Annotated in this window: 102 protein-coding genes, 1 tRNA gene and 2 pseudogenes (2 of these 105 cut by a window edge); 50 read left to right on the top strand and 55 right to left on the bottom strand. The window is 71.7% G+C overall.

The features are described 5' to 3' along the window. The 11 genes from IE255_RS06400 to uvrC all read right to left on the bottom strand — a co-directional run. Positions 1–1032 carry the 5' portion of an MFS transporter gene (locus tag IE255_RS06400; protein WP_229906290.1) on the bottom strand. It extends 237 nt beyond the left edge of the window, so the window shows 1032 of its 1269 coding nt (coding positions 1–1032); its start codon is at positions 1030–1032; its stop codon lies beyond the left edge, outside the window. 122 nt (positions 1033–1154) lie between these two features. After that, positions 1155–1490, bottom strand: a complete 336-nt coding sequence (locus IE255_RS06395) for an RNA polymerase-binding protein RbpA (RefSeq protein ID WP_078066843.1) — start codon at positions 1488–1490, stop codon at positions 1155–1157. 208 nt (positions 1491–1698) lie between these two features. Beyond that, the gene (secG, locus tag IE255_RS06390; RefSeq protein ID WP_031121198.1) at positions 1699–1935 is read right to left on the bottom strand and encodes a preprotein translocase subunit SecG; all 237 of its coding nucleotides are present in this window, start codon (positions 1933–1935) and stop codon (positions 1699–1701) included. Between the two features lie 95 nt (positions 1936–2030). Then, a complete protein-coding gene (tpiA, locus tag IE255_RS06385) occupies positions 2031–2807 on the bottom strand; it encodes a triose-phosphate isomerase (RefSeq protein WP_190049108.1) in 777 nt (258 codons plus the stop codon). Positions 2808–2812: 5 nt separating this feature from the next. Next, positions 2813–4024 carry a phosphoglycerate kinase gene (locus IE255_RS06380; protein WP_190049107.1) on the bottom strand — a complete coding sequence of 404 codons (1212 nt, stop codon included), beginning with the start codon at positions 4022–4024 and terminating at the stop codon, positions 2813–2815. A gap of 140 nt (positions 4025–4164) precedes the next feature. Next, the gene (gene gap / locus IE255_RS06375) at positions 4165–5172 is read right to left on the bottom strand and encodes a type I glyceraldehyde-3-phosphate dehydrogenase (protein WP_190049106.1); all 1008 of its coding nucleotides are present in this window, start codon (positions 5170–5172) and stop codon (positions 4165–4167) included. A gap of 245 nt (positions 5173–5417) precedes the next feature. Beyond that, on the bottom strand, positions 5418–8372 hold the full coding sequence (locus IE255_RS06370; protein WP_190049105.1) for a M14 family metallopeptidase: 2955 nt from the start codon (positions 8370–8372) through the stop codon (positions 5418–5420). A gap of 151 nt (positions 8373–8523) precedes the next feature. After that, positions 8524–9513 carry a DNA-binding protein WhiA gene (whiA, locus tag IE255_RS06365; protein WP_190049104.1) on the bottom strand — a complete coding sequence of 330 codons (990 nt, stop codon included), beginning with the start codon at positions 9511–9513 and terminating at the stop codon, positions 8524–8526. After that, positions 9504–10583, bottom strand: coding sequence for a gluconeogenesis factor YvcK family protein (locus IE255_RS06360; protein WP_190049103.1), 1080 nt, complete (start codon positions 10581–10583; stop codon positions 9504–9506). Before IE255_RS06360 ends, whiA begins: the two co-directional genes overlap by 10 nt. Continuing rightward, the gene (gene rapZ / locus IE255_RS06355; protein WP_190049102.1) at positions 10580–11539 is read right to left on the bottom strand and encodes an RNase adapter RapZ; all 960 of its coding nucleotides are present in this window, start codon (positions 11537–11539) and stop codon (positions 10580–10582) included. Before rapZ ends, IE255_RS06360 begins: the two co-directional genes overlap by 4 nt. Further along, positions 11536–13590 (bottom strand): excinuclease ABC subunit UvrC, encoded by a 2055-nt coding sequence (gene uvrC / locus IE255_RS06350; RefSeq protein ID WP_190049101.1) that lies wholly within the window; start codon positions 13588–13590, stop codon positions 11536–11538. Before uvrC ends, rapZ begins: the two co-directional genes overlap by 4 nt. Before the next feature lie 264 nt (positions 13591–13854). On the opposite strand from uvrC, the gene IE255_RS06345 reads away from it, so the two are divergent. The 4 genes from IE255_RS06345 to IE255_RS06330 all read left to right on the top strand — a co-directional run bounded on the left by IE255_RS06345 (position 13855) and on the right by IE255_RS06330 (position 17308). Next, positions 13855–14007: a hypothetical protein gene (locus IE255_RS06345; protein WP_190049373.1), complete on the top strand. Its 153-nt coding sequence runs from the start codon at positions 13855–13857 to the stop codon at positions 14005–14007. Positions 14008–14288: 281 nt separating this feature from the next. After that, a complete protein-coding gene (locus IE255_RS06340; RefSeq protein WP_190049100.1) occupies positions 14289–15236 on the top strand; it encodes a hypothetical protein in 948 nt (315 codons plus the stop codon). Between the two features lie 132 nt (positions 15237–15368). Continuing rightward, positions 15369–16406, top strand: coding sequence for a LacI family DNA-binding transcriptional regulator (locus IE255_RS06335; RefSeq protein ID WP_190049099.1), 1038 nt, complete (start codon positions 15369–15371; stop codon positions 16404–16406). Beyond that, positions 16403–17308: a carbohydrate kinase family protein gene (locus tag IE255_RS06330; RefSeq protein WP_190049098.1), complete on the top strand. Its 906-nt coding sequence runs from the start codon at positions 16403–16405 to the stop codon at positions 17306–17308. The genes IE255_RS06335 and IE255_RS06330 overlap by 4 nt, the downstream gene beginning before the upstream one ends. Before the next feature lie 83 nt (positions 17309–17391). On the opposite strand, the gene IE255_RS06325 is transcribed toward IE255_RS06330, so the two are convergent. Beyond that, the gene (locus tag IE255_RS06325; RefSeq protein WP_190049097.1) at positions 17392–18255 is read right to left on the bottom strand and encodes a helix-turn-helix domain-containing protein; all 864 of its coding nucleotides are present in this window, start codon (positions 18253–18255) and stop codon (positions 17392–17394) included. 101 nt (positions 18256–18356) lie between these two features. Here IE255_RS06325 and IE255_RS06320 point away from each other — a divergent pair, with 101 nt between their 5' ends. After that, positions 18357–18914 (top strand): YceI family protein, encoded by a 558-nt coding sequence (locus IE255_RS06320; RefSeq protein WP_190049096.1) that lies wholly within the window; start codon positions 18357–18359, stop codon positions 18912–18914. Between the two features lie 69 nt (positions 18915–18983). On the opposite strand, the gene uvrA is transcribed toward IE255_RS06320, so the two are convergent. Continuing rightward, positions 18984–21995: an excinuclease ABC subunit UvrA gene (uvrA, locus tag IE255_RS06315; protein ID WP_190049095.1), complete on the bottom strand. Its 3012-nt coding sequence runs from the start codon at positions 21993–21995 to the stop codon at positions 18984–18986. A 223-nt stretch (positions 21996–22218) separates the two neighbouring features. On the opposite strand from uvrA, the gene IE255_RS06310 reads away from it, so the two are divergent. From IE255_RS06310 to IE255_RS06290, 5 genes are all read left to right on the top strand, one after another. Then, positions 22219–22908 (top strand): maleylpyruvate isomerase family mycothiol-dependent enzyme, encoded by a 690-nt coding sequence (locus IE255_RS06310; RefSeq protein WP_190049094.1) that lies wholly within the window; start codon positions 22219–22221, stop codon positions 22906–22908. 75 nt (positions 22909–22983) lie between these two features. Then, positions 22984–23640, top strand: coding sequence for an MBL fold metallo-hydrolase (locus IE255_RS06305; RefSeq protein ID WP_190049093.1), 657 nt, complete (start codon positions 22984–22986; stop codon positions 23638–23640). 322 nt (positions 23641–23962) lie between these two features. Further along, complete coding sequence (locus tag IE255_RS06300) at positions 23963–24841, top strand: ABC transporter substrate-binding protein (RefSeq protein WP_190049092.1); 879 nt, start codon at positions 23963–23965, stop codon at positions 24839–24841. Next, the gene (locus tag IE255_RS06295) at positions 24838–25734 is read left to right on the top strand and encodes an amino acid ABC transporter permease (protein ID WP_190049091.1); all 897 of its coding nucleotides are present in this window, start codon (positions 24838–24840) and stop codon (positions 25732–25734) included. The genes IE255_RS06300 and IE255_RS06295 overlap by 4 nt, the downstream gene beginning before the upstream one ends. Further along, on the top strand, positions 25731–26483 hold the full coding sequence (locus IE255_RS06290; protein WP_190049090.1) for an amino acid ABC transporter ATP-binding protein: 753 nt from the start codon (positions 25731–25733) through the stop codon (positions 26481–26483). The genes IE255_RS06295 and IE255_RS06290 overlap by 4 nt, the downstream gene beginning before the upstream one ends. A gap of 71 nt (positions 26484–26554) precedes the next feature. On the opposite strand, the gene aroQ is transcribed toward IE255_RS06290, so the two are convergent. Further along, the gene (aroQ, locus tag IE255_RS06285; protein WP_190049089.1) at positions 26555–27028 is read right to left on the bottom strand and encodes a type II 3-dehydroquinate dehydratase; all 474 of its coding nucleotides are present in this window, start codon (positions 27026–27028) and stop codon (positions 26555–26557) included. A 103-nt stretch (positions 27029–27131) separates the two neighbouring features. Between aroQ and IE255_RS06280 the strand changes: the two genes are divergently transcribed. After that, the gene (locus IE255_RS06280; RefSeq protein WP_190049088.1) at positions 27132–28178 is read left to right on the top strand and encodes a S66 family peptidase; all 1047 of its coding nucleotides are present in this window, start codon (positions 27132–27134) and stop codon (positions 28176–28178) included. 94 nt (positions 28179–28272) lie between these two features. Continuing rightward, the gene (locus IE255_RS06275) at positions 28273–29547 is read left to right on the top strand and encodes an MFS transporter (RefSeq protein WP_190049087.1); all 1275 of its coding nucleotides are present in this window, start codon (positions 28273–28275) and stop codon (positions 29545–29547) included. Between the two features lie 134 nt (positions 29548–29681). Here IE255_RS06275 and IE255_RS06270 read toward each other — a convergent pair whose 3' ends face one another. The 6 genes from IE255_RS06270 to IE255_RS06245 all read right to left on the bottom strand — a co-directional run bounded on the left by IE255_RS06270 (position 29682) and on the right by IE255_RS06245 (position 38215). Further along, positions 29682–30782, bottom strand: a complete 1101-nt coding sequence (locus IE255_RS06270; RefSeq protein WP_190049086.1) for a calcium:cation antiporter — start codon at positions 30780–30782, stop codon at positions 29682–29684. A gap of 323 nt (positions 30783–31105) precedes the next feature. Further along, positions 31106–32107: a TerC/Alx family metal homeostasis membrane protein gene (locus tag IE255_RS06265; RefSeq protein ID WP_190049085.1), complete on the bottom strand. Its 1002-nt coding sequence runs from the start codon at positions 32105–32107 to the stop codon at positions 31106–31108. Between the two features lie 231 nt (positions 32108–32338). Then, positions 32339–34363: a TerD family protein gene (locus tag IE255_RS06260; RefSeq protein WP_190049084.1), complete on the bottom strand. Its 2025-nt coding sequence runs from the start codon at positions 34361–34363 to the stop codon at positions 32339–32341. Between the two features lie 76 nt (positions 34364–34439). Next, complete coding sequence (locus tag IE255_RS06255; RefSeq protein ID WP_190049083.1) at positions 34440–35018, bottom strand: TerD family protein; 579 nt, start codon at positions 35016–35018, stop codon at positions 34440–34442. Positions 35019–35157: 139 nt separating this feature from the next. Continuing rightward, positions 35158–37302, bottom strand: coding sequence for an excinuclease ABC subunit UvrB (gene uvrB, locus IE255_RS06250; protein ID WP_190049082.1), 2145 nt, complete (start codon positions 37300–37302; stop codon positions 35158–35160). A 40-nt stretch (positions 37303–37342) separates the two neighbouring features. After that, positions 37343–38215 (bottom strand): MHYT domain-containing protein, encoded by an 873-nt coding sequence (locus tag IE255_RS06245; RefSeq protein WP_190049081.1) that lies wholly within the window; start codon positions 38213–38215, stop codon positions 37343–37345. Positions 38216–38502: 287 nt separating this feature from the next. Between IE255_RS06245 and IE255_RS06240 the strand changes: the two genes are divergently transcribed. Further along, a complete protein-coding gene (locus IE255_RS06240; protein ID WP_190049080.1) occupies positions 38503–39375 on the top strand; it encodes a glycerophosphodiester phosphodiesterase in 873 nt (290 codons plus the stop codon). A gap of 51 nt (positions 39376–39426) precedes the next feature. Further along, positions 39427–39981, top strand: coding sequence for a methylated-DNA--[protein]-cysteine S-methyltransferase (locus tag IE255_RS06235; RefSeq protein ID WP_190049079.1), 555 nt, complete (start codon positions 39427–39429; stop codon positions 39979–39981). A 13-nt stretch (positions 39982–39994) separates the two neighbouring features. On the opposite strand, the gene IE255_RS06230 is transcribed toward IE255_RS06235, so the two are convergent. Further along, positions 39995–40423: a VOC family protein gene (locus tag IE255_RS06230; RefSeq protein WP_190049078.1), complete on the bottom strand. Its 429-nt coding sequence runs from the start codon at positions 40421–40423 to the stop codon at positions 39995–39997. A 102-nt stretch (positions 40424–40525) separates the two neighbouring features. Here IE255_RS06230 and IE255_RS06225 point away from each other — a divergent pair, with 102 nt between their 5' ends. Together IE255_RS06225 and IE255_RS06220 are read left to right on the top strand one after the other, a co-directional pair. Next, positions 40526–41431 carry a pseudouridine-5'-phosphate glycosidase gene (locus IE255_RS06225; RefSeq protein ID WP_190049361.1) on the top strand — a complete coding sequence of 302 codons (906 nt, stop codon included), beginning with the start codon at positions 40526–40528 and terminating at the stop codon, positions 41429–41431. Next, a complete protein-coding gene (locus tag IE255_RS06220; RefSeq protein ID WP_229906288.1) occupies positions 41428–42411 on the top strand; it encodes a carbohydrate kinase family protein in 984 nt (327 codons plus the stop codon). The genes IE255_RS06225 and IE255_RS06220 overlap by 4 nt, the downstream gene beginning before the upstream one ends. Positions 42412–42696: 285 nt before the next feature. Here the strand turns inward: IE255_RS06220 and IE255_RS06215 are convergent, their stop codons facing one another. Beyond that, positions 42697–43491: a methyltransferase domain-containing protein gene (locus tag IE255_RS06215; protein WP_190049077.1), complete on the bottom strand. Its 795-nt coding sequence runs from the start codon at positions 43489–43491 to the stop codon at positions 42697–42699. Between the two features lie 243 nt (positions 43492–43734). Between IE255_RS06215 and IE255_RS06210 the strand changes: the two genes are divergently transcribed. Then, a complete protein-coding gene (locus tag IE255_RS06210) occupies positions 43735–44862 on the top strand; it encodes a magnesium and cobalt transport protein CorA (RefSeq protein ID WP_190049076.1) in 1128 nt (375 codons plus the stop codon). 65 nt (positions 44863–44927) lie between these two features. Here IE255_RS06210 and IE255_RS06205 read toward each other — a convergent pair whose 3' ends face one another. Together IE255_RS06205 and IE255_RS06200 are read right to left on the bottom strand one after the other, a co-directional pair. Beyond that, entirely contained in the window at positions 44928–45356 is a 429-nt protein-coding gene (locus IE255_RS06205; RefSeq protein WP_190049075.1) for a CBS domain-containing protein, read from the bottom strand. Positions 45357–45504: 148 nt separating this feature from the next. Next, complete coding sequence (locus IE255_RS06200; RefSeq protein WP_190049074.1) at positions 45505–46146, bottom strand: nucleoside/nucleotide kinase family protein; 642 nt, start codon at positions 46144–46146, stop codon at positions 45505–45507. Positions 46147–46338: 192 nt separating this feature from the next. Between IE255_RS06200 and IE255_RS06195 the strand changes: the two genes are divergently transcribed. From IE255_RS06195 to IE255_RS06185, 3 genes are all read left to right on the top strand, one after another. Continuing rightward, positions 46339–47037 (top strand): DUF2293 domain-containing protein, encoded by a 699-nt coding sequence (locus IE255_RS06195; RefSeq protein ID WP_190049073.1) that lies wholly within the window; start codon positions 46339–46341, stop codon positions 47035–47037. Between the two features lie 203 nt (positions 47038–47240). Further along, positions 47241–47720, top strand: coding sequence for an anthrone oxygenase family protein (locus tag IE255_RS06190; RefSeq protein ID WP_190049072.1), 480 nt, complete (start codon positions 47241–47243; stop codon positions 47718–47720). Between the two features lie 180 nt (positions 47721–47900). Beyond that, the gene (locus tag IE255_RS06185) at positions 47901–49391 is read left to right on the top strand and encodes a glutamate synthase subunit beta (RefSeq protein WP_190049071.1); all 1491 of its coding nucleotides are present in this window, start codon (positions 47901–47903) and stop codon (positions 49389–49391) included. 25 nt (positions 49392–49416) lie between these two features. On the opposite strand, the gene IE255_RS06180 is transcribed toward IE255_RS06185, so the two are convergent. Next, positions 49417–49902: a carboxymuconolactone decarboxylase family protein gene (locus IE255_RS06180; protein ID WP_190049070.1), complete on the bottom strand. Its 486-nt coding sequence runs from the start codon at positions 49900–49902 to the stop codon at positions 49417–49419. 47 nt (positions 49903–49949) lie between these two features. On the opposite strand from IE255_RS06180, the gene pdxR reads away from it, so the two are divergent. Further along, positions 49950–51362 (top strand): MocR-like pyridoxine biosynthesis transcription factor PdxR, encoded by a 1413-nt coding sequence (gene pdxR, locus IE255_RS06175; RefSeq protein ID WP_190049069.1) that lies wholly within the window; start codon positions 49950–49952, stop codon positions 51360–51362. A gap of 36 nt (positions 51363–51398) precedes the next feature. Here the strand turns inward: pdxR and IE255_RS06170 are convergent, their stop codons facing one another. From IE255_RS06170 to IE255_RS06160, 3 genes are all read right to left on the bottom strand, one after another. Then, on the bottom strand, positions 51399–52211 hold the full coding sequence (locus IE255_RS06170; RefSeq protein WP_190049068.1) for an SAM-dependent methyltransferase: 813 nt from the start codon (positions 52209–52211) through the stop codon (positions 51399–51401). A gap of 77 nt (positions 52212–52288) precedes the next feature. After that, entirely contained in the window at positions 52289–52543 is a 255-nt protein-coding gene (locus IE255_RS06165; protein WP_020277664.1) for a DUF397 domain-containing protein, read from the bottom strand. Then, positions 52544–53404, bottom strand: a complete 861-nt coding sequence (locus IE255_RS06160; protein WP_190049067.1) for a Sco1979 family transcriptional regulator — start codon at positions 53402–53404, stop codon at positions 52544–52546. A gap of 243 nt (positions 53405–53647) precedes the next feature. Here IE255_RS06160 and IE255_RS06155 point away from each other — a divergent pair, with 243 nt between their 5' ends. From IE255_RS06155 to IE255_RS06145, 3 genes are all read left to right on the top strand, one after another. Then, entirely contained in the window at positions 53648–54298 is a 651-nt protein-coding gene (locus IE255_RS06155; protein ID WP_190049066.1) for an ATP-binding protein, read from the top strand. Next, positions 54295–54729 (top strand): hypothetical protein, encoded by a 435-nt coding sequence (locus IE255_RS06150; RefSeq protein WP_190049065.1) that lies wholly within the window; start codon positions 54295–54297, stop codon positions 54727–54729. Before IE255_RS06155 ends, IE255_RS06150 begins: the two co-directional genes overlap by 4 nt. Before the next feature lie 468 nt (positions 54730–55197). Beyond that, on the top strand, positions 55198–57195 hold the full coding sequence (locus IE255_RS06145; RefSeq protein ID WP_190049064.1) for an ABC transporter ATP-binding protein: 1998 nt from the start codon (positions 55198–55200) through the stop codon (positions 57193–57195). Positions 57196–57204: 9 nt separating this feature from the next. Here IE255_RS06145 and IE255_RS06140 read toward each other — a convergent pair whose 3' ends face one another. From IE255_RS06140 to IE255_RS06130, 3 genes and pseudogenes are all read right to left on the bottom strand, one after another. Next, positions 57205–57387: a DUF8839 family protein gene (locus IE255_RS06140; RefSeq protein ID WP_190049063.1), complete on the bottom strand. Its 183-nt coding sequence runs from the start codon at positions 57385–57387 to the stop codon at positions 57205–57207. Positions 57388–57542: 155 nt separating this feature from the next. Then, positions 57543–58232 (bottom strand): DUF899 domain-containing protein, encoded by a 690-nt coding sequence (locus tag IE255_RS06135; RefSeq protein WP_190049062.1) that lies wholly within the window; start codon positions 58230–58232, stop codon positions 57543–57545. A gap of 100 nt (positions 58233–58332) precedes the next feature. After that, positions 58333–59696, bottom strand: a pseudogene (locus IE255_RS06130) (amidohydrolase). 134 nt (positions 59697–59830) lie between these two features. On the opposite strand from IE255_RS06130, the gene IE255_RS06125 reads away from it, so the two are divergent. Together IE255_RS06125 and IE255_RS06120 are read left to right on the top strand one after the other, a co-directional pair. Next, a complete protein-coding gene (locus IE255_RS06125) occupies positions 59831–60778 on the top strand; it encodes an endonuclease/exonuclease/phosphatase family protein (RefSeq protein ID WP_190049061.1) in 948 nt (315 codons plus the stop codon). A gap of 35 nt (positions 60779–60813) precedes the next feature. Further along, on the top strand, positions 60814–61311 hold the full coding sequence (locus IE255_RS06120; RefSeq protein ID WP_190049060.1) for a class I SAM-dependent methyltransferase: 498 nt from the start codon (positions 60814–60816) through the stop codon (positions 61309–61311). On the opposite strand, the gene IE255_RS06115 is transcribed toward IE255_RS06120, so the two are convergent. Continuing rightward, entirely contained in the window at positions 61279–63201 is a 1923-nt protein-coding gene (locus tag IE255_RS06115; RefSeq protein ID WP_190049059.1) for an FUSC family protein, read from the bottom strand. The genes IE255_RS06120 and IE255_RS06115 overlap by 33 nt on opposite strands. Before the next feature lie 256 nt (positions 63202–63457). Between IE255_RS06115 and IE255_RS06110 the strand changes: the two genes are divergently transcribed. The 4 genes and pseudogenes from IE255_RS06110 (at position 63458) to IE255_RS06095 (ending at position 66327) form a co-directional block, all read left to right on the top strand. Further along, positions 63458–64411 carry an expansin EXLX1 family cellulose-binding protein gene (locus IE255_RS06110; RefSeq protein WP_190049058.1) on the top strand — a complete coding sequence of 318 codons (954 nt, stop codon included), beginning with the start codon at positions 63458–63460 and terminating at the stop codon, positions 64409–64411. A 201-nt stretch (positions 64412–64612) separates the two neighbouring features. Beyond that, positions 64613–65216, top strand: a pseudogene (locus tag IE255_RS06105) (nucleotidyltransferase domain-containing protein); the annotation flags it as partial. 79 nt (positions 65217–65295) lie between these two features. Further along, complete coding sequence (locus tag IE255_RS06100; protein ID WP_190049057.1) at positions 65296–65697, top strand: RidA family protein; 402 nt, start codon at positions 65296–65298, stop codon at positions 65695–65697. Between the two features lie 24 nt (positions 65698–65721). After that, positions 65722–66327, top strand: coding sequence for a gamma carbonic anhydrase family protein (locus tag IE255_RS06095; RefSeq protein WP_190049056.1), 606 nt, complete (start codon positions 65722–65724; stop codon positions 66325–66327). A 1-nt stretch (position 66328) separates the two neighbouring features. Here IE255_RS06095 and IE255_RS06090 read toward each other — a convergent pair whose 3' ends face one another. Continuing rightward, a complete protein-coding gene (locus tag IE255_RS06090) occupies positions 66329–67048 on the bottom strand; it encodes an aspartate/glutamate racemase family protein (RefSeq protein WP_190049055.1) in 720 nt (239 codons plus the stop codon). A 5-nt stretch (positions 67049–67053) separates the two neighbouring features. Continuing rightward, entirely contained in the window at positions 67054–68505 is a 1452-nt protein-coding gene (locus IE255_RS06085; protein ID WP_190049054.1) for an NCS1 family nucleobase:cation symporter-1, read from the bottom strand. Positions 68506–68652: 147 nt separating this feature from the next. Here IE255_RS06085 and IE255_RS06080 point away from each other — a divergent pair, with 147 nt between their 5' ends. After that, positions 68653–69315 carry a GntR family transcriptional regulator gene (locus IE255_RS06080; protein WP_190049053.1) on the top strand — a complete coding sequence of 221 codons (663 nt, stop codon included), beginning with the start codon at positions 68653–68655 and terminating at the stop codon, positions 69313–69315. A 19-nt stretch (positions 69316–69334) separates the two neighbouring features. Here IE255_RS06080 and IE255_RS06075 read toward each other — a convergent pair whose 3' ends face one another. From IE255_RS06075 to IE255_RS06065, 3 genes are all read right to left on the bottom strand, one after another. Then, positions 69335–70036 carry a uracil-DNA glycosylase gene (locus IE255_RS06075; protein WP_190049052.1) on the bottom strand — a complete coding sequence of 234 codons (702 nt, stop codon included), beginning with the start codon at positions 70034–70036 and terminating at the stop codon, positions 69335–69337. A 132-nt stretch (positions 70037–70168) separates the two neighbouring features. Beyond that, a complete protein-coding gene (locus tag IE255_RS06070; protein ID WP_190049051.1) occupies positions 70169–71482 on the bottom strand; it encodes an MFS transporter in 1314 nt (437 codons plus the stop codon). Then, complete coding sequence (locus tag IE255_RS06065) at positions 71479–72192, bottom strand: ArsR/SmtB family transcription factor (RefSeq protein ID WP_229906287.1); 714 nt, start codon at positions 72190–72192, stop codon at positions 71479–71481. Before IE255_RS06065 ends, IE255_RS06070 begins: the two co-directional genes overlap by 4 nt. Positions 72193–72314: 122 nt before the next feature. Here IE255_RS06065 and IE255_RS06060 point away from each other — a divergent pair, with 122 nt between their 5' ends. Then, entirely contained in the window at positions 72315–72935 is a 621-nt protein-coding gene (locus tag IE255_RS06060) for an RNA-binding S4 domain-containing protein (protein ID WP_190049050.1), read from the top strand. Between the two features lie 135 nt (positions 72936–73070). Here IE255_RS06060 and IE255_RS06055 read toward each other — a convergent pair whose 3' ends face one another. Continuing rightward, complete coding sequence (locus tag IE255_RS06055) at positions 73071–73739, bottom strand: TetR/AcrR family transcriptional regulator (protein ID WP_190049049.1); 669 nt, start codon at positions 73737–73739, stop codon at positions 73071–73073. 104 nt (positions 73740–73843) lie between these two features. Between IE255_RS06055 and IE255_RS06050 the strand changes: the two genes are divergently transcribed. From IE255_RS06050 to IE255_RS06040, 3 genes are all read left to right on the top strand, one after another. Beyond that, positions 73844–74809 carry an NAD(P)-dependent alcohol dehydrogenase gene (locus tag IE255_RS06050; protein WP_190049048.1) on the top strand — a complete coding sequence of 322 codons (966 nt, stop codon included), beginning with the start codon at positions 73844–73846 and terminating at the stop codon, positions 74807–74809. Between the two features lie 55 nt (positions 74810–74864). Continuing rightward, the gene (locus tag IE255_RS06045) at positions 74865–75734 is read left to right on the top strand and encodes an IS5 family transposase (RefSeq protein WP_190049360.1); all 870 of its coding nucleotides are present in this window, start codon (positions 74865–74867) and stop codon (positions 75732–75734) included. Between the two features lie 179 nt (positions 75735–75913). Next, positions 75914–76825, top strand: a complete 912-nt coding sequence (locus IE255_RS06040; protein ID WP_190049047.1) for a MerR family transcriptional regulator — start codon at positions 75914–75916, stop codon at positions 76823–76825. 12 nt (positions 76826–76837) lie between these two features. Here IE255_RS06040 and IE255_RS06035 read toward each other — a convergent pair whose 3' ends face one another. From IE255_RS06035 to IE255_RS06025, 3 genes are all read right to left on the bottom strand, one after another. Further along, positions 76838–77302 carry a DoxX family protein gene (locus IE255_RS06035; RefSeq protein ID WP_190049046.1) on the bottom strand — a complete coding sequence of 155 codons (465 nt, stop codon included), beginning with the start codon at positions 77300–77302 and terminating at the stop codon, positions 76838–76840. A gap of 65 nt (positions 77303–77367) precedes the next feature. After that, positions 77368–78078, bottom strand: coding sequence for a class I SAM-dependent methyltransferase (locus tag IE255_RS06030; protein ID WP_190049045.1), 711 nt, complete (start codon positions 78076–78078; stop codon positions 77368–77370). A gap of 102 nt (positions 78079–78180) precedes the next feature. After that, on the bottom strand, positions 78181–79092 hold the full coding sequence (locus IE255_RS06025) for an acyltransferase domain-containing protein (RefSeq protein WP_190049044.1): 912 nt from the start codon (positions 79090–79092) through the stop codon (positions 78181–78183). Positions 79093–79169: 77 nt separating this feature from the next. On the opposite strand from IE255_RS06025, the gene IE255_RS06020 reads away from it, so the two are divergent. Continuing rightward, a complete protein-coding gene (locus tag IE255_RS06020) occupies positions 79170–79433 on the top strand; it encodes a DUF6343 family protein (protein ID WP_190049043.1) in 264 nt (87 codons plus the stop codon). A 17-nt stretch (positions 79434–79450) separates the two neighbouring features. On the opposite strand, the gene IE255_RS06015 is transcribed toward IE255_RS06020, so the two are convergent. From IE255_RS06015 to rpsA, 4 genes are all read right to left on the bottom strand, one after another. Continuing rightward, positions 79451–79831, bottom strand: coding sequence for a tetratricopeptide repeat protein (locus IE255_RS06015; protein ID WP_190049042.1), 381 nt, complete (start codon positions 79829–79831; stop codon positions 79451–79453). 50 nt (positions 79832–79881) lie between these two features. Continuing rightward, positions 79882–80502, bottom strand: coding sequence for a dephospho-CoA kinase (gene coaE / locus IE255_RS06010; protein WP_190049041.1), 621 nt, complete (start codon positions 80500–80502; stop codon positions 79882–79884). 93 nt (positions 80503–80595) lie between these two features. After that, entirely contained in the window at positions 80596–81534 is a 939-nt protein-coding gene (locus tag IE255_RS06005; protein ID WP_190049040.1) for a PAC2 family protein, read from the bottom strand. Positions 81535–81778: 244 nt separating this feature from the next. Continuing rightward, a complete protein-coding gene (rpsA, locus tag IE255_RS06000; RefSeq protein WP_190049039.1) occupies positions 81779–83272 on the bottom strand; it encodes a 30S ribosomal protein S1 in 1494 nt (497 codons plus the stop codon). A 363-nt stretch (positions 83273–83635) separates the two neighbouring features. Between rpsA and IE255_RS05995 the strand changes: the two genes are divergently transcribed. Together IE255_RS05995 and hrpB are read left to right on the top strand one after the other, a co-directional pair. Beyond that, complete coding sequence (locus IE255_RS05995; protein ID WP_190049359.1) at positions 83636–84445, top strand: class I SAM-dependent methyltransferase; 810 nt, start codon at positions 83636–83638, stop codon at positions 84443–84445. Positions 84446–84449: 4 nt separating this feature from the next. Beyond that, entirely contained in the window at positions 84450–86990 is a 2541-nt protein-coding gene (hrpB, locus tag IE255_RS05990) for an ATP-dependent helicase HrpB (RefSeq protein WP_190049038.1), read from the top strand. Here hrpB and pgfA read toward each other — a convergent pair. The 3 genes from pgfA to IE255_RS05975 form a co-directional block, all read right to left on the bottom strand. Further along, positions 86980–87972: a cell envelope lipid trafficking protein PgfA gene (pgfA, locus tag IE255_RS05985; protein ID WP_190049037.1), complete on the bottom strand. Its 993-nt coding sequence runs from the start codon at positions 87970–87972 to the stop codon at positions 86980–86982. The two genes, hrpB and pgfA, sit on opposite strands and share 11 nt — an antisense overlap. Before the next feature lie 25 nt (positions 87973–87997). Next, complete coding sequence (locus IE255_RS05980) at positions 87998–88132, bottom strand: SPW_0924 family protein (RefSeq protein ID WP_107426737.1); 135 nt, start codon at positions 88130–88132, stop codon at positions 87998–88000. A gap of 137 nt (positions 88133–88269) precedes the next feature. Continuing rightward, the gene (locus IE255_RS05975; protein ID WP_190049036.1) at positions 88270–90015 is read right to left on the bottom strand and encodes a lytic transglycosylase domain-containing protein; all 1746 of its coding nucleotides are present in this window, start codon (positions 90013–90015) and stop codon (positions 88270–88272) included. Between the two features lie 319 nt (positions 90016–90334). Between IE255_RS05975 and IE255_RS05970 the strand changes: the two genes are divergently transcribed. Further along, entirely contained in the window at positions 90335–91192 is an 858-nt protein-coding gene (locus IE255_RS05970; RefSeq protein ID WP_190049035.1) for a DUF4184 family protein, read from the top strand. On the opposite strand, the gene IE255_RS05965 is transcribed toward IE255_RS05970, so the two are convergent. Next, positions 91110–91682: a hypothetical protein gene (locus IE255_RS05965; RefSeq protein WP_190049034.1), complete on the bottom strand. Its 573-nt coding sequence runs from the start codon at positions 91680–91682 to the stop codon at positions 91110–91112. The two genes, IE255_RS05970 and IE255_RS05965, sit on opposite strands and share 83 nt — an antisense overlap. Positions 91683–92047: 365 nt before the next feature. Beyond that, entirely contained in the window at positions 92048–94774 is a 2727-nt protein-coding gene (gene polA / locus IE255_RS05960) for a DNA polymerase I (RefSeq protein ID WP_190049033.1), read from the bottom strand. 189 nt (positions 94775–94963) lie between these two features. Here polA and IE255_RS05955 point away from each other — a divergent pair, with 189 nt between their 5' ends. From IE255_RS05955 to IE255_RS05920, 8 genes are all read left to right on the top strand, one after another. Next, positions 94964–97243: an FdhF/YdeP family oxidoreductase gene (locus tag IE255_RS05955; protein ID WP_190049032.1), complete on the top strand. Its 2280-nt coding sequence runs from the start codon at positions 94964–94966 to the stop codon at positions 97241–97243. Positions 97244–97299: 56 nt separating this feature from the next. Next, positions 97300–97788, top strand: a complete 489-nt coding sequence (locus tag IE255_RS05950) for a PaaI family thioesterase (protein WP_190049031.1) — start codon at positions 97300–97302, stop codon at positions 97786–97788. 146 nt (positions 97789–97934) lie between these two features. Further along, entirely contained in the window at positions 97935–98807 is an 873-nt protein-coding gene (locus tag IE255_RS05945; protein WP_190049030.1) for a trypsin-like serine protease, read from the top strand. A 584-nt stretch (positions 98808–99391) separates the two neighbouring features. Then, positions 99392–100621, top strand: coding sequence for a branched-chain amino acid ABC transporter substrate-binding protein (locus IE255_RS05940; protein WP_190049358.1), 1230 nt, complete (start codon positions 99392–99394; stop codon positions 100619–100621). Positions 100622–100761: 140 nt separating this feature from the next. Next, the gene (locus IE255_RS05935) at positions 100762–101691 is read left to right on the top strand and encodes a branched-chain amino acid ABC transporter permease (protein WP_190049029.1); all 930 of its coding nucleotides are present in this window, start codon (positions 100762–100764) and stop codon (positions 101689–101691) included. 4 nt (positions 101692–101695) lie between these two features. Continuing rightward, positions 101696–103504 (top strand): branched-chain amino acid ABC transporter permease, encoded by a 1809-nt coding sequence (locus IE255_RS05930; RefSeq protein ID WP_190049028.1) that lies wholly within the window; start codon positions 101696–101698, stop codon positions 103502–103504. A gap of 5 nt (positions 103505–103509) precedes the next feature. After that, positions 103510–104373 carry an ABC transporter ATP-binding protein gene (locus IE255_RS05925; RefSeq protein WP_190049027.1) on the top strand — a complete coding sequence of 288 codons (864 nt, stop codon included), beginning with the start codon at positions 103510–103512 and terminating at the stop codon, positions 104371–104373. Further along, the gene (locus IE255_RS05920) at positions 104370–105086 is read left to right on the top strand and encodes an ABC transporter ATP-binding protein (protein WP_190049026.1); all 717 of its coding nucleotides are present in this window, start codon (positions 104370–104372) and stop codon (positions 105084–105086) included. The genes IE255_RS05925 and IE255_RS05920 overlap by 4 nt, the downstream gene beginning before the upstream one ends. Positions 105087–105160: 74 nt before the next feature. Here IE255_RS05920 and IE255_RS05915 read toward each other — a convergent pair whose 3' ends face one another. Then, positions 105161–105817 (bottom strand): ANTAR domain-containing response regulator, encoded by a 657-nt coding sequence (locus IE255_RS05915; protein WP_031115650.1) that lies wholly within the window; start codon positions 105815–105817, stop codon positions 105161–105163. Between the two features lie 103 nt (positions 105818–105920). Between IE255_RS05915 and IE255_RS05910 the strand changes: the two genes are divergently transcribed. Together IE255_RS05910 and IE255_RS05905 are read left to right on the top strand one after the other, a co-directional pair. Beyond that, positions 105921–105995: transfer RNA gene (locus tag IE255_RS05910), tRNA-Leu, on the top strand. A 106-nt stretch (positions 105996–106101) separates the two neighbouring features. Beyond that, on the top strand, positions 106102–106848 hold the full coding sequence (locus IE255_RS05905) for a helix-turn-helix domain-containing protein (protein WP_190049025.1): 747 nt from the start codon (positions 106102–106104) through the stop codon (positions 106846–106848). Between the two features lie 7 nt (positions 106849–106855). On the opposite strand, the gene pyk is transcribed toward IE255_RS05905, so the two are convergent. Next, positions 106856–108292 carry a pyruvate kinase gene (gene pyk, locus IE255_RS05900; RefSeq protein WP_190049024.1) on the bottom strand — a complete coding sequence of 479 codons (1437 nt, stop codon included), beginning with the start codon at positions 108290–108292 and terminating at the stop codon, positions 106856–106858. 177 nt (positions 108293–108469) lie between these two features. Continuing rightward, entirely contained in the window at positions 108470–109189 is a 720-nt protein-coding gene (locus IE255_RS05895; protein WP_190049023.1) for an SIMPL domain-containing protein, read from the bottom strand. Between the two features lie 163 nt (positions 109190–109352). On the opposite strand from IE255_RS05895, the gene IE255_RS05890 reads away from it, so the two are divergent. Beyond that, the gene (locus IE255_RS05890) at positions 109353–111158 is read left to right on the top strand and encodes a bifunctional metallophosphatase/5'-nucleotidase (RefSeq protein WP_190049022.1); all 1806 of its coding nucleotides are present in this window, start codon (positions 109353–109355) and stop codon (positions 111156–111158) included. Positions 111159–111171: 13 nt separating this feature from the next. Here the strand turns inward: IE255_RS05890 and IE255_RS05885 are convergent, their stop codons facing one another. Then, positions 111172–112614 (bottom strand): lysine N(6)-hydroxylase/L-ornithine N(5)-oxygenase family protein, encoded by a 1443-nt coding sequence (locus IE255_RS05885; RefSeq protein WP_190049021.1) that lies wholly within the window; start codon positions 112612–112614, stop codon positions 111172–111174. Continuing rightward, positions 112611–113020, bottom strand: partial view of a pyridoxal phosphate-dependent decarboxylase family protein gene (locus IE255_RS05880; protein WP_190049020.1) — the final stretch only. The gene runs 991 nt beyond the window's last position; the window shows 410 of its 1401 coding nt (coding positions 992–1401); the start codon falls outside the window, past its right edge; its stop codon occupies positions 112611–112613. The genes IE255_RS05885 and IE255_RS05880 overlap by 4 nt, the downstream gene beginning before the upstream one ends.

The following is a 113020-nucleotide window of genomic DNA, read 5'->3' as shown; positions in this document are numbered from 1 at the left end:
GCTGCGCTGCTGCATCAGCGTGGTGGTGTTGACGTTCCACACCATTCCCATGAACCCGAAGACGGCTAGTGCGGCCACCAGCGCGACCATGCCGCGCACCGAGCCCATGACGAGGAGCGCGGCGGTCTGTACGGTCCCGGCGACGAGCACCATGCGCATCCGTCCGAAGCGGGCGACGAGCCTGCCGCCCACGGCTCCCCCGGCCAGGCTGCCGGCCGTGTACGCGGTCATGGCCGCCGCGTATCCCGCGTTGCCCGCGTCGAGCCAGCCGGTCACCAGGACCACGAGGGTGGCGATGAGGGCGCCCATGCCGATGTTGCACAGGGCGGTGGCGGCGCACAGTCCGCGCAGGGCCCTGTCCCGCGCCAGTGTGCGCAGCCCTTCGGCGATCTCCCGGCGCAGCGTGCTGCCCGCAGGTCTCGGCTTCCGGTCGGACTCGGCGGCCGGCAGTGAGGCGATCAGCGCGGCGGCCACCAGGAAGGTCACGGCGTCGGCCGCGAACGGCACGGCCGCCCCGGCCGCCAGCAGCAGCGGCACGACGGGCCCGCCGAGCAGCCCGCCCGCGATGCGCTGGCCGGTCATCAGCCGGGTGTTGGCGCTGCCGAGCGCGTCCCGGTCGACCAGGGCGGGCAGCAGCGCCGTGGCGGCGTTGTCGAAGAGGGTCTGGAGGGTGGTGAGCGCGAAGGCCAGCAGGATGAGCAGGCCGATCGATGCGTGGCCGAGGGCGACGGCCACCGCGAAGGCGGCGACCAGCGCTCCCCGTAACGCGTCCACCAGCCACATGGCGCGCCGCTGGTCCACGCGGTCGGCGACGGCCCCGCCGAGCAGGCCGAAGACGATCCAGGGCAGATAGCCGCAGGCCGTGACGGAGGCGATGAGCAGCGGCTCGTCGGTGAGCGTGACGGCCAGCAGGGGCAGCGCGGCCGTGCGCAGCGCGTCACCGAAGCTGGACAGCACGGCGGCGCTCCACAGCCGCCCGAAGCCCCCGCGCCACGCGGGCGCGCGCATGTTCCCCGCCTCGACCGTCGCCACCGCTCCCCCTCATGGTTCGTCCGATGCACAAACCGTAGAGGGCACCACTGACAATGGGTCTGCGGCGGCCTGGTAAAGCAGCTCCGGCCGGGCACCCGCTGGTGCCCGGCCGGTCTCAACTCCTAGATCTCGCCCCGCAGTTTGGCGAGCGCCTCGGCGAGGATCGCCTCGCCGTCCGCGTCGCTGCGCCGCTCCCGCACATACGCCAGGTGCGTCTTGTAGGGCTCGGTGCGCGGCGGGTCCGGCGGGTTGTCCCGGTCCTGGCCGGCCGGAAAGCCGCAGCGGGGACAGTCCCAGGTGTCGGGCACCTGCGCGTCGCTGGCGAAGCTCGGCTGGGTCTCGTGTCCGTTGGAGCACCAGAAGGAGACGCGCAGCCGGGGCGCGGACTCGCCGCGCTCGGCCTCGCCCATCGGCCCCGCCCCGACCCGGCTTCCCCGGATCGCGTTGCCACTTGCCACGGTCGTAACTCCCTGCGTGATGGTGCCGCGAAGCGAGTCGGCGTTCCGCTTCGCTGCGAGCGCCTCAGTCTACGTAAGGCCCAACGCGCGTCCAGTGATTGGAGTTACAACCCTCACACCTAGACGCAAGCCCCATGATAGGCCGCGCTCAGCTGCGCGTACCGAACATGGGGCCTCACGTACGAGTTCCGTGCGGAATGCGCCTCGGTCAGTTGTTCACCTTCATCAGGATGCCGAGGACGACAATGCACGCGAACCACAGCAGACCGACCACGACGGTGATCCGGTCGAGGTTGCGCTCGGCGACCGAGGAGCCGCCGACGGAGGACTGCATGCCGCCACCGAACATGTCGGAGAGGCCGCCGCCCTTCCCCTTGTGCATCAGCACCAGCAGCATCAGCAGCAGGCTGAAGACGATCAGGGCGATGGAGAACCCCAGAACCACGGCTGGACCAACTTCCTCGGATGCGGATGGACGACGCGGGGCCCAGCACAGCGCTGGACCCCGCAAGGGTACGACGAATCGCCGTTAGCGCATACTCACTGGTCGCGGAAGCGCACGATCTTGACGAACTCGTCGGCGTCCAGCGAGGCGCCGCCGACCAGGGCGCCGTCGATGTCGGCCTGGGCCATGATCTCGGCGACGTTGCCGGCCTTGACCGAGCCGCCGTACTGGATGCGGACCTTGTCGGCCAGCTCCTGCGAGTACAGCTCGGCGATCTTGCCGCGGATCGCCGCGCAGACCTCCTGGGCGTCCTCGGCGCCGCAGACCTTGCCGGTGCCGATGGCCCAGACGGGCTCGTAGGCGATCACGACGGTCTCGGCCTGCTCGGCGGGCAGGTCCTTCAGACCGCCCTCGACCTGGGCGAGGGTGTGGGAGACGTGGTTGCCCGCCTCGCGGACCTCCAGTTCCTCGCCGACGCACAGGATGGGGGTCAGGCCGTGCTTGTAGGCGGCCTTGACCTTGGCGTTCACCAGCTCGTCGGTCTCGCCGTGGTACTGGCGGCGCTCGCTGTGGCCGATGGCGACGTACGTGCACTTCAGCTTGGCCAGCATCGGGCCGGAGATCTCGCCGGTGAAGGCACCGCCGTCGTGCGCCGAGATGTCCTGGGCGCCGTACTTGATCTTGAGCTTGTCGCCGTCGACCAGGGTCTGCACGGAGCGCAGGTCGGTGAAGGGCGGCAGGACGGCGACCTCGACGGCCTCGTAGTCCTTGTCGGCCAGGGCGAAGGCGAGCTTCTGGACGTGCGCGATGGCCTCGAGGTGGTTGAGGTTCATCTTCCAGTTGCCCGCCATCAGCGGCGTGCGCGTGCTCATGTAGGTCAGTCCTCCAGTGCGGCGAGGCCGGGGAGCGTCTTGCCCTCGAGGTATTCGAGGGAGGCGCCGCCACCGGTCGAGATGTGGCCGAATGCCGTCTCGTCGAAGCCCAGGGTCCGCACGGCGGCGGCGGAGTCGCCGCCGCCGACGACGGTGAAGCCCGGGGAGTCGATGAGGGCCTGGGCGACCGCCTTGGTGCCCTCGGCGTAGTCGGGGTGCTCGAAGACGCCCATGGGCCCGTTCCAGAAGACGGTGGCGGCGTCGGCGAGCTTGGACGCGTACAGCTTGCGGGTCTCGGGCCCGATGTCGAGGCCCTCCTGGTCGGCCGGGATGGCGTCCGCGGCGACGGTCGTGGGGTGGGCCGGGGCCTTTGTCTTCAGGTCCGGGAACTCGGTCGCGACGAGGACGTCCACCGGCAGGACCAGCTCGACGCCGGTCTTCTCGGCGCGCTCGATGTACTCGGTGACGGCCGGGATCTGGTCCTCCTGGAGGAGGGAGATGCCGACCTCGTAGCCCTTGGCCTTGAGGAAGGTGTAGGCCATGCCGCCGCCGATGAGGATGCGGTCGGCCTTGCCGAGCAGCTGGTCGATGACGGCGAGCTTGTCGGAGACCTTGGCGCCGCCGAGGGCGACGACGTAGGGCCGCTTGACGTCGTCGGTGAGCTTCCTGAGGACGCCGACCTCGGTGGCGATCAGGTGGCCGGCGTAGTGCGGCAGCCGCGCCGGGAGGTCGTAGACGGACGCGTGCTTGCGGTGCACGGCGCCGAAGCCGTCGCCGACGTAGACGTCCGCGAGGGCGGCGAGCTGATCCGCGAAGGCGCCGCGCTCGGCGTCGTCCTTGCTCGTCTCGCCGGCGTTGAAGCGGAGGTTCTCGACGACCGCGACCTGGCCGTCGGCGAGGCCGGCGACCGTGGCCTGGGCGGACTCGCCGACCGTGTCGGTCGCGAACGCCACGTCGGCGCCGAGCAGCTCACCGAGGCGCGCGGCGGCCGGGCCGAGCGAGAAGACCGGGTCCGGGGCGCCCTTGGGGCGGCCCAGGTGGGAGGCGACGACCACGCGGGCGCCCGCCTCGGCGAGGGCCTTGACGGTGGGCAGCACGGCGCGGATGCGGCCGTCGTCGGTGATCGTGGTGCCGTCCAGCGGCACGTTCAGGTCGGCGCGGACGAAGACCCGCTTGCCGGCGACGCCTTCGGAGAGAAGTTCGTCGATCGTCTTCATGAAGGGGACTCCTGGTGAGGGCTCGTGATCGCTCGGAAGCGCTCGTGATCCAACATGATCAGGACGCGAGGCAGGGCTCGGGCGACGCGTCCCTGCGCCGCCCGAGCCCTGCTCTCACATCGAGGTGCCTGCTCTGGATATCAGAGCTGGTCGCCGACGAAGACCGTGAGGTCGACGAGGCGGTTGGAGTAGCCCCACTCGTTGTCGTACCAGCCGATGACCTTCACGTTCTTGCCCTCCTGGACCATGGTCAGGGAGGAGTCGAAGGTGCAGGACGCCGGGGCGTTGACGATGTCGGAGGAGACGATCGGGTCCTCGGTGTAGTCGAGGAGGCCCTTGAGCTCGCCCTCGGCGGCCTTCTGGAAGGCGGCGTTGACCTCTTCCTTGGTGACCTCGCGGCCGAGCTCGACGACCAGGTCGGTGACCGAGCCGGTCGGGACCGGGACGCGCATCGCGATGCCGTCCAGCTTGCCCTTCAGCTGCGGCAGGACCAGCGCGGTGGCCTTGGCGGCACCGGTCGTGGTGGGAATGATGTTCTCGGCGGCGGCACGGGCGCGGCGCAGGTCCTTGTGCGGGAAGTCCAGGATGCGCTGGTCGTTCGTGTACGCGTGCACCGTCGTCATCAGGCCCTTGACGATGCCGAAGTTCTCGTCGAGAACCTTGGCCATCGGCGCCACACAGTTGGTGGTGCAGGAGGCGTTGGAGATGACGTGGTGGTTCGCCGGGTCGTACTTGTCCTGGTTGACGCCCATCACGATGGTGATGTCCTCGTCCTTGGCCGGAGCCGAGATGAGGACCTTCTTGGCGCCGCCGGCCAGGTGCTTCCCGGCGTCTTCCTTCTTGGTGAAGATGCCGGTCGACTCGATGACGATGTCGACGCCCAGCTCGCCCCACGGGATGTCGGCGGGGTTGCGCTCGGACAGGACCTTGATGGTCTTGCCGTCGACCGTGATCGTGTCGGCGGTGTGGGAGACCTCCTGCTTGAGGCGGCCCAGGATCGTGTCGTACTTCAGCAGGTGAGCCGTGGTCGCGGTGTCACCCAGGTCGTTGACAGCCACGATCTCGATGTCTGCACCCTGCTCCAGCAGCGCGCGGAAGTAGTTACGACCGATGCGGCCGAAGCCGTTGATGCCTACGCGGATCGTCACGAACCGATCTCCTCGTTGGTACGCCGGCCATGAAGAGCCGGCGAGCTCTGTTTGGGATGTCCCCGACCGACTCCGACCCTACCTCCCTGAGGCCCCGGTGGTGACATCCAGATGCCCCATACACGGCAGGGCGGTCCGTACCGGCCAGTAGGGGTACGGACCGCCCGCCTCCGAGAGCAGGATCACTCGATTTCGCTACGCGGAGTTGGTGCCTGTTCACCGCGGAGTTCCCCCTTCGGGGGAGGTCACACGTCCAGGGAAGCGAGGGCCTTCCTCATCAGTGCCGCCCGGTCGGCCGACGTGGCGACGTGCTCCAGGCCGAAGCCCAGCAGCACGGTGTCGTCCGTGGTGACCGCGCCGTACGTCTGGAACAGCGCCCCGGTGCGCGTCCAGTCCTTGAGGACGGCCGGGCTGCCCTCGGGCGGTCCGGCGACCCGCCAGGCGCCGAGCGAGGTCTCGAAGCCCTCGGTCTCCTTCGCCGTACCGCCGACGACGAGCGAGGCCTCGTCGGCCAGGACGCCGTAACCGCCGGTGCCCGAGTCGGTGACGTAGCTGATCGAGACCTCGACGTTCCGGCCGGCGTAGGCGCTCAGGTCGAAGTCCACCTGCTGCCAGCCGCCGGAGCTGCCGGTGAGGCTGTTCCACGACCCGGTGCTGCCGGTGGCGGTGCAGCCGTCGTCCGACTGGGTCAGGTAGTGCTTCAGCCAGGGGTGCTCGCGGAGGTAGAAGCCGCCCTCGCACTCCGTCGGCACCGTGGCCCTGGTGGCGCCGCCCGCCTCGGGCAGGGTCGTCCAGTCGTCGGCGCCCGTGGTGTGGGCCTCGACCAGGACGTTGTCGTAGCCGGGCTCGGTGTCCCACATCAGCCGGCTGCGCAGGGTGGGCCGGTCGGCCGCCGTGACGCCGGTGAGGTCGACGGTGCGGGTGAGGCGCTTGTAGGCGGCGTCGGTGTGGACGGCGGCGGCCATCGAGGAGCCCGCGTACGGGCCGTAGGGGTTGACCGCTCCGGCGAACTGCCCGGCGCCCTCGCTCGCGAACTGCGGGAACTTGTCGGCGGGCAGTTCGTCTGAGGTGACGCCGTACCGGCCGGCCTTGTCCAGCGGGTTGCCGGGCGCCGCGGCGAGCGGGCCCGTGAAGCCGCCGAGCTCGCCGGAGCCGGTGAAGCCGGTGGCTCCGGCGGCCGAGGTCCGGTTGTAGGCGCCCAGGTAGTACTGGCTGAAGTCGTCGGACAGGGCGCCGCCGCCGAGGTCGACGCTGCCGCCGGCCTGCTCGCCGGCCTCGATGAGCCTGCCGCCCTCGTTGAGGAAGGCGCGCAGCTGAAGCTGGGTGGCGTTGCCGGGGACGCCCGCGCCCGTGTAGTGGACGACGGTGTCGAAGTGGCTCAGCACGCCCAGTGCGTCCGGCGCGCCCCGCTCGGCGACGTCCCAGACGACCGCCCTGCGGCCGTTGGCCTTGAGGGCGTCGACGTACTTCTGCGCCTGTGTGGCGGCCGTGCCCTCCTCGGCGACGACGAGGGCGTCCGCCCGGGGCCGCTCGGCGACGGTGAAGGTGAAGCGCTCGCTGGAGACCTTCTTGCCGTTTCCGGTCTCCCCGGTGAACCACACCTCGACCTTGTCGCCCGGGTCGCCGTCCTTGACCTTCGCCCGGTACTCGTCGAAGTACAGGTTGTCCTCGCCGCCGTAGGTCTCGCCGCCCTTCCAGGGCTTGAGCGCCATGTCCTCGGTGCGGCCGCCGTTGACGCGGTACCGCAGTTCCTTGTCGCGCAGCGACTTCCGTGCGACGACGGAGACCTCCTGGTCGGCGCCGCGCGAGTACGACGTCGGGAACGCGGCCGGGGTGAAGTCGGCCGCGCTCAGTCCGACCGAGGAGGCCGGCCGGTCGGGGCGGGCGGCGGACTCGGCGACGGAGAGCGCGAACGGTACGTTCTTCGCGAACTCCTGCTGGATCAGCTTCTCGTCGTCCGGGAACGTGAAGATCGACCGGCAGTCGGCCGGTTTCCACGCGTCGTTCGGGTCGAAGTCCGAGGCGGTCTGGCAGGTCGACATCTCGGGGGTGAACATCGCCGTGCCGTTGACGTTCGACGCGTGGCCGTCCGTCTCGCCGTTGGTGGTGTACAGCTCGGAGGACAGCTGCGGGTGGTAACCCGGCACCGCGGGGTTCTCGGGCGTGCCGGCGAGGGCCTCGTAGAGGACGTCGTCGGGGCTCTCGGTGGCCACCTGCCAGCCGACTCCGTAGAGGATGAGTTGGGCGGCGGAGTGGTAGTTGATGCCGTACGTGAAGCCGATCCGCTTCATGAAGGCGTCCATCGCCCTGGTCTCGGGCTCGGAGTTCGGGCCCGCGCCGCGGTACGTCTGACTGGTCGGGTCGGGGGACGAACCCTCGTCGTCGTAGCCCCACTTGTAGGCGAAGTTGCGGTTGAGGTCGACGCCGTCGCCGGTGGTGATGGCGCCGTCGCCGTCGACGTCCCGCAGGTTCTTGCGCCACAGGCGGTTGCCGTCGGCGGCGAACGTGTGGTCGTAGCCGTCGGGGTTGGCCGCGAGGACGAACCACAGTTCGGTGGAGTCGACGATCTTCTTGATGCGCCGGTCCTTCTTGTAGTTGTCCAGGTAGTGGTGCATCAGGCGCCGGGTCATCTCCGGCGTGATCCACTCGCGCGCGTGCTGGGTGGACAGGTAGAGGACGGACGGCTTGGAACCGTCCTTCGTCTTCTTCGCGCCCTTGGTGAGCTTGACGGCGAGGATGTCCTGGCCCTTGACCGACTTGCCGATGGAGACGACCTTGGTCAGGCCCGGGTTCTCCTGGGCGGTCCGGAGAATCTCCTCCTTGAGGCCGCCCTTGCCGCTGTACGGCCGGAACACGCCCTCGGCGGCGTCCTCGACGCGGGCCTCCGCCTTGGCGGAGAGCTGATGCTCGGTGAGGTCGACGCCCTGCTTCCGCAGCTTCTTCGCCTGCTGGTCGGTCAGCTGGAGCTCTACGGTGCCGGTGCCCTTCTCGGGCACCTGCCCACCGAGTTCGTGGCCGTCCTGGCCGGCGGCCAGCAGCAGGGGGACCTGCCGCTGGGTGACGTCGGCGCGGAAGACCTTGACTTCGTCCGGGTCGGACGGGGCCGGGCGTGACGGTTGTGCCTGGGCAATGGGTGCGATGCTCGCTCCGCCGATCAGGAGCGCGCCGACAGCGAGGATCGATCTCGCTTTTCGTCTCATGAACCCCCCTAGCGTGGGTTCGCCACAGCAGCGAACAGATGCCAGGCTCATGACAGTCCATGATCGAGTCAAGGGCGCCTCAATGACACGCACACACCGGTGCCGACCACCCAAGTGGGCGTCGGCACCGGTGTGATGACGGCCTGTGAGGTCAGCCCACGAGGTTGTCGGCCAGCTCCTCGGAGAGGTTCGCCTCCGTGCCCGGGATGCCGAGGTCGGAGGCGCGCTTGTCGGCCATGGCCAGCAGCCGGCGGATGCGGCCGGCGACGGCGTCCTTGGTCAGCGGCGGGTCGGCGAGCGCGCCCAGCTCCTCCAGGGAGGCCTGCTTGTGCTCCATGCGCAGCCGGCCGGCCGCGGCGAGGTGCTCGGGCACGTCGTCGCCGAGGATCTCCAGGGCGCGCTGCACCCGGGCACCGGCGGCGACGGCCGCGCGGGCCGAGCGGCGCAGATTGGCGTCGTCGAAGTTGGCGAGCCGGTTCGCCGTGGCGCGCACCTCGCGGCGCATCCGGCGCTCCTCCCAGGCCAGCACCGACTCGTGGGCGCCGAGGCGGGTGAGCAGGGCGCCGATCGCGTCGCCGTCGCGGACGACGACCCGGTCCACACCGCGCACCTCGCGGGCCTTCGCGGGGATCTGGAGGCGGCGGGCGGCGCCGACCAGGGCGAGCGCGGCCTCGGGGCCCGGGCAGGTCACCTCCAGGGAGGAGGAGCGGCCGGGCTCGGTGAGCGAGCCGTGCGCCAGGAACGCGCCACGCCAGGCGGCCTCGGCGTCGCAGGTGGCCCCCGAGACCACCTGCGGGGGCAGGCCGCGGATCGGGCGGCCCCGCCCGTCGACCAGGCCGGTCTGGCGGGCCAGCTGGTCGCCGCCCGCGACGACCCGCACCACGTAGCGCGAACCGCGGCGCAGCCCGCCCGGAGCCATCACGATCAGCTCGGAGCTGTGGCCGAAGATCTCCAGGATGTCCCGCTTGAGGCGGCGGGCCGCCATCGCGGTGTCCAGCTCCGCCTCGATCACGATCCGACCGCTCACCAGGTGGAGGCCGCCGGCGAACCGCAGGATGGCGGAGACCTCCGCCTTTCTGCAGCAGGTCCGGGTGACGGGGAGCCGGGAGATCTCGTCCTTCACCGCTGCCGTCATCGCCATGGGCCGATCCTTCCATGCATCCGAAAAATACGGTCGTACGCGGCGGCCAACAGCTCCGGGTCGTGCCTCGGGGTCCCGTCGGGCCGGGCCACCGGCGCCAGCTCGACCGCGGCCCCGAACCGCTTGGCGGCATCGGTCAGCAAGGCGCGGTCGGGCACGGCGGCCTCGTCGGCCAGCACCACGTCCAGGGCGAGTTTAGGGGCGTGTCGTCCCAAAACCTCCAAATGACGCTGCGGGGAGAAGCCCTCGGTTTCTCCGGGCTGCGGGGCGAGGTTCAGGGAGAGTACCCGCCGGGCCTTGGTCTGCGTGAGCGCGTCCAGCAGCTCGGGGACGAGCAGGTGCGGGATGACCGAGGAGAACCAGGAGCCGGGGCCGAGCACGACCCAGTCCGCGTCCAGGACGGCCTCGACCGCCTCGGGCACGGCCGGCGGGTCGTTCGGCACGAGGTGCACGGACTGCACCTCGCCCGGGGTGAGGGCGACGGTGGCCTGGCCGCGGACCGTTTCGACCTCGTCCGGGCGATCCGGGTCGTGGCCCTTGACGAGGGCCTGGAGCTCCAGCGGGACGGCGGACATGGGCAGCACGCGCCCCTGCGCGCCCAGCAGCCGCCCGACCAGGTCGAGGGCCTGGACGTGGTCGCCGAGCTGCTCCCACAGGGCGACGATCAGCAGGTTGCCGACCGCGTGCTCGTGCAGGTCGCCCTTGGACTGGAAGCGGTGCTGGATGACCCGGGCCCAGGTCTGCCCCCAGTCGTCGTCGCCGCACAGCGCGGCCAGCGCCTTGCGCAGGTCGCCGGGCGGCAGCACGCCCAGCTCGTCGCGCAGCCGGCCGCTGGAGCCGCCGTCGTCGGCCACGGTGACGACGGCGGTGAGGTCGCCGGTGATCCGGCGCAGGGCGGCGAGCGAGGCGGACAGGCCCATGCCGCCGCCGAGGGCGACGACCTTGGGCTGGGTGCCGCGGCGGCGCGGTCGGCCGCCCCGGGCCTCGGCGGGCCGGCCGCCCTTTCCGCCGGTGTTGCCCTCGGGCATCACCCGGCGCAGCCGGCTCAGCCGCGGAGTACGTCGTGTCATTCGCGTCCCATGTCCCGGTGTACGACCACCGTCTCCACGCCCTCGGCGGCGAGCCGGGCGGCGAGCTTCTCCGACATGGCGACCGAGCGGTGCTTGCCGCCCGTGCAGCCCACGGCGATGGTCACATAACGCTTGCCCTCGCGGCGGTAGCCGGTGGCGATGAGCTGGAGCAGCTCCGTGTACCGGTCGAGGAACTCCTTGGCGCCGGGCTGGTTGAAGACGTAACCCGACACCTCCTCGTTGAGGCCCGTGTACGGGCGCAGCTCCGGGACCCAGTGGGGGTTCGGCAGGAAGCGGCAGTCGACGACGAGGTCGGCGTCGACCGGCAGGCCGTACTTGTAGCCGAAGGACATCACCGTGGCCCGCAGCTCCGGCTCCTCCTCGCCCGCGAACTGGGCGTCCATCTTGGCGCGCAGCTCGTGCACGTTCAGGCTGGAGGTGTCGATCACGAGGTCGGCGTCGCCGCGCAGCTCGCGCAGCAGCTCGCGCTCGGCGTCGATGCCGTCGACGATGCGGCCGTCGCCCTGGAGGGGGTGCGGGCGGCGCACCGACTCGAAGCGGCGCACCAGGGCCTCGTCGGAGGACTCCAGGAAGACGATCCTCCGGGTGACGTTCTTCGCCTCCAGGTCGGCCAGCGACTCGCGGAGGTTGTCGAAGAAGCGGCGGCCGCGGACGTCGACGACGACGGCGATCCGGGCCACGTTGCCCTGGGAGCGGGCGCCGAGCTCCACCATGGTGGGGATCAGCGCGGGCGGCAGGTTGTCGACGACGAACCAGCCCAGGTCCTCCAGGCATTTCGCGGCCGTCGAGCGGCCCGCTCCGGACATGCCGGAGATGATCACCAGCTCGGGGATGGCCGCCTCCGGGGCCGGGGCCTTGTCGTTGGGCGTGCCCGTACTCACCTGTGCTCCGTCTCCGGCTTGCTCGTGTTGCCCGTCGTGCTCGTTCACATTCATGTCTCCTGCCCCCGTCGTTCGTCCGGGGCGCCCATCGTCACGGGCTCCCCACTGGAACCCATGGTGCCGGGTTCCTCTTCCATGATCTCTCCAGTCGCCGTGTTGACGGCGGGTGCGGCCGGGGCCGCCTGGGCGAGGGCCGCCGCGATCGTCTCGGCGGTCTTGCGGCCTATGCCCGGGACCTCGCAGATCTGGTCGATGGTGGCGGATCGCAGTTTCTTCAACGAACCGAAGTGCTTCAGAAGTGCCTGCTTGCGCGTGTCCCCCAGCCCTGGGACGTCGTCCAGGGGGCTGGAGCGGAAGCGCTTGGACCGCTTGGTGCGCTGGTAGCTGATCGCGAACCGGTGGGCCTCGTCACGGACGCGCTGGAGCAGGTACAGGCCCTCGCTGGTGCGGGGCAGGACGACCGGGTCGTCGTCACCGGGCAGCCAGACCTCCTCCAGGCGCTTGGCCAGGCCGCACACGGCGATGTCGTCGATGCCGAGTTCGTCCAGCGCCCGCTGGGCGGCCGCGACCTGCGGGGCGCCGCCGTCGACGACCACGAGCTGGGGCGGGTAGGCGAACTTCTTGGGGCGGCCGTCGTCGTCCTTGAGGCCGTCCGCGGAGTTCTCGGCGGTGCCGTCCTCGTTCTCGGTCCACTCGCCGGTCTTCTCCTTCTCGGCGAGGTACCGGCGGAAGCGGCGGGTGATCACCTCGTGCATGGACCGGACGTCGTCCTGGCCTGCGAAGCCCTTGATCTGGAACCGCCGGTACTCGCTCTTGCGGGCCAGCCCGTCCTCGAAGACGACCATGGACGCGACGACGTCGTCGCCCTGGAGGTGGGAGATGTCGTAGCACTCGATCCGGAGCGGGGCGCTGTCCAGGTCGAGGGCGTCGGCGATCTCCTCCAGGGCGCGCGAGCGCGTGGTGAGGTCCGAGGCGCGCTTGGTCTTGTGCAGCACGAGCGCCTGCTGGGCGTTGCGCTGCACCGTCTCCATGAGGGCCTTCTTGTCGCCGCGCTGCGGGATGCGCAGGGAGACACCGGAGCCGCGCCGCCCGGCGAGCCACTCCTGGACGGGCTCCACGGGGTCGGGCAGGGCGGGGACCAGGACCTCCTTGGGGACGGCGTCCCCGGTCTCCTCGCCGTACAGCTGCTGGAGGGCGTGCTCCACGAGGGCGCCGGTGGTGATCTCCTCGACCTTGTCGGTGACCCAGCCGCGCTGGCCGCGGACGCGTCCGCCGCGCACGTGGAAGATCTGGACGGCCGCCTCCAGCTCGTCCTCGGCGACGGCGATCAGGTCGGCGTCGGTCGCGTCGGCGAGCACGACCGCGTTCTTCTCCATGGCCTTCTTCAGGGCCTCGATGTCGTCGCGCAGGCGGGCCGCCCGCTCGTACTCCATCTCCTCGGCCGCCTCGCCCATCTGCTTCTCCAGGCGGCGGATGTACGTGGTCGTCCGGCCGGTCATGAAGTCGCAGAACTCGTCGGCCAGTTCGCGGTGCTCCTCGGCGGAGACCCGGTCCACGCAGGGGGCCGAGCACTTGCCGATGTAGCCGAGGAGGCAGGGGCGGCCGGTGCGGGCGGCGTTCTTGAAGACGCCGGCCGAGCACGTGCGCACGGGGAAGACGCGCAGCAGGAGATCGACCGTGTCGCGGATCGCCCACGCGTGCGCGTAGGGACCGAAGTAGCGCACGCCCTTCTTCTTGTGACCGCGCATCACCTGTACGCGCGGGTACTCCTCGTTCATCGTCACCGCGAGGTACGGGTAGCTCTTGTCGTCGCGGTACTTGACGTTGAACCGGGGGTCGTACTCCTTGATCCACGAGTACTCCAGCTGGAGCGCCTCGACCTCCGTGGACACCACCGTCCACTCCACGGACGCGGCCGTGGTGACCATGGAGCGGGTGCGCGGGTGGAGGCCCGCCAGGTCCTGGAAGTAGTTCGCCAGGCGCTGGCGCAGGCTCTTCGCCTTTCCGACGTAGATCACCCGGCGGTGCTCGTCACGGAACCTGTAGACCCCCGGAGAGTCGGGGATCTCACCCGGCTTGGGGCGGTAGCTGGAGGGGTCGGCCATGTCTCACACCCTACTGGCGGGGACCGACAGTCCGGCGGGAGCGCGTGGCTCGATCACGGGCTCGGCGGGAGGCAGTTTCCAACGGCATGTCCCGCGGCGGGGTTACGGCGGGCCGGGAGCGGGAATGCAGGCTTCCCACGGGGACACGGCGTCGTCCGGCGGACGGAGGCCGTGTCGGTGCAGACACAGGTTGTCAGTGCGGGCCGGCCGCTTCGGGTGCGGAGCGGGCGGGCCACGGGTCGGAGGGCTGCGCAGATGAAGCGGATGCGGATCGAGAAAACCCGGCGGACCGTCCGGGCCCGCCGGTACGCGGACGAGGCGTTCGCGCTGCGCGACGTCCTGGACCCGCGCGACCCCGACATAGTGCGGGCCAAGCGCCTGGCCCTGGAGGAGCGGGCCGGAGGCGAACACTCCTAGAAGCTCACCGCCTGCCGCGAACGCCCGGGGCCGCGCCCCGGGCGTTCGTATGTCCGGAGCGCCTGGGTGTTCGCATGTCCGGAGCGTCCCGGGCCGGGCTACGTCACCGTCCGGCATCAGGTGTTGTCGGGACCAGGTCAACACGCTTCAATGCGGGGGAACTCGGGTCCCTGAACGACGGCGTACGGATGTGAAGACCTCCCCTGCGTCGGCGGGACGGCCCCGGGCGGCCCGCGCGAACGGTCTGACCAGCCGTCGCCGACTCACAGAGAGGCCCCTGCATGCCGCACGCCCCACAGCACGCGGACGTCGCCACCGCGGAACTGGACTCGGCCCTGCGGGGCGGCCCCTTCCACGTCGCCCTGCGTGCCGCGATCGCCGCCCGCGGGCTGCCCCTGCAACGCGTGCAGCACCATCTGTCCCGCCACGGCGTGAAGGTCGGCGTCACCAGCCTGAGTTACTGGCAGCAGGGTGCGAGGCGTCCGCAGCGCCCCGAGTCGCTGCGGGCCGTGCGCGCGCTGGAGGAGATCCTGGAGCTGCCCGAGGAGTCTCTGATCCGGCTGCTCGCCGAGTCCGGCGACGGCCCGTCCGGGCAGCGGTCCGCGGCCCGGTCCTACCGCTCCCTCGTCGAGGCCTCCGGGGTCCTGGACCAGCTGCTGGCCGAGCTGGGCTGTCCGCCGGACGGGGGCCTGCACACCCTCGGGCACCACGAGCGGCTCCGGATCGGGGCGCGGCGCGAGCTGGCCGAGCGCGAGTCGCACCACATCGTGCGCGCCCACCGGGACGGCGTCGACCGCTTCGTGGCCGTCCACCACGGCGACCGGGGAGCCGTGCCGGAGCGCATTCGGGTGCACGCCCTGGAGAACTGCCGTACCGGACGCGTCCGTTGGCACAGCGACACGGGGGTGCTCGCGGCCGAGCTGCTCTTCGACACCCGGCTGCGGGCCGGGGACACGTTCCTGTTCCGGTACAGCGTGGAGGACGGCACGGCGGGGGTCTCGCGCGAGTACGTCCGCGGCTTCGACTCCGCCGGCGGCCAGTACGCGCTCCAGGTGTGCTTCGACGCGGCGGCGCTTCCGCTGCGCTGCCACCGGTTCGCCCAGCATTCGGCGGCGGCGCCGCGCACTGGGTGCCAGGAGCTGGCGATGAGCGGCCGGCACCGGTCGGTGCACCTGGTGGAGCCGCGGGTGCGGGCCGGTTTCCTGGGGATCGGCTGGGACTGGGAGTAGCGGGTCCGGCCTCGGGGCGCTCGGCGCCAGGCATGGTGCTGCGCGGCCCTTCGGACGTAAACGCTTGCGTAAGCGTTTACGTCCGGCCGCGAATGCGATACGTTCCCCGCCGGAAGAGGAGGAGGGAGCGGCATGGCGACCATGGCCGACGTCGCACGGAGCGCCGGTGTCTCCGTGGCGACCGTCTCGCACGTGCTGAACGGCACCCGGCCGGTGCTGCCGCACACCCGGCAGGCGGTCCTGGACGCCGTGGAGGAGCTCGGCTACACCACGAACACCCTGGCCCGTTCCCTGGTGACGTCCCGCACCCGGTCCATCGGGCTGGCGGTGTCGGCGATCAGCAATCCGTACTTCACGGAGATCCTCCAGGGCGTCGAGGCCGCCGCGCTGGAGGCCGGCTACAGCCTGCTCATCGCCGATCCGCACGACGACCCCGAGCACGAGCGCAAGGTCGTCCAGCTGCTGCACGAGCGCCGGGTGGACGGCATGATCGTCGCGCCCTCCGCCGATCCGCGGGGGCTGCTCGCCTACCTGGGGCGGCACGCCGTACCGGCCGTGTTCCTGGACCGGCTGGTGGACGCGCCGGGGACGGACGGGGGTCCGCGTTTCGACCAGGTCTGCTCCGACAACGCCGAACCGACGTCCCGGCTGGTCACCCATCTCGCCGGGCTCGGCCACCGGCGGATCGGGCTGGTGGCGGGGCGGCCGGGGCTCAGCACCACGAGCGAGCGGATCATGGGCTACCGCAGCGGTCTCGCGTTCGCGGGCCTGCCGTACGACGAGCGGCTCCTGGTGCACGGCGACTCGGAATCGGCCGGCGCCGAGCAGGCGACCGCGGAGCTGCTGTCCCTCGCCGCGCCGCCCACCGCGCTGGTCACCGGCAACAACGCCATGACCATCGGGGCGCTGCGGGCCCTGCGCGCCCACGGCCTGTCCGTGCCGGGCGACCTCGCGCTGTGCTGCTTCGACGACTTCGCCTGGGCGGATCTGTTCGCGCCCCGGCTCACCGCGATCGCGCAGCCCAGCAAAGACATCGGCGCCCGGGCCGTACGCGTGCTCCTGGAGCGTCTCGACGAGCCGGACCGGCCCGCCCGGACCGTGCGGCTGCCCTGCACCTTCGTCCACCGCACTTCGTGCGGCTGCCCGTCCGAGAAAGGAACCCCGTCGTGATCGTCGTCGCCGGTGAGGCACTGATCGACCTGGTACCGCAGGGCGCGGGCGCCCTGGCGGCCCTTCAGCCGGCGCTCGGCGGCGGCCCGTACAACACGGCGGTGGCGCTGGGCCGCCTCGGCTCCCCCGCCGCCTTCTGCTCCCGGGTGTCGTACGACGCCTTCGGGGAGGCCCTGCTGGACCGGCTGCGCGAGACCGGGGTGGACGTGTCACCGGTGCAGCGCGGCACCGAGCCGACGACGCTCGCCGTCGCCACGGTCGGCGAGGACGGCTCGGCGGCGTACTCCTTCTACGTCGAGGGGACGGCGGACCGGCTGTTCGCGGCGCCCTCCGTGTTGCCGGACGACACGCGCGCGGTCTCCTTCGGGACCTGCTCGCTGGTGCTGGAGCCGGGGGCGAGCGCGTACGAGGAGCTGATGCGCTCGGCGGCCGCGCAAGGCGTGTTCACCGCGCTCGACCCGAACATCAGGGCCGGGCTGATCCCGGACGCGGACGCCTACCGGGCGCGGTTCAAGAACTGGCTGCCGTCGGTGACGCTGCTGAAGCTGTCCGAGGAGGACGCCCGGTGGCTCGGCGGCACGCCCCAGGAGTGGCTGACGGCCGGACCGGCGGCGGTCGTGATCACCCGGGGCGGCGACGGGCTGACCGCCTTCACCGCCGACGGCGAGTACGCGGTGCCGGGCGAGCGGGTGGACGTCGTGGACACGATCGGCGCGGGCGACACGGTGAACGCGGCCCTGCTGCACGGACTCGCGGCGCGGGACGCGCTCAGCGCCCGGGCACTGGCCGCCCTGGGGGCGGACGGCTGGGCGGAGCTGCTGGGCTTCGCGGCCCGGGCGGCGGCGATCACGTGCTCGCGCGCGGGGGCCGAGCCGCCGTACGCGCACGAACTGGACGGCTGACGGGTACGGGGCCTCCCGCGCGGCCGCGGTCCGCCGAGGTGCCTCAGCCGGTGTCCTCCACCGCCCGCAGCGCGCAAAGTGCCTCAGCCGGTGTCCTCCACCGCCCGCAGCGCGCCGGGGCGGCGGCCGTCGAGGCGGTCCAGGGCCGCGGCCGTGGCGTCGTCCGCGGGCAGGTGGACGATGAGGCGCTGTCCCTCGTCGGGGAGGGCGAGCGTCTCGTGCAGCAGTCGCAGGGAACCGGCCTCCGGGTGCTCGAGGTGCTGGGAGCCCGTCCGCCGGGGTGTCGTGGTCAGATCGGCGAACCGGTCGGCGAACTCCGCCCCGGCCGTCACGGTCAGCTCGTCGGCCAGCTGGGCGAGGTACGGGTCCCGGAGGGGCACGCCGTGCCGGAGCCGGGCGACGAGGTCGTCGGCCACCTTGTCCCAGTCGCGGTAGGCGGTGCGTGCCCGCTCGTCGGTGAACAGGTACCGGAGCAGGTTGGGCCGCTCGTCGTCGAGCAGGCCGATGGGGCCGACCAGCCGGTCGTACCCGGCCGTGTGGGCGAGGACGTCGCCGATCCAGTTGACCACCACGGCGGGGGCCGGCTCCAGGCGGTCCAGTACGGCCCGTACGGTGGGGCGCGCCGTGCGGCTGAGCGTCGGGGCCGCCGCGCAGAGCAGCGGGTCGCCGCCGTCCGCCTCCTTGGTCAGGCGGCGCAGCAGGATCCGGTCGCCGAGAGACAGGTTCAGGGCGTCGGCGAGGGCGCCGAGCACCTGGGCGGACGGGTTGCGGTCGCGGCCCTGTTCCAGCCGGGTGAGGTACTCGACGCTGATGCCGGCCAGCGTGGCCAGCTCGGCGCGCCGCAGGCCCGGGGTGCGCCGCCGCGGTCCCGTGGGCAGGCCGGCCTCGGCGGGGGTGACGGCTTCGCGCCAGGTGCGCAGGTACGTGCCCAACTCGTTGTCGCTCACCCGCCGAACGTACAGCGCCCGCGAGCGCGGAGGGTGGCCCCGTCACTACCAGGCTCCGGCCGGTCTCCCTCACGGGCCGCGCAGCCCTCAGGGTGGAGGGCATGACGAATGACACCGCCACCGCCGCCACTCCCCTGCCGCTCGCTCCGGGGCAGTGGGCCCTCGACCCGTTCCACTCCTCCGTGAACTTCACCATCCGTCACCTGGGCATCGCCAAGGTGCGGGGGCGCTTCGAGCGGCTGGAGGCCGAACTGTTCGTCGGGGAACGGGTCGAGGACGTGCGGGTCTCCGCGACGGTCGACCTGGCCTCGGTCAACACCGGCAACGCCGACCGGGACGCGCACGTCCGCGCCTCCGACCTGCTCGACGTCGCGAAGCGCCCGACGATGACGTACCGCTCGACGCGGGTGTCGGGCGCGGGCGAGGACTGGACCATGGAGGGCGAGCTGACGATCGGCGACGTGACCCGCCCGGTGACGCTCGCCGTGGAGTTCGGCGGGCTGGTCGACGTCCCCATGGACGGCAGCCGGCACGCCGGGTTCGAGGCGACGGGTGAGATCCGGCGCAGCGACTTCGGGCTCGACTTCGCCCCCGGACTGCTCGGCGAAGTGGTGAAGATCCAGCTCGACATGCAGTTCGTGGAGCCGAAGGACGCCTGACCGTACGACGACGCGCAGTGCCCCACAGGAGTTTCCTGTGGGGCACTGCGCGTCGTTCGGCGGGGGCCGTCAGCCCTTGGTCGTCCGCGTGGTCTTCTTCGCGGCGGCCTTGGTGGTCTTGGCGGCTGTCTTCTTGGCGGCGCTGCTGTTGACCGTCCTGGTCGCGCTGGCCTGTGCCGGGACCGTCTTCTTGGCCGCCGTGCGGCGCGGTGCCTTCACGGAGGACGCGTCGCTGATGCGGTCGGCGCCGAGGACCTCCCGGAGGAACTTGCCGGTGTGGCTGGCCGGGACCGCGGCGACCTGCTCGGGCGTGCCCTCGGCGACGAGCAGGCCGCCGCCTGCGCCGCCCTCGGGGCCCATGTCGACGATCCAGTCGGCGGTCTTGATCACGTCGAGGTTGTGCTCGATGACGATGACCGTGTTGCCCTTGTCGACCAGGCCGGACAGGACCTTCAGCAGCTTGCTGATGTCCTCGAAGTGCAGACCGGTGGTCGGCTCGTCCAGGACGTAGACCGTGCGGCCGGTGGAGCGCTTCTGCAGCTCGCTGGCGAGCTTCACGCGCTGCGCCTCACCGCCGGACAGGGTGGTCGCGGCCTGGCCGAGGCGAACGTAACCGAGGCCGACGTCCTTGAGCGTGTTGAGGTGCCGGGCGATGGCGGGGACGGCCTCGAAGAACTCGGTGGCCTCCTCGATCGGCATGTTCAGGACCTCGGCGATGGACTTGCCCTTGTAGTGGACCTCCAGGGTCTCCCGGTTGTACCGGGCGCCGTGGCAGACCTCGCACGGGACGTAGACGTCCGGGAGGAAGTTCATCTCGATCTTGATGGTGCCGTCGCCCGCGCAGTTCTCGCAGCGGCCGCCCTTGACGTTGAAGGAGAAGCGGCCGGGCATGTAGCCGCGGACCTTCGCCTCGGTGGTCTCGGCGAACAGCTTGCGGATGTGGTCGAAGACGCCGGTGTACGTCGCCGGGTTGGAGCGCGGGGTGCGGCCGATGGGCGACTGGTCCACGTGCACGACCTTGTCGACGAGGTCGTCGCCGTCCACGCGCGTGTGCCGCCCCGGCACGCTCCTCGCGCCGTTCAGCTCGCGGGCCAGGTGCGTGTACAGGATGTCGTTGACCAGGGTCGACTTGCCGGAGCCGGAGACGCCGGTGACGGCGGTGAAGACGCCCAACGGGAACGAGACGTCGATGTCCTGAAGGTTGTTCTCCCGGGCGCCATGCACCGTGAGCTGCCGGGACGGGTCCAGCGGTCGCCGGATGTCGGGCAGCGGGATGGCCTTCCTGCCGGACAGGTACTGGCCGGTCTGCGACTCGTCGTTGGCGAGGAGTTCCTTCAGGGAGCCGCTGTGCACGACCTTGCCGCCGTGCTCACCGGCGCCGGGGCCGATGTCGACGATCCAGTCGGCGGTCTTGATGGTGTCCTCGTCGTGCTCGACGACGATGAGGGTGTTGCCCATGTCGCGCAGCCGGACCAGGGTCTCGATCAGCCGGTGGTTGTCGCGCTGGTGCAGGCCGATGGACGGCTCGTCCAGGACGTACAGGACGCCGACGAGTCCGGAGCCGATCTGCGTGGCCAGGCGGATGCGCTGGGCCTCGCCGCCGGAGAGCGTGCCGGCCGCGCGGTTCAGCGAGAGGTAGTCCAGGCCGACGTCGACCAGGAACCGCAGCCGCTCGTTGACCTCCTTCAGCACGCGCTCGGCGATCTTCTTGTCGCGGGCGGTGAGCTTCAGCTCGCCCAGGAAGTCCGCGCAGTCGCTGATCGACATCGCGGAGACCTCGGCGATGGACTTGCCCATGACCGTGACCGCCAGGACGATCGGCTTCAGGCGCGTGCCCTCACAGGTGGGGCAGGGCACCTCGCGCATGTAGCCCTCGAAGCGCTCGCGGCTGGCGTCGCTCTCGGCCTCGCTGTGCCGGCGCTTGACGAAGGGGACGGCGCCCTCGAAGGCCGTGGTGTACCGGCGCTCGCGGCCGTAGCGGTTGCGGTAGCGGACCTCGACCTGGGTCTTGTGGCCGTGGAGCAGGGCCTTCTTGGCGCGCTGCGGCAGGCCCGCGAAGGGGATGTCCGTACGGAAGCCCAGCGCGTCGGCCAGGGCGCCGATGAGGCGGCCGAAGTAGTCCTTGGTGTGGCCGTGCGACCAGGGGTGGATGGCGCCCTCGTCGAGGCTCTTCTCCTCGTCCGGGACGATCAGCTCCGGGTCGACCTCCATGCGCGTGCCGATGCCGGTGCAGTCCGGGCAGGCGCCGAAGGGCGAGTTGAAGGAGAAGGAGCGGGGCTCCAGCTCCTCGAAGGACAGGTCGTCGTACGGGCAGTACAGGTGCTCCGAGTACATGCGCTCGCGCTCGGGGTCGTCCTCGGGGAGGTCGACGAAGTCGAGCACGACCATGCCGCCGGACAGGCCGAGGGCGGTCTCCACGGAGTCGGTGAGTCGGCGCTTGGCGCTGTCCTTGACCGTGAGGCGGTCGACGACCACCTCGATGGTGTGCTTCTCCTGCTTCTTCAGCGTGGGCGGGTTCGACAGCTGGATCGTCTCGCCGTCCACCCGCGCGCGGGAGTAGCCCTTGGTCTGGAGGTCGGCGAAGAGGTCGACGAACTCGCCCTTGCGCTCGCGCACCAACGGCGACAGCACCTGGAAGCGGCTGCCCTCGGGCAGCTCCAGGACCCGGTCGACGATGGCCTGCGGCGACTGGCGGGAGATGGGGCGGCCGCACTCGGGGCAGTGCGGCTTGCCGATGCGCGCGAAGAGCAGGCGCAGGTAGTCGTAGACCTCGGTGATCGTGCCGACCGTCGAGCGCGGATTGCGCGAGGTCGACTTCTGGTCGATGGAGACCGCCGGGGAGAGGCCCTCGATGAAGTCGACGTCCGGCTTGTCCATCTGGCCGAGGAACTGCCGGGCGTACGAGGAGAGCGACTCCACGTAGCGCCGCTGTCCCTCGGCGAAGATCGTGTCGAAGGCCAGCGAGGACTTGCCCGACCCCGACAGGCCCGTGAAGACGATGAGCGAGTCGCGCGGGAGGTCGAGCGAGACGTTCTTGAGGTTGTGCTCGCGCGCTCCACGAACGATGAGACGGTCGGCCACGCCGGTCCGCACCTTTCTTGAGAGAAGTGACAGGGGCGGGGCCCCCGTGCTTTCTCAGACTAGGGGGAGCCACTGACAACGCCGGTCGGATTCACGGGTTGCCAACAAACCCCGGCTCTCCAGCATGCCCGACGCCACGTCCGACCATATAGCACGTGCTTTCGATTTACGGCACTGGCTCACCACCTTCACCCGAAGGTGTGGCGGAGCTAGGGTCAGCACCATGATTGATCACGCGCATGACCTGGCGTCTGTACGTGACGCGACGGACCGGCTGCTGACCGCAGTCGGCAAACTGGACAACGCGTCTGTGACGCAGCCGTCACGGCTGCCGGGCTGGAGCCGCGGCCACGTCCTGGCCCACCTCGCCCGCAACGCGGACGCCCTCGTGAACGTCCTGGAGGGCCGCCCCATGTACGTCTCCGGCGAGGCCCGGGACGCCGACATCGAGCGGGACGCCCCGCGCGCCCTCTACGTCCACCTCGCCGACCTGCGGGAGAGCGCGGCCCGCTTCCAGGAGGCCGGGGAGGCTCCGGCGGACTGGTCGCGCACCGTGGAGCTGCGGGGCGGGGTCACGGACTCCGCGTCCCGGGTGCCGTTCCGGCGGTGGGTGGAGGTGGAGCTGCACCATGTGGACCTGGGGATCGGGTACGAGCTGGAGGATCTTCCGGCGGAGTTCACCGAGCGGGAGATCGCCTTCCTCGCCGACCGGTTCTCCGGGCACCCCGACGTGCCGCCCACGCGCCTCACGGACGGCACGCGCGCGTGGAGCACGGGACGGGAGGCGGACGGCGGCCCCGAGGTGACCGTGACCGGACCGCCGGCCGACCTGCTGGGCTGGCTGGCCGGCCGCCGTACCGGATCCGCGCTGCAGCCGGCCGGCGGCCCGCTCCCCGCGCTGCCCCCGCTCTAGGCCCGGGCCGCTCCCCCGCTCCCCCGCTCCCCCGCTCCAGGGCCCGGGCGGCTCCCCCGCTATAGGCTGGCGGACATGACGTACAGCGGACAGGTGACGGTCGGCGGACCTGCCGACGTGCACGAGCTCAAGGACCTGATGATCACCAAGATCGCGGTCGGTCCGATGAACAACAACACCTATCTGCTGCGCTGCCGGGCCACGGACGAGCAGCTGCTGATCGACGCCGCGAACGAGGCGGAGACGCTGCTCGGCATGATCGGTGACGACGGCATCGCGTCGGTCGTCACGACCCACCGGCACGGCGACCACTGGCAGGCGCTCGCCGAGGTCGTGGCGGCCACCGGCGCCCGCACGTACGCGGGCCGGGAGGACGCCGAGGGCATCCCCGTACCGACCGACGTGCTGGTCGACGACGGTGACACCATCCGGGTGGGGCGCGTGGAACTCACCGCGCGCCATCTGGTCGGGCACACACCCGGCTCGATCGCCCTCGTCTACGACGACCCGCACGGACATCCCCATGTGTTCACGGGGGACTGTCTCTTCCCCGGCGGTGTGGGCAACACCCACAAGGACCCCAAGGCGTTCGCCAGTCTCATCCACGACGTCGAGACCAAGATCTTCGACGTCCTGCCGGACGAGACATGGGTCTATCCGGGGCACGGCAACGACACGACCCTGGGCGCGGAACGCCCGCAGCTGCCGGAGTGGCACGCGCGCGGGTGGTGAGCGACCGCGCGGGGCGCACGCCTGTGCAGCGGCGGGCCGCGCACGCGCCCCGTGTGAATCATTCGCACATGCTGGCGTCGCACATACGCTCCCCTTCTACGTAGTTGCGCAGTCAACTGGTAGCAGCCCCGCGCAGGAAGACGGCTCCTGGGCGGATGGGCCGCCGGCCTGTCGATCCCCGCCCTCGGCCGGCGGCCCCGGCCTCCACCGAACGCGGCGGCGTGCGGGGCGCGTTCATCTGATCGCAACACCCGGTCCCACCATCCGGACGTCTGTTGCCGTGACCTCGACAAACGGGTCCGTCGGCTGCCAGTCTCCCGCCATGCATCCTGCCCCGCGTGCCCTGCGCCGTGCTGCCGCCGCCGTCGCCCTCCTCGCCACCGCCGTGAGCTGTGCCCCGCAGCCGGACGCGTCGTCCTCGGGCAAGCCTTCGACATCGGCCGGAAACGCGTGCGCCAAGGGCAAGTTGGCCACCGAGACCCCGGGCAGGCTGACGATCGCCACCGACGAACCCGCCTACGAGCCCTGGTTCAAGGACGACGACCCCGCGAACGGCAAGGGCTTCGAGTCGGCGGTCGCGTACGCCGTCGCCGAGGAGCTCGGGTACGGCAAGGACAAGGTCGCCTGGCAGACCGTTCCCTTCAACAAGGCCTTCGCGCCCGGTGAGAAGACGTTCGACTTCGACATCAACCAGGTGTCCATCAGCGAGGAGCGCAAGAAGGCCGTCGACTTCTCGTCCGGCTACTACGACGTGCGCCAGGCCGTCGTCGCGCTGAAGGGCTCCAAGGCCGCGAAGGCGAAGAGCGTCGCCGACCTGAAGGGCGTGAAGCTGGGCGCCCAGGTCGGCACCACCAGCCTCGACTACATCGACGACGTGGTGCGGCCCACGCGGCCGGCCGCCGTGTACGGCAAGAACGACCAGGCCAAGTCCGCCCTGAAGAACGGCCAGGTCGACGCGATCGTCGTGGACCTGCCGACCGCCTTCTACATCACCGGTGCCGAGGTCACGGACGCGACGATCGTCGGCCAGTTCGAGCACCAGGGCGGAACGCCGGAGCAGTTCGGTCTCGTGCTCGACAAGGGCAGTGCGCTCACCCCCTGCGTCTCGCGGGCCGTGGACGCGCTGCGCGGCGACGGCACGCTCGCGCGGATCGAGCAGCAGTGGCTGTCGGACGCCGTCGACGCGCCGGTGCTCAAGTGACGGTGCACAAAACGGAGCCGGGCTCCGAGAAGCAGGACGCCCCGGACGACTACGTCCCGTCGCAGCGGCGCCTGGACCGCGAGCGCCACAAGCGCGCCCGCGCCCGGCGCGCCACCGCGATCGGGGCGGTGTCGACCCTCGTCACCGGAGCCGTCCTCTACCTGGTCGTCGTCAACGCGCCGGGCTGGCCGCGCACTCAGGAGACGTTCTTCGACTGGGGGTACGCGCGCGAGGCGTTCCCGAAGGTCCTCGAAGGGCTGTGGCTGAACGTGCGGCTGCTGCTGGTCTGCGGGGCCGCGGTACTCGTCCTCGGCATGCTGATCGCCGTCGCCCGGACCCTGCGCGGCCCGGTGTTCTTCCCGCTGCGGTTCCTGGCCGCCGCGTACACGGACTTCTTCCGGGGGCTGCCGCTCATCATCAACCTGATGATCGTGGTGCTCGGCGTCCCGGCGCTGCGGCTCCAGGGGGTGACCGTCGACCCGGTGCTCCTCGGCGGCACCGCGCTCACCCTGACGTACTCGGCGTACGTCGCCGAGGTGTTCCGGGCCGGCATCGAGTCCGTGCACCCCTCGCAGCGCGCCGCGGCCCGCTCGCTCGGGCTCGGCAACCGGCAGGCGCTGCGGTACGTGGTGCTGCCCCAGGCGGTGCGCCGCCAGGTGCCGCCCCTGCTGAACGACCTGGTGTCGCTCCAGAAGGACACCGGGCTCGTCTCGATCGGCGGTGCGGTGGACGCCGTACGGGCCGCCGACATCATCGTCGGCCGCAGCCTCAACTACACGCCGTACATCGTCGCCGGGCTGGTCTTCGTCGCCCTGACCATCCCCATGACCCGCCTGACGGACTGGGTGACGGCACGGATGGACCGCCGGCGGGCCCAGGGAGGAACCACATGAGCGAGACGCCCGTGCTCCGGATGGAGTCCGTCCGCAAGACCTTCGGCGGCTCGGTCGTGCTGCAGGACGTCGACCTGGAGGTCGCCCCGCACACGGTCACCGCGCTGATCGGCGCCTCCGGCTCCGGCAAGTCCACGCTGCTGCGGTGCGCGAACCTGCTGGAGGAGATCGACGACGGGGCGATCTGGCTGGACGGCGAGGAGATCACCGATCCGCGTGTCGACCAGGACGCGGTGCGCCGCCGGATCGGCGTGGTCTTCCAGGCGTACAACCTGTTCCCGCACATGACGGTCCTGGAGAACATCACGCTGGCTCCGCGCCGGGTGCACGGCGTGCCCCGGGCCGAGGCCGAGGCACGCGCGCGTGAGCTGCTGGAGCGGCTGGGGCTGGGCGGGAAGGCGGGCGAGTACCCGGACCGGCTGAGCGGGGGCCAGCAGCAGCGCGTGGCGATCGTCCGCGCCCTGGCCGTACGCCCCCGGCTGCTGCTGCTCGACGAGATCACCGCCGCCCTCGATCCCGAGCTGGTGGGCGAGGTGCTCACCGTCGTCCGCGGGCTGAAGGAAGAGGGCATAACCATGGTGCTGGCCACGCACGAGATGGGCTTCGCGCGTGAGGTCGCCGACCAGGTGTGCTTCCTGGAGGGCGGCGTGGTGCTGGAGCGCGGCACCGCCGAGCAGGTCTTCGGGGACCCGCGGCAGGAGCGCACGCGGCGCTTCCTGCGCCGGATCGTGGAGGCGGGGCGGTTGTAAGGGGCGGCCGTCCTGGTCGGCGGGGCTTACACACACGGGCGGGGAGCGGTGAACGGGCACCAGACACCGGCTCAGGTGTCTGCCGTGCCCGCCCCCGCCAGGGCCGCGACCCGCTCCACACCGAACACGTACCCCTGCACCCCGCAGCCCGCGATGACCCCGTCGGCGCGCAGCGAGACATAGGAGTGGTGCCGGAACGACTCGCGCTGGTGGATGTTGGAGATGTGGACCTCCAACACCGGCATGCCGTCACAGGTGTTGAGGGCATCCAGGATGGCGACGGAGGTGTGCGAGTAGGCGCCCGGGTTGATCACGATGCCGCAGTGGTTCAGCCGCGCCTCGTGGATCCAGTCGACCAGCTCGCCCTCGTGGTTGGACTGGCGGAAGTCGACCGTACCGCCGTGCGCGGCCGCTGCCTTGGCGCACAGGGCCTCGACGTCGGCGAGGGTGTCGGAGCCGTAGATCTCCGGCTGGCGCTGACCCAGCAGGTTCAGGTTGGGGCCGTTGAGGATCATGATCGGGGCGTTGGCCAGGGTGCGGGGCACGGTTCCTCCGGTCCGGTCAGGGTCGGGCGGCCCGCGAGGGACCGCTGCTCACAGCCGGTTTATCACGGTGCGCCGCCGGCGCGCCGGGCCGTAGCCTCCCGGCATGACGAGCCTGTTCTACCCTCCCAAGCCGTCCCCCGGGGACCGCATCGCCGTGATCTCGCCCTCCGGAGGCCTGCCGGAACTCTTGCCGCTCCCCTACGAGCTGGGCCTGGAGCGGCTGCGCAAGGAGTACGAGCTGGAGCCGGTCGAGTATCCGGCGACCCGCAGGATGGGGTCGACGCCCCAGGAGCGGGCCGACGACATCCACGCCGCCTTCGCCGACCCGGACATCAAGGCCGTCATCGCGTCGATCGGCGGGGACGACCAGATCACCGTGCTGCCCTGCCTGGACCGGGAGTTGATCCGGGCGAACCCGAAGCCGTTCTTCGGGATGAGCGACAACACCAACCTGCTCGCGTTCCTGCGCAACAGCGGCATCGTCGGCTTCCACGGCGGCAGCGTGATGGGCGAGCTGGGCCGCCCCGGGGCCATGCACCCGCAGACCGCCGACTCCCTGCGGGCGGCCCTGTTCACCTCGGGCCCGTACGAACTGAGGCCCGCCGATCGGTGGCGCGACATCGACCGCGACTGGGCGGACCCGGCGACCTTCGACGCGGAGCCCGAGACCCGGCCCGGGACCGGCTGGACCTGGGTGAACGCCGACCGGGTGGTCGAGGGCCGCACCTGGGGCGGCTGCCTGGAGATCGTCGGCTGGCTGCTGATGGCCGACCGGGAGATCGCCCAGGACCACTCCGAGTACGACGCCGGTGTGCTGCTCCTGGAGACCTCGGAGGACATGCCGAGCGCCACGGAGGTCTACTACACCCTGCGGAACATGGGCGAGCGCGGGCTGCTCCGGCGCTTCCCGGCCCTGCTGATGGGCCGCCCGAAGACCTGGTTCTTCGAGCGCCCCAACAGCCCCGAGGAGGCCGCTCGTTACGCGGCCGACCAGCGCGAGGCCGTCCTGCGCGCCATGCGGACCTACGCCCCCGACACCACGATCGTCTTCGACGTGGACTTCGGGCACACCGATCCGCAGCTGGTGATCCCGTACGGCGGCACCGTGCGCGTGGACGGGCCCGCCCGGCGCATCACGGTGACGTACTGAGGGCCCCCAGACCCTCCGCGCGCCCCCGTAACCCGCCGTCACCGTGGGTAGTTGACGCGGCATGCACGACGTACGCACCGTAAGGGCACCCTCCATGCCGCGTCTCGCGGCCGCCTCCCTCGCCGGCACGGCCATCGAGTTCTACGACTTCTTCGTCTACGGAACAGCGGCGGCCCTGATCCTGGGGCCGCTGTTCTTCCCGACCTTCTCGCCGGTGGCGGGGACACTGGCCGCCTTCGCCACCTTCGGCGTCGGCTTCGTGGCCCGGCCGCTGGGGTCGGTGCTGTTCGGACACATCGGGGACCGGCGCGGGCGGCGGCCGGTCCTCATGGCCTCCCTGCTGCTGACCGGTGCCGCCACGGTCGCGGTCGGCTGCGTGCCTACGTACGACACGATCGGCGTGGCCGCTCCCCTGCTGCTCCTGGTCCTGCGCTTCCTCCAAGGGCTGGGGCTCGGCGGGGAGTGGGGCGGTGCGGTGCTGCTGACCGTGGAGCACGCGCCCGCCGAGCGGCGCGGGCTGTGGTCGAGCTTCCCGCAGGTCGGGCCCGCGCTGGGGTTCCTGCTCGCCAACGGTGTGGTGCTGGGGCTGTCGGCGACGCTGTCCGAGGCGCAGTTCGCCGCGTGGGGGTGGCGGGTGCCGTTCTGGGCGGCGGGCGTGCTGGCCCTGGTGGGGCTGTGGCTGCGCTCGTCACTCGCCGAAAGCCCCAGTTTCCTCCAGATCGACGACCACGCGCGCGTGCCGCTCGCCGAGGTCGTACGCCACCACTGGCGACTCCTCCTGCTCACCGGCGGGGCCCTCGCGATCGGCTACGCGATCTTCTACGCCGTGACGACCTGGTCCCTCGCCTACGGCACGGAACGGCTGGGCGTGAGCCGCAGCGTCATGCTGACCTGCATCATGGGCGCGGTGCTCGTGAAGGGTGTGCTCACACCGCTGGTGGCCATGCTCGGGGACCGTTACGGCCGGCGGCCCCTGTGCCTGGCCGGGTGCGCGGCCGCCGCCCTGTGGATGTTCCCGATGGTCGCGCTCCTCGCCACCGGCGCGCCACTGCCGATGTTCCTGGGCTTCCTCGGGGCGATGCTCGCCTTCATCACGATGTTCGCCGTGATCGCCGCGTATCTGCCGGAGCTGTACGAACTGCGGGTGCGCTGCACCGGCGCCGCGGTCGGCTACAACCTCGGCGGGGTCCTCGGGGGCGCGCTCACGCCGATCGTGGCGACGGCCCTCGCCGAGCAGGGCGGGCGGGTGCCGTGGGGCGTGGCCGCCTATCTGACCGCGATCGCGCTGCTCAGCCTGGGTTGCTTCGCACTGCTGCCGGAGACGCGCCCGGTGCCGGTGGGGGCGGCTGCGAAGGCTGCTTCGGGGTGAGGTTGGTGGAGGGCATGGGGCGCGGTGGGTGCGGTGGCGTGCCGTGCCGTGCCGTGCCGGTGCCGCGGACGGCCCCGGTTCCCCGTAAACGCTTACGCGAGCGCTTGCGCAAGCGTTTACGGGTCGCCGGGGGCCTACGGGTTGATCGCCAGCTCCAGGTACGCCGCGAACAGCACCAGATGGACCCCGCCCTGGAGCGGCGTGGCCCGGCCCGGCACCACGGTCAGGGAGGCCACCACCACCGTCAGGGCGAGCAGCACCATGTGCGTGGCGCCGAGGCCGAGCACCAGCGGGCCGGAGAGCCAGACGGACGCGAGCGCGACGGCGGGGATGGTCAGGCCGATGCTGGCCATCGCCGACCCGAGGGCGAGGTTCAGACTGGTCTGGACGCGGTCGCGACGGGCGGAGCGCAGGGCGGCGATGGTCTCCGGGAGCAGCACCAGCAGCGCGATGATCACGCCGACGACGGCGTGGTGCAGCCCGACCGCCGCCACTCCGGACTCGATGGTGGGTGAAACGCCCTTGGCCAGACCGACCACGCCGACCAGGGCCACGCCCAGCAGCCCCAGGCTGATCAGTGCGGCACGGGCGGTGGGTGCCTCGGCGTGCTTCTCCGCGGTGATCACCTCGCCCTGCCGGGTGATCGGCAGGAAGTAGTCGCGGTGCCGCACGGTCTGCGTCGCGACGAACAGGCCGTACAGGATCAGCGAGGAGAGCGCCGCGAAGGTCAGCTGGACGGTGGAGAACTCCGGGCCCGGCTTGCTGGTGGTGAACGTCGGCAGGACCAGGCTGAGCGTGGCCAGGGTGGTGACGGTCGCGAGCGCGGCGCCGGTGCCCTCGGGGTTGAAGACGGCCGTGCCGTGCCGCAGTGAGGCGACCAGGAGACAGAGGCCGACGACGCCGTTGCAGGTGATCATCACAGCCGCGAAGACGGTGTCGCGGGCCAGCGTCGAGCTCTTGTCCCCGCCGTCGACCATCAGGGTGACGATGAGGGCGACCTCGATGATCGTCACGGCGACGGCGAGTACGAGGGAGCCGAACGGTTCGCCGACCCGGTGGGCCACCACCTCGGCGTGGTGCACGGCGGCCAGGACGGCTCCCGCGAGGACCAGGGTCACCAGCGCGACGACCACGGCCGGCAGATCGCGCCCCCAGGTGAGGACCAGGAGGACGGCGGCGAGCAGCGGCACCAGGGTCGTCCACTGTGCCGTGAGCGGCCTGCGCCGATCGATCATGCTGTGATCGTCGCAGACGGGAAGGGGCCCCGCACTCCGGTCGTGCGGGTCCCGTTCGGTAGGAGGCCGGGGCTACTTGAGCTCGCGCGCGTCCAGGAAGTCGCAGTTGGTGTAGACCCGCTCGCCGAGGCAGAGCGGCATGGCCTCCTCGTACGACTCGAACTCGATCAGCGCCAGATAGCGGCGCGGATGGTCGCGGTCCTTTCAGGAGCATGCGGTGTGTGGGGCCGTAACGCGCTCAGGAACAAGCAAGCACCGGGACCGGTGGCCGGCGAATTGCCGACCACCGGTCCCGGTGATGGTTGTTCCTTCGTCCGCCGTGGTCAGACGTCGATGCTGTCCTTCGGAGCGCTGCCGCTCTGCACCTGTGCCGCCTCGGCCTCCGCCTGCTTCTTGGAGGCCCGGAGGCTGGTGATCGTGGTGACGATCAGGACGGAGCAGATCACGCCGAGCGAGACCGGAATGCTGATCTCGGGGACGTGCACCCCGGACTCGTGCAGCGCGTGCAGCACCAGCTTCACGCCGATGAAGCCCAGGATGATCGACAGGCCGTAGCTGAGGTGGACCAGCTTCTTCAGCAGGCCGCCGATGAGGAAGTACAGCTGGCGCAGACCCATCAGGGCGAACGCGTTGGCCGTGAAGACGATGTACGGGTCCTGCGTCAGGCCGAAGATCGCGGGGATGGAGTCGAGGGCGAACAGCACGTCCGTCATGCCGATCGCCAGCATCACGACCAGCATCGGGGTCATGACCCGCTTGCCGTTCTCCTGGATCCACAGCTTGGTGCCGTGGTAGCGGTCGGCCACGCCGAAGCGGCGCTCGGCGGCCTTCAGCAGCTTGTTCTCCTCCCACTCCTCGTCGTCCTCGTCCGCGCGGGCCTCCTGGATGAGCTTCCAGGCGGTCCAGATCAGGAAGGCGCCGAAGAGGTAGAAGACCCACGAGAAGCTGGCGAGGATCGCCGCACCGGCGGCGATGAAGATCGCTCGCAGGACCAGGGCGATGAGGACACCGATCAGCAGCACCCGCTGCTGGTACTGCGACGGCACCGCGAACTTCGCCATGATCAGGACGAAGACGAAGAGGTTGTCGACGCTCAGCGACTTCTCGGTGATGAAGCCGGCGAAGAACTCACCGGCTGGCTGGCCGCCGCCGAACACCAGCAGGCCGAGCCCGAAGAGTACGGCCAGGACGATCCAGACGACTGTCCAGATCCCGGCTTCCTTGATCGATACGTCGTGTGGCTTTCGGCCGATGAAGAAGTCGACCGCGATCAGGGCGGCGAGGCCCACGATCGTCAAAACCCACAAGGTCACGGAAACATCCACTGCGCCTCCGGCAGTCGTTACGGCAAGTGTCAGCGTCGTAGCTGCCGGAGGTCTCTTCCACCCAACGATGGGCCGACGCCCCGGGAACAGGCCGTATCGACCTGGTCCGTATTGACGGGTACGCCGCAGCAGACAGGGAGTACTCCCCTCCGTGCCGCCAACAGTACCCAATCACCAAGAGAAGGTAAAGCGCTTGGCAAAAGAAAGCCCAAAACTCCTGGTCAACAGGCTTTACGAGTACTTGGTACGGGCGGCCGCGACCTGGGTGAGCACCTGCTGGAGGACCTGGCTTCCGGGCGGTACGAGCGACGGCTCGTACGTCCAGGCATGACCGACCCACGGGTCGGCAAGGTGGTCGTCGGGCACCGGGGTCAGTCGCAGCAGCGAACGCCACAGCGGGTCGAGCAAAGGCCCGTAGCCGGAGGACTCCTCGCGGTCGGCCACCATCATCAGGTGGACGCCGAAGGCGGGCCCCTCGTCGGCGAGGTAGCGCAGCTGGTTCACGGCCCGGTCGTCGAAGCCGTGCGGGAAGTCGTTGACGATCAGCAGCTGCTGTGAGGTGTCGAAGCCGGGCGGGAGGGAGTCGGCGGCGCCTCCCCGGACCGCCATCTGCACCAGGTCGACCCGCTGGGTGAGCCGGGTCAGCACGTCCGTCACCCCCGCGGCGCCGAGCGCGGGCGGGGCCGCGAGCACACCGGTCTGCACGAGGGGTGCCAGCGGCTGGGCTCCCGAGCCGGCCGGGTCGATGACATGGACGGTGAACTCGCCCGCCGGGTAGGCGGCGAGGAGCCGGGCCGCGTGCGCGACCGCCGTCTCCATGGCGAGACGTCCCAGCGCGTGCGAGTCGGTGAACAGTCCCTCGGACGACTCCGTCCGTCCGCTGTCGATCCACAGGCCGCGCTCCAGCGGCAGCCGGACCAGCATCGGGATGCGGATCCGGTCGGCCTCGGGGAGATGGAGGTCGCCCAGGCGCAGGGCCATGGGGATCTCCATCGGCACCCGGTAGCCGTGCCACACGGGACTGTCCCAGCGGGCGTACGCGGGCGGCAGGGCCGGTTCGACGACATCGGCCTCGGCCTTGAGCTGGGCGAGGTCCCGGTCGAGGGCCTCCCTGGCCTGGTCGACGAGCTGGGCGTGCCGGGCTCGGGCCGCCTCGCGGGCGGCGTCGCCCTGCCCGCCGATCCGGCTGCGCGGGTCGGACAGGACCTGCTCGAGCTCCTTGTCCATGCGGGACTCGGCGAAGTCGACGGCACTGCGGTAGGCGGCGGTGGTGCGGGCGAGGTCCTCGAACATGCCCCACACCTGGTTGTACAGCCGCTCCTCCATGGACCAGCCGGTCGCGTCGCCGGCGACAGGCTGTGCGGGCTGCCCGGGTGCGGCCGGGGGCGCGGTCGGCGGGGGCGGGGGCGGAGCGGCGTTCCGGCGGCGCGGATGGCTGTAGTCGATCGGGCCGCCCGCGGTGGGCGCGGAGGGCTGGGTGACGGCCGAGGGGTCCGATCCGGCGCCGGGATACTCCGGCGGCTGCCCCTGTCCGCCGGACGTCTGCCCGCCGTACGGGGACATCGCCGGGACCGGGCCGGGCTGGGGCGCGGTGCCGGGCTGGGGCGCGGTGCCGCCCTGGTCCGGGCCGAGGGCGGGGGCCGCCGCCTGCCGGGAGCGGTCACCGTCCGCCGTGCGCGGCGGGGGCGCCTGTACGGAGCGGGCCAGCCCCTGGGCCACGGCGTCGTTGATGCTGCGGGCGAGCTGCTGGGCCTGCGGCAGGCCCTGGTCGGTGAGGAGTTCGGCGAGGCCGCCCGCGTAGCCCTGGCCGATGGCGCGCACCTTCCAGGCGCCCTGCCGGCGGTAGAGCTCCAGGGCGACGACGGCCGACTCGGCGTCCAGGCCGGTGATGGTGTAGCTGGCGACCTCGGCGCCGTCGAGGCCGGTGACGGCGACGAAAGGGGCGGCCACGGCGCCGAAACGGACCGGGCCCGGCCCGCCGGAGGGCAGGGCGAGCAGCACGCTGACACGGTGGACGGCCTCCGGCACGGCGTCCAGGTCCACCGCGAGACGATGGTCGGCGGCGGCCTGGCGGGAGACCTCGAGACCCGGCTGGGTGGGCGCGCCCGGGTGGGCCACCCACTCCACGCCGTGGATCCTGCCGTTCTCGTCGCTGAGCGCGGCCGCGGCCACGATCGGCGTGCCGGCCGAGACCCGGATCTCGAGACGGACCTGGGAGAGCGGGTGATTCTGCCCCCGCACCAGCTCGGCCGTCATCGCCTTCGTCCCCCTGTGTCGTTGTGTGGTGTCGTGTGCCGCTCGCCGGCCCCTGCGGTCCCGGTCCCGCGCGCTCTCAGAGGAGCGGCAGGATCGACGGCATCAGGTCCTGGAAGGTGCGGCCGTTGGCCGGGTTGCCCAGGGCCGTCATCGTCCAGCCCGAGCCCGAGCGGTGCACCTTCGCCATGATCTGGGCCGTGTACTGGCCGCCGCCGGCGAGCGTGTAGCGGGCGAGCTCCTGGCCGTTGGTCTCGTCGACCAGGCGGCAGAACGCGTTCTGCACCTCCTGGAAGGTCTGGCCCGTGAAGGAGTTCACGGTGAAGACGATCTGGTCGATGTGGACCGGGATGCGCGCGAGGTCGACGAGGATCGCCTCGTCGTCGCCGCCCTGGCCGACACCGCCGACGAGGTTGTCCCCGGTGTGGCGCACCGAGCCGTCGTCGCTCACCAGGTGGCGGAAGAAGACGACGTCGACCGGCTGCTTGTCCGCGAACAGGACGGCCGAGGCGTCGAGGTCGACCTCTCGCGTACGCGAGCCGAACAGGCCGCGCCGAGGAGCCGCCTGCCAGCCGAGACCCATGCGCACCGCGGTCAGGCTGCCACCGTCGTTCTTCTGCAGACTGATGGCCTGACCCTTGGTCATGTTGACGGTCACGCGCTGATTCCCCTCTCGAACGTCCCCTGTTGCCGCGCAGTCGCGGTTGATCTGAACACTACGCAGGAGCACTGACAGCGACGTACCCCGGTCCGCACTTTGTGTCGGTCTTGCAACACTGCGCGTACGCGGTCCGCTGTCAGGCCAGGCCCGCCTCCTTCATCTGACGCAGCTCCTTCTTCATCTCGGAGACCTCGTCGCGCAGCCGGGCCGCGATCTCGAACTGGAGGTCCGCGGCGGCGGCCCGCATGCGCGTGGTGAGCTCCTCGATCTGTTCGGCGAGTTCGGCCGCGGGGCGGTCGGTCGGCACCGTCTCCTTGGCCTTGCCCTTGCCCTTGGCGGGCTTGGCCATCTCGGCCGCCTTGCCGAGGGAGGGCACGGGCGCCTTGGTGCCGCCGCCGTCCTTCTTCGCCTTGCGGTAGCCCGAGCCGAGCAGCTGCTCGGTGTCGATGTCCTCACGGGCGATCTGGGCGACGATGTCGTTGATCTTCTTGCGGAGGGGCTGGGGGTCGATGCCCTTCTCCTTGTTGTACGCGACCTGCTTCTCCCGGCGGCGGTTGGTCTCGTCGATGGCCTTCGCCATGGCCGGGGTGATCTTGTCGGCGTACATGTGGACCTGGCCGGAGACGTTGCGCGCGGCGCGGCCGATGGTCTGGATCAGGGAGGTGCCGGAGCGCAGGAAGCCCTCCTTGTCGGCGTCCAGGATCGCCACCAGGGACACCTCGGGCAGGTCGAGGCCCTCCCGCAGGAGGTTGATGCCGACGAGTACGTCGTACTCGCCGGAGCGCAGCTCACGCAGCAGTTCGACCCGGCGCAGGGTGTCGACGTCGCTGTGCAGGTAGCGCACCTGGATGCCCAGCTCCAGGAAGTAGTCGGTGAGGTCCTCGGCCATCTTCTTGGTGAGCGTGGTGACCAGGACGCGCTCGTCCTTCTCCGTGCGCTGCCGGATCTCGTGCACCAGGTCGTCGATCTGGCCCTCGGTGGGCTTGACGACCACTTCCGGGTCGACGAGGCCGGTGGGGCGGATGATCTGCTCGACGACGCCGTCGGAGCGGGAGAGCTCGTAGTTCCCCGGGGTCGCGGACAGGTAGACCGTCTGGCCGATGCGCTCCTGGAACTCCTCCCACTTCAGCGGGCGGTTGTCCAGGGCGGAGGGCAGCCGGAAGCCGTGGTCGACGAGGGTGCGCTTGCGGGAGGCGTCGCCCTCGTACATGGCGCCGATCTGCGGGACGGTGACGTGCGACTCGTCGATGACGAGGAGGAAGTCGTCCGGGAAGTAGTCCAGCAGGGTGTTGGGCGGGGAGCCGGGCAGGCGGCCGTCGAAGTGCATCGAGTAGTTCTCCACGCCGGAGCAGGAGCCGATCTGGCGGAGCATCTCGATGTCGTAGGTCGTGCGCATCCTGAGGCGCTGGGCCTCCAGAAGCTTGCCCTGCTTCTCCAGCTCGGCGAGGCGCTCGCCCAGCTCCTTCTCGATGTCGTTGATGGCCCGCTCCAGGCGCTCGGGCCCTGCGACGTAGTGGGAGGCCGGGAAGACGTACAGCTGCTGGTCGTCGCTGATGATCTCGCCGGTGAGCGGGTGCAGGGTGGACAGCGCCTCGATCTCGTCGCCGAACATCTCGATGCGGACGGCCAGCTCCTCGTAGACCGGGAAGATCTCGATGGTGTCGCCGCGGACGCGGAAGGTGCCGCGGGTGAAGGCCATGTCGTTGCGCGTGTACTGGATGTCCACGAAGCGGCGCAGCAGCTCGTCGCGGTCGTGCTCCTCGCCGACGCGCAGGGGGACCATGCGGTCCACGTACTCCTGTGGCGTACCGAGGCCGTAGATGCAGGAGACCGAGGCGACCACGACGACGTCGCGGCGGGTGAGCAGCGAGTTGGTCGCGGAGTGGCGCAGGCGCTCGACCTCCTCGTTGATCGAGGAGTCCTTCTCGATGTAGGTGTCCGACTGCGGGACGTAGGCCTCGGGCTGGTAGTAGTCGTAGTACGAGACGAAGTACTCGACCGCGTTGTTCGGGAGCAGCTCGCGGAACTCGTTCGCCAGCTGGGCGGCCAGCGTCTTGTTCGGCGCCATCACGAGCGTGGGGCGCTGGAGCTTCTCGATCATCCACGCTGTGGTGGCGGACTTGCCGGTGCCGGTAGCGCCGAGCAGGACGACGTCCTTCTCGCCTGCCTGGATGCGCCGGGCGAGCTCGGCGATGGCCGCCGGCTGGTCGCCGTTCGGCTGGTAGGGGCTGACGACCTCGAAGGGCGCCACCGTGCGTTCGATCTGGGAAACGGGCCGCATGGGTTCCACCGTACGACCCCGCACTGACAACGGGCTGGGATCAGCGGTTCTGCGGGGTGCGGGAGCCCTGGTGCTCCATGGTGCGGCGGGGCCGGAGCCGCAGGCGGTGCGCGGAGTGCTGGACGGCGGTGTGGGTGTGGGCGGGGATGCCGGGCCGCTGCTCGACGGGGGCGACGGTGGGTTTCCCCATGACCATCAGCGGGTCGAACATGACCACGACACCCGCGAGCAGCAGGAAGGCGAGCGGACCGATCAGCATGGGCGCGAGCAGGGCCGCGGGCGACTCACCCGTGGTGGGTTCGGCCGTGCCGTGGAGGTGGACGCTGAGGGCGGCCATACCGGTGTAGTGCATGCCGCTGACGGCGAGTCCCATGACGAGGCTGGCGCCCACGCTCCACAGGAGCCCTCTGACCTGGCCCGCCGCCCACAGGGCGGCGGTGGCGGCGCCCATGGCGATCACTACGGAGACGCCGACGGTGAAGGTGTTGTACTCCAGCTTCCCGTCCAGGCGCATGCCGGCCATGCCGAGGTAGTGCATCGAGGCGATGCCCAGGCCGGTGATGGTGCCGCCGGTGAACAGGGCCGTTCCCCGGGCTCCCTTGTAGCCGACGATGAAGATCCCGATGCCGACCATCACGATCGCGACGGCCAGGCTGGCGAAGGTCATCGACTTGTCGTAGTGGATCGGACTTCCGTGGATCGTGAACCCCATCATCGCGATGAAGTGCATGGTCCAGATGCCGGAGCCGATGGCGGCCGAGCCGAGGGCGAGCCAGCCGGGGCGCCAGGACTGGGCGACGAGCATGGATCTGGTGGTGCAGCGCAGGCCCAGGGCGCCGCCCAGGCAGGCCATGAGGTAGGCCACCAGGGGTGTGACCAGACCGTAGCTGAATCCGTCGACCGTGCCCTGCATGCGCGGCTGCCCTTCCCGCCCTTTGCGTCCCGGAATTCCTGATGTGCGCCCCCTCCCAGGACCGCACGAGCGGTCAGGGTTGACGCAGAGAGTATGACCCCCACCGGAATGGTCGAACGACTTTCCGGCAAAGAAACACGGCCTTGCCCCAGTTGTGCGGTACCAGTGAGCGGAGTTGGGTCACCTCCGTTCAACGTGTGGCCATCCTGTACCCCTCTCGCGTTGACCCTCTGCTGTCACGGTGGTGCTGTCCGTGACGTTGTGATCGCTCGACGCGAGGAGTACGCATGCACGCGCGCGCTGTTGCCGCCTCGACCACCGCACTCCTGGGGACCGCCGCCCTCCTCTTCCCCGTCTCCCCCGCGCGGGCGGCCGGTGCCGGCGCCTCGCCGGTGGTCATCGCGCACCGGGGGGCCTCCGCGTACGCGCCCGAGAACACGCTGGCCGCCGTGGACAAGGCGGCGGAGCTGGGCATCCGGTGGGTGGAGAACGACGTCCAGCGGACCCGGGACGGCGAGCTGGTCGTCCTCCACGACGACAACCTGCGGCGCACCACCGACGTCGAGGAGGTCTTCCCCGGCCGGGCCCCCTGGAAGGTGAAGGACTTCACCGCCGCCGAGATCGCCCGTCTCGACGCGGGCAGCTGGTTCGGCCCCGCGTACGCGGGCGCGCGCGTGCCGACGCTGGAGCAGTTCGTGCACCGCGTCGAGCACCATCACCAGAAGCTTCTCCTGGAGATCAAGAACCCGGAGCTGTACCCGGGCATCGAGCGGCAGACGCTGAAGGTCCTCAGCAACGAGGGCTGGCTCGACCGCTCGCATCTGGCGGGCCGGCTGATCGTGCAGAGCTTCAGCGCGGACAGCGTCCGGACGGTGCACGAGCTGAAGCCCGGTGTGAAGACCGGCTTCCTGGGAACGCCGCCGGTGTCGGACCTGCTGGACTACGCCGGATTCGCCGACCAGATCAACCCCTCGCACGGCTCGCTCTCACCGGCCTATGTGGCCTCGGTGCAGGCGTTCGACGGGCCGCACGGCAGGCCGATGGAGGTCTTCACCTGGACGGTCGACGACGCGGCGACGGCCCAGCGGGTCGCCGGATACGGGGTCGACGGGATCATCACCAACAAGCCGGATGTGGTGCGCAAGGCCGTGCGCGGGTGATCCGTCGTCCCGTCGGGCGGCGTTGTCAGTGGCGGGTCGTACCGTGGGCGCATGGACAGTCAGGGGCAGGTCGAGCCGCGAGTCGTGTGGGCGGTCGTGGAGAGCGCCATCGGGCCGTTGCTGCTGGCCGCCGGCCGGGACGGCCTGATCAACGTCGTGTTCCACGCCACGGACGCGGTGCGGGACCGGGCGGTCGAGCGGTTGGCGTCGCGGCTCGGCACCGAGCCCGTCGAGGCGCCCGGATCCCCGCTGCTGGCCGAGGCGATACGGCAGTTCGAGGCGTACTTCGCGGGTGAGCGACGCGATTTCGACCTGCCGCTGGACTGGTCGCTGATCTCCGGCTTCAACCGGGAGGTCCTGCGCGAACTGGCCTCCGGCGTGCCGTACGGCACGGTCGTCGGGTACGGCGATCTGGCCGGGCGGGTCGGCCAGCCGGGCGCCGCCCAGGCCGTGGGCATGGCGATGGGCGCCAATCCGCTGCCGGTGGTGGTGCCCTGTCACCGGGTCGTCGAGAGCGGCGGCGGCATCGGCGGCTTCGGGGGCGGGCTGGAGACCAAGCGGAGGCTGCTCGCCCTGGAAGGGGTGCTGCCGGAGCCGCTGTTCTGAGGCCCGGGCCTGGTCAGTCGTAGTGCCGTGCCTCGAAGACGTTGCCGTCCGGGTCGCGGAAGTAGAAGCTGCGCGTGGCCTTGCCCCGAGCTCCGAACGAGTCGTACGAGAGGTCCGACACCGGTACGGAGCGCTCCTCCAGGCGGCTGAGGAGGGCGTCGAAGTCGCCGCGGGGCAGCGACAGGCAGACATGGTTGACGGGGTGCCCCGCGCTGTCGGCGGCGCCGGGCAGCATCGTCATGCGTGCCGCGAAGGTCAGCGGCATGAGGTCGAGGATCGTCTCGTCGTTGACGCGCACGGAAGGGAACGGCACCTCGCCGGCGGCGAACTCGGCGAGCCTGAGCCCCTCCAAGCCGACGGCCTTCTGGTAGAAGTCGGCGGCGGCGAGCGGGTCGCGCACCCAGAGGACGACGTGGTCGAGGCGTGGTGTGTGGTCCGTCATGCACTCCAGGCTCGTGAGGTCTCCGACAGCCCGCAAGGGTTTGGCCCGGCGCGCCGCCCGCCAGAGATGAGGGAAGACCGGCTGACAGGAGGCAGGCGCGTGGTGCTGGTGGTGTCCGAAGAAGTGCGGGAGGCGATCGACGCGCGCCGGCCCGTGGTGGCCCTGGAGTCCACGATCATCGCCCACGGGCTGCCCCGGCCGCGCAACCTCCAGGTGGCGCTGGAGCTGGAGACGGCCGTGCGGCAGGAGGGCGCGGTGCCCGCGACCATCGCCGTCCTGGACGGGCGGCCCCATGTCGGGCTGGACAAGGAGCAGCTGGAGCGGGTCGCGAACGAGGACGGGATCCGCAAGCTGGGCCATCGCGATCTGCCGCTCGCGGTGGCTTCCGGGGCGAGCGGGGCGACCACGGTGTCGGCGACCGCGCTGCTGGCCGCGCTGGCGGGCGTACGGGTGTTCGCGACGGGTGGGCTCGGCGGGGTGCACCGGGAGTGGACGGTGACGCAGGACGAGTCGGCCGACCTGGGGCTGCTGGCGCGAACGCGGATCACGGTGGTGTGTGCCGGGGTGAAGTCGATCCTGGACGTGCCGGCGACGCTACAGCGGCTGGAGACGCTGGGTGTCGCGGTGGCCGGATACGGCACCGACCGGTTCCCGGGCTTCTACCTGTCCGACTCGGGGCATCCGGTGGACTGGACGCTGCGGACGCCGGAACAGGTGGCGGGCGTCATGCGGGCCCAGGACGCGCTCGACGGGCCGGAGTCGGCGCTGATCGTCGCCAACCCCGTCCCCCAGGAGGAGCAGCTCGATCCGGAGCTGCACGCACGCGTGCTCGCGGACGCGCTGCACGCGTGCGAGGAGGAGGGCATCACCGGCCAGGCGGTCACCCCGTTCCTGCTCGACTACCTGGTACGGCACACCGACGGCGCCTCCCTGAGCGCCAACCTGGCGGCGGTCCGCGGCAACGTACGCCTGGCGGCGCGGATCGCGGCGGCCTGGGCCCGGGGATGACCGGCGCCGGGGCCGGGCCCCGGGGCGGCGACGCGGCGCGCGGGGTGCGCTCGGCAGCGGCCGACGGGGGCTCCGCGGAAGGCCAGGCACTGCTCGTGGTCGGGGACGTCATCACCGATGTCGTCGCGCGGCACCGGGGGCCCCTCGCGGCCGGGACGGACACGGCTGCCGCCATCCGGACGGTGCCGGGCGGGGCCGGCGCCAACGTGGCGTGCTGGGCCGCGCACCGGGGTGCCGCGGAGGTGCGGCTGCTCGGTCGCGTGGGCGCGGAGGCCGCCGCCTGGCACGAGCGCGAGCTGACGGCCCAGGGCGTGCGTCCCCGGCTCGTCGTCGACCTGCGGGCGCCGACCGGCACAGTGATCTGCCTGGTGGACGGGGGCGCCTCGGCGGAGCGGACCTTCCTCACCGACAGCGGCGCGTCGTTGCGGCTCGAACCCGCCGACTGGTCGGACGCGCTGCTCGACGGGGTCGCCCGGCTTCACCTGTCGGGGTACCTCCTGTTCTCCGAGCCGAGTCGCGCCCTGGTGACGGTGGCCCTCGAAGCCGCACGCGCGCGTGGAGTGCCGGTGAGCCTCGACCCGGCGTCGGCCGGCTTCCTCGGGGAGCTCGGCGCCGAGCGGTTCCTGGCACTCGTCGAGGGCGTGGACGTACTGCTGCCCAGCCGGGACGAGGCCTGCCTGCTGACAGGGCTGACCGACACGGCCGGGGCGGCTGCCGCACTGAGCCTGCGCGTCCCCCTGGTCGTCGCCAAGCAGGGCCACGAGGGCGCGCTCGTCGCCCGCTCGGGGAGGGTGTGCGCCCGCGTGCCCGCCGCACCGGCCACGCCCCGGGACACCACGGGCGCCGGGGATGCCTTCACGGGCGCGTTCCTCGCCGCGCTGCTCGCCGGCGCGGGGCCGGTGGAGGCGGCGCGGGAGGGCTGCCGGGCGGGAGCGCGGGCCGTGGAACGGGTGGGCGGCAGACCGCCCTTGCCGGGCTGACGGCGCTGCCCGACAGACCGCCCTCGCCCCGGGCTGACGGCCCTGCCCGACAGACCGCCCTCGCCGGGCTGACGGCCCTGCCCGACAGACCGGCCCGACCAACGTATGCCCGACACGCGCCGCCGTGCCCGGTGTCCGGTGCCCAGTCCCCGGCGCCCAGTCCCCGGCGCCCTGTGCCTAGCGCCAGGTGCACGACGCCCGGTGCACGGTGCACGGCGCGCGCCGCCCGGCAACCGCCGCCCGCCGCCCGGCACCGCCACCCGCCACCCGCCACCCAGCCGGCGGCTACTGCTTGCGCCCCCACGCCGAGATCATCGGCGCCGTGGTCAGGTCGAGCGCGCCGGACGTGACGTTCACCAGGTGCCGGTCGATGTCCTGGTCCGTGGCGAGGCCCGCCGTGACCAGCTGATCACGGACCTGGCGGATCGTGACGGACTCCAGGGCCGCACAGGCGGGGGAGGCGAGGGGGAAGTAGGCGTCGGCGTGGACACGGGTCAGGCCTGCCTCGCGGAGCAGGCGCGGGAGGGTGCGGCCGCTGGGGAGCTCGGTCCCGCGGTCGGCGAGCAGTTTGCGGAAGCCCTGCCGCAGCCGGTTCGCGAGCTGCTGCTCGGGGCCGTGCTCGTCGGGGCAGAGGAGGGGCTGAAGGGTGGGGTCGGCGTCCTCGACGAGGAGACGCCCGCCGGGGCGCAGGGCCGTGACCATGGACCGCAACGCCCGCTCCCGGTCGGTCACGTGGACCAGGGCCAGACGGGCGTGCACCAGGTCGAAGCCCTCCCCCGGCGGCTCCTGCGCGCCGAGGTCGTGGACGCGCACCTCGACGGGCGGCCGGGCGGCCGGGGCGAGCCGTGCGGTGTCGGTGTCGGTCGCGACGACCCGTCCGGTCGGGCCGACCTTCTTCGCCAGCCAGGACACCACGGAGGTGCCGCCCGCACCGACCTCCCAGCACCGCCAGCCGGATCCGATGCCGAGCGCCTCGAGATGCCGGAACGTCGTGGGGTCGAAGAGAGCGGCGAAGGCGCTGAAGTGCTCTGCCGCCTCGGGCTGCCGGTTGTCGAGGAGGTACCCATCGGTTCGCGTCATGCCGAGATCATCCCATTTATCCGACTTGTCGGTAACGGTCGACGCTCCGGCACGGAGAACCACACCGCACCGGCACGCGTCGATGTCCCAGGGGGCGACGGCGGCGGCACGTCGTTCGTCCACAGCCGGGAACCAAGCGGAACGAGCCGTTTCCACAGGCTTACCCGCAGCTCACGTCGGCCTGGCAGACTGACGCGCCAAGGCGCAGGAACGGCGCGAGGAGTTCCACGCAAGGAGATCCGGATGTCCATGGCAGGGAATCTGCGGAAGGTCACGAGCCTCGGCGGGGTCGGCGGCCTGCGCAAGGTGGCTCGGCTGGCCCGGCGGCGCCCCCGCGTCGACCTGAGCCACCCGGCCCGGTCCCCGCTGGGCTCCTCGGTGGTCAACTGCGTGACGTACCGGGACGGCGTCCGCACCCCCGCGCGCGGCGATCTGGTGGACGTCGTGGAGCGGGTGCGCAAGAGCCGGGAGGGCTTCGTCTGGCTCGGGCTGCACGAGCCGAACGACCGGGAGTTCGCCGGCATCGCCGAGCTCTTCGACCTGCACCCTCTGGCCGTGGAGGACGCCGTCGAGGCCCACCAGCGCCCGAAGCTGGAGCGCTACGGCGAGACGCTCTTCGCGGTGTTCAAGACGGTCTGTTACGTCGAGCACGAGGAGCTCACGGCCACCAGCGAGGTGGTGAACACCGGCGAGATCATGGTGTTCGTCGGCGAGGACTTTGTGATCACGGTGCGGCACGGGCGGCACGGTTCACTGGGCCCCCTGCGCGAGGAGCTGGAGTCCGACCCCCAGCAGCTGGCCAAGGGCCCGTCCGCGGTGCTGCACGCCATCGCGGACCATGTGGTCGACGACTATCTGACCGTCACGGACTCGGTGCAGGAGGACATCGACCAGGTCGAGACGGACGTGTTCGCGGAGAACGGCGCGCGGGCGGACCCGGGGCGCATCTACCAGCTCAAGCGGGAACTCCTCGAACTGAAGCGGGCGGTGGTGCCGCTCAGCCGGCCGCTCGAGGATCTCGCCACCCGGCCGATCCGCGCGGTCGACCCCGAGATACAGGCGTACTTCCGCGATGTCTCGGACCACCTGCTGCGGGCGAAGGAGCAGATCGCCGCGTTCGACGAACTGCTCAACTCCATCCTCCAGGCCCACCTCGCGCAGGTCACGGTCGCGCAGAACGAGGACATGCGGAAGATCACGGCGTGGGCCGCGATCATCGCCGTGCCGACGATGGTCTGCGGGGTGTACGGCATGAACTTCGACCACATGCCGGAGCTGCACTGGAAGTACGGCTACGGCATGGTCCTCGGCGTGATATCCGTCGCGTGCCTGACGCTGTACCGGGGATTCCGGCGCAGCGGCTGGCTCTGACCAGGGCGGGTGACCCGCACCAGGGACCCGCACCAGGGACCCGCGCCAGGGGCCCGCGAGGTGACCTATCGGGTGGTGGTCCTGGCGTAGACGCTCTCGGCCCAGGAGGCGATCTGGTCGTTCGCAAGGTGCCGGACCAGATCGGCTTCGCTGATCATGCCGACCAGGCGCTTGTCCTGGATGACGGGCAGCCGGCGGATCTGGTGCTCCTGCATCTCGCGGAGCACCTCGCTGACATCGGCGTCCGCGTCGATCCAGCGGGGGGTGCCCTTGGCCATCTCGCCCGCGGTGACCTTGGCGGGGTCGTGGCCCATGGCGACGCAGCCGACGACGATGTCGCGGTCGGTGAGGATGCCGCACAGCCGCTCGTTCTCGTCGCTGATGGGCAGGGCGCCGACGTTCAGTTCGCGCATGAGCTGGGCGGCGCGGTCGAGGGTTTCGTGGGCGGGGATCCACTGGGCGCCGCGGTGCATGATGTCTCCGGCGGTGGTCATGGAGTACCTCCCGGTGCCGGACGGCCGGCGCGGTGCGGGACACACCGCGAGTCCCGGCGCCCTTCATTCTCGCCGTGCCCCGGGGCGCCCGCACACGGAGCCGCGCCCTGCCCCCGCCGCACCGAGTCGCGCCTCGTCGGACAGCCGTTCAGCCACCCCACGCGGGATGGCGCGGATCGTCGGCCCGTACCAGGACGTCGGCCGTGCCAGCCGGGTCGGTCTCCTGCTCGTAGCGCTCGAAGGCCGGCAGGGTCCAGTGCTCGGCCTCGGGCGTACGGCGGCGCAGGGCGCCGGGCGAGAGCAGGACGTGGACGCTCAGATCGAGGGGGAACCAGTGCCGCAGGAGGAAGGGCCCGTGCAGCAACAGCACGCCGCCGGGCGGGAGTTGGACGTAGGGGCTGCGGGTCGCCCGGTCGGCGGCCGGGTCCCACAGGTCGGGCAGGACGCGGCCGTCACCGCCGGCTTCGAGGGGGCCGAACACCTCGCGCCACAGGGCGCCGGTGTCGTACCAGCCGCTGTAGTAGGCCTCCACGTCCCGGTGGCCGTACTCCAGCCGTACGGAGGCGGGGCGCAGGAAGCCCTCCGTGCCCACAACGAGCGAGGAGCGGCCGCGGACGCGGAGCGCTTCCGAAACCCGCTGGGCGAGGTCGCCCGGGCGGGCGGCGGGGGCGCCGTCGAAGGCGATGCGCGGCCAGGGACTGCCGTCGGCGGGCTTCAGGTCGAGCAGGCGCTCGGCGAGCAGGTCGACGAGCCGGTCCCAGGTGATCGCTTCGAGTCGCACACGGCCCATGATGCGTCAGGCCGCGGCAGGACGTCCCGGGGGTCGCCGCCGTCCCCTCCCGGGACGCACCTAGTTCGCGCGCCGCCCCTCCCCGGACGCACCTAGTTCGCGCGCCGCCCCTCCCGGGACGACGTAGTTCGCGCGCCGCCCCTCCCGGGCGCACGTAGTGCGCGCGCTGTCGTCAGGGGGAATGAACCCCCCATGGCCCCTCGCGCGACGCCCCCGTCCCACCCCGGACTTGTCGTCTTCCAGCCCCTCAAGCGGCGGCACTGCGCCGAGTGCCGGCGAGGGTCGCTGCCGCTGCTCGTCGTCGAGGACGGCGCCCCGCGCTGCCTCGACTGCGCCGACCTCGGTCATCTGGTGTTCCTGCCGCGCGGCGACACCGCGCTGACGCGCAGGGCCCGGGAGGAGAGCACGCTGTCGGCGGTGGTCGTGCGCTTCAACCGGCGCAGGAGCCGTTACGAGCGGCAGGGCGTCCTGGTCGAGGAGGCGGCGCTCGCCCGGGCCGAGCAGCGGTGCCTCGCGGACGCCGAGGCGCGACGGCGGCGCCGGGTGCGGGACGCGCGGCGGCGGGCGGCCCAGGACGAACTGTTCGCTCAGGCGTTCGCGACGGAGATACGGCGGTTGTTCCCCGGGTGCCCGCCCGACCGGGCACGGGCCATCGCCGCGCACGCCTCGGAGCGGGGCAGCGGGCGGGTGGGCCGCAGCGCGGCGGGGCGGGCGCTGACCGAGGGGGCGGTGACGTCGGCGGTGGTGGCGTCCGTACGGCATCTGGACACGCCGTACGACCGGCTGCTGATGAGCGGCGTGCCGCGGCACGAGGCGCGGCGGCGGATCTCGGCGGCGGTGGAGACGGTGCTGAGGGGGTGGACCGAGGCGGGGCTCGGTTCCGCGGGGTGAGCTGAGCGGCGCCGGACACGGCCGTCCGGTGAACAGTGGGCGGTGGGCGTGGGCGGTGGGCGTGGGCGGTGGACGGTGGACGGTGGACGTTCGCGTATGTCCCCGCGCCGCTGGGCCATGGTCGCTGTGCTCGTACGGGATTTCAGTTGTGGTGAGGCAGGGTGCCGGGCAGGATCCCGGCTCGACGGGCGGGAGAGGCTGACATGATCGACGGACCGTACTTCGTGCTGACGGTGCTGGGTGTGCTCGGGACCGGTCTGGTGGCCGGGGTGTTCTGCGGCTTCTCGACCTTCGTCATGCGGGGCCTGGCCACGCTGCCGCCCGCGCAGGGGGTGGCCGCGATGCACGCGATCAACGTGGCCGCGGTGACACCGCCCTTCATGGCCGTGTTCCTCGGCTCGGCGGTGCTGTGCGCGGTGATCGCCGTGGTGACGTTCGTCGTGTGGCCGGACGAGGGGACGGTGGAGCTGCTGGTGGGCAGTGCGCTGTACCTGTTCGGCTCGTTCGGGCTCACCATGGTCGCGAACGTGCCGCGCAACGACGCGCTGGCCAAGCTGGAGCCGGGCACGTCGGAGGCGGCCGCGTATTGGCCGGCGTATGTGCGCGAGTGGACGATGTGGAACCACGTCCGCACGGTCGCCTCGGCCGGGGCGGCCCTGGCGTACGTCCTGGCCCTCACCTGACGCCCGCGCCACACGCCGACCGGCACCGGCGCCGACGGCAGGCCCGGCACCCAGCGGCAGGCACCCAGCGGCAGACACCGCCCGGCCCTCTGCGCGCACGCCTACGCGGACGTATCGTGGCGGGAAGAGTGCCGCCCGACGACGCACGGCCTGTCACACGCGCACGCAAGGAAGACGGCCATGGCCGATCCCAAGGGTTTCCTGACCACGCCCCGCCAGGACTGGCCGCGCAGGCCGGTCGAGGAGCGGGTGCGGGACTGGAACGAGGTCTACGTCCCCGGGGCGCTGCTGCCGATCATCGGCAAGCAGGCCGACCGCTGCATGGACTGCGGCATCCCCTTCTGCCACGACGCCTGTCCGCTGGGCAATCTGATCCCCGAGTGGAACGACCTGGTGTCCCGGGAGGACTGGCGGGCCGCCGCCGACCGGCTGCACGCGACGAACAACTTTCCCGAGTTCACGGGCCGGTTGTGCCCGGCGCCGTGCGAGGCGGGGTGCGTGCTGGCGATCAACCAGCCGGCCGTCACCATCAAGAACGTCGAGTGCGCGATCGCCGACCGGGCGTGGGAGGAGGGCTTCGCGAAGCCGGGCCCGCCGGAGCGGCTGTCCGGCAAGACGGTCGCGGTGATCGGTTCGGGGCCCACCGGGCTGGCCGCGGCCCAGCAGCTGACCCGGGCCGGGCACACGGTCGCGGTGTACGAGCGGGACGACCGGCTCGGCGGGCTGATGCGGTACGGCATCCCCGCGTTCAAGATGGAGAAGCACCATCTGGAGCGGCGGCTGGAGCAGATGGCGGCCGAGGGGACGAAGTTCCGCACGTCGACGGCGGTCGGGCGGGACATCGGGGCCGACGAGCTGCGGACCCGCTACGACGCCGTGGTGATCGCGACGGGGGCGACGGCATGGCGCGAACTCTCCGTCCCGGGCCGGGAGCTGACGGGTGTTCACCAGGCGATGGAGTACCTGCCGCTGGCCAACCGGGTGTGCGAGGGCGATCTGGAGACGTCCCCGCTGTCGGCCGCCGGGAAGCACGTCGTCATCGTCGGCGGCGGCGACACCGGGGCGGACTGCCTGGGCACGGCCGTACGGGAGGGCGCCGCGTCCGTGACCCAGGTGGACATCTACGCGCTACCGGCCGCGGAGCGCGACGAGGACACCGAGCCCTGGCCGACGTATCCGGTGCGGGTCTACCGGCTGTCCGCGGCGCACGAGGAGGCCCGTGACCTGCGGACCGCTCCGGTGGCCGACGCGGACGCCCGGCTGTTCGCGGCGTCCACGCTGCGCTTCGACGGCGACGCGGAGGGGCATGTGCGGTCGCTGCACCTGGTCGAGGTGGACGCGTGGCGCCGCCCGGTGGACGGCACCGGGCGGACGCTCCCCGCCGACCTCGTACTGCTCGCGCTCGGCTTCACCGGGCCCGACCGGCAGGACGGGCTCGTCGACCAGCTGGGGCTGGAGCTGGAGCCCCGCGGCACGATCGCGCGCGACGCCGGTTTCGCCACGAACGTGCCCGGCGTGTTCGCCGCGGGGGACGCCGCCCGGGGGCAGTCGCTCATCGTCTGGGCGATCGCCGAGGGGCGGGCGGTGGCGGCCGCCGTAGACCGCCATCTGACGGGCAGTTCCACGCTGCCCGCCCCGATCGGACCGTACGACCGGCCCATGGCGGTGTAGCCGCTCCGGTCATCAGCGCCTCCGGTCACCTCTCGTCCGTCCCCGCCGCCTTCCCCGTGGACAGCGCCACCCGGTTCCACGTGTTGATCGTGAGGATCAGGGCGAGCACCTGGGCCAGTTCCCGCTCGTCGAACTGTGCGGCGGCCTCGGCGTACACGTCGTCCGGGACACCGGCGTCGGCGACCATCGTGACCGCCTCCGTGAGGGCGAGGGCCGCCTGCTCCCGCTCGGTGAAGAAGTGGCGGGCCTCGCGCCACACGGCGACCATGTGCAGCCGGTCCTCGCTCTCGCCGGCCTTGCGGGCGTCGTTGGTGTGCATGTGGAGGCAGTACGCGCAGTGGTTGAGGTGCGAGGCGCGGATCTGGATCAGTTCGACGAGGGCCGGGTCGAGGCCCTCACGGGCGGCGGCGTCGAAGGCGATGAGGGCCCGGAAGGCCTTCGGGGCGGACTTGGCGAACTCCAGCCGGGGGGCTTTCACAGGGGTGCTGTTCGTGCTCGTGTTCGTCGTCATGTCCCTCAACCTACGGGCCCGAAAGACCCACGGTAGGGTGCATTTCCATGGCGGATTCGTGGGTCAATTCAGCGGAGCGGATCGGGGCCGACCTGCATCTGGAGCTGTCCAGTCCGGGTGGTCGGCGTGCGGCGCTGATCCGGGCCCTGCGCGAGGCCGTGCGCAGCGGGCGGCTCGCTCCGGGCACGCGGCTGCCGCCGTACCGCTCGCTCGCCGCCGACCTCGGCGTCGCCCGCAACACGGTGGCCGACGCGTACGCGGAGCTCGTGGCGGAAGGCTGGCTCACCGCCCGGCAAGGCTCGGGGACCCGGGTCGCGGAGCGGGCCGAGCCGCTGCGGCCGGCCGCCCGCGTGCCCAGGAAGGCGCCGCCACGCGCGCGTGGACCACGGCACGACCTGACGCAGGGCACCCCGGACATCTCCGCGTTCCCGCGCGCCGCCTGGCTGGCCTCCTACCGCAGGGCGCTCCAGCAGGCGCCGAACGAGGTGTTCGGGCCGGGCGACCCGGCCGGGCGGGTCGAGCTGCGGGAGGCGCTCACCGAGTACCTGGCACGCGCGCGTGGCGTGCGGACCGAGCCGGGCAGGATCGTGATCTGCTCCGGTTTCGCGCACGCGCTGCGGCTGCTGTTCGGCGGGGCCGTCCTGCGCGGGCCCCTGGCGGTGGAGGCGTACGGGCTCGGGTTCCACCGGGAGGTCCTCGCCGCCGCCGGTGTGCGGACCGTGCCGCTGCCCCTCGACGAACACGGCGCCCGGGTCGACCGGTTGGGGCGCGAGCGGGCCGTGCTGCTCACGCCGGCGCACCAGTTCCCGACCGGCGGCCCGCTGCACCCCGCGCGCCGGGCCGCCGTGATCGACTGGGCACGCGCGCGTGGCGGGCTGGTCCTGGAGGACGACTACGACGGGGAGTTCCGCTACGACCGCAGGCCGGTCGGCGCCGTCCAGGGGCTCGACCCCGAGCGTGTGATCCACCTCGGCTCGGTCAGCAAGAGCCTGTCGCCGGCGGTGCGGCTGGGCTGGATGGTGCTGCCGGAGCGGTACGTGGGCGCCGTCCTGGCCGCCAAGGGGGAACGGGAGGCGTGGGCGAGCGTCCTCGACCAGCTGAGCCTGGCGGACTTCATCACCTCGGGGTCGTACGACCGGCACGTGCGGCGGATGCGGCAGCGGTACCGGAGCCGCCGGGACCGGCTCGTCGCCGCGCTCGCCGAGCACGCGCCGCACATCGAGGCCACCGGCGTCGCGGCCGGGCTGCACGCGGTGCTGCGGCTGCCGCCCGGCACCGAGGCGTCCGCGGTCAAGGCCGCCGTCTGGCAGGGCATCGCCCTCGACGGCCTCGCCGCGTTCCGGCACCCGGAGGCGGACATGCCGGTGAGCGACGGCCTCGTCGTGGGGTACGCGACCCCGTCCGAGCATGCCTACGGGCCGGCCCTGGAGGCGCTGTGCGGTGCCCTGCCGCCGCCCTGACCGACCCGTGAAGCAACGTCGTGGAGCAACGTGGAGCTACGGCTTGCGGGCCACCGCCCCGTACCCGGGGATCACCCCGTCGTCCTGCCCGGGCACGGGCTCGCCCAGCTCGGGGTGCCAGTGGTGCGGCACCTCGACGCCGGGCTCGACGAGGTCCAGGCCATCGAAGAAGCGGGTGAACTGCTCGCGGGAGCGCAGGGCCAGGGTGACGCCGGCGGCGCGGAGCTTCTCGGTGGCCGCCTTCGACTCCTCCGGGGTGAAGTCGGCCGTCGCGTGGGTCATCCCCAGGTAGCTGCCGGAGGGCAGTTCGGCGAGCAGCCGGCCGACCAGGTCGTGCGCGCCGTCCTCGTCGGAGACGAAGTGCAGCAGCGCGATCAGGGACAGCGCGACGGGCCGGGTGAAGTCCAGGACCTTCCGCGCGCCCTCCAGGATGGCGTCCGGGTCGCGCACGTCGGCCTGGAGGTACTCGGTCACCCCCTCGTCGGTGCCGCGCAGCAGGGCCGCCGCGTGGGCCAGCACGATCGGGTCGTTGTCGCAGTAGACGACCCGGGCGTCGGGGGCGGTCTCCTGGGCGACCTGGTGGAGGTTGGGCTCGGTCGGGATGCCGGTGCCGATGTCCAGGAACTGGCGTACGCCGCTGCGGGCCAGCCAGCGCGTGGCCCGGTGCATGAACGCGCGGTTGACCCGCGCCATCACCGGCACCCTGGGGTCGAGGGCGAGCATCTGGCGGCCCATCTCCTCGTCGACCGGGTAGTTGTCCTTGCCGCCGAGGTACCAGTCGTACATCCGCGCGGGATGGGGTCTGGTCGTGTCGATCTGGACGGCCGAGGTGGGGTCCTGCCCGGTCATGAGGCACTCCGTAAGGGACAAAGGGTAGTCAATTCAGCACCATGGATAGGAAGTCGAGCCAGAGAAACCGCAACACATCAGGACAGCAGGAAGTCCGCCTCCCCCGCCTTGGCTCCTTCGATGAAGGCCGTCATCTCGTCGGTGGTGTAGATCAGCGCCGGACCGTCCGGGTCGGTGGACTGGCGGACGGCGATCCGGCCGTCGGCGAGCTTCATCGCCTCCAGGCAGTTGCCGCCGTTGCCGCCGCTCCACGGCTTGTGCCAGCCTTCGCTGCCCAAGTCACGCGCGGGCATGCCGTTGTAGACGTGTTTGCGCGGCTTGATGCGATCCATTCACAGCTCCTTGCGGAGATCCCGGAGGATCTCCTTCGTGCGATGTGCCGTAGCGGCCTGCGCCGCCATGCGGTCCATGACCTCGAGGTGGGTCGCCACCTCGACGCGCGCGTCCAGATAGACCGCGCCGGTCAGGTACTCGCTGTAGACCATGTCCGGCAGTTCGGGCATGGCGAATCGGAACAGCACGAACGGTCCGTACGTGCCCGGGTGCGGCCCATTGGCGAACGGGGCGACCTGCAACGTCACGTTGGGCAGCTTCGTGGCCTGAAGCAGCCTGTCGATCTGGGCACGCATCACCTCCGGGCCGCCGACCGGGCGCCGCAGCGCGGTCTCTTCCATCACGACCCACAGCCGGGGCGCGTCCTCGCGGGTGAGCAGGTCCTGGCGCTGCATGCGCAGGGCGACATGGCGCTCGATGTCCTCGGGCCGGGTCTGGCCGATGGCGCCCGAGCGGAGCACTCCGCGCGCGTACTCCTCGGTCTGCAACAGGCCGGGGACGAAATGCGGTTCGTAGCTGCGGATGACGCTGGCCGCGCCTTCCAGGCTCACGTACATCGAGAACCAGCCGGGCAGGATGTCGTGGAAACGCTGCCACCAGCCGGGCCTGTTCGCTTCCTCCGCCAGCTGGACGAAGGCGTCGGCCTCCTCCTCGCAGATTCCGTAGGCCTTCAGAAGCAGTTGCAGGTACGGGATTTTGAGCGCGACCTCGGCCATTTCCATACGGCGGACCGTGGCGGGGGCGACGCGGAGGATGCGGGCGGCCTCCTCGCGCTTCATCCCGGCGCGTTCCCGCAGGTCCGACAGGCGCCGACCGAGGACGACCTGCCCGACAGTCGGCGCGGACCGCGGTTCGCTCACGCTCCACCTCCACGAAGAGTTCTGACGAGCCGGCCACAAAAGAACGCTGACAGCCCTGCGGCGCCATTCGAAGACCTTTTCGAAGAGTCGATCCAAACAAACGTTTCGAACGAAGCTTCGGCGATCTCAACTGGCGCCGCGCGGGGTGCTGTTGCGAGCAGTGTGCCACGGCCTTCCAGACCGCCACACAGCACTCTGCAATTTTCAGAGTGACACTTGCCAAGTGTTCCCGGCGGGGCGATAGTGGCAAGCGTGATTCCGTCCGCGCCCTTAGGAACAGACGCCGCCGCAGGCCTTCCCGGCCTCGGTGTTGGAGCGGGTCCCCTCGGGGCCGCCGAGCGCCGGTTCCGTTTCGAGCTGGCCGCGCATCCGGGTTCCCCCGCACAGGCCAGACGGCTGACGCGGGCCCGGCTGACCGGCTGGTCGGTGTGCGAGGACACGTGCGACAGCGCGGCCCTGGTGGTGTCCGAGCTGGTCACCAACGCCCTCGTGCACACGGCGAGCACCCACATAGTGTGCGAGCTGCACGACGGCGACGACCTGGTGCGGATAGCCGTGCGCGACGAGGGCTGCGCCCCGGGCCAGCCCCACGCCGCCAGCCGGACACGGCCCGAGGAGGAGCACGGGAGGGGACTGCTTCTCGTCGACGCCCTCTGCCGTGCCTGGGGTGCTCACGAGCACGGCCCCGGGCTGCTGGTCTGGGCCGAGCTGCCGCGCACGGCGGACGCTCCGGACGACCCGGCCGGGCCCCGCAACGACCTGGGCTGGGGCACCCGCCCGAAGCCCGGTCCGTCCGACGGTTCGGGCGACGGGGAGGGAACCCGGGTGCGCCACGCGAAGAGCGCGCCGGAGGTGCCCGCCCAGGAGCGTCACCGAGAGCGGGGGCCGGCATGACGTCCGCGCACGGCGGCCGCGTGCTGAACCTGGACACCCTGGCCCGCCTCCGGCGCGGGCTGCGCGCACCGGGCCCGGCCCTGCGCCTGCCGGTGCCCGAGGGCATGACCGCCCCGCTCGGCTTCGACGCCGTCGCCGTGCCGGCCCGTCTCGGCCCGCTGGTCATGCCCCGGCTGCCCCGCGTGGGCTGCGTCTACGCCGACGGGACGACCTGGTGGTGGCTGGTGCCGTCCGACTCCGACCACGCCCTGGAGTGGCCGGCCCCCGCGCACTACGCCACCGGCGCGGTCGTCCCGGACGCCCCGGAGATCCCCGAGCTGATCCACCGCCCGGACGGCACGCTGCCGTACACCCCGCCGATCCCGCTGTACCTGGCCTTGTGCCGCGTGACGGGCACGGCCCCGTCCTGGTCGCGGCCGGTCAGCGCGTAGGGGCCGCGAACGGCCGGTCGGCGTCCGAGGACCAGGACCGGCCGGACAGCGTTCCGGGGACCGGGACCGGCCCGTCGACGCCCGAGGACCAGAACCCGCCCGTCGACGCCCGAGGACCAAGACCGGCCGGACAGCGCCCGAGGACCAGGACCAAGACCGGCCGGACAGCGCCCGAGGACCAGGACCAGCCGGACAGCACCCGAAGACCAGAACCCGCCCATCGGCGCCCGAAGACCAAGACCGGCCGGACAGCGCCCAAGGACCCGGACCAGCCGGACAGCGCGTGAGGGCCGTGCCCCGAAGGGACGGGACGCCGAAGGGCACGGACGCCGCTCCCTCGCACGACCACCCCGCGACTCCGCGCCGTTCCGTGCGGCCTTCGGCCGGGTCGTGCGCCCGCGCGCATCCGGCGCCCCGGGCTGCGCCCTGCCCGGGCGGGCACCGCACCGCAATAGTGACCGTTCATCCATGAACGGGCCACGAGCGGGAGGTCGGTCGACGGTGGCGAAGAAGCGGACCGCGCCGGAGGTGTCCGAATCGGAGCGGCTGCTCTTCGGCGGGCCGCTGCGCTACGACATGGGCTGGAACCAGCACGCCGACGCGTTCCTGGAGCTGAACTTCCGCGCCATGATCACCCGGCTGCCGTCCCTGCTGGCGTCCAGCCTCCGGCTCGCCCGGCAGGCCGACCGGGGCGCCGCGCGGATCGTGCTGGCGGCCGAGGCGGGCCGGGGCGTGGCGCAGGCGGTGAGCCTGCTCGCGGTCAACAGTGTGCTAGCGCGGTTGATGGGCGGCGGGCCGATCGAGGACCGGCTGCGCGGAGCCGTCCCGGCCCTGGTCACCGTGGCCGTCGTGATGCTGGTCGCGGCACTGCTGCGGGCCGCCAGCACGTATGCCACCGGCCGCCTGGAGCCCAAAGTGGAGAGGGTCGCGACCGAGCAGTACCTGGAGCGGGCCGCGGCCGTGGAGCTGGCCGCGATCGAGGACCACGCCTTCCACAAGCTGCTGGACACCGCGCAGTACGGCGCCGCCTCCGCGCGCCGGATGATCGCCTACGGGACGCGTGTGATCAACGCGATGATCTCGCTGGTGGCGGCGGCCGGCGTGCTGACCGTGCTGCACCCGGCCCTGCTGCCGCTGCTGGTGACCATGACCCTGCCGAGCGCCTGGAGCGCGCTGACCGTCGCCCGGCGGCGCTACGAGTCCTTCCACGCCTGGGTGCAGCACGCCCGGGCCGGGCGGCTGCTCGGCAACCTGCTGATCGAGCCCGAGGCCGCCCCGGAGATCCGGGTGCACGGCGTGGGCGCGTTCCTGCTGCGGCACTTCCGTGCGATGTCGGAGACGGCCGAGGCCGAGCAGGCCCGCCTCGCCCGGCTGGCCGCCCGCACCGGCCTGATCGCGGCGGCGTGGACGGGCCTGGCGACGGTGGCGACGTATGCGACGCTCGGCGGGCTGCTGCTGACGGGGGCGATGGCCCTGTCGGTGGCGGGTACGGCCGTGATCGCGATCCGGACCGGCTCGCAGAGCCTCGACACGCTCGTGGTGGAGGTCAACGCGCTGCACGAGGAGGCGCTCTTCGTCGGCGACCTGCACCGGCTGTACGCGGAGGCGGCGCAGCGGGCGATCCCGGAGGGCGGCCGGCCGCTGCCGGAGGACCCGCGCGAGATCCGCTTCGAGAACGTCACGTTCCGCTACCCGGGCGACAACGCCCGCCCCGCCCTCGACGACGTGACGCTCACCCTGCCGCTCGGCCGGATCGTGGCGCTGGTCGGCGAGAACGGCTCCGGCAAGACGACCCTGGTCAAGCTGCTCGCCGGGCTGTACACGCCGGAGAAGGGGCGGATCCTGTGGGACGACGTGGACGCGGCGACCGCCGACCGGCACCGGCTGGCCGAGCGGATCGCGATGGTGGCGCAGGACTTCAAGCGGTGGCCGTTCACGGCCCGGGTGAACGTCGCCCTGGGGCGCACGTCGGCGCCGGTCTGCGAGGAGCGGCTGGCCGCGTCCATCGCCGAGGCCGGGGCGGAGACGGTGGTCGCGGACCTGCCGCGCGGGCTGGACACGCTGCTCGCCCGCAACTTCAGCGGCGGGCACGAACTGTCGGGCGGCCAGTGGCAGCGCCTCGGCATCGCCCGGGCGGCCTACCGCAGGGGCCGCATCCTGATCGTGGACGAGCCCACGGCGGCCCTGGACGCCCGGGCCGAGCTGGAGGTCTTCGAGCGGATCCGCGCCCTGGCCGACAGCGGCCAGACGGTCGTGCTGATCACGCACCGGCTGGCGTCCGTACGCCATGCTGACCTGGTGCACGTCCTGGACCAGGGCCGGCTCGTGGAGTCCGGGACGCCGGACGAGCTGCTGGCCACCGGCGGGCTCTACGCCGAGCTGTACGCGCTCCAGGCGGAGCAGTTCACCAGGACGCCCCCGGCGGTCGCGCCGGTCCCGAAGGTGCCGGCGCCGAAGGCGGGCTGAGCCACGAGGTCACGCCGTGGCGTCGGCACCGTCCCCGCTGCGCACGATCACCAGGAACATGTCCGTCGCGAGGTCCATGACGACCTCGGCAGGCAGGCCCTCCAGACGCCGCGCCTGCGCGAACTCCTCCGCCGGCCAGGAGCCACGCGGCCCACCGGCGGGAAAGCTCTCGAGCACCGTTCGCCCGTTCACCCTGCACCTCCATGTAGCGCTGTACTCGTAGAGTTAAACGCCAACCATGGGGTGAACGGCTCACGAAGTGACGGTTCTGAGACGTAGTTGACACGCGTTCACCGTCAAGTGTGACCAACCTCTCAGCCGCCTGGCTTATATGTTCACTTTCCGTATCAGTCGTCGTACTCATCGTGATATCGGGTGCGCTCATTCCCCGCAGGCGCACCAAGAGCCGACGCGCGCCCCTTGGGCTCCTCCCACTCCTCCTGCCGGCCCAGCGCGGTGAGGTCCAGCAGGCTGGTGGTCGAGCCGAGGCCGTCGAGCCCGCGCTCGTACGTCGAGTAGGTGTGGAAGACCCGGTCACGGTCCCGCAGGAAGCAGCTGAGGCCGGGCCGCTCGACGAGTTCGCCGTCGCGTTCGAGCGTCACCTCGTAGTCGCGGTTGAAGTCGGTGCCGTACGAGGAGTACCAGGGTACGGTCCAGCCCATCCGCGCCTTGAACGGCAGGAGCTTCGGGTACGGAGCCCGGGACACGGCCGCGAACGACGTACTGCGGGCCTCGAGATGGGCGAGATGCCCTATTTGGTCCAGGAATCCGGAGCAGCTGCGGCAGCCGGCGTCCCACTCCGGCGCGAACATGAAGTGGTAGACGACCAGCTGGTGCCGGCCCTCGAACAGGTCGAGCAGGGTGGCCTTGCCGTCCCCGCCCTCGAACACGTACTCCTCCTCGACCTCCACCATGGGCAGTCCGCGCCGCTCTGCGCCCAGCGCGTCCCGCGCGCGGGTGACGGCCTTCTCCTTGACCAGCAGTTCCGCGCGCGCCGCGCGCCACTGCTCGCGCGAGACGATCTCCGGAAGCGACATGGGCCCTCCTGTGACAAACGGTCCGTCCGGGGTGGTGACCGGCGGGAGGGGCGGAACTCATCGCTGTCCGGAGGAATTTTCGCGATCGGTTTCCGGGGCGTCAGGTGTCGTACTCCTGGATGCGCCGGCCGTGGCTTCGGTCGACGAGCGCGGGCAGGCGCTCCTGCAGCTCCCGCACCACCGCCGGCACGTCGATCGTCAGCAGTTCCCGGTCGCGCATCAGGATCCGTCCGTCGACGATCGTGGTGCGCACGTCGGCGGAGCGGGCGCTGTGCACGAGGGTGGCGGCGAGGTCGTGGACGGGCTGTGTGTGCGGCCCGGTGAGGTCGACCAGGACGAGGTCCGCCCGGCGGCCCGGCGCGATGCTGCCCACCGTGTCCCCCAGTCCCACGGCGCGGGCGCTCTGGAGGGTGGCGTGGTGCAGGGCCTGGCGGGAGTCAGCCACCGCGGGTCGCCCTCGGCCGACTTCTGGACCAGCGAGGTGAGGGCCATCGACTCCCACACGTCGAGGGAGTTGTTGGAGGCGGCCCCGTCGGTGGCGAGTCCGACGTCGACGCCGATGGCGCGCAGGGCGCGGACGGGTGTGGTGTCGGGCCAGGCGAACTTGAGGTAGCCGCGGGGCGCGGTGGCGACGGCCGTACGACCGTCCGCCCGCTCCAGGAGGGGCAGGTCGCGGTCGACGATGCCGGTGCCGTGGGCGAGGAGGACGTCCGTGTCGAGGATGCCGGTGCGGGCCAGGACCTCGACCGGGGTGACGCCGTGGCGGGTGAGGCTGGTCTCGGTCTGATCGCGGTTCTCGGCGGCGTGGAGGTGCACGGGCAGGCCGTGCGTGCGGGCGAGCTCGGCGGTGGCGGCGAGGTCGTCGTCGACGACGGTGTAGGGGGCGTGGGGCGCGAGCGCGGTGGTGATGCGGCCGTCGGCCGAGTCCCGGTGGCGGAGCGCGAACTCCAGTGACCGCTCCCGGTCTTCGGGCCCCTGCGAGGAGAAGAAGGCCTCCCCCAGCAGCGCCCGCATGCCGCACTCCGCGACCACGCGCGCCACCGCGTCCATGGCGAAGTAGTGGTCGGCGAAGCAGGTGACGCCGCCGCGGATCATCTCGGCGCAGGCGAGCCGCGCCCCCAACTCGACGTCCTTCGCCGTGAGGTTGGACTCGACGGGCCAGACGACGCCGTTGAACCACTCCTCGGTCGGCAAGTCCTCGGCGAGGCCGCGCAGCGCGACCATCGGCGCGTGCGTGTGACAGTTGACCAGGCCGGGCAGGGCGACCTGGCCGCGGGCGTCGATCCGCTCGGCGGCGGGCAGGTCCGCGACCGCCGCCGAGGTCGTGACCGCCTCGACGAGCCCGTTCCGTACGACGATCGCGGCGTCCTCCTCGAACCCGATCCGCTCTTGATCGTCGTGCACGAGGACGGTACATGCGCTGATGATGAGGTCGGCGGGACTGTCCGCGGCAGAAGGCGTCATCACGCCAACGTACGACGACGTCGTAGGGCGGCAGGAGCCGAACCGCACATCCCGTCGCGGCTCTGTCGCGGGGCCGGCCGGGCAGGCACCCTGGCCTCACCACCCCGCCTGTCGGCTTCGGAAAGGAGCCCGGCATGCTCCTCGGCACCTGGAACCTGGAGAACCTCTACCGGCCCGGCGGCCCGTACGGCCCGGAGGACGACGCCGCGTACGGGGCGAAGCTCGCCGCGCTGGCCGCCGTGATCACCGAACTCGACCCGGCGCTGCTCGGCGTGCAGGAGGTCGGCGACCCCGAGGCCCTGAAGGACCTGGCCGGGATGCTCGACGACGACTGGCATCTCGCCCTGTCCGAGCACGCGGACAGCCGGGGCATACGGGTCGGGTTCCTGAGCCGTGCGCCCCTGACGGTCGTGGCCGACACGACGGCGTTCCCGGCGCAGCTGCGTCCCGTGCAGGTGGACGACTCGGGGCTGACGGTGGCGCGGGCGGGGCGTGGCCTGCTGGCCGTGGAGGTCGAGGACGGGCCGCTGCGGGTGGCCGTCTGCCACCTCAAGTCCAAGCTGCTGTCGTACCCGGACGGCCGCTTCCACCCGCGTGACGAGGGCGAACGGGCCCGCTACGGCGCCTACGCCCTGTACCGGCGGGCGGCGGAGGCGACGGCCCTGCGCGCCCTCGCGGACGAGCTGCTGGAGGGCGACGGGCGGGCCCGGGACGTGGCGGTACTGGGCGACCTGAACGACGAGACACAGGCGGCGACCACCCAGATCCTGCTCGGCCCGCCCGGCTCGGAGATCGGCACGCCGGGATACGACAGGCCCGACCAGGGCGACGCGACACGGCTGTGGGACGTGGCCCCGCTCATCCCGGCCGGACAGCGCTGGTCCCGCGTCAACTCCGGGCGGCCCGAGCTGATCGACCACATACTGGTCAGCCACCGTCTGGTGCACCGGGTGACGGCGGCGGGCACGGGCCTGCCCGGCGAGGGCCCGCCCCGGCTGCCGTCGGTCGGCCCCGACCCGGCGGAGCGGCGGGGCGCGCCCGGGTCGGACCACGCCCCGGTGTGGGTGCGGATCGGCGGCTGAGGACCATCGACGTCCCGGAGCGCCTGAGGTGGGCGGTGGGGATCCTCGACCCCGCCCCCGGCGACCGCGTGCTGGAGATCGGCTGCGGCCGGGGAGTCGCGATCCCGCTGATCTTCGCCCGCCTCACCACGGGCACCGTCACCGCCGTCGACCGCTCCGCCACGGCCGTGGCGGCGGCACGCCGCCGCAACAGCGAGGCGGTCGCGGCCGGGAGGGCCGCCTTCCACGTCCGGTCCCTGGAGGACGCCGACTTCGCCGCCGGCTCCTTCGACAAGGTCCTGGCGGTGAACGTGAACCTCTTCTGGACCCGCCCGGCGGACGCGGAACTGACGGCGCTGCGCCGCTGGCTGGCGCCGGGAGGGGTGCTCTGCCTGTGCTGGGAACCGCCGGACGGGACGCGGGCCGCCGAGATCGCCCGGAAGGCCGAGCGGGCGGTCGCGGGCCACGGGTTCGGGACGCGGACGGTGCGGGACGGCCGGCTGGTGGCGGTGCTGGGCCTGCTACCCGGCGAGGGGCGTCCGGGGCAGCCGTAGTCCCGCCCGCTCCACCGGTCCGGCGAGGTCGGCGAGGACGGCGGCGAGGCGTTCCCGGTGGCGGGGGCCGATCTGGCCCGTGTCGTCGAGGTGCACGGCGCAGGCGGTCGTGGTGTCGACGAGGCGTTCGAGGACGTCGGCCACCTCGTCCGCGCCCTCGGTGTGTCGGGCGAGGGCGGGCAGTTCGTGCGCGGCGAGGGAGATGGCCGTGCGGGCCTCGGCGAGGGTGCGGTAGGCCTCGCGGCGCAGGGTCCAGCGGGCGGCGCGGGGGTCGGAGGGGGTGCCGGAGGTCCCGATGCGCGGGGCGTCGGCCCTGGTGAGGACGTGGGTGTCCGCCTCGTCGAGGACGTGGGTGAGGTAGGCGTGCGCGGCCTCGTTCGCCGCCGCCAGCCGGGCGCGCACACCGCCGCCCCGCTGTCCCGGCATCGGCAGATGCCCGACGATCAGCACGATCGCGCAGGCCAGCAGCGTCTCCCCGATCCGGCCCGCGGAGGCCTGGGGCTCGCCGCCGACCATGACCAGGGCGAGGACGAGGACGGTGACGACGGCGGTCTGGGCGGCGAAGTGCCGGGTGGCGACGGGGATGAGCGCACCGCTGAGGGCGACGAGCGCGATGAGCCCTTCCGGCCGGGGCAGGACGGCGGCGAACCCGGCGAAGAGGAGCGCGCCGAGTACGGTGCCGGCGGCCCGGTTCAGCACCCGCGAGGCGAGCGGCCCCAGGTCGGGCTTGACGAGGAAGACGGCGGTGGCGGGCAGCCAGTACCAGTGCTCGTGCTGCCCGTACCACTGGGTCTGGTGCAGGGCCTGGGCGACCGCCGAGCTGGCCCCGAAGCAGAGGGCGACGCGCAGCCCGTACTCGCGTCCGGCGCTGCCCAAGGCGGCGCGCAGCCGGTCCCGGGCGGTACGGGGCCGGGTGTGCAGGTCTCCGCCCCTGCCCTGGTCGAACACCTCGGCGGCGTGCAGCAGCGCGTCGTCGAGGGCGCGCAGCGCGGGCGCCGAGCGGGAGGGCGCGGGCAGCGGCCCGGTGTGGCTGTTGCCGCGGACCGCGGCGGCGAGCCGCCGGGGGCCTTCGGAGGCCCGCTCGGAGACGGCCTCGCCGGCCCACGCGAGTGCGGTGGCGGCCTCGGCGAGGGGCAGGGCGGCGGCGTACTGCGCGTGCAGCCGCCGCTCGGCGGAGGAGGAGGCGTACCGCCGCAGCCGGGGCCCGGCCAGGGCGTCCTGCGCGTGGTCGAGGGCGGCGGTGAGCGCGGCCCGGCGGCGGGTGGCCTCGGGCCCGCCGACGGCGTCGAGGAGCTCGGCGACGGCGTCGTACACGCCGGCCACGGCCTGCCGCTCCCCGTCGAACCGGAAGTCACCGGCGAGGGAGCCGGGCGTGGGCAGCACGAGCCGGAGCGCGAGCAGCCACCCGGCCCCGGCGAGGAAGCCGAGCGCGCGCTCCCACCCCGGCTCCGGCAGGGGCATCCCGGCCCCGATCGCCGAACCGACGAGCAGCTGGGTGCCGACGGCGGACGCGACGGGTCCAATGGCGCTGATCCCCCCGGCGACCAGGCCCACCAGGGTGAGGATCACGGTCAGGACGACCGCGCCGGTCTCCTGCCCGGCGTACGTCCCGATCACCAGCCCCAGGGCACCGCCCAGCGCGGGCACCCCGATCCGCTTGACCGAGGCCCGCCGGCTCCCCGGCCGGTCGTTGATCCCGGCGAGCATGGCGGCGATGGCGGCGACGACGCCGAGCGAGGTGTGCCCGACCTGCACGGCCACCAGCAACAGCGGCCCGGCGGACAGGGCCCCCCGCGTCACCGCGCTCCAGGGCACCGGCCCCCGCTGAGCACGCAGGGCATGCGCGAGCCAGGGCGGCAGCGCGAGGGGGACACGGGTGGGCCGGGACACAGGGCTCCTGTCGTCTCGTCGGAGGCAGGGGTGGGCCTTCGGGCGACGGTGGCCGGGCGGGGTCGGTGCCCACGGTAGGCGGGGTTCCTGGAGGAAAGGTTTCCGGAACGTGACGGACCGGTCGGAAGCCGGGTTCTTTATGAACGCAATCGGGAGTGGGACGGCCCCGGCAACCGGCCCCGGCAACCTTTCGGTGCCCGGCGACCACTGACGAGTCGCAAGCGCGTGTTCTCCTGAACCACGTAAGGACTCATCCGTGGCCTCCCGTTCCCACCGGCGTCCCCTTCGCAGACGGCGTTCGGCCCTCTTCTCCGCGGTAGCCCTGGCGGCCGTCGCACTCCTCGTGTCCCTGGTGCTGGCACTGCGCCCCGGCGGTGAGCCGGACACCGTGCGAGCCGCGGCCGAGCCCGCCACGAGCCCACCGGCGAGCACCACGCCCACGGCACCGAAAGCGAAGGCCAAGGCCACACCGAAGCCGAAGCCGTCCACGGCGACCCCGGCCCCGGCACGCACCACGACCCCCGCCCCCGCTCGGCGCTCGCCCGCCGGCAGCCCGCCGTCCTCACCCCGGGCGGTGTCCGGCTCGGCCCCGCTGGCGGGGCGGATCAAGCCCCAGGTCTCCTACCAGGGGGTCGCCACGCACTACGACGCCGCGGACGGCGACGGCGCCTGCCTGTACGGCCCGAGCCCCGATCTCATGGTCGCGGCGATGAACCACACCGACTACGAGACGTCCAAGGCATGCGGGGCGTACGTCCTCGTCCGCGCCGCGAACGGCGCCTCCGTCACGGTCCGGATCACCAACGAATGCCCGCTGCCCTGCGCCCCCGGGCAACTCGACCTGAGCAAAGAGGCTTTCGCGAAGCTCGCCGGCCTCTCCGCGGGCCGGATACCGATCACCTGGAGCCTGCTGAGCCCCAGCACGTCCGACACGGTCTCGATCCGCTACAAGACCGGCTCCAGCCGCCACTGGTGCGGCATCCAGGCACTCGGCCACCGCAACCCCCTGGCCCGGCTGGAGGTCGCCACCGGCAGCGGCTGGCGGAGCCTGACCCGCACCGAATACAACTACTTCCTCTCCCCCGACGGCACCGGCTGCGGCGGCCCCCTGCGGCTCACCGACATCTACGGCGAACAACTCACCGTCGAGGGCATCGCCCTCCGCCCGGACACCGCCCAGCCGAGCCGCGTCCAGTTCGCCCGGCACTGAGCGTCCTCAAGCCCCGCCGGCTCGTCCGCCGCGGAGCAGCGCCTCCGCGTCGGCGACCGCCCGGACGAGGCGCCCTTGGGGGCGTGGCCCGCCTTCGCGTACGCCAGGGTGGCCGCGGCCATGCCGTGCCAGTGCGGCGGGGCGGTCTCACGCAGGGCGCGGGGATAGGCCGCTGGGCGCGGCAGTTCGCCCCGCAGCTGCCTCGCCGCCCTCCCCACCGTCCGGGCGGTCACCCTGGGCGGCTCCCGCGCCCAGGGCACCGAACGCCCGGACAGCGACTGGGACCTGGCGGTCTACTACCGGGGCGCCTTCGACCCGGACGACCTCCGGGCGCTCGGCTGGGAGGGCGAGGTCTCCGAGATCGGCGCGTGGGGCGGCGGCGTCTTCAACGGCGGCGCCTGGCTGACGATCGACGGGCGGCGTGTGGACGTCCACTACCGCGATCTGGACGTCGTCGCACACGAGCTGGCGGAAGCGGAGCGGGGCCGCTTCCGCGTCGAGCCCCTGATGTTCCACCTGGCGGGCATCCCGACGTACCTGCTCGTCGCCGAACTCGCGATCAACAAGGTTGGTCACGCAGGTCGCGGGCGCGATCGCCCTCGCGGCGACCCAGACCGCGCACGCGGTGCTGGCGGCGCGCGGCGAGTGGGTCACCAACGAGAAGGGACTCGTGGGCCGGGCCGGTCTGGGCGAGGTGGACGCCCTCGTCGCGAGTCTGACGGCGACGGTCCGATGGGGTGGGCACGGCGGGCTCCTCGACGGTCGGGTTCCAGGGCAGCGTAGGGGGACAGCCCGGTCGGCGTGAAACGAAATACGGGTGCGCCCGGGTTCGGGACCCCGCATGATCGGTGGTTGTTCTGTCGCCGCCCCAGACCGGAGACCCCGTGATCCAGCGCGTCACCGTCCCGAGCCTCTTCCCGCCGCCCGCCTACTCCCACGCGTCCGTCGTCGAGGCCGGCACCAGGCTCGCCTTCCTCGCCGGTTCCGTCCCCCTCGACGCCGACGGGAACCTGATCGGTGAGGGAGACCCGGTGCGGCAGGCCGAGCAGGTGATCGGCAACCTGCGGGAGCAACTGCGCGCGGTCGGCAGCGACCTGGCGCATGTCGTGTCGACCGACGTGTACGTGGTGAGCGGCGAACCCGCGGTGCTCTCCGCCGTCTGGGCCGTCGTCGAGTCGTCCGGGCTCAGCACCGGACCGCACTCCTCGACGCTGATCGGCGTGGCGTGCCTCGGATACCCGGGACAGCTGGTGGAGATTACGGCGACAGCCGTCGTTCCCGATTAGCCGTCCGGCCGCAGGAGTGTCCCCATGTTGATCGAGCACCGCGGGCGGCGCCCCGTCGTCCCCGAGTCCGCCTACGTGGCCCCGACGGCCGTCCTGTGCGGGGCCGTCGTCCTCGGTGAGCGCAGCCGGGTGCTGCACGGGGCCGTGCTCACCGCCGAGGACGGGGAGGTGCGGGTCGGTTCGGACGTCGTCGTCATGGAGAACGCGCTGGTGCGGGGGCGGGCCCGGCATCCCGCCGTGATCGGTGACGCCGTGCTCGTCGGGCCGCACGCCCATGTGAACGGGGCGACCCTGGAGGACGAGGTCTTCGTGGCCACCGGTGCCTGCGTCTTCCCGGGAGCCGTCGCGGGCACCGGCTCCGAGCTGCGGATCCACAGCGTGCTGCACGTCAACTCGGTGCTGCCGCCCGGCACCGTCCTGCCCATCGGCTGGATCGCCGCGGGCGCGCCCCGGGCCCGGCTCTTCGCCCCCGGCGAGCACGACGAACTGTGGCAGATCCAGGAGGCGCTGGACTTCCCCGGCACGGTGTACGGCATCCCGCGCGGCACCTCGATGCGGGAGGTCATGGCCCGCCAGGTGGCGTTCTACGGGGCCCATCGCGACGACCTCCCGCTCGACGGCCCGTCATGACCTACCGGTTCGGGCCTCCCCACACCCGCCGTTTCGGCAGCGGCTCGGCGTAGCTCCCCGCCCGGCTCGTCGTCAGCCCCAGCACCACCAGCGACTCCGCCAGCTTGACCGCCGCCGCAACCCCGTCGACGACCGGCAGGCCCAGCTTCTCCCCGACCACCCGCTGCAACCCGGTCATGCCGGCGCAGCCCAGCACCAGCACCTCCGCCCCGGCCGCGCAGGCCCGCTCGGCGGCGGCCAGGAACGCCGTCTCGGTGCGCTCGTCGTCGCCGAGGTCGAGCACGTTCAGGCCCGTGCCGACGACTGCGGCGCAGTTGCGCGCGACGCCCGCCGTCTCCAGGCTGTCCTCGATCTGGCCGCGGGACCGCTCCAGCGTGGTGACGACGCCGTAGCGGCGGCCCAGCAGGCAGGCCAGGTGCGCCGCCGCCTCGGTGATGTCGACGACCGGTACGTCCACCAGCTCCCGTACGCCTTCGCGCCCGTGCTCCCCGAAGCCGGCCATGACCACGGCGTCGTACGGCGGTCCGTCGTAGGTGCGCAGCGTGTCCAGGACGGCCGCGGCGGACAGGTAGCTGTCGAGCCAGCCCTCGGCGGACGCGGGCCCCCAGGCGGGGGTCAGTCCGGTCACGGTGGTGCCCGGGCCTGCGGCGGCCCGGGCACCTCGTACGATCTCCTCGGTCATCTCCTGCGTGGTGTTGCAGTTGGTGACGACGATCCGCACGTTGCTCAGACCTCCGCGGTGGCGCGCTCGGGGCGGCACAGCGCCGCGTACAGGCCGGCCGCGATGGCCGTGCCGATGAACCAGGAGTACGGCGCGACGTCGCTGAAGGTCTTCACCAGCGCGAGCACCGCCGCGACACCGGCCGCCGGCAGGAACGCCCACAGCGCCTTGGGGTTGACGCCCTTGCGGTAGTGGTAACGGGAGCCGGGCGTGGCGTCGAACAGTTCGTCGACGTTCACGCGGCCGCGCTTGACCCAGTAGTAGTCGACCATGATCACGCCGAACAGCGGGCCGAGGAAGGCGCCGAGGCCGCCGAGGAAGTAGTTCACGACCGTCGGGCTGGAGAAGAGGTTCCAGGGGGTGACCAGCAGCGCCGCGACCGTGCTGATCATGCCGCCGATCTTGAACGTGATCTTCTGCGGCCAGACGTTGGCGAGGTCGTACGCCGGCGAGACGAAGTTGGCGACGATGTTGACGCCCATGGTGGCGATGGCGAAGGTCAGCGCGCCCAGCACGAGCACCCAGGTGTTGCCGATCTCGGCGACCAGGTAGGCCGGGTCGGTGATCTCCTTGCCGAAGACCTCGAAGGCGCCCGCGGTGACGATGACCGACACGATCACGAAGGCCGTGGAGTTGACCGGCAGGCCCCAGAAGTTGCCGCGCTTGACCGTCTTGTAGTCGGGCGAGAAGCGGGAGAAGTCGCAGTAGTTGAGCATCAGGGTGCCGTAGGTGGCGAGGACCAGGCCGATCGCGCCGAACCACTGGCGCCACTGCTCGCCCACGGAGACCGGGTGCGGGGTCGAGGTCAGCGAGATCGTCCAGCCCGCCTTGGCGAGGATCCACACGGCCAGCGCGATCATCACGAGCCAGATCGCCGGGCCGCAGAAGTCCTGGAACTTGCGGACCGACTCCATGCCCCGGCTGATGATCGCGGCCTGCACCAGCCACAGCGCGATGAAGGAGACCCAGCCGAGCGCGTCCAGCCCGAGGAAGGAGTTGTGCGTCCACGACTCCAGGCTCGGCCAGGCCGCGAGCAGCATCACGTTGACGGCGACGGAGGCGAGGTAGGTCTGGATGCCGTACCACATGATGGCGATCACGGCCCTGATCAGCGCCGGGATGTTGGCGCCCCAGACGCCGAAGGCGATCCGGCTGACGACCGGGAAGGGCACGCCGTGGCGCTGCCCGATCTTCCCCATCCAGTTCATGCCGATGTAGATGATCACGAAGCCGACGAGCAGGGACGTGAAGATCTGCCAGACGTTCATGCCCAGGAAGAGCAGGCCGGCGGCGAAGGTGTAGTTGCCGAGGTTGTGGACGTCGGACATCCACATGGCGAAGAGGTCGAAGACCTTCCAGTTGCGCTTCTTCGCGGGGGCGAGGTCTTCGTTGGTGAGCCGGGGATCGGGGACGAACGCCGGGGCGCCGGTGGCTGGGGCACGGTCGGCCAGGGACACGGGGGCCTCCATGAGCAAGGGGACGACGGAGGACTGCTCTGCGGGGGGCTTTGGTATACCAAACTGCGCTCATGGTGCCCTCGTCAACCGTTCTGACCGATGTCGCTCTTGTTAACGCCGCGTAAAAGACACCTCGCGTCGGCGAAGATGGGCTCCATGACGAAGATCGAACCCCTCGGAGCGGTGCGCGAGCGCGTCACGGCCGATCTGCGCCAGGAGATCATCGCGGGCAGCCTCCGTCCCGGCGACCGCCTGGTCGAACGCGAGCTGGCGGAGCGTTTCGGGGTCTCGCGCGTGCCGGTCCGGGAGGCGATCCGGGCACTCGTCGCCGAGGGCTTCGTCCACTTCGAGACCCCCCGCCGCACGGTCGTGCGCCGTCTCACGCCGAACGACGTGAAGGAACTGTTCGAACTGCGCGAGGCCCTGGAGGTCTACGCCGCCGGACTCGCCGCGTCCCGCGCGACCCCGCAGGACCTCGCCGCGGTCCAGGAGCTCCTCGACCGCGCGGCCACCGCCACCGAGGCCGGGGACGCCGAGGCGATCACGGACATCAACAGCCGCCTGCACGACCGCATCGTGGCGATGGCCGGCAACAGCCTGCTGACGGAGGCCCTGGAACCGGTCGCCGGCCGGCTGCGCTGGATGACCCGGCGCAACGAGGAGTGGCCCCAGCTCCTGGTGGAGCACCGCGAGCTGTACGAGGCGATCGCCTCGGGCGACCCGGACCGGGCCCGCGCGCACGCGCTCACGCACGTGCGGACCAACTATCGCTCCACGGTGCGGCACCTGTTCGGCGAAGAGGTTCCCTAAGGGATGCCCCCAGGCTCGGTCAGCTGGCCGTCGGCAGTTCGGCCGCCCGCGCGGCCGTGCGCAGGACGTCGCGCAGCATCGCGGGGGTGAGCCGGCCCGTGAAGGTGTTGCGCTGGCTGACGTGGAAGCAGCCGAACAGCTCCAGGCCGTCGAGGAGGTAGCGGGCCCCGTGGGCGAAGGCGGGGCGGGGCCGGGGCACGGACCAGCCCGCCTCCGCGAACGCGGGCAGCGCGGCCTGCCAGCCGAAGCCGCCGAGCACCACGACGGCCCGCAGCGTCGGGCGCAGCAGCCGCAGTTCCTGCACGAGCCAGGGGCGGCAGGTGTCCCGCTCCTCGGGGGTGGGCTTGTTGGCGGGCGGGGCGCAGTGCACGGGCGCGGTGACGCGCACGCCGTACAGCTCCAGACCGTCGTGGGCGTGCACGGCGGTGGGCTGGGAGGCCAGGCCGACGTCGTACAGCGCCTCGTACAGCACGTCTCCCGAGCGGTCGCCGGTGAACATCCGGCCGGTGCGGTTGCCGCCGTGGGCCGCGGGGGCGAGTCCCACGATCAGCAGCCGGGCGTCCGCCGGCCCGAACCCGGGCACCGGCCGCCCCCAGTACGTCCAGTCCGCGAAGGCGGCTCGCTTGACCCGGGCCGTCTCCTCACGCCAGGAGACCAGCCGCGGGCAGGCCCGGCAGTCCGCGATGCGCCGGTCGAGGTGAGGGAGACCGCTGGAGTCCATCACTCCACCGTAGGGGCAGGCGGGGGTCGCGGGCACAGTGGGGCGACATCCCCGGGGCCGGTCCCGATCCGCCGGTATGCGGGCTCAGACGCCGCTGACCTGCGGAACTCAGACGCCGCTGGCCTGCGGAGCTCAGACGCCGCTGGCCTGCGGGGCCCGTTCCCCGCTCCGGCGGAGCCAGAGCAGGGCGCCGGCCAGCAGGACGGCACTCGTCAGCAACCAGGGCAGCGGGCCCGGCCGCAGGCCCCCTACGACCAGACCGGTGAGCGCGCCGGCCAGCTGCTGGGCGAGGGACTGGACGGACAGGGCGGTGGCGCGGCCCGCGCCGGGGACGCGGCGGTGCAGCAGTTCGTTCTCGTTCGGGGAGGCGGCGCCGAGCCCCAGGTAGACGAGCCCGAAACCGAGGACCGCGAGGGCCGTGGCCATCGGGTGGACGGAGGCCGCCGTGATGCCGAGCAGCAGCAGGCCGCCCGCCCCGGCGGCGAAACCGGCGAGCACGGCCCGCTCGCCGCTGCCCGCGACCCGGGCGGCGAGGGGCGCGAGGTGGCTGCCGACACCGGAGCAGACGAAACCCGCGCAGGACAGAGCGGCGTAGACCATCGCCCCGGAGCCGGTCGCGCCGGTCAGCGCCACGGCACGGCCAGGTATCAGCAGTTCGATGGCGGCCAGGCCGCCGCCGGCGGCAGCGGCGGTGAGCAGGATCCGGCGCACCAGCGCGTCCCGTCCACCCAGCCGCAGTCCGCCCAGGACGGTGACCGGGACGCCGCGCAGCACGGCACGCAGGGTGGCCGGTGGTCGCGGCGGCTCGCGCAGGACGGCCAGTACGTAGCAGACGAAGACGACCCTGACCGCCGCTCCCAGCAGCAGGGGAACGGACAGCGGCAGCACCGCCCCGGACGTCGCCTCACCCAGCCGGGCACCGAGATCGGGTCCCAGGCCGAGCAGCCAGGGCAGGGCACCACCGAGCAGGAGGCCGGCCGCGAGGGCGGCGGAGGTCGCGGAGCCGCCCCGGGCCAGACCGGTGCGTAACTCGGCGCCGGGGCCGGAGCACGCCTGGACGGTGTCGACGTACCAGGCCTCGGCGGTACCGCTGGCCAGGGCCCGGGCCGCGCCCATGAGCACCATGCCGGCGGTGAGCACCCAGGCGGTGGTGCCGAGGCCGACCAGGACGCAGGCGACGACGTTGAGCGCACCGGCCATGGCCAGGACCGGCTGGCGCCCGAGGACGTCGGAGAGGCCGCCCGTGGGCAGTTCCAGCGCCGCGACGGTCAGCGAGTGGGCCGCGAAGAGCCCCGCGACGGTGGTCAGGGACATGCCGCGCTCGCCGAACAGCAGGACCATCGAGGCCATGCCCAGGCCCGGCGGCAGCCAGAGGAGCGCGCAGACGGTGACGTAGCGGCGGCGCGCGGTCCGCGCCCCGGGCGGCTCGGTCACGAGGTCCGTCATGAGGCGGCCTCGGGGGTCGTGCCCTCGGGCTTGCCGTCGTGGGCCGTGCCCCCGTGCTTGACCTCGGGGGCCGTGCCCCCGGTGCTGCCGTCGGGGGCACGGCCCTCGGTGTCGCCGTCGTTCCGTTCCCGCGGGGCGAGCGGCAGACCGGCGGTGAGGAGCACGACGTGCTCGGCGCGCGGGTCGTCGGCGTCCCGGGCGGTCAGTTCCTCCAGCTTCCCGGCGACGGTGTCCCAGAGCTCGGTGAGCGACTCGGCCGTCAGCCGGGGCATGAGGTCGCTGATCCCGGACGGCTCCACCCACTCCTGACCGAGCCGCCCGGCGGCCAGGTCCGCCTCGTGCCGGGCGAGGGACGCCTCCAGATGCTCGATCTGCCGCCGCCGCGCCAGGCTGACGAAGGCCCGGCCCGCGGCGGAGGACTCCATCGACTCGTTGCTCCAGGACGTCAGGGTGTGCAGCGCCCGCCAGCGCCGCTCCCGCCCGTCACGGTGCTCGGCCTCCGCGATGAACGCGTACTTCGCCAGCACCCGCAGGTGGTAACTGGTCGACGCCGACGACTCCCCCGTCCGCGCGGCGAGCTCACTGGCGGTGGCAGGCCCGTCTTGCCGCAGCAGCCCGAGCAACCGGATGCGCAGGGGGTGGGTGAGGGCCTTCAGTGCGGCGGTGTCGCGCTCGGGGTCGAGTACGCGCCTGTGCTCGTCGCTGTCCATGCCGGGAGGGTAGGCCGCGGCCGCCATTTAGCAAAACTACTTTTGCAAAACTGCTTTGGCAGATTCGGTCGCGGTCGAAATCCCTGCCCGGCCCGGCCACTCGGAGGACTAAGGTCGGGGACATGGCTTCTCCAGGTGCGGAGCACGACAGGACGGGCGGAACCGACGACACGGCGGCCGAGGGCGCGCGCGACTCCGCGGCCGGGGCCGGGGCCGCGAAGGCCCTGGACCCCAAGGTCGCCGCGGCCATCGCCGCCGCCGAGGCCGCCGGGCCGCAGGGCGGCGAGACGGTCCGCGTGGACAGCTGGATCTGGTCCGTACGCCTCGTCAAGACCCGCTCCCTCGGCGCCACCGCCTGCCGGGGCGGACACGTGCGCGTCAACGGCGAGCGCGTGAAGCCCGCGCACGCCGTGCGCGTCGGTGACGAGGTACGCCTGCGGCACGACGGCCGGGAGCGGGTCGTCGTCGTCACCCGGCTGATCCGCAAGCGGGTCGGCGCCCCCGTGGCCGCCCAGTGCTACATCGACAACTCCCCGCCGCCCCCGCCCCGCGAGGCCGTCGCCCCCGCCGGCATCCGCGACCGCGGCGCGGGCCGCCCGACCAAGCGGGACCGCCGCGAGCTGGAACGCCTCCGCGGACTGGCCAGCCCCGGCGGCGGCCCCGGTCCCGGCAGCGGCCCCGGCCCTGGCGGCGGTCCCGGCCCCGGCGGCTTCGGCAGCGGCTCGAGCCGACCGAGGCCCTGAGAAGTCCGTCCCGACGGACCCGGCGAGGCCGCGGAACACGGCGATCAGGTCTGCCCCTTGTCTAGGCGATCAGACCGGGCCCTGGTCTGGGCAATCAGGCCGGACCGTGGTCTACGCGATCAGCCCCGCCCTGGTCTAGGCGTGCCCGGTGGAGCCGCCGGCCGCGAGCGGCAGACTGCGCAGCGACAGTGCGCTCGGCGCCGGCAGCGCCCCGTGCGCCGCCTCGGCGCGGAACGACTGGAGCAGATACGCCACCAGCCGCCGGGACGCCGCACGGTCCCCCGGCAGCGCGGTGACCAGACCGCAGTGGGACAACAGGGCAACGACCAGGTCGGAGGGGTGGAAGTCGGGCCGCAGCGCGCCCGCCGCCTGAGCCCTGCGGACCAGGGTCATGAAGTCCCGCTCGGCCCGTTCCCGTGCCCGTGCGTGTTCTCCCGTGCTGTCCGGGAAGGCCGCGGCGAACGCGGCCGGGAAGCCCCGCTCCTCCCGCTGGAGTGCGCAGACCGTCTCGACCAGCCGCTGGAAGCCCCGCCACGGATCGGGGTCGGCCAGCGCCTCGGTGAGCGCCCGGGCGCAGGTGTCCATCTGCTGCGCGAACGCGGCCCGCACCAGGGCGTCCCGGGTCGGGAAACGCCGGTACAGCGTCGCCACGCCGACCCCCGCCCGCCGGGCCACGGTCGCCATGGGCGCGTCGATGCCGTGCTCGGCGAAGACCGAGCGGGCAGCCGCGAGGATGCGCTGCCGATTGCGCCGGGCGTCCGCCCGCAAGCCGTCCTGACCCGCGATCCGAGAGGAATCCCCCACCACTGTCTCTCACCTCCGGCTCAAGTGGACGATCTCGTCCGCTTGGCAGCCTACGCTCGGCGCCCGGATCCCCCTCACGGTTACTGGTGGCGAAGGTGAGCACGATGGACGACCGCACGATGAGAGCCGTACTGTTCGACCGCTTCGGCGGCCCCGAGGTGCTGTACGTGGGCCGGGTGCCGCGCCCCGGGCCGGCACCCGGCGAGGTCCTGGTGCGCGTGCGCGCGTTCAGCGTGAACGGCGGCGAACTGGCGGCCCGTTCCGGCCGGGTACGCCTCCTCACCGGCCGGTCGTTCCCACAGCGCACCGGGCTGGACTTCACCGGCGAGGTCGCCGCACTCGGCACCAGCGCGACCGGTATCGCGGTCGGCGACCGGGTGTGGGGCATCGTGGGCCGCGTCTCCGGGTTCGGCAGCGCCGCCGAGTACGTGGCGGTACGGCCCGAGCGGCTCGGCCAGGTCCCGGACGGGCTGGACCTCGTGGCCGCCGCCGCACTGCCGGTGGCGACCACCGCCGTCACGGCCCTCCGCGACAAGGCCGCGCTGCGCCCCGGCGAACGGCTCCTCGTGCGGGGCGCGGCGGGCGGCGTCGGCAACGCCGCCGTCCAGCTCGGACGGGCGTACGGCGCCGAGGTCACGGCCCTGGCCCGCGCCGCCAACCTCGACTTCGTCCGCACGCTCGGCGCCCACCACGCCGTCGACCACCGGGCCGTGTCCCCGGCGGAACTGGGCCTGTTCGACGTCGTCCTGGACACGGTGGGCACCGGCCTGCGTGCCTTCCGCCGACTGCTGAAGCCCGGCGGACGCATGGTGGCCATCGCCTTCGACCCGACGCGGCCGGCCGCCTCGCTGGGCTACATCGCGGCCAGCGCCGTCCACGGACGCGGCCGGGTGCGCTTCTTCAGCGGCAACCCCGGCCGCGCGCACTTCGACGACCTCGCCCGCCAGGTGACGGAGGGAAAGCTGCGGCCGGCGGTGGACACGGTCTTCCCGCTGGAGGAGACGGCCGCCGCCCATCGAGCGCTGGAGGCGGGCGGGGTGCGCGGCAAGTACGTGGTCAGGGTCGACTAGGCCGTGTTTTAAGGTTCTGATTCCTGTGCGCGCCCTGCACGGTGATGAGCAAGATGTGGGGCGAGGGGATCTTTCTGATGAGCAGTGGTCGGTGCTGGAGTCGTTGCTGCCTGCGGTGGGCATAAGTCGCAGGTGGCCTGGCTGTCGGCGGCTGGTAAACGGTGTGCGGTGGCGGGTTCGGACCGGAGTTCCTTGGCGGGACCTGCCGTTCGAGTACGGACCGTGGCAGACGGTGTATGGACTGTTCCGGAGATGGCAGCGTCGGGGTGTGTGGGCCCGGCTGTTGACATTGTTGCAGGCGAGGGCTGATGCGGCCGGGCTGATCTTCTGGGAGGTCAACGTCGACTCCACCATCTGCCGGGCACACCAGCATGCTGCCGGTGCCCGCCGGCGCGGTGCTGTGCAGAAGGAACCGCCGGGCGGAGTGAGCGCCGAACCTGAAGACCATGGACTGGGCAGGTCGCGAGGCGGGTTCACCACGAAGATTCATCTGGCGTGTGAGCAGGGACAGAAGCCGTTGTCGCTGCTGATCACCGCCGGGCAGCGCGGTGACAGTCCGCAGTTCGAGCCGGTCCTGAACGCGATCGGTGTGCCCCGGCTTGGTGTCGGCCGGCCGAGAAGCCGCCCGTTGGGGGTGCGAGGCGATAAGGCGTACTCTTCACGCGCGAATCGCGCCTACCTGCGCAGACGTGGCATCAGGTGCACGATTCCTGAGCCGGTCGGTCGGGTCCGCAACCGCAGGCGCCGCGGCCGTGGCGGTGGCCGTCCGCCCGTCTTCGACCGCGAGGACTACAAGGCCCGGCATGCGGTCGAATGCGGGATCAGCCGTCTCAAGCAGCACCGGGCCGTGGCGACCCGGTTCGACAAACTTGCGGTTCGGTTCGAGGCGACGGTTCAGGTCGCGGCGATTCATCAGTGGCTGTGAACCCTCAGTCTGCCGTCGTGCGGATGCCCCAGCAGGAAAGGACGGGCCTGCGGTCATTACGGAGGAACAGCGCGTTTCCTGGCATTGGCGCGGGGCGGTGTGTATGGGGTTGCACCTTCCGTAGCGGCATGTGGTCCGGTGGACTTACGTCCCGGTCCCTTGAGGAAAGGTCCTTGCTCATGCATTCGCCGTTCATGCCACCTCGCCAGGTCAAGATCGGTGACGCGGCGGCCTTCGCCGGCACCACGCCGCGGGCGATTCGCCATTACCACGAGATCGGCCTGCTCCCCGAGCCTGAGCGGGGCGGCGATGACCGCCGCCGCTACGGGTACGAGGACATGATCCGCCTGCTGTGGATTCGCAAGATGGCCGACGCCGGGATCGCCCTGGACGACATCCGTGACGCCTTTACCACCGGCACGGCTTCCGCCGGTGCGGACAGCGGAGACGGTATCGCGGGCATCCTGGAGCGGCTGGAGGAAACCCTCGCCGAGCAGGAGGCGGAATTGCGGCGGCAGCGGACCGCCGTGCAGCGGATGCGCACCGAAGGCAGCCGGATGGGCCTGCTCTCCGACTTCGTCACCGAACGCCTCAAGAGCCTGCCTGAGGGCTCCCTGCGTCAGGCGGACCTGGACAGTCTGCTGGTCACTGAGCGGATCTTCGGCCCGCTCGGCGCGGCCATCCAGGCCACCCGCTTCGTCGTCCTGGCCACGCATCCCACTCTGCGGGAGGATTCCGACCGCATCGATGACGCCGAGGAGGCACTCGATGACAGCGTCACCGTCGATGATCCACGGGTGGCTCAAGTGGCCGTCGAGCGGCACGCCTTCGAAAGCGCCCTGCAGGCCGTCATCGAGGAGTCCGGCCTAGGGAAAGACGACGATGCCCTCTTCGACGCCTGGGACACTTTGCACCCTGCTACCGCCGATGACGGCGAGGACGAGGCCGACCTCAGCTCTGGCAGGCGGGAGGCTGACTCCATGAGCGTGCTCGAAGCCACCGGCAAGATGCCCTACGACTTCTCCCCAGCCCGCCTGCGCTGTATGGAACTGGCCGAAGAACTATCCGCCCAAGAGCCACCCGCTACCTAAAACACGGCCTAGTCACGCCCCTCGCCGCAGCAACCGCAGCAGTTCGGCGTTGTGGCCCCGCCGCGCCCAGGCCATGAGGGTGAGCGGCACGAGCAGGATGAGCGGCGTCGCCGCGTACTGCCCGTCGAAGACGGCTATCTGCACGATGAACGCGCCGATCATCAGCGCGCCCAGCGCCATCGCCGCCACCGACTGGAGCACCGGAATCAACAGGGCGACCGCTCCGGCCAGTTCGAGCGCGCCGATGACGTACATCCCCGTACTGCCCCAGCCGATCTTGTCGAACGACTCGGCAGCAGAGGCGTGCCCGATCAGCTTGGGCAGGGCGCTCGCGATCGCGTAGAAGAGGGCGAGCAGGATCTGCAGACCGCGCAGTGCGATCCGGGCACGCCGCCCGCGGGCGGTCGCGGACTCGGCGATGACGACGCCGGCCGGGGCGGACGGGGCGGCGCCGACGGGAGCGGTGGTCTCGGCCATGGAGGTCTCCTGGGGGAAGCGGTCCGTGTGGTGTCGCAGAGGTAGACCGCCCCTCGTCGCAGAACTCATCGCTGCCCGGCCGCCCGGGCCGTCGGCACCGCCCGCACCCAGGTCCGATCACGCGTCAGATGCCGGTCGACCTTCAGTCCCGCCTCCTCCAGCGCCTCCTCGAACTGCTGCGTGGTCAGCGGCCGGGCCCGGAACGTCTGCGTCCAGACGGCGTCCGGGAACTCGTACTCCACGCGGACCGAGTTGACCCCGTCGCCGACCGGCTCCGACGACACGATGCGGACGGTGAAGCCGCTGGGGTCGACCCGCTCGCGCGGCACGTTCGCGTGGTAGTCCTCGCCCTCCCGCTGGATCAGCACGCAGCCACCCTCCGCGACATGGCGCACGCAGGTGCGCAGCAGGCCCCGCCGCACCTCCGGGTCCCCCGCGTGCACGAGGAACGAGGCGAGCAGCACCACGTCGAACGTCTCGCCCAGGGCCAGGTCCTCGATGGGACCGCATATCGTCCGCGCACCGCGCACGCGCTCCAGCATGTCGGCGGACTCGTCCACCGCCGTGACCGCGAACCCGCGCTCCAGCAGCGCGTGCGTCATGCGCCCCACCCCGCTGCCCAGCTCCAGGATCCGCGCGCCCGCGGGCACCGCGGCGGCGATGATGCCCGGCTCCTCCCCCACGGGGAGCCGTGAGTAGAGCTCCACGGCGCAGCCGTCCGGGGTGATGGCCCCGGGTCCCGTCCCCTCGTACCCCTCACGCATGTTCGGCTTCATGCCCGTCCAACGGGCCGCATCCGCACGCCCGTTCCCGCCCCGGCCGCCTTCACCCGACCGAGTGAACAGACGGGCGGCGCGCCGGGACCAGGGCCACCGCGGCTACAGCGGGAACCAGCCGCGTCCCCCGTACCAGTGGCCGCCCGTCCGCAGGTGGTCGCCCACGGCCCGCTCCACGGAGGTGCGCCTCGGCAGGCTCACCACCGGCAGGTCCGGGTCGCCGAAGACGAACCGGACGGGTTCGGTGTCCGCCGGTTCCGGCTCCGCACCCGGCTCGCGGGCGATCGCGAAACGCTCCTGGAAGCGCAGGATGTTGGAGTCCGGGCCGAGATACCGCTTCAACTGGTGGTCGAGCAGCCAGGATTCACACACGGCGACCCGGTACCGCTCCTGCGGAAAGTGGCGGGCGAAGAACTCCCCTGCCAGTTCCAGGGACCGGTCGCAGGCCGTCGGCGACAGCGGCCCGCGGAAGTCCGGTATGTGCAGGTTCAGGCAGGGCTCCCCCGGTGCCACGTCCAGCCCGGCCGCCGCGATCGCCCGCCCCGTGCGCTGTCCGAGCCTGGCCCGCTCGAACTGGAGCCGGCCCAGTTGGTACAGCTCACCGCGGAAGTGGCGCGTGAGCCACCGGGGGACCTGCATCCCTCCGCTGCCGTGCTGCCGTCGGTGGTGCGCCATGTTCCGCCCGAGGTCGGCGAGGGTACGGCGGCTGACGTCGGCCGGGACACCCCGCTCGCGGTGGTACGCGCGCGTGTGCGGCAGCGCCGCGACGAACACGTACACGGCGAAGTACGGGCCCAGCGCCGCCGGGGCCTGGGCGAGCCGCTCGGCGAGCGGGACCTCGACCCCCACCTCCCCGATGTCCCGTACGAGGTCCTCGACGCACTCCTCCAGCAGCCGTACGGCCCCGGCGTCCGAGGTGAGCGTCCGCCGCAGGGCGACCAGGTCGTTGATGTCCTCGTGCGGCACCGCGAGGTCGAGCAGAATCTCGGGCAGCATGTCGGCGTCCGGCAGCATGCGCGGCTTCCCCCTGTCGGCCTTTGGTGAACCCCCGCCACGAAGAGTACGTTGCAAGCAGGAGTGGTGATCGGACGATGCGTACGGGCAGTGAACCGAGGACTGCGCGCAGTGCCCTGCGGGCGCGCTTCTGGCTGAGCCTGTGGGGGCTGGTCTGGGCGCTCTTCGGGACGGTCGCGTTCACCCTGGCCGGGCGGACCGGCTGGGCCATCGCCTGCGGCGTGCTGCTGCTGGTCGTCACGATCGACCTCGCCGTCGTCCGCAGGCACATCCGCCAGGGCCCGCACTACCAGCCGGGCCCCGGCATCCCGCCCTACCGGCCGCCGGACGACCGCCCCTGAGCCGACCGGGCCCGGCCTCACGACTCGAAGCGCGCCGCCTTCAAGAACTCCGGTTTCGGGTCCAGCGCGGCCGCCAGGCGGAAATGGCGTTTCGCCTGGTCGGGGCGGCCCTGCCGCTCATAGGTGCGGGCGAGCGCGAAGTGCGCGAACGCGTTGTCCGGCTCACGCTCCAGGACGATGGAGAACTCCAGCTCCGCCGGCCTCAGCTGCGCCGCCGCGAAGAAGGCACGCGCACGCAGCAGCCGCGCGGCGGTGTTCTCCGGGTGCGCGGCGACGACCGGGTCGAGCAACTTCACCGCGCCCCGCGGGTCCCGCGCCGCGAGCAGTTGCTCGGCGGCACGGAAGTCGATGACGTGCGTCTCCGGTGTACGTCCGGTCGATCCGCTGGTCTCGGGCACGGCAGAGTCCTTCCCTCACTGAAGGGGTTCAACGCCCCCTCGCGGGGCCGCTATTCCTGAGGAGACGGCCGGGACGCCCGGGACCTGCGCCGGAGCTCGGCCCACACGTCCCGCACGCGGCGCTCCAGCTCCTCCAACGGCACGTCGTTGTCGATGACGATGTCCGCGATCTCCCGGCGCTGCTCGCGTGTGGCCTGGGCGGCCATCCGCGCGCGGGCGTCCTCCTCGGTCATGCCGCGCCGCCGTACGAGCCGGTCGAGCTGGGTCTCGGGGCTCGCGTCGACGACGATCACGACGTCGTACAGCGGTGCCAGGCCGTTCTCCGTGAGGAGCGGGACGTCGTGGACGACGACCGCGTCCTCGGCGGCGGCCTGCTCCAGCTCGCGGGAGCGGGCGCCCACCAGGGGGTGCACGATCGAGTTGAGGGTGGCGAGTTTCGCCGCGTCGGCGAAGACGATGGAGCCGAGCCTCGGCCGGTCCAGGGTGCCGTCGGCGGTGAGGATCTCCTCGCCGAAGGCCTCCACGACCGAGGCGAGGCCCGGGGTGCCGGGTGCGACGACCTCCCGGGCGATGCGGTCCGCGTCGATCAGCACGGCCCCGCACTCGACGAGCAGCCGTGACACCTCGCTCTTGCCGGCGCCGATGCCGCCGGTCAGGCCCACCTTCAGCATGAGCCGAAGCCTAGACGCTCCGCTGGGAGGCCAGGTTTTCGGGTGCGGGCCGTGGGGGCTGGTCGCGCAGTTCCCCGCGCCCCTAGAGGGGCGTCAGTTGTCGCCTTCTCTTTCCGCCAGGAATTTTTCGAACTCCCGGCCGATTTCGTCCGCCGACGGGATGTCCACCGGCTCGGCGAGCATGTTGCCGCGGGTCTCGGCGCCCGCGACGGCGTCGTACTGGTGCTCCAGACCCTCGACGAGCGCGGTGAGGTCGTCGTCGCCCTCGCGGATCTGCCGGTCGATCTCCGTCTGGGTGCGGTGGGCGTCCGAGCGCAGGGCATGGGCGATGCCGGGCAGCACCAGTCCGGTCGCCGCCGTGATGGCCTCCAGGACCGTCAGGGCCGCGTCCGGGTACGGGGAGCGGGCGATGTAGTGCGGGACGTGGGCGGCGACGCCCAGCACGTCGTGCCCCGCCTCAAGCAGGCGGTACTCGATGAGCGACTCGGCGCTGCCGGGCACCTGCGCCTCCTCGAACGGGCTGCGGTGGCCCGGGACGAGGTCGGTGCGGTTGCCGTGCGGGGTGAGGCCGACGGGCCGGGTGTGCGGGACGCCCATGGGGATGCCGTGGAAGTTCACGGACAGGCGGACGCCGAGCCGCTCCACGATCTGCTTCACGGCCGCGGCGAAGCGCTCCCACTCCACGTCCGGCTCCGGGCCGGACAGCAGCAGGAACGGCGCTCCGGTGGCGTCCTGTACGAGGCGCACCTCGATGGCCGGGTCCTCGTAGTCGCTCCAGCGGTCGCGCTTGAACGTCAGCAGCGGGCGGCGGGCGCGGTAGTCCACGAGCCGGTCGTGGTCGAACCGGGCGACGACCTGGTGCGGCAGCGAGTCGAGCAGGCGGTCGACGATCTGGTCACCCGTCTCGCCCGCGTCGATGTATCCGTCGAAGTGGTAGAGCATGACAAGTCCGGCCGACTCCTGTGCCAGCGCCATGTCGACGACGGCCAGGCCCTTCGGCTCCCATGCGTACAAACCCTGCGGATCAAGCACAGTGACCGCTCCTCCTCGTGTCCGTACGGCACAACGCCCTTGCGGGCACGGGCATTCCCCGGAGGAGGAGAACTTCGATCTTGCCAGCCGGGCCACCACCCTCTTGAGGAGCGCGGGGAACTGCGCGACAAGCCCCCACCGGCCGGCAGCCGACCGGCAAGCACTGAGGGCCCGCACCTCGAAAGGTGCGGACCCTCAGTCAGGAACAGCTACTGCTCAGGAACAGCTACTGCTCAGTGGGCGTTCAGCTCTGCCCACCCGCCAGCTTCTCCCGCAGCGCGGCCAGCGCCTCGTCCGAGGCCAGCGCACCGGAGTTGTCCGGGCCCTCGGAGGAGTACGAACCGCCACCGGACGCGGCCGGAGCGGCGGCCTCGCCACCCTCGGCGGCAGCGGCGGCGTCGGCCTCGCGGGACTTGATGACCTGCGCCTGGTGCTGCTCGAAGCGCTGCTGCGCCTCGGCGTACTGGCGCTCCCACTCCTCGCGCTGCTTCTCGTAGCCCTCGAGCCAGTCGTTGGTCTCGGGGTCGAAGCCCTCGGGGTAGATGTAGTTGCCCTGGTCGTCGTAGGACGCGGCCATGCCGTACAGGGTCGGGTCGAACTCGACCGCGGCCGGGTCGGCACCGAAGGACTCGTTGGCCTGCTTCAGCGAGAGGCTGATGCGACGGCGCTCGAGGTCGATGTCGATGACCTTGACGAAGATCTCGTCGTTGACCTGGACGACCTGCTCCGGGATCTCCACGTGGCGCTCGGCCAGCTCGGAGATGTGGACCAGACCCTCGATGCCCTCGTCCACGCGGACGAACGCACCGAACGGAACCAGCTTCGTGACCTTGCCGGGCACGACCTGGCCGATCTGGTGGGTGCGGGCGAACTGCTGCCACGGGTCTTCCTGGGTCGCCTTCAGCGACAGGGAGACGCGCTCGCGGTCCATGTCGACGTCGAGGACCTCGACCGTGACCTCCTGGCCGACCTCGACGACCTCGGAGGGGTGGTCGATGTGCTTCCAGGACAGCTCGGAGACGTGGACCAGACCGTCGACGCCACCCAGGTCCACGAAGGCACCGAAGTTGACGATCGAGGAGACGACGCCGGAACGGACCTGACCCTTCTGGAGGGTGGTGAGGAACGTCTGGCGGACCTCGGACTGGGTCTGCTCCAGCCAGGCACGGCGGGACAGGACCACGTTGTTGCGGTTCTTGTCCAGCTCGATGATCTTGGCCTCGAGCTCCTTGCCCACGTAGGGCTGGAGGTCGCGGACGCGGCGCATCTCGACCAGGGAGGCCGGGAGGAAGCCACGGAGGCCGATGTCGAGGATGAGACCACCCTTGACGACCTCGATGACGGTACCGGTGACGATCCCGTCCTCTTCCTTGATCTTCTCGATGGTGCCCCAGGCACGCTCGTACTGGGCGCGCTTCTTCGAGAGGATCAGGCGGCCTTCCTTGTCCTCCTTCTGGAGAACAAGGGCCTCGATCTCGTCACCGACGGCGACGACCTCGTTCGGGTCGACGTCGTGCTTGATCGAGAGCTCGCGGCTCGGGATCACACCTTCGGTCTTGTAACCGATGTCGAGCAGGACCTCGTCCCGGTCGACCTTCACGATGACGCCGTCGACGATGTCGCCGTCGTTGAAGTACTTGATCGTCTCGTCGATCGCGGCGAGGAAGGCTTCCTCGTTACCGATGTCGTTGACCGCTACCTGCGGGGTGGTGGCGGTGGTCTCGGTGCTGCTCGTCATGTGGGAAAGGGCTCCGGTACGGACATTGAAGTCGTAGGTACTGCTACGCCGGGAGCCCGTTTCGCTCTGCAGAAGCCGGACAGCCAAGGAAGCGCCACACAAAAACGGTGGCGCCTCGACAACCGAGGGGACATACATACAGATGCGAGCGCAGCCTGCTACGTCTGAGGTGCGCAGGCCCGCAGCGCAACTTGTAGCATACGGGGGCAGCCGGGCAGGGTCAATGCGCGAAGCCGCCCACGCGGGGCGGAACACCGCATACCCGGCACAGGTCGTGTCGTTCGAGGCCACGCGGGCCCTTCGACGACCCCTTCGTGACCTCCGGGACCGGCTGGACGGAAGAGTACGACGAGGGAGCCGATCATCCAAGAGCCCGAAGCGTCCGAAGCCGAGGCCACCCGGCGTGCCGCCGGTGTCACGGAGAGTTCCCGCGCCAACCGTGGCTGGTGGGACCGCAACGCGGACGAGTACCAGGTCGAGCACGGCACCTTCCTCGGGGACGACCGCTTCGTGTGGGGCCCCGAGGGCCTGGACGAGGTGGAGGCCGAGTTGCTCGGCCCGCCGGAGGAGCTGAAGGGCCGGGACGTGCTGGAGATCGGCGCCGGCGCCGCCCAGTGCTCGCGCTGGCTGGCCGCCCAGGGGGCCCGCCCGGTCGCCCTGGACATCTCGCACCGGCAGTTGCAGCACGCACTGCGCATCGGCGGAACGTTCCCCCTGGTGTGCGCCGACGCCGGCGCGCTGCCCTTCGCCGACGGTTCGTTCGACCTGGCCTGCTCGGCGTACGGGGCGCTGCCCTTCGTCGCCGACCCGCGCCAGGTGCTGCGCGAGGTGCACCGGGTGCTGCGGCCCGGCGGCCGTCTCGTCTTCTCGGTGACGCATCCGATCCGCTGGGCCTTCCCGGACGAGCCGGGGCCGGAGGGGCTGTCGGTGTCGGGCTCGTACTTCGACCGCACGCCCTACGTCGAACAGGACGAGGAGGGCCGCGCGGTCTACGTCGAGCACCACCGCACGCTCGGGGACCGGGTCCGGGACGTCGTGGCGTCGGGCTTCCGGCTGGTGGACCTGGTGGAGCCGGAGTGGCCGGCCTGGAACACGTCCGAGTGGGGCGGCTGGTCGCCGCTGCGCGGGAACCTGATCCCGGGCACGGCGATCTTCGTGTGCGTACGGGACTGAGTGCGTGATCCGCTACGACGCCCTGGAGACGCTGCCCGTCCGCAGCGCCCTGCCCGGTCTGGACGACGCTCTGGAGGGCCACGGCACCGCCGTGCTGGTGGCGCCGCCCGGCACCGGCAAGACGACGCTGGTGCCGCTCGTGCTGGCGGGCCTGCTGGGCGAGGGGCCCGCGCGGCGGGTCGTCGTCGCCGAGCCGCGGCGGATCGCGGCCCGGGCGGCGGCGCGGCGGATGGCGTGGCTGCTGGGCGAGAAGCCCGGCGAGAGCGTCGGCTACACCGTGCGCGGGGAACGGGTCGTCGGGCGGCACGCGCGCGTGGAGGTCGTCACGACCGGTGTGCTGCTCCAGCGGCTCCAGCGCGACCAGGAGCTGGCCGGTGTGGACGTGGTGGTGCTCGACGAGTGCCATGAGCGGCATCTGGACGCCGACACGGTGGCGGCGTTCCTGTGGGACGTACGGGAGACGCTGCGGCCGGAGCTGCGGCTGGTGGCCGCCTCGGCGACGACGGACGCGGCGGGCTGGGCGCGCCTGCTGGGCGACGCGCCGGTGGTAGAGGCGGAGGGCGTGTCGCATCCCGTGGAGGTGGTGTGGGCGCCGCCGGCGCGGCCCGTGCGGCCGCCGCACGGCATGCGGGTCGACCCGGCTCTGCTGACGCATGTGGCGTCGGTGGTGCGGCGGGCGCTGGCCGAGCGGGACGGGGACGTGCTGTGTTTCCTGCCGGGTGTCGGGGAGATCGCCCGGGTCGCCGGGCAGCTCGGGGGGCTCGGTGACGTGGACGTGCTCCAGGTGCACGGGCGGGCGCCGGCGGCCGTGCAGGACGCGGTGCTGGAGGCCGGGGAGCGGCGGCGGGTGGTGCTGGCGACGTCCGTGGCGGAGTCGTCGTTGACGGTGCCGGGGGTGCGGGTGGTCGTGGACTCGGGGCTGGCGCGGGAGCCGCGGGTGGACCACGCGCGCGGGCTGAGCGCGCTGACGACGGTGCGGGCGTCCCAGGCGGCCGGACGGCAGCGGGCGGGGCGGGCCGGGCGTGAGGCGCCGGGAGCGGTGTACCGGTGCTGGGCGGAGGCCGAGGAAGCGCGTCTGCCGCGTTTTCCCTCACCGGAGATCAAGGTGGCCGATCTGACGGCGTTCGCGCTGCACGTGGCGTGCTGGGGGGATCCGGACGCGTCGGGGCTGGCGCTGCTGGATGCGCCGCCCTCCGGGGGTATGGCGGCGGCTCGGGGCGTGTTGGGGGCTGTGGGGGCCGTCGACTCCGTCGGGCGGGCAACCGAGCGGGGTGTTGCCCTGGCTCGGCTGGGGCTTCATCCGCGGTTGGGGCGGGCCTTGGTGGATGCCGTGCCGTTCGTGGGTGTCGAGCGGGCTGCGGAAGTGGTCGCGCTGTTGAGCGAGGAGGCTCCGCGGGAGTACGGGGATGATCTGGCCGGTGCGTTGCGTCGGGCTCGGCGTGGGGGTGACGCCTATTCCTCGCGGTGGCGTGGTGAGGTTCGGCGGCTGCGGGCCGTTGTTTCGGGTGTTTCCCACCCACCCGCCCGAAACAGCCCTTTGGAGGCCGGGGTCGAGGCGTGGGAGAACCTCTCCGAGGATCGGCAGGTCGGGCTCGTCGCCGCTCTCGCCTACCCCGAGCGCATCGCCAGGCGCGACGGTGGGTCGTACCTCATGGTGTCCGGGACCCGTGCCGAGATCGGTGACGGGAGCGCCCTGCGGGGTGCTTCCTGGATCGCCGTCGCCGTGGCCGACCGGCCCGTGGGGAAGGGGCACGCGCGTGTGCAGCTGGCGGCCGCGGTCGACGAGGAGATGGCCCGGGTCGCGGCGGGGGCGCTGCTGGAGGAGCGGGACGAGGTGGGCTGGGACGGTGGGGACGTCGTGGCGCGGCGGGTGGAGCGGCTGGGGGCCGTGGAGCTGGCGGTGCGGGCGCTGAAGGATCCCGGTCCCGGGCTTGTGCGCGGGGCGCTGCTCGACGGGCTGCGGCGGGAGGGGTTCGGGCTGCTGCGGTGGTCGGCCGAGGCCGGGGTCCTGCGGCAGCGGCTCGCGTTTCTGCGGCTGCATCTCGGCGAGCCCTGGCCCGACGTCTGCGACGAGGCGCTCCACGCGCGCGTGGAGGAGTGGCTGGAGCCGGAGCTGGGCCGGGCGCGGCGGCGGGCCGATCTGGCGCGGATCGATGCCGGGGAGGCGCTCGCGCGGCTGCTGCCGTGGGCGTCCGGTGAGGCCGGGCGGCTGGACGAGCTGGCCCCGGAGCGGATGACCGTGCCGAGCGGTTCGAGGATCCGGATCGACTACTCCCGGCCGGAACAGCCTGTGCTCGCCGTGAAGCTTCAGGAGATGTTCGGGCTCCAGGAGTCGCCCCGGGTCGCCGGGGTGCCGCTGCTCGTGCATCTGCTGTCCCCGGCCGGGCGGCCGGCCGCCGTCACCGCCGATCTCGCGTCCTTCTGGCGCGACGGCTACAAGGGCGTGCGCGCGGAGTTGCGCGGGCGGTATCCGAAGCATCCGTGGCCCGAGGACCCGGCCGCGGCCGAGCCGACCCGGTACACCAACGCGCGGCTCAGGCGCTGACGGGTGACGGTTCCTCGGTCGCGGTGGAGGCCGGGCCCGATGGGCGGCGGCTCCGGGCCTCCAGGTAGAGCGCGAGGGCCAACAGGAGGACGCCTAGGGTCAGGGAGCCCCAGGGCAGCCAGGACGTCATGAGCAGGATGAGCAGGCGCTGGGACTTCACCAGGTCGACCGTGTGCTCGATGTAGTCCTCGCGCATCTTCACGTGGCCGGCGAACGCGGTCACCTTGTCGCGGTCTCCGAGGAGGGTGCCGCCGCGCAGTTCCTCCCGGTGGAGTTCCTCGCCGTAGACGGGGGCGCCGGTGAGGGGTTCGACCCAGAACTTGCGGACCGTGGTGTACCAGCGGGTGGTGCCGGTCTCGGCGACCGACTCGGGGGTCAGGCCCGCCACGGGCAGGGTCTTCGGGATCTTCACCTTGGTCCAGGGGATGGTCTGCTCGAAGTAGTAGACCTCCAGGCCGCGGAAGTCCCGGGTGCCCTTGTAGTGGATGGGGGCCGTGACGCGGGCCTGGGCGTCGAAGTAGGCGTAGTCGCGCTTCTCCGTGAGGAAGGGCCACTTGAACTCGATGCCCTCGCGGCGCACGGGGTCGCCGTCGACCATCTCGCCGGTGGCGTGGACGGGTTCCTGGGTGTGGGCGTCGAAGATGTAGCGCTCGGGGATCTTCGAGACCATCTTGCCGTCGGGGCCGACGACGTAGGACAGGCCGTCCCAGACGACCACGTCCCGGCCCGCCGACTCCTCGATCCGCTCGGAGGCCTCCACGTTGCCCTTGAGGGTCTGCACGATCGTGACCTGGGGGACCTTCTTCGCCCGCATGGTGCCGTAGTCGAGGAGGGTGGCGTCCTTCGCCTCCAGGACCATGTCCTGGTAGTGGTTCGCGGGGATCTTGGCGAGGCGCGGGAAGGCGTACCAGCGCAGCAGCGGGGACAGTGCCGCGAAGAACACGGCGAGGGCGAGCAGGACCAGGCCGGCCTTGCGGCGCATCTCGGCCTCCCTCCCGGGCGGGCGGTCAGGGGTGTGCGGGCACCGTCGTCAGCAGTGGCTTCGGGGACGTCCCGCCCGAGGGGGAGCCGAGGGCGGTCAACGTCAGGACCACGGCGAACGCGAGGGCGAGACCGGTGGCGGCGGCGATGAGGGCACGCATACGGGGCCTCCCCACGGGTCGAGCTGATACACCGTCAGGTTTCTCGGCACCGTAGCAACGGGCGGCGGAGATGAGAACACGTCGCGCACACAACAGCGCCCCTCTGTAAGAGGGGCGCTGCGTGTCGTACTTGGGGGCTACGCGCTCGGGCTGGCCGACGGGCTCGGCGAGGACGTCTCGGCGGCCGCCACGGTCAGTTCGACGGTGAGGGTCGCCCCGCCCACGGTGTTGACGCGGAGCAGGAACGTGCCGGTGGTGTCGTCCGCGTACAGTTTCGGCAGCCGCAACAGGCCCTTCGCGTCCGTCTTCAGGCCCGTCAGGGTGCGTACGGCCTTGCCGTCGGCGTCCTTGAAGTACGGGCCCTTGTCGTTGGCGGTGGGGTCGTCCGCCGACTTGATGAGCGTGGCGGTGGCCGCGACGCCGTCGGCGACTGCGCCCTTGTACGTGGCCTTCACCTCGACCTGGTCGGCGAACTCGCCGCCCGGGGTGCAGGTCAGCGCGGCGTCACCGGTACGGGCGAGGGCGTCGGCGGCGCGCTCGGTGACGGTGGCCGTGTAGTCGAGACCGGGCAGGGTACGGCCCACGACGGTGGCGCGGACGGTGACGTCGCCCGTCTTCTCGCCCGCCAGCAGGGCGGGTGCGACGGCCACGCCGGAGCTGTTGGTGGCGACCGTGGCCACGCTCTCGCCGCCGGTGAAGGTGGTGTCCGTGTCGCCGAGGATCGTGAAGCGGATCCGGACCTTGCCGACGGCCTTGCCGGCCTGCGTCTCGGCGCGGGTGCTGATCCTCTTGGTGAACGCGTCGCCGGCCATGGCGGTGAGCTTCGCCGTTCCGGCGTCCTCCAGGTGGTGCACCGTGTCGGTGGGGGTGGGAGGCGTCGAGGGCGGTGTGCTCGGGGTGTCGGGCGGGGTGGTCGGCGGCTTCGGCGGGGTCGTGCCGCCGCCGGGCTCCTCGGACGGGGGGCTGGGCTTCGGCTTCGGGGTGGCCGGAGCCGACGTGCCCGGGGTGGCCGGGGTGCCCGGGGTGGAGGGACTGGGGCTCGCGCCGGCGCCGTCGTCGCTGCGGTCGTCGGGCAGCGTGCCGGTGCCGTCCGGGATCTCGTGCGTGCCCTTGCGGTAGTACTCCAGCCACCTCATGACGAGGTTCAGGTACTCGCGCGAGTTGTTGTAGCTGAGGATCGCGCGGTCGAGGTCGCCCTGGTCGGACAGGTCCCAGTTGTTGCGGCAGAGGTAGTGGCCGGCGGCGAGGGCGGCGTCGTAGATGTTGTTGGGGTCCTTCTTGCCGTCGCCGTTGCCGTCGCGGCCGGCCCACGCCCAGGTGGACGGGATGAACTGCATGGGGCCGACGGCCTGGTCGTAGGTGCTGTTGCCGTCGTACGCGCCGTTGTCGGTGTCCCGGATGAGGGCGAAGCCGTTGCCGTCGAGCTGCGGGCCGAGGATGGGCGAGAGGGTGGTGCCGTCGGCGTTGACGCGGCCGCCGCGGGCCTGGCCGGACTCCACCCGGCCGATGGCCGCGAGGAGTTGCCAGGGCAGGTTGCAGCCGGGCTTGGTCTCGCGCAACGCGGACTCGGCCTTCTTGTAGGCGTCGAGGACGGTCGCGGGGATGCCCGCCTCCGTGGTGCCCTGGCCGCCCGGGCCGGGGCCGGTGGACGGCGACGGGTTGGGGCTGTTGAGCGGGGGCAGGTCCGTGTAGTACGGCGAGTTGCCGGTGGCGCTGCCGTCGGAGGCGCTCGCTTCGGGCGACGGGCCGGCGTCCGCGGCGGTCTGTCTGCCGTGGTCGTTCACGCCCGGAGCCTGGGAGGCGGACAGGGCCGCGACCGCTACCGCGGCCACGGCGGTGGTCGCCGCCCCCTTGCGCAGCCTCCTGCCGAATTGCGCCGCCATAGAGTGAACCCCTCCCGTGGACGCCCGAGCGCCCGTCTCTGTCTCTCGCGCTCTGTGTGGTGCGTTCGCGTACTTCTGTTGCGTTCGCTCTGTTGTGACGATCGACCGGCCCGAGTGGTTGCCCTCCGGCAGGCCTGTCTCCGGCCCACGGCACGGTGACCCTGGCGACCCTACGACAACTTCCTTTGCTCGGGCACCCGTTCGTGCCCGTTTTTCACCAGTTGGTCATGGGTCGGAGCGCGGCGGACGCCCGGTGGGCGGCATCCCGCATACTGAGGCCTCCCGACCGCCCTGGTAACGACCGTCGCGAGGAGCCGAGTTGCCGTTCACGCTGAGCCACGCGGCGGCCGTACTGCCCGCCGTGCGCACCGACGGGAGCGGCCGGGGCCGGCTGGTGCCCGCCGTGCTCGTGGCGGGTTCCTTCGCGCCCGACATGACCTACTACGCGGCGAGTGTGCTGTCCGGGGCGATGGAGTTCGGGGACGTCACGCACTCGTTCCCGGGCGTGTTCACGGTCGATGTGCTGGTCGCCTGGGCGCTCGTGGGGCTGTGGCTGCTGGTGTGCGAGCCGCTGGTGGCGCTGCTGCCGCGGGCCCGGCAGGGGCGGGTTGCCGCCCTGGTGCGGTGCGGGGCGCCACGCGCGCGTGTGCGGCCGTCGCTGGTGGTGTGGTGGTACGTGTCCGCGGTGCTGGGCGCGTTGACGCACGTCGTGTGGGACGCGTTCACGCATCTCGACCAGTGGGGGATGCGGGTGTTTCCCGTGCTGGGGCGGGAGGTGGCGGGCTCGCCGCTGTACTGGTACCTCCAGTACGGCGGTTCGGCGGTGGCCGCGGTCGTGATCGCCGTGTTCGTGGCGCGGGCGCTGCGGCGGGTGCCCGGGCGTGAGCCGGTGGGGGTCCCTGTGCTCTCGGTGCGGGACCGCTGGTGGGCCGCTGCCGTGATCGGCGGCTTCGCGCTCGTGGGGGCGGTGCAGCGGGCGTCGCGGTGGTGGGCCTACTGGGGGTCGGCCGCGAAGCCGTGGGAGATCATTCCGACGGTGTGCTTCGGCGCGGGGGCGGGGCTCGTCCCGGCGCTGCTGCTGTACGCCGTGGGGGTCAGGGTGTGGCGTCCGGTTCCGGCCCCCGATGGTCGCGACCGCGCCGGTGAGACGGAGCCGAGCCGTCCGGCCGTTCGCTGAGGGGGTTGCCGGTCGTCGCGATGTACACGGTGATGGTGGTGTGCGCCGGGCGGGGCCGCGGGAGCAGGGTGAGGACGAGGGTCAGGTAGCCGCGGGCCAGCTCGGCCCAGGGGCGGGACGCCCTGCCGGGCGCGTCGGGGGTGCCCGGGCGTGGGGCGGTGGCGGCTGTGCGGCCGGTGAGGTCGGGCCCGGCGGTTCGGTCGGGCCCGGCGGTCCGGTCGGGGACGGCGGGCAGGTCGGTGACGGGCCGCGGGGCCTCGCGGCCGGTGGGCCCTGCTCCGGCGGACACGGCCGCCACGCCGGCCGGGCTGGTCAGCCACCATCCATGAGCCAGGCGCTGCCGGAGGTCCGCCGCCGTTCGGCGCAGGGCCGTGGAGCGGCCGGTGGGGACGCGGCCGGTGCTTGCGGCTGCCGCGAACACCGGGACCGACGCGCCCCGTATGAGCGCCACGCCTGACGCCGAGCGGCTGAGGAGCGTGCGTATACCCATGCCCGCATCCTTACGACCGCCGGTGGGTGGGGCGCTTTCTCGGGGGCCAGGCGGGTGATGGGTTTCGCGGGGGTGGGGCGGGGGCCGGGCTGGGCGAGGGCCTTCGTCAAGGGCCTCGGCGTCAAGGGCCTCGGCCAAGGGCAAGTCCCCGACTCGGGCACGAACCCAACCGGAGCGAGTACCGCCCGCGCAGGCGGGCGCTCGGGCCGGGCCGGAGGCCCGGTCGAGGTGGGCGCCCCCGCCCCGGAGCCTCCGCCACACCCGCCGGCCTTGCCGGACAACGCCGGCCGGCGCGGCCGTCACGCGCACGCGCCGGCTCACCCGACGAGCCCCCGTCCCCGACCCGCCCCCGCCGGCGCAGCGGCCTAGTGTGCCGCCGACTCCCAGTCCGGCCCCGCGCCCACCGAGACGCCCAGCGGGACGCGGAGGTGTACGGCGTTCGCCATCTCGCGGCGGACGAGTTCCTCGGCGGCGGCCCGCTCGCCGGGGGCGATCTCCAGGACGATTTCGTCGTGGACCTGGAGCAGCATGCGGGAGGCGAGCCCGGCGTCCTTGAGCGCGCTGTCCACCTTGAGCATGGCGATCTTGACGATGTCGGCCGCCGTGCCCTGGATGGGCGCGTTGAGGGCCATCCGCTCGGCCGCCTCGCGGCGCTGGCGGTTGTCGCTGTTGAGGTCGGGCAGGTAGCGGCGGCGTCCGAAGAGCGTCGCCGTGTAGCCGGTCGCCCGGGCCTCGTCGACCGCCCGGCGCAGATAGTCCCGTACTCCGCCGAACCGCTCGAAGTACGCGTCCATCAGGGCGCGGGCCTCCGCCGCCTCGATGTTCAGCTGCTGGGAGAGGCCGAAGGCGGACAGCCCGTAGGCCAGGCCGTACGACATGGCCTTGATCTTGCGGCGCATCTCGGCGTCCACCGCGGTCGGCTCGACCGCGAAGACCTGGGAGGCGGCGGTGGTGTGCAGGTCCTCGCCGGAGGTGAACGCCTCGATCAGGCCCTCGTCCTCGGAGAGGTGGGCCATCACGCGCAGCTCGATCTGGCTGTAGTCGGCCGTCATCAGGGACTCGAAGCCCTCGCCGACGACGAACCCGCGGCGGATCGCGCGGCCCTCGTCGGTGCGGACCGGGATGTTCTGGAGGTTCGGGTCGGTGGAGGACAGGCGGCCGGTGGCGGCGACGGTCTGGTTGAAGGTGGTGTGGATCCGGCCGTCCGCGGCGATCGTCTTGATCAGGCCCTCGACGGTGACGCGGAGCTTGGCCTGCTCGCGGTGGCGGAGCATGATCACCGGCAGCTCGTTGTCCGTCTGCGTGGCCAGCCAGGCCAGCGCGTCGGCGTCCGTGGTGTAGCCGGTCTTGGTCCGCTTGGTCTTGGGCAGGGCCAGCTCGCCGAAGAGGACCTCCTGGAGCTGCTTGGGCGAGCCCAGGTTGAACTCGTGCCCGGCCGCCGCGTGGGCCTCCTTCACCGCCTGCTGGACGGCGCCGGCGAACATCTGCTCCATGGCCTCCAGGTGGGGCCGGTCGGCCGCGATGCCGTGCCGCTCCATGCGGGCGAGCAGCGCGGACGTGGGCAGCTCCATGTCGCGCAGCAGGTCGGCGGCGCCGACGTCCTCCAGACGGCTCGCGAAGGCCTCGCCCAGGTCGAGGACGGCGCGGGCCTGGATCATCAGGGCCTCGGCCTCCGCGCCGTCGTCCGTGCCGAAGGCGAGCTGGCCGTCGGCCGCGGCGGCGGGGGCCAGCTCGCGGTGCAGGTACTCCATGGACAGCGCGTCCAGGTCGAAGGAGCGGCGGCCCGGCTTGACCAGGTAGGCGGCGAGCGCCGTGTCCATCGTGACGCCCTCGACGCTCCAGCCGTGCTCGGCGAAGACCCGCATGGCGCCCTTGGCGTTGTGGAAGATCTTGGGCCGGCCGGCGTCGGCGAGCCAGGCCGCGAAGGCCTTCTCGTCGGCCTCGTCCAGCTGGGAGGGGTCGAACCAGGCGGCCGCTCCGCCGGGCGCGGCGAGCGCGACCTCGGCGACCGAGCCCGTGCCGAGCGCCCAGGCGTCGACCGTGGCGACGCCGAGGGGCCCGGTGCCGTGCTCGGTGAGCCAGGGGGCCAGCTCGCCGGTGGCGAGCACCGTGCCGTCCAGCTGCACGCCGTCCGTGCTGATCGGGGTGGTCTCGGCCTCCTCCGCGCCGGGGTCGACGGCGAAGAGCCGCTCGCGCAGCGAGGGGTTCCTGATCTCAAGGGTGTCCAGGATCATCGCGACGGCCTTGCGGTCGTAGGCGGCCCGCTCCAGGTCGGCGACGCCCTTGGGCAGCTCCACCCGCCGCTCCAGCTCCGTGAGCCGGCGGTTGAGCTTGACCGCTTCCAGGTGGTCGCGGAGGTTCTGCCCGGCCTTGCCCTTGACCTCGTCGACGCGCTCGACAAGCTCGGCGAAGGAGCCGAACTGGTTGATCCACTTCGCGGCGGTCTTCTCGCCGACGCCGGGGATGCCGGGGAGGTTGTCGGACGGGTCGCCGCGCAGCGCCGCGAAGTCCGGGTACTGCGCGGGCGTCAACCCGTACTTCTCGAATACCTTCTCCGGGGTGAAACGGGTCAGTTCGGAGACGCCCTTGGTCGGGTACAGCACGGTGGTGTGCTCGCTGACCAGCTGGAACGAGTCCCGGTCGCCGGTGACGATCAGCACCTCGAAGCCCTCGGCCTCGGCCTGCGTGGCGAGCGTGGCGATGACGTCGTCCGCCTCGAAGCCGTCGATCGCGAAGCGGGCGGCGCCCATCGCGTCGAGCAGCTCGCAGATCAGCTCGACCTGGCCCTTGAACTCGTCCGGGGTCTTGGAGCGGTTCGCCTTGTACTCCGTGAACTCCTGGGAGCGCCAGGTCTTGCGGGAGACGTCGAAGGCGACCGCGAAGTGCGTGGGCGCCTCGTCGCGCAGCGTGTTGGCCAGCATCGACGCGAAGCCGTAGATCGCGTTCGTCGGCTGGCCCGTCGCGGTGGTGAAGTTCTCCGCGGGCAGCGCGAAGAACGCGCGGTAGGCCAGCGAGTGCCCGTCCATGAGCATCAGTCGCGGACGGCTGCCGCCGGAGGTCTTGTCGGTCGTCTTCGATGCTGTCTCTGCCACGCCCCCGATCCTGCCACGCCCCACTGACACTCGGCCCCGGCCCCGAGGGTGCCGGGGCCGGACCCACCCGCGCCGGGGCACGGCACGCCCGCCCGTCCCGGCATTTCCCGAACCCGCCCTCACCCGATGTCACCGCAGCGTGGGAGGATCGGAGACGTACCTCACAGTGCAGTCGAAGGGGAGCGTGCGATGGCGTCGAAACCGCCCAAGAGCGATCCGGTTCAGGACGCACCGCAGGTCGCCGGGCCGAAGCACGCGGCAGCGGGGCTCCCCGCGATCGGGCACACCCTGCGCGTCGCCCAACGGCAGATGGGTGTGAAGCGCACCGCGCTGACGCTGCTCAGCGTGAACCAGAAGAACGGCTTCGACTGCCCGGGCTGCGCCTGGCCGGAGCCGGAGCACAGGCACAAGGCGGAGTTCTGCGAGAACGGCGCGAAGGCCGTCGCCGAGGAGGCCACCCTCCGGCGGGTCACGCCCGAGTTCTTCGCGGCGCACCCGGTCGCCGATCTCGCGGGCCGCAGCGGTTACTGGCTGGGCCAGCAGGGCCGCCTCACCCACCCCGTGTACCTGCCCGAGGGGGGCACGCACTACGAGCCGGTCACCTGGGAGCGCGCCTTCGACATCATCGCCGAGGAGATCGCCGCCCTCGGCTCCCCGGACGAGGCCGTCTTCTACACCTCGGGCCGCACCAGCAACGAGGCCGCGTTCCTGTACCAGCTCTTCGCCCGCGAGCTCGGCACGAACAACCTGCCCGACTGCTCGAACATGTGCCACGAGTCGTCCGGCTCGGCCCTGTCGGAGACGATCGGCATCGGCAAGGGCAGCGTCCTGCTGGAGGACCTGTACAAGGCGGATCTGATCATCGTCGCCGGCCAGAACCCGGGGACGAACCACCCGCGCATGCTGTCCGCCCTGGAGAAGGCCAAGGACAACGGGGCGAGGATCATCAGCGTCAACCCGCTGCCCGAGGCGGGCCTGGAGCGCTTCAAGAACCCGCAGACCCCGCAGGGCATGCTCAAGGGCGCGGCGCTCACGGACCTGTTCCTGCAGATCCGCATCGGCGGCGACCAGGCGCTGTTCCGCCTCCTGAACAAGCTGATCCTTCAGCGGGAGGGCGCGGTCGACGAGGCGTTCGTCCGGGAGTACACGCACGGCTTCGAGGAGTTCGCCGAGGCCGCCCGCGCCGCCGACTGGGACGAGACGCTGAAGGCGACCGGCCTGACGCAGGAGGACATCGAGAAGGCCCTGGGCATGGTCCTCGCCTCCGAGCGCACCATCGTGTGCTGGGCGATGGGCCTCACCCAGCACAAGCACTCCGTGCCCACGATCAGGGAAGTGGTCAACTTCCTCCTGCTGCGCGGCAACATCGGCCGCCCGGGCGCGGGCGTGTGCCCGGTGCGCGGGCATTCCAACGTGCAGGGCGACCGCACGATGGGCATCTTCGAGCGCCCCGCCCCGGCGTTCCTGGACGCCCTGGAGAAGGAGTTCGGCTTCGCGCCGCCGCGCGAGCACGGCTACGACGTCGTCCGGGCCATCCGCGCCCTGCGCGACGGCGAGGCGAAGGTCTTCTTCGCCATGGGCGGCAACTTCGTCTCGGCCTCCCCCGACACGGAGGTCACCGAGGCGGCGATGCGGCGGGCCCGGCTGACCGTGCACGTGTCGACGAAGCTGAACCGCTCGCACGCGGTCACGGGCGCGCGCGCCCTGATCCTGCCGACGCTCGGCCGCACCGAGCGCGATCTCCAGGGCAGCGGCGAGCAGTTCGTGACGGTCGAGGACTCGATGGGCATGGTGCACGCCTCCCGGGGCCGGCTGGAGCCCGCGAGCGCGCAGCTGCTGTCCGAGCCGGCCATCGTCTGCCGCCTGGCCCGCCGCGTGCTCGGCGAGAGCAGCCGCACGCCCTGGGAGCAGTTCGAGAAGGACTACGCGACGATCCGGGACCGCATCGCGCGGGTGATCCCCGGCTTCGAGGACTTCAACGCGCGCGTGGCCCGCCCCGGCGGCTTCGCGCTCCCCCACGCCCCGCGCGACGAGCGCCGCTTCCCGACGGCCACCGGCAAGGCCAACTTCACCGCCGCCCCCGTGGAGTACCCGGAGCTGCCCGAGGGCCGCCTGCTGCTCCAGACGCTGCGCTCGCACGACCAGTACAACACCACGATCTACGGCCTGGACGACCGTTACCGGGGCATCCGGAACGGCCGCCGGGTGGTGCTGGTCAACCCGGAGGACGCGCGGGCGCTGAAGCTGGCGGACGGCGCGTACGTCGACCTGGTCGGCGAGTGGAAGGACGGCGTGGAGCGCAGGGCGCCCGGTTTCCGCGTCGTGCACTACCCGACGGCCCGGGGCTGCGCCGCCGCCTACTACCCGGAGACCAACGTGCTGGTGCCGCTGGATGCCACGGCGGACACCAGTAACACCCCGGCCAGCAAGTCCGTCGTGGTGCGTCTGGAACAATCGGCGACCGACTGAGCGTTCGCTCAGTCACAGAGGCAGCCGAGTGATCAGGACGAACGGAGCCGGGCCCCATGGGTGAGCAGCAGCATGTCAAGTTCCCGCAAGAGGTCGTCGACGAGTACGCCGCGCTCGGCGTGGACCTCCCGGCCCTGTTCTCCGCCGGTCACCTCGGGACCCGGATGGGCGTCCAGATCAGCGAGGCGTCGGCGGACCGGGTCGTCGGGACGATGCCGGTGGAGGGCAACACCCAGCCCTACGGACTGCTGCACGGCGGGGCCTCCGCGGTGCTGGCCGAGACGCTCGGCTCGATCGGTTCGATGCTGCACGGCGGCAGCTCCAAGATCGCCGTGGGCGTCGACCTGAACTGCACCCACCACCGCGGGGTGCGCTCCGGCCTGGTCACCGGTGTGGCCACGCCCGTGCACCGGGGGCGCTCGACCGCCACCTACGAAATCGTCATAACGGACGAAAAGGGCAAAAGGGTGTGCACGGCCCGGCTGACCTGCCTGCTGCGCGACGTGCGGCCGGGCGACGAGGAGTTCATCCGCGCCGCGAGCTGAACGCCGCAGGAGAACCGACGCAGGAAAACCCACGCAGGGAAAACCCTGGAGAGGCGGGCGCGCCCTTGTCGCGGCCGCCTCCGGGCGCTTCACTGACGCTCCACCCCCACAGGAGAAGGCCCGTCCCACCCGTAGAAGGGTTTCTCTTGACCTCCGTACGCGCTCTCGCCGTCGCCGCCGCGGCCGGTGCCGCGGTGCTCGCCACCGCGCTTCCGTCCTCCGCCATCAACTCCTACAACGCCACGCCCGCCCCCGAACGCACCGAGGTCGGCGCGCTCGTGGCCACCTGGGACAACGACGGCGACCCCACGACCCCCGACCGGGTCGACTGGGTCTGCTCCGGCACCATGATCGACGCGAACACCTTCCTGACCGCCGCGCACTGCACCACCGACTGGCCCGACAACGTGCGGTTCTACGTCTCCCTGGACCAGGACGTGCAGTCCGGGCTCGACGCGGCGGCGAAGAAGCACCCCGGCGACCCGGCCGCACAGGCCGCCGCCGTCGCCGTCGAGGGCACCGCCCACTCGCACCCCGACTACCCGGGGCCCGCCTCCGACACCCACGACATCGCCGTGGTCGAACTGCCCGCCGCCCAGGTCAAGGCCCGCTGGAGCTTCACCCCGGCCACCCTGCCCACGGCCGGCCAACTCGGCAGACTCGGCCCGCGGGGACTGAACGCCACCGACTGGTTCGTCGCCGGCTACGGCACCCAGGAGGCCGTCACCGGCCCCGGCGGCCACACCCACCCCGGCGGCGGCGTCCGCATGAAGGCGCCCGTCACCTTCGACGCCCTCAACGACTCCTGGGCCCGCCTGGCGATGACCGCCCCCCAGGGCAACGGCGGCGCCTGCTACGGCGACTCCGGCGGCCCCAACTTCGCCATGATCGGCGGGAAGAACATCCTCGTCACCACCACCATCACCGGCGACACCCCCTGCTACGCGACCAACGTGACCTACCGCCTGGACACTCCCGGCGCCCGCGCGTTCCTGTCGCCGTTCGTGCGCCTGCCCTGACCCCGCACCGCGGCCGCCCCCGCCGACCGCCCCGCCGCCTCCGGCACCGCCCGGAGCGGCGGGGCGGTCGGCCCGTGCGAACCCGCCGCCCCGGCCTCGACTCCCCTGCGAAAGCAGGAAGTCCGGGCCACGGAAATCGCCGATTCCCATGGCGCGGAACTCCCCCTGGAAGCGGACCATCCCTTTCTCGACGTAACGCTCCGTAACACACGCGCAATACAACGCCACCGTTTCCTCTTCGGCCGCGCCCCCGCCCGGGACCTTTCCGATCCCGTTCACGCCGCCCGCGCCCCGGCAACCGCGTGATCTCGACCATGGCCAAGCGGAAGTGCGCGTTCTCACAATGCGGACTTCGGCGAAAATCCACCAAACCCACCGAGAGGGTCCGCCGACGAGACCGGACATCCACCACGTCATAACAAGAAAGTCACAAGCCAGCCCGCGCCGCTGACCCTGCCCTTACCCCGGGCTTAGAGTCACGGCCAGTCACCGCTCCACATCGGGAGTTCGGTACCAGCGCGGCACTCACCCCCCGACCAGGGCGGGGCCTGCCTGTGAAAGGACTGATTGTGCGACAGCGTTCCTTGGTGATTCTTACCTCCGTTCTCACGACCGGAGCTCTGACTCTCACCGCCTGCGGCTCCCGAGACGACAGCGGTGACAAGAGCGGAGACAGCGGGAGCGGCACCACGCTGACCATCGGCGTCGACGCCCCCCTGTCCGGTGAGAACTCCACCACCGGCCTCGGCATCCAGTACGGCGCCCAGATAGCCGTCGACGACGCCAACAAGAACAACTGGGTCCCGGGCGTCAAGTTCAAGCTCAAGGCCCTGGACGACAAGGCGCAGCCCGCCACCGGTCAGTCCAACGCCACCAACCTCGTCGGCGACAAGACCGTCGTCGGCGCCGTCGGCCCCCTGAACTCCGGCGTCGCCCAGACGATGCAGCAGGTGTTCGCCTCGGCCAACATGGTCCAGATCTCCCCCGCGAACACCGCCCCCGAGCTGACCCAGGGCAAGAACTGGCAGACGGACAAGAAGCGTCCGTTCAAGACGTACTTCCGTACCGCCACCACCGACGAACTCCAGGGCAGCTTCGCGGCCGGCTACGCCTACAACGGCCTCAAGAAGAAGAAGGCCTTCGTCGTCGACGACAAGCAGACCTACGGCGCCGGCCTCGCGAAGATCTTCAACGAGCAGTTCAAGAAGCTCGGCGGCCAGGTCGTCGCGACCGACCACGTCAACACCGGCGACAAGGACTTCGGCTCCCTCGTCACGAAGATCAAGAACTCCGGTGCCGACCTGCTGTACTACGGCGGCCAGTACGACGAGTCCGCGCTGATCACCAAGCAGCTCAAGGACGCCGGCGTCAAGATCCCGCTGTTCGGCGGCGACGGCATGTACGCCTCCACCTACATCGAGGCCGCCGGCAAGGCCTCCGAGGGCGACCTCGTCACCGCCATCGGCGTCCCCGCCGACACCCTGCCCGCCGCCAAGCAGTTCATCCAGACGTACAAGGACAAGGGCTACAAGGGCGACTACGGCGCGTACGGCGCCTACGCCTACGACGCCACCACGGCCATCATCAAGGCCGTCAAGGCCGCGGCCGACGCCAACGGCGGCAAGCTGCCCTCCGACATCAACGACCTCCGCACCAAGGTCGTCGACGGAGTCCAGAAGTCCGACTTCGAAGGCCTCACCGGCAAGATCTCCTTCGACCAGTACGGCGACACCACCAACAAGCAGCTGACGGTCTACCAGGTCGAGAAGGGCGCCTGGAAGGACGTGGAGACCGGCACCGCCGACCTCCAGTAGTCCTGCCACGCCAGCAAGCCGCACCACGGGCCGCGCGGAAGGAGGACCCCGACCGCGCGGCCCGTTCTCACACCCCCACACAGCACGCGACCACGCACGCATCCAGTGCACACGACCACCAGCGACATGGAGGCCATGCGGTGAACACCCTGCCGCAGCAGCTGGCCAACGGGCTGCTTCTCGGCTCGATGTACGGGCTGATCGCCATCGGCTACACGATGGTGTACGGCATCGTCCAGCTCATCAACTTCGCGCACGGCGAGATCTTCATGACCGGGGCCTTCGGCGCCCTCACGGTCTACTTCTACATCCTCCCCGACGGCACCTCGATGGCCCTCGCCGTACCCCTCATGCTCCTCGGCGGCGCCCTCGTGGCCATCCTCATCGCCGTCGGAGCGGAACGGTTCGCCTACCGGCCACTGCGCGGAGCACCACGACTGGCACCCCTCATCACGGCCATCGGCCTCTCCCTGGCCCTCCAGGAGGTCGTGCGCAACTTCTACCCCGGCGCCGACCGCGCCCGCGCCTTCCCCGGCCTCGACGCCACCCACGACATCGGCTCCATCACCATCAAGGACGCCGACATCTTCCTCATCCTCGCCGCCGTCATCTGCATGGCCGCCCTCGCCTTCTTCGTACGCCGCAGCCGCACCGGCCGCGCCATGCAGGCCACCGCGCAGGACCCCGACACCGCACAGCTCATGGGCATCGACACCAACCGCATCATCGTCATCGCCTTCGCCATCGGCGGCTTCTTCGCCGCCGTCGCCGCCGTCGCCTACGGACTCAAGTACGGCAACGTCGACTACCGCATGGGCTTCCTCATGGGCCTCAAGGCCTTCACCGCGGCCGTCCTCGGCGGCATCGGCAACATCTACGGCGCCATGCTCGGCGGCGTCGTCCTCGGCATCGCCGAGACCCTCGCCTCCGCCTACATCGACGAGATCCCCGGCATGCAGCAGCTCGGCGGCCAGAGCTGGGCCAACGTGTGGGCCTTCTGCCTCCTCATCCTCGTGCTCCTCTTCAGGCCACAGGGCCTGCTCGGCGAGCGCGTCGCGGACAGGGCGTGATCACATGACCGAGACGACCAAGACCCCCGCCCCGGACGCCGTGCCCACCCCGCCCGCACCGCGCGGCCTCATACCGCTGCCCCTGGCGGCCGCCCGCGCCCTGCTCCTCGCCGGCGGCATCGCCACCGCCGCCTCCGCCTTTCTCGCCTGGACCTGGACCGACGAATTCCCCGGCGACCTCACCATCAACGGCTACCCCGGCGGCCTGCAGTGGCTCACCTTCACCGCCGGCGTCCTCACCGCCCTCTTCGCGCTCGCCGCCTACGGCATCCGCGGACTCGGCTGGCTCCTGCCCGCCCGCAACAACGCACCACTCGTCCTCACCGCCCTCGGCGGATTCGCCGTCACCTGGTTCACCGTCATCGCCATCAGCGTCGAACTCGGCGGCGTCGTCAACCTCGAACCCGGCGGCTGGATCGCGGCCATCGCCGCCCTCCTGCCCCTCATCGGCGCCTTCGCCCTCCCCCAGGAGCGCACCGGCGACGGCACCAAGGAAGCCCTCAAGGCCTACGTCGCCAAGCCCGACCGGATCCCCGCCCCCGAGGCCTCCGCGCCCTGGGTCCAGCGCGCCGTCATCACGGTCGTGACGATCATCGGCCTCGGCGTCTTCACCTACGGCATCGACACCGAGTACGGCGAACTCTTCGTCGGCTACCTCTTCGTCGTCGCCTTCGCCATCTGGGCCCTGCACACCGCCGGCCTCCTCGACCGCTTCTCCGCGATCGTCGCCGGCAACCGCAGCTTCACCCTCGCCATGGGCTTCGCCGCGGCCATCGCCTTCCCCTTCACCCAGACCGACGACCACTACGCCAACATCGGCGTCAACATCCTGATCTTCGGGACCGTCGCCCTCGGCCTCAACATCGTCGTCGGCCTCGCCGGACTCCTCGACCTCGGATACGTCGCCTTCCTCGGCGTCGGCGCCTACACCGCCGCCCTCGTCTCCGGCTCCGAGTTCTCCACCCTCTCCGGCGTCCAACTCCCCTTCTGGGCCTCCGCCCTCACCGGCGCCGCCGCCTCCCTCGTCTTCGGCGTCCTCATCGGCGCCCCCACCCTGCGGCTGCGCGGCGACTACCTCGCCATCGTCACCCTCGGCTTCGGAGAGATCTTCCGCATCGCCGTCAACAACATGGACGGCGACTCCGGACCCGACGTCACCAACGGCCCCAACGGCATCGCCAACATCCCCGACCTGAACCTCCTCGGGTTCAACTTCGGCCAGGCCCACGACATCGGCGGATTCACCCTCGGCCGCTTCGCCAACTACTACCTGCTGATGGTCCTCATCATGGCCATCGTGGTCCTCGTCTACACGCGCGCCGCCGACTCCCGCATCGGCCGCTCCTGGATCGCCATTCGCGAGGACGAGACCGCCGCCACCGCCATGGGCATCAACGGCTTCCGCGTCAAACTCATCGCCTTCGCCCTCGGCGCCGCCCTCGCCGGCCTCGCCGGCACCGTCAGCGCCCACGTCACCTACAGCGTCGTCCCCACGCCCTACCAGTTCGCCGGATCCACCCCGCCCAACTCCGCCTTCCTCCTGGCCGCGGTCGTCCTCGGCGGCATGGGCACGGTCGCCGGACCCCTCCTCGGCGCCGCCCTGCTCTACCTGCTCCCCGAGAAGCTCGTCTTCCTCCAGGAGAAGTCACTCCTCGCCTTCGGCATCGCGCTCATCCTCCTGATGCGCTTCCGCCCCGAAGGCATCATCGCCAACCGCCGGCGCCAGCTCGAATTCCACGAGACCGGCCAACTCGACGTACCCAAACAGACCACGCTGACCGACGAACCGGCCGTCACCAAGGCGGGGGCGTAACCATCATGACCACACCTGTACTCGAAGCCCGCGACGTCACGATGCGCTTCGGCGGCCTCACCGCCGTCCGCTCCGTCGACTTCACGGTCAACGCCGGCGAGATCGTCGGCCTCATCGGCCCCAACGGCGCCGGCAAGACCACCTTCTTCAACTGCCTGACCGGCCTGTACGTCCCCACCGAGGGCACCGTCTCCTACAAGGGCACCGTCCTCCCGCCCAAACCCCACCTGGTCACCCAGGCCGGCATCGCCCGCACCTTCCAGAACATCCGCCTGTTCGCCAACATGACGGTCCTGGAAAACGTCCTCGTCGGCCGCCACACCCGCACCAAGGAAGGCCTCTGGTCCGCCCTCCTGCGCGGCCCCGGCTTCAAGAAAGCCGAACGCGCCAGCGAGGAACGCGCCATGGAACTCCTCGAGTTCATCGGCCTCGCCCACAAGCGCGACCACCTGGCACGCAATCTGCCGTACGGCGAACAGCGCAAGCTGGAGATCGCCCGCGCCCTGGCGTCGGAACCCGGCCTGCTCCTTCTCGACGAGCCGACCGCCGGCATGAACCCCCAGGAAACCCGGGCCACCGAAGAACTCGTCTTCGCCATCCGCGACAAGGGCATCGCCGTCCTCCTCATCGAGCACGACATGCGCTTCGTCTTCAACCTCTGCGACCGCGTCGCCGTCCTCGTCCAGGGCGAGAAGCTCGTCGAAGGCACCTCCGAAGTCGTCCAGGCCGACGAACGCGTCATCGCCGCGTACCTGGGAGAGCCGTTCGAAGGCGACCCCGGCGAGGCCGAAGCCGCCGAGGTCGAAGCCGCCGAAGCCGCCGCCGAGGCGACCAGCACCACCAGCAGCACCAAGGGAGAAGCCAAGTGACCGCACTCCTCGAGGTCGAAGACCTCCGGGTCGCCTACGGCAAGATCGAAGCCGTCAAAGGCATCTCCTTCAGCGTCGAAGCAGGCCAGGTCGTCACCCTCATCGGCACCAACGGCGCCGGCAAGACGACCACCCTGCGCACCCTCTCCGGCCTCCTGAAGCCGACGTCCGGAAAGATCGTCTTCGACGGCAAGCCCCTGAACGGCGTCCCCGCCCACAAGATCGTCTCCCTCGGCCTCGCCCACTCCCCCGAAGGCCGGCACATCTTCCCCCGCCTCACCATCGCCGAGAACCTCCAGCTCGGAGCGTTCCTCCGCAAGGACAAGGACGGCATCGAGAAGGACATCCAGCGCGCCTACGACCTCTTCCCCATCCTCGGGGAACGCCGCAAGCAGGCCGCGGGGACCCTGTCGGGCGGTGAGCAGCAGATGCTCGCCATGGGCCGCGCCCTGATGTCCCAGCCCAAGCTGCTCATGCTCGACGAGCCCTCCATGGGCCTCTCCCCGATCATGATGCAGAAGATCATGGCGACGATCTCCGAGCTGAAGTCCCAGGGCACGACCATCCTCCTCGTCGAACAGAACGCCCAGGCGGCGCTGTCCCTGGCGGACCAGGGCCACGTCATGGAGGTCGGCAACGTCGTCCTCTCCGGGACGGGGCAGGACCTGCTGCACGACGAGTCGGTACGGAAGGCGTACCTCGGCGAGGACTGAGGCCCCGCCCGTATACGAAGAGGCCCGCTCCCCTTCCGAACCGGAGGGAGGGCGGGCCTCTTTTACTGTATCGATCAGCCCTTGTTGGCCTTCTTCTCCTCGGCGTCCTGAATGACCGCCTCCGCGACCTGCTGCATCGACATACGGCGGTCCATCGACGTCTTCTGGATCCACCGGAACGCGGCCGGCTCGGTCAGCCCGTACTCCGTCTGCAGGATCGACTTCGCCCGGTCCACCAGCTTGCGGGTCTCCAGCCGGAGCGTGAGGTCGGCGACCTCCTTCTCCAGCTCCTTCAGCTCCGTGAACCGCGACACGGCCATCTCGATCGCCGGCACGACGTCCGTCTTGCTGAACGGCTTGACGAGGTAGGCCATGGCACCGGCGTCCCGGGCCCGCTCGACGAGATCCCGCTGCGAGAACGCGGTCAGCATCAGCACCGGCGCGATGCTCTCCTCGGCGATCTTCTCCGCCGCGGAGATGCCGTCCAGCTTCGGCATCTTCACGTCGAGAATCACCAGGTCGGGGCGGTGCTCACGGGCCAGCTCCACGGCCTGCTCACCGTCACCGGCCTCACCGACGACGGTGTACCCCTCCTCCTCCAGCATCTCTTTGAGATCGAGCCGGATCAGGGCCTCGTCCTCGGCGATGACGACCCGCGTCGTCATCGGAGGCACGTGCGACTTGTCCTCATCAGGCACGTCAACAGGCTGGGGCGACTCGGGGGCGCTCACGTGGGCTCCTTGGTACGGGGCAGGCCGGTACTGCTCCCAAGAGCGTACCTAGCTGCGGTATGGTGGTCAGGCAGTGGGTCGAGGTCAACCTTGGATTCACCGGGCCCCGGTAGCCCAATTGGCAGCAGGCAATGGATTCAAAACCCATACAGTGTCGGTTCGAGTCCGACCCGGGGCACTTTTCCTTGGATTCCAAGGTCACCACTTGCAAGCGGATGTCCACGTTCTCGTGAACATCCGCTTTTTGCTGCGTGTCGCCATGATCGGCCTCCCACAGTGGCCCCATGTACGACCTCAGCACACGCAAGCGAGCACTCGCACTGGTGGCCCAGGGCCGCAGCCTGAACTCGGTGAGCCGTGAAACGGGCATCTCACGGGCCGCGATTCGTTCCTGGCAGGACCGCCTTGAGCCGCTGCCCCGCATGGCGCCGCCAGACCCCGGACCACCTGCCGATGAGCGAGCGTACGCCTACCTGCTGGGCCTCTATCTCGGTGATGGCTGCATCAGCGGTCACCCTCGCGGCACCGGCTACTACCTGAGGATCGCCTGCGCGGACTCATGGCCGGGCCTGATCGACGCCTGCGAGACCGCCATGCGTGCCATCAGCCCGACCGGGCGCACCTACCGCGTCCAGGCACAGGGATACGTCTCGGTGGTCAGCTACAGCAGGCACTGGCCGTACCTCTTCCCCCAGCATGGCCCCGGCAAGAAGCACGAACGCCCTATCGCCCTCGATCCCTGGCAGCAAGTCATCGTCGAGGCCCACCCCTGGGAGTTCATCCGCGGACTCATCCACTCCGACGGCTGCCGGATCACCAACTGGACGACCCGAATCGTCGGCGGCGAGCGGAAGCGCTACGAGTATCCGCGGTACTTCTTCACCAACCGCTCTGCCGACATCGTCCGTCTTTTCACCAATGCGTTGGACCAGGTGGGTGTCGGCTGGAAACAGGCAAACGCGTTCAACATCTCCATCGCCCGCAAAGCCTCAGTCGCCCTCATGGACGCCCACGTCGGACCCAAGTACTGACGACCTCCTACCGCGGGGTGTCGTCCTCTCCGATGTGGTGGACCCGGACCATGTTCGTCGAGCCCGATACCCCGGGCGGGGAGCCGGCCGTGATGACGACCGTGTCGCCCTGCCGGCAGCGGCCGTAGCGCAGGAGGAGTTCGTCGACCTGGTCGACCATCGCGTCGGTCGAACCGACCTCCGGGCCGAGGAACGTCTCCACGCCCCACGTCAGGGCGAGCTGGGAGCGCGTCGCCTGGTCAGGTGTGAAGGCCAGCAACGGAATGGGTGAGCGGTAGCGGGAGAGGCGGCGGGCGGTGTCGCCGGACTGGGTGAAGGCGACCAGGAACTTCGCGCCCAGGAAGTCGCCCATTTCCGCCGCCGCCCGGGCCACCGCGCCGCCCTGGGTGCGGGGCTTGTTGCGTTCCGTCAGGGGCGGCAGGCCCTTCGCCAGGATGTCCTCCTCCGCCGCCTCGACGATGCGGGCCATCGTGCGGACCGTCTCGATCGGGTGCTTGCCGACGCTCGTCTCGCCGGAGAGCATCACCGCATCCGTACCGTCGATGACGGCGTTGGCGACGTCGGAGGCTTCCGCCCGCGTCGGCCGCGCGTTGTCGATCATGGAGTCGAGCATCTGGGTCGCCACGATCACCGGTTTGGCGTTGCGCTTCGCCAGCTTGATCGCGCGCTTCTGGACGATCGGGACCTGCTCCAGCGGCATTTCGACGCCGAGGTCTCCGCGGGCCACCATGATGCCGTCGAAGGCGGCGACGATGTCGTCGATGTTCTCGACGGCCTGGGGTTTTTCGACTTTGGCGATGACGGGCAGGCGGCGGCCTTCCTCGTCCATGATGCGGTGGACGTCCTGGATGTCGCGGCCGCTGCGGACGAAGGAGAGGGCGATGACGTCGCAGCCGGTGCGCAGGGCCCAGCGGAGGTCGTCCTCGTCCTTCTTCGACAACGCGGGGACGGAGACGGCGGCGCCGGGGAGGTTGAGGCCTTTGTGGTCGGAGATGACGCCGCCCTCGACGACCTTGGTGTGGACGCGGGGGCCGTCGATCTCGGTGACCTGGAGGCAGACCTTGCCGTCGTCGACGAGGATGCGTTCGCCGGGGGTGACGTCGTCGGCGAGGCCGACGTAGGTGGTGCCGCACATGCGGCCGTCGCCTTCGGTGCCGTCTTCGACGGTGATGGTGAAGGTGTCGCCGCGTTCAAGGAGTACGGGGCCTTCGGTGAAGCGGCCGAGCCGGATTTTCGGGCCTTGAAGGTCGGCGAGGACGCCGACGCTGCGGCCGGTCTCGTCGGCGGCCTTTCGGACCCGGTGGTAGCGCTCCTCGTGTTCGACGTGTCCGCCGTGGCTGAGGTTGAAGCGGGCTACGTCCATTCCGGCGTCGACCAGGCCTTTGATCTGGTCGTACGAGTCGGTGGCGGGCCCAAGGGTACAGACGATCTTTGCTCGGCGCATGGGTCCGAGCCTATGAGTTACCGGTGGGTAGAGAATTGGGCGTGCGTGACCACTCAACAGACTTTGCATGAAGCGTTATTGACAAGTGTTGAATTGTGCGGCGGGGCGCTCCGATGAGCACCCCTGAGGCGCCCTCAAGGAATTCGGTCGCGTTTTCGGAATTCGCTTCCCGGGGGCTTACAGCTGCGGCGGCACCATCGTGAAGCGGGCGTTGATCTGGGCGTGGACGCGCTGGCGTTGGGGTTCGAGGTCGAGGGGGGCGGCGGGGGCGTCTTCGGCGGCGGCGCCGTAGGCGGCGGAGCGCATGCGGCCGGGGGCCTGGGGGTAGGCGGGCGGGCTGCTCTCCGCGCCGATGTCGGCGAGTTCGACGAGGGCGGAGAGGGTGGTGCCGAGTGCCTCGGCGTACTCGCGGGCGCGCTGGACGGCTTCCGTCACGGCTTTCTTGCGGGCTTCGCGGTGGGCGGGTGAGTCGGGTCGCAGGGCCCACCAGGGGCCGTCGACGCGGGTGAGTTCGAGGTCGGCGAGGCGGGTGGTGAGTTCGCCGAGGGCGGTGAAGTCGGTGAGTTCGGCGGTGATGTGGACGCTGCCGTGGTAGGTGCGGACGCGTTCGCCGCGGCCGTGTTTGGTGAGTTCGGGGGTGATGGAGAAGGCGCCGGTCTCCAGGCGTTCGACGGCGTCGCCGTAGGACTTGACGAGGTCGAGGACGCCGGCGTTGCGGCGGGTGAGGTCGTCGAGGGCGGAGCGGCGGTCGCGGCCGCGGGCGGCGACGGTGATGCCGATGCGGGCGATCTCCGGGTCGACTTCGAGGCGGGCCTCGCCGCGGACGGCGATGCGCGGGGCGTCGGGGGTGCCGTAGGGGACGGCGGGCTGGGAGGCGTCTGCCGTGGGCGCGGTCATACGCCCCACTCTGTCATGTCTTGGCTGGCCGGAGGCCTGGAGTGGGCGGACCGAGTCATCAGATCGCAACCTGGCGGGTCTGTTGCGGGAGGTCATGAACGGGTCAGAATCTACGCGCGTTATCTACGCGCGTTGTTCACAGATTCCGCGAGGAGTGCCAGCCATGCCGTTGAACCGCCGGAAGTTCCTGGAGAAGTCCGCCGTGACCGGGGCGGGGGTGGCGCTGGCCGGTGCCGTCGCGGCGCCGGGCGCCGAGGCGGCCGAGGCAGGCGGCTCGCGGGGGCGCGAGAAGCGGTACGCGTTCACCGTGATGGGGACGACGGACCTGCACGGCAACGTCTTCAACTGGGACTACTTCACGGACGCCGAGTTCGACGACAAGGCCCACAACGACGTCGGCCTGGCGAAGGTCTCGACCCTCGTGAACCGGGTGCGCGCGGAGAAGGGCCGCCGCAACACGCTGCTCATCGACGCGGGCGACACGATCCAGGGCACGCAGCTGTCGTACTACTACGCCAAGGTCGACCCGATCACCGCCGAGGGCGGCCCGGTGCACCCGATGGCGCAGGCGATGAACGCCATGGGCTATGACGCGGCGGCGCTCGGCAACCACGAGTTCAACTACGGCATCCCGGTGCTGCGCAAGTTCGAGGAGCAGTGCCGTTTCCCGCTGCTGGGCGCGAACGCGCTGGACGCGAAGACGCTGCGGCCGGCCTTCCCGCCGTACAGCATGCACCGGCTGCGCACGCCGTTCGGGCGGGATGTGAAGGTGGCGGTGCTGGGGCTGACCAACCCGGGCATCGCGATCTGGGACAAGGCGAACGTGCAGGGGAAGATGACGTTCCCGGGTCTGGAGGAGCAGGCGGCGAAGTGGGTGCCGAGGCTGCGGTCGATGGGCGCGGACGTGGTCATCGTGTCGGCGCACAGTGGTTCGTCGGGGACGTCGTCCTACGGTGACCAGCTGCCGTACATCGAGAACGCGGCGGGTCTGGTGGCCGAGCAGGTGCCGGGCATCGACGCGATCCTGGTGGGTCACGCGCACACGGAGATCCCGGAGTACTTCGTCACCAACAAGGAGACGGGCAAGCAGGTGCTGCTGTCGGAGCCGCTGAAGTGGGGGCAGCGGCTGACGCTGTTCGACTTCGAGCTGGTGTGGCGCAAGGGCCGCTGGGCGGTGGAGAAGGCGGGCGCGCAGGTCCTCAACTCCAACACCGTGGAGGAGGACCCGAAGATCGTGCGGCTGCTGTCGGACGAGCACGAGAAGGTCGTGGCGTACGTCAACCAGGTCATCGGCACGAACGCGGCGGAGATGACGTCGGCCGAGGCGCCGTACAAGGACGTGCCGATCATCGATCTGATCAACCACATCCAGGCGGACACGGTGCAGCAGGCGCTGGCGGGGACGGAGTACGCGGCGCTGCCGGTGCTGTCGCAGGCGGCGTGCTTCTCGCGCAGTGCCCGGATCCCGGCGGGCGAGGTGACGATCCGGGACGTGGCGGGTCTGTACGTGTTCGAGAACACGCTGGAGGCGCGGCTGATGACGGGTGCGCAGATGAAGGCGTATCTGGAGTACTCGGCGAGCTACTTCGTGCAGACGGCGCCGGGTGCGCCGGTGGATCCGGCGAAGCTGACGAACGCGAACGGCACGCCGGACTACAACTACGACGTGGTGAGCGGTCTGTCGTACGAGATCGACATCGCGAAGCCGGCCGGGTCGCGGGTGACGGACGTGCGGTTCGGGGGGCAGCCGCTCGCGGACGACGCGACGTTCGTGTTCGCGGTGAACAACTACCGGGCCAACGGCGGCGGGAACTTCCCGCATGTCGCCGCGGCCCGGCTGCTGTGGTCGAACTCGGACGAGATCCGCAACACGATGATCGCCTGGGTGAAGGCGAAGGGGTCGATCGACCCGGCCGAGTTCGCCGCGGTGGACTGGCGGCTCACGCGGAACGGCACGCCCGTCTTCTGAGCGGCGTCCTTCGTCACCTTCGGTCGTCGACGAGCGGGGTGAGGGCCGGTGCCTCGCGGGGCGGCGGGACCTGCCGGCGCTGGGTGAGGCCGAAGGTGGTGAAGGCGGTGCGGCGCGGGAGTGTGTAGGCCTCGCGGCCGGTCAGGGAGTTGAGGATGATCGCGCCGCGCCAGGCGACGAGGCCGAGGTCGGGGGCGCCGACGCCGTGGGTGTGGGTCTCGGCGTTCTGGACGTACGCCGTGCCGGTGACGGACGGGTCGAGGACGAGCCGGTACTCCTCGTCGACGCGCGGCCGGTCCTGGCTGTCGCGGCGCATGTAGGGGTCGAGGCCGGCGAGGAGGCGGTCGAGGGGGCGTTCGCGGTAGCCGGTGGCGAGGACGACGGCGTCGGTGGTGAGGCGGGAGCGGCTGTCCTGCCGGGCGTGTTCCAGGTGCAGTTCGACCTTGGTGGTGGCGACGCGGCCGGCGGTGCGGACGCGGACGCCGGGGGTGAGGACGGCGTCGGGCCAGCCGCCGTGCAGGGTGCGGCGGTAGAGCTCGTCGTGGATGGCGGCGATGGTGGCGGCGTCGATGCCCTTGTGGAGCTGCCATTGCCCGGCGATGAGCCGGTCGCGGGCGGTCTCGGGGAGGGCGTGGAAGTAGCGGGTGTGGTCGGGGGTGAAGTGCTCCAGGCCGAGCTTGGAGTACTCCATGGGTGCGAAGGCCTCGGTGCGGCCCAGCCAGTGGAGCTTCTCGCGCCCGGCGGGCCGGTTGCGCAGCAGGTCGAGGAAGATCTCGGCGCCGGACTGGCCGATGCCGACGACGGTGACGTGCTCGGCGGCGAGGAGTGCGGCGCGGTGGTCGAGGTAGTCGGCGGCGTGCAGGACGGGCACGCCGGGGGCTTCGACGAGGGGCTTGAGGGGGTCGGGGATGTGGGGTTCGGTGCCGATGCCGAGGACGACGTTGCGTGTGTAGGTCCGGCCGAGGGCCTCTGCTTCGCCGTCGGTGTCGAGCTGGGTGAAGTCGACCTCGAACAGGTCGCGTTCGGGGTCCCAGCGGACGGCGTCGACCTGGTGGCCGAAGTGGAGGCCCGGGAGGCTTTCGGAGACCCAGCGGCAGTAGGCGTCGTACTCGGCGCGCTGGATGTGGGAGCGCTCGGCGAAGTAGAAGGGGAAGAGCCGCTCGCGGGAGCGGAGGTAGTTGAGGAAGGTCCAGGGGCTGGTGGGGTCGGCGAGGGTGACCAGGTCGGCGAGGAAGGGGACCTGGATGGTCGCGCCCTCGATGAGCAGGCCGGTGTGCCAGCCGAAGGCGGGGCGCTGGTCGTAGAAGGCGGTGTCGAGGTCGCCGAGCGGGTGGGCGAGCGCGGCGAGGGAGAGGTTGGCGGGGCCGATGCCGATGCCGACGAGGTCGCGGGGGGCGTCGGGCTCGTGGTGGGGGTGGGGCGTGGGGGTGGGGTCGGGGGTCGGTGGGGGGTTCATCGGGGGGTGTGTCCTTCCGCGAGTGTCGCTCGGCGCGCTGCCACGAGGTGCAGCAGGGCGGCCAGGTCGTCGGGCCCGGTGGCGGGGTTGAGGAGGGTGGCCTTGAGCCAGAGCCGGCCGTCGAGGCGGGCCCGGCCGAGGACGGCTCGGCCGTCGGTGAGGAGGGCGCGGCGTACGGCGGCCACGGTGGCGTCGGTGGCGCCCGCGGGCCGGAAGAGCACCGTGCTGATGGCGGGCGGGGCGTGGAGTTCGAGGCCGGGGTGGTCGTGGACGAGGGCGGCGAACTCCCGGGCGCGGGCGCAGACCTGGTCGACGAGGGCGGCGAGGCCGCGGCGGCCGAGGGTCTTGAGGGTGACGGCGAGCTTGAGGACGTCGGGGCGGCGGGTGGTGCGCAGGGACCGGCCGA

It is taken from the genome of Streptomyces lomondensis (assembly GCF_014651035.1).
GTDB lineage: Bacteria > Actinomycetota > Actinomycetes > Streptomycetales > Streptomycetaceae > Streptomyces > Streptomyces lomondensis.
The sequence above is the reverse complement of the archived record's forward strand: the minus strand, read 5'-3'. Positions and strand labels throughout refer to the sequence as shown.

What these genes read in the sequence shown, in the direction of transcription:
- IE255_RS06320 (WP_190049096.1), top strand. Translation starts at nt 18,357, where the DNA reads ATGACGAATGACACCGCCACCGCCGCCACTCCCCTGCCGCTCGCTCCG.
- IE255_RS05965 (WP_190049034.1), bottom strand. Translation starts at nt 91,682, where the DNA reads ATGGGTATACGCACGCTCCTCAGCCGCTCGGCGTCAGGCGTGGCGCTC.
- IE255_RS05930 (WP_190049028.1), top strand. Translation starts at nt 101,696, where the DNA reads ATGACCGAGACGACCAAGACCCCCGCCCCGGACGCCGTGCCCACCCCG.
- IE255_RS06345 (WP_190049373.1), top strand. Translation starts at nt 13,855, where the DNA reads ATGCGGATCGAGAAAACCCGGCGGACCGTCCGGGCCCGCCGGTACGCG.
- IE255_RS06335 (WP_190049099.1), top strand. Translation starts at nt 15,369, where the DNA reads ATGGCGACCATGGCCGACGTCGCACGGAGCGCCGGTGTCTCCGTGGCG.
- IE255_RS06135 (WP_190049062.1), bottom strand. Translation starts at nt 58,232, where the DNA reads ATGTCGCTTCCGGAGATCGTCTCGCGCGAGCAGTGGCGCGCGGCGCGC.
- IE255_RS05885 (WP_190049021.1), bottom strand. Translation starts at nt 112,614, where the DNA reads ATGAACCCCCCACCGACCCCCGACCCCACCCCCACGCCCCACCCCCAC.
- IE255_RS05895 (WP_190049023.1), bottom strand. Translation starts at nt 109,189, where the DNA reads ATGACCGCGCCCACGGCAGACGCCTCCCAGCCCGCCGTCCCCTACGGC.
- IE255_RS06190 (WP_190049072.1), top strand. Translation starts at nt 47,241, where the DNA reads ATGATCGACGGACCGTACTTCGTGCTGACGGTGCTGGGTGTGCTCGGG.
- uvrB (WP_190049082.1), bottom strand. Translation starts at nt 37,302, where the DNA reads ATGCGGCCCGTTTCCCAGATCGAACGCACGGTGGCGCCCTTCGAGGTC.
- IE255_RS06240 (WP_190049080.1), top strand. Translation starts at nt 38,503, where the DNA reads ATGCACGCGCGCGCTGTTGCCGCCTCGACCACCGCACTCCTGGGGACC.
- IE255_RS06095 (WP_190049056.1), top strand. Translation starts at nt 65,722, where the DNA reads ATGTTGATCGAGCACCGCGGGCGGCGCCCCGTCGTCCCCGAGTCCGCC.
- IE255_RS06230 (WP_190049078.1), bottom strand. Translation starts at nt 40,423, where the DNA reads ATGACGGACCACACACCACGCCTCGACCACGTCGTCCTCTGGGTGCGC.
- IE255_RS06270 (WP_190049086.1), bottom strand. Translation starts at nt 30,782, where the DNA reads ATGATCGATCGGCGCAGGCCGCTCACGGCACAGTGGACGACCCTGGTG.
- IE255_RS06300 (WP_190049092.1), top strand. Translation starts at nt 23,963, where the DNA reads ATGCATCCTGCCCCGCGTGCCCTGCGCCGTGCTGCCGCCGCCGTCGCC.
- IE255_RS06245 (WP_190049081.1), bottom strand. Translation starts at nt 38,215, where the DNA reads ATGCAGGGCACGGTCGACGGATTCAGCTACGGTCTGGTCACACCCCTG.
- coaE (WP_190049041.1), bottom strand. Translation starts at nt 80,502, where the DNA reads ATGCTGAAGGTGGGCCTGACCGGCGGCATCGGCGCCGGCAAGAGCGAG.
- IE255_RS06305 (WP_190049093.1), top strand. Translation starts at nt 22,984, where the DNA reads ATGACGTACAGCGGACAGGTGACGGTCGGCGGACCTGCCGACGTGCAC.
- tpiA (WP_190049108.1), bottom strand. Translation starts at nt 2,807, where the DNA reads ATGAGCACGCGCACGCCGCTGATGGCGGGCAACTGGAAGATGAACCTC.
- IE255_RS06280 (WP_190049088.1), top strand. Translation starts at nt 27,132, where the DNA reads ATGACGAGCCTGTTCTACCCTCCCAAGCCGTCCCCCGGGGACCGCATC.
- IE255_RS06165 (WP_020277664.1), bottom strand. Translation starts at nt 52,543, where the DNA reads ATGGATCGCATCAAGCCGCGCAAACACGTCTACAACGGCATGCCCGCG.
- IE255_RS05980 (WP_107426737.1), bottom strand. Translation starts at nt 88,132, where the DNA reads ATGCGTGCCCTCATCGCCGCCGCCACCGGTCTCGCCCTCGCGTTCGCC.
- IE255_RS06370 (WP_190049105.1), bottom strand. Translation starts at nt 8,372, where the DNA reads ATGAGACGAAAAGCGAGATCGATCCTCGCTGTCGGCGCGCTCCTGATC.
- IE255_RS06220 (WP_229906288.1), top strand. Translation starts at nt 41,428, where the DNA reads ATGACCGGCGCCGGGGCCGGGCCCCGGGGCGGCGACGCGGCGCGCGGG.
- IE255_RS06205 (WP_190049075.1), bottom strand. Translation starts at nt 45,356, where the DNA reads ATGACCACCGCCGGAGACATCATGCACCGCGGCGCCCAGTGGATCCCC.
- IE255_RS06260 (WP_190049084.1), bottom strand. Translation starts at nt 34,363, where the DNA reads ATGACGGCCGAGCTGGTGCGGGGGCAGAATCACCCGCTCTCCCAGGTC.
- IE255_RS06040 (WP_190049047.1), top strand. Translation starts at nt 75,914, where the DNA reads ATGCATTCGCCGTTCATGCCACCTCGCCAGGTCAAGATCGGTGACGCG.
- IE255_RS06020 (WP_190049043.1), top strand. Translation starts at nt 79,170, where the DNA reads ATGCGTACGGGCAGTGAACCGAGGACTGCGCGCAGTGCCCTGCGGGCG.
- IE255_RS06195 (WP_190049073.1), top strand. Translation starts at nt 46,339, where the DNA reads ATGGCCCCTCGCGCGACGCCCCCGTCCCACCCCGGACTTGTCGTCTTC.
- IE255_RS06075 (WP_190049052.1), bottom strand. Translation starts at nt 70,036, where the DNA reads ATGGACTCCAGCGGTCTCCCTCACCTCGACCGGCGCATCGCGGACTGC.
- IE255_RS06200 (WP_190049074.1), bottom strand. Translation starts at nt 46,146, where the DNA reads ATGGGCCGTGTGCGACTCGAAGCGATCACCTGGGACCGGCTCGTCGAC.
- IE255_RS06275 (WP_190049087.1), top strand. Translation starts at nt 28,273, where the DNA reads ATGCCGCGTCTCGCGGCCGCCTCCCTCGCCGGCACGGCCATCGAGTTC.
- whiA (WP_190049104.1), bottom strand. Translation starts at nt 9,513, where the DNA reads ATGGCGATGACGGCAGCGGTGAAGGACGAGATCTCCCGGCTCCCCGTC.
- IE255_RS06310 (WP_190049094.1), top strand. Translation starts at nt 22,219, where the DNA reads ATGATTGATCACGCGCATGACCTGGCGTCTGTACGTGACGCGACGGAC.
- IE255_RS06380 (WP_190049107.1), bottom strand. Translation starts at nt 4,024, where the DNA reads ATGAAGACGATCGACGAACTTCTCTCCGAAGGCGTCGCCGGCAAGCGG.
- IE255_RS06210 (WP_190049076.1), top strand. Translation starts at nt 43,735, where the DNA reads ATGTCCATGGCAGGGAATCTGCGGAAGGTCACGAGCCTCGGCGGGGTC.
- IE255_RS06340 (WP_190049100.1), top strand. Translation starts at nt 14,289, where the DNA reads ATGCCGCACGCCCCACAGCACGCGGACGTCGCCACCGCGGAACTGGAC.
- pgfA (WP_190049037.1), bottom strand. Translation starts at nt 87,972, where the DNA reads ATGCGCCGCAAGGCCGGCCTGGTCCTGCTCGCCCTCGCCGTGTTCTTC.
- IE255_RS06170 (WP_190049068.1), bottom strand. Translation starts at nt 52,211, where the DNA reads ATGACCGGGCAGGACCCCACCTCGGCCGTCCAGATCGACACGACCAGA.
- IE255_RS06185 (WP_190049071.1), top strand. Translation starts at nt 47,901, where the DNA reads ATGGCCGATCCCAAGGGTTTCCTGACCACGCCCCGCCAGGACTGGCCG.
- IE255_RS05975 (WP_190049036.1), bottom strand. Translation starts at nt 90,015, where the DNA reads ATGGCGGCGCAATTCGGCAGGAGGCTGCGCAAGGGGGCGGCGACCACC.
- IE255_RS06150 (WP_190049065.1), top strand. Translation starts at nt 54,295, where the DNA reads ATGACGTCCGCGCACGGCGGCCGCGTGCTGAACCTGGACACCCTGGCC.
- IE255_RS06235 (WP_190049079.1), top strand. Translation starts at nt 39,427, where the DNA reads ATGGACAGTCAGGGGCAGGTCGAGCCGCGAGTCGTGTGGGCGGTCGTG.
- IE255_RS06215 (WP_190049077.1), bottom strand. Translation starts at nt 43,491, where the DNA reads ATGACGCGAACCGATGGGTACCTCCTCGACAACCGGCAGCCCGAGGCG.
- IE255_RS06080 (WP_190049053.1), top strand. Translation starts at nt 68,653, where the DNA reads ATGGGCTCCATGACGAAGATCGAACCCCTCGGAGCGGTGCGCGAGCGC.
- rpsA (WP_190049039.1), bottom strand. Translation starts at nt 83,272, where the DNA reads ATGACGAGCAGCACCGAGACCACCGCCACCACCCCGCAGGTAGCGGTC.
- IE255_RS05905 (WP_190049025.1), top strand. Translation starts at nt 106,102, where the DNA reads ATGTACGACCTCAGCACACGCAAGCGAGCACTCGCACTGGTGGCCCAG.
- IE255_RS06035 (WP_190049046.1), bottom strand. Translation starts at nt 77,302, where the DNA reads ATGGCCGAGACCACCGCTCCCGTCGGCGCCGCCCCGTCCGCCCCGGCC.
- pyk (WP_190049024.1), bottom strand. Translation starts at nt 108,292, where the DNA reads ATGCGCCGAGCAAAGATCGTCTGTACCCTTGGGCCCGCCACCGACTCG.
- uvrC (WP_190049101.1), bottom strand. Translation starts at nt 13,590, where the DNA reads ATGGCCGACCCCTCCAGCTACCGCCCCAAGCCGGGTGAGATCCCCGAC.
- IE255_RS06125 (WP_190049061.1), top strand. Translation starts at nt 59,831, where the DNA reads ATGCTCCTCGGCACCTGGAACCTGGAGAACCTCTACCGGCCCGGCGGC.
- IE255_RS06025 (WP_190049044.1), bottom strand. Translation starts at nt 79,092, where the DNA reads ATGCTGCCGGACGCCGACATGCTGCCCGAGATTCTGCTCGACCTCGCG.
- IE255_RS06060 (WP_190049050.1), top strand. Translation starts at nt 72,315, where the DNA reads ATGGCTTCTCCAGGTGCGGAGCACGACAGGACGGGCGGAACCGACGAC.
- IE255_RS06050 (WP_190049048.1), top strand. Translation starts at nt 73,844, where the DNA reads ATGGACGACCGCACGATGAGAGCCGTACTGTTCGACCGCTTCGGCGGC.
- IE255_RS06180 (WP_190049070.1), bottom strand. Translation starts at nt 49,902, where the DNA reads ATGACGACGAACACGAGCACGAACAGCACCCCTGTGAAAGCCCCCCGG.
- IE255_RS05925 (WP_190049027.1), top strand. Translation starts at nt 103,510, where the DNA reads ATGACCACACCTGTACTCGAAGCCCGCGACGTCACGATGCGCTTCGGC.
- IE255_RS06065 (WP_229906287.1), bottom strand. Translation starts at nt 72,192, where the DNA reads ATGGACAGCGACGAGCACAGGCGCGTACTCGACCCCGAGCGCGACACC.
- pdxR (WP_190049069.1), top strand. Translation starts at nt 49,950, where the DNA reads ATGGCGGATTCGTGGGTCAATTCAGCGGAGCGGATCGGGGCCGACCTG.
- IE255_RS06290 (WP_190049090.1), top strand. Translation starts at nt 25,731, where the DNA reads ATGAGCGAGACGCCCGTGCTCCGGATGGAGTCCGTCCGCAAGACCTTC.
- IE255_RS06070 (WP_190049051.1), bottom strand. Translation starts at nt 71,482, where the DNA reads ATGACGGACCTCGTGACCGAGCCGCCCGGGGCGCGGACCGCGCGCCGC.
- IE255_RS06360 (WP_190049103.1), bottom strand. Translation starts at nt 10,583, where the DNA reads ATGACACGACGTACTCCGCGGCTGAGCCGGCTGCGCCGGGTGATGCCC.
- IE255_RS05955 (WP_190049032.1), top strand. Translation starts at nt 94,964, where the DNA reads ATGGCGTCGAAACCGCCCAAGAGCGATCCGGTTCAGGACGCACCGCAG.
- IE255_RS06145 (WP_190049064.1), top strand. Translation starts at nt 55,198, where the DNA reads ATGAACGGGCCACGAGCGGGAGGTCGGTCGACGGTGGCGAAGAAGCGG.
- IE255_RS05890 (WP_190049022.1), top strand. Translation starts at nt 109,353, where the DNA reads ATGCCGTTGAACCGCCGGAAGTTCCTGGAGAAGTCCGCCGTGACCGGG.
- IE255_RS05950 (WP_190049031.1), top strand. Translation starts at nt 97,300, where the DNA reads ATGGGTGAGCAGCAGCATGTCAAGTTCCCGCAAGAGGTCGTCGACGAG.
- rapZ (WP_190049102.1), bottom strand. Translation starts at nt 11,539, where the DNA reads ATGAATGTGAACGAGCACGACGGGCAACACGAGCAAGCCGGAGACGGA.
- IE255_RS06030 (WP_190049045.1), bottom strand. Translation starts at nt 78,078, where the DNA reads ATGAAGCCGAACATGCGTGAGGGGTACGAGGGGACGGGACCCGGGGCC.